This is a genomic window from Streptomyces sp. WAC00040 (assembly GCF_056835925.1).
In genome coordinates this window covers 2,324,993-2,436,587 of record NZ_JAKQZE010000001.1, presented here as the reverse complement: position 1 = coordinate 2,436,587, position 111,595 = coordinate 2,324,993, and the positions used below count along the sequence as shown (strand labels likewise).

Below are 111,595 nucleotides of genomic sequence, written 5' to 3'. Positions count from 1 at the left end.
CCCTCCTCAACGAACACGGCAAGTCCGCCCGTGGGGCCCGCGTCCTGCTCCTCGGCGTCACCTACAAGCCGGACCTCGCCGACCTGCAGGGCTCGCCGGCCACCGAGATCGCCCGCCGGCTGAAGGACCTGGGCGCGTCCGTGAGCTACCACGACCCCTACGTCCCCGACTGGCGCATGGACCAGGTCCCCGTCCCCCGCGCCGACTCCCTCTACGAGGCGGCCGCCGCGGCGGACCTGACGGTCCTGGTCCAGCACCACCGCACGTACGACCTCCAGGGCCTGGCGGTCAAGGCCCAACTCCTGCTCGACACAAGGGGGGCGACTCCGGCAGGGGCGGCACACCGGCTCTGACGCCTTCTCAGGCTTCGCCACGGCCGTGCAACGGTCCCATAACCGAGTGCCGTTCCGTCGTACCGGACTGCTAGTCTCCGGGACCGCGCTCGCACGCTCGTGCAACGCCGTTGATCCCAGGGGGAGTCCGCCATGAGTCAGCCCGTCCCGCCGCCGTCCGGCAACCCGTTCGCCGGTGGCGACCAGTTCGCACCCGCGCCGCCGCCGGCCCCGGTCCGCAACAACATCGGCCTCGGCATCGTCGCCGCCGTCGTCACGGCCGTCGTCACCGCGGGCATCTACGGTGCCGTCGCGGGTGCCATCGAAGCGGAGATCGGCTACGCGGCCGTCGCCGTCGGCTTCCTCATCGGCTTCGCTGCGGCCAAGGCCGGCGGCCCGAACCCGGTGCTGGCCGTCGTGAGCGCCGTACTCGGTGTCGGCGCCGTGTACCTGGGCCAGCTGGTCGGCATGGCGATGATCGTCGCCGAAGAGCTCAACGGCTCCTTCACGGAAGTGTTCTTCGACCAGTTCAGCCTGCTGACCGACGCGTGGACCGAGGTGGCCGACGGCATGACGTACGTCTTCCTCGCCATCGCCGCCGTCACCGCGTTCGCCGGCGCCAAGAAGGCCAACGCCTGACGCGCACCCGGCACATGGGAAGGGCCCGGCACCGAGGTGCCGGGCCCTTCCCATGCGTGGAGCAGCAGGTCAGCGGCGGTGCTGCGAGTCCGCCACCGTCACCTCGACACGCTGGAACTCCTTGAGCTCGCTGTAGCCCGTGGTGGCCATCGCCCTGCGCAGCGCGCCGAAGAAGTTCATCGAACCGTCGGGGGTGTGCGAGGGACCGGTGAGGACCTCCTCGGTGGTGCCCACGATGCCGAGGTCCACCAGCTTGCCGCGCGGCACGTCCTCGTGGACGGCCTCCATGCCCCAGTGACGGCCCTTGCCCGGCGCGTCGGTCGCGCGGGCCAGCGGGGAGCCGATCATCACGGCGTCGGCACCGCAGGCAATCGCCTTCGGCAGGTCGCCGGACCAGCCGACGCCGCCGTCCGCGATGACGTGGACGTACCGGCCGCCCGACTCGTCCATGTAGTCCCGGCGGGCCGCGGCGACGTCCGCGACGGCGGTCGCCATCGGCACCTGGATGCCCAGCACATTGCGGGTGGTGTGCGCCGCGCCGCCGCCGAAGCCGACGAGGACGCCCGCAGCACCGGTGCGCATGAGGTGCAGCGCGGCCGTGTACGTGGCGCAGCCGCCGACGATGACCGGCACGTCGAGCTCGTAGATGAACTGCTTGAGGTTCAGCGGCTCAGCGGCGCCGGAGACGTGCTCGGCGGAGACCGTCGTACCGCGGATGACGAAGATGTCGACGCCCGCGTCCACCACGGCCTTCGAGAACTGCGCGGTCCGCTGGGGGGAGAGCGCGGCGGCGGTCACGACCCCGGAGTCGCGCACCTCCTTGATGCGCTGGCCGATCAGCTCCTCCCTGATGGGGGCGGAGTAGATCTCCTGGAGCCGGCGGGTGGCGCTGGCCTCGTCCATCTCGGCGATCTCGTCGAGCAGCGGCTGCGGGTCGTCGTAGCGGGTCCACAGGCCCTCGAGGTTCAGGACGCCCAGGCCGCCCATCTCGCCGATGCGGATGGCGGTCTGCGGGGAGACCACGGAGTCCATCGGAGCGGCCAGGAAGGGCAGGTCGAAGCGGTAGGCGTCGATCTGCCAGGCGATCGAGACCTCCTTCGGGTCCCGCGTGCGCCGGCTCGGAACGACGGCGATGTCATCGAACGCGTACGCCCGGCGGCCGCGCTTGCCGCGCCCGATCTCGATCTCAGTCACGTGTGTGGCCTTTCCTTCTGCATCTGCGCCTGGGCCCTACCAGTATCCCCGACGCACACATGAAGGGCGGCCCCGGCAACCCCCGGGACCGCCCTCTGTCATGTGCGGGACTACTTCCTGCTGTAGTTCGGCGCCTCGACCGTCATCTGGATGTCGTGCGGGTGGCTCTCCTTGAGCCCCGCCGAGGTGATCCGCACGAACCGGCCCTTGGTCTCCATCTCGTCGACGGAGGCCGCTCCGACGTAGCCCATGGTCTGACGCAGACCACCGACCAGCTGGTGCAGCACGGCCGCGAGCGGACCGCGGTAGGGCACCTGGCCCTCGATGCCCTCGGGGACGAGCTTGTCGTCGGACGCCACCTCTGCCTGGAAGTAGCGGTCCTTGGAGTAAGACCGGCCCTGGCCGCGGGACTGCATCGCCCCGAGCGAGCCCATGCCCCGGTACGACTTGAACTGCTTGCCGTTGATGAAGAGCAGCTCACCCGGAGACTCCTCGCAGCCAGCGAGAAGGCTGCCCAGCATCACCGTGTCGGCACCCGCGGCGAGCGCCTTGCCGATGTCTCCCGAGTACTGCAGGCCGCCGTCGCCGATCACCGGGACGCCCGCGGCGCGGCAGGCCAGCGCCGCCTCGTAGATCGCGGTGACCTGCGGGACGCCGATGCCGGCGACCACGCGGGTGGTGCAGATGGAACCGGGTCCGACGCCGACCTTGACGCCGTCCACTCCCGCGTCGATCAGGGCCTGGGCGCCGTCGCGCGTCGCCACGTTGCCGCCGATGACGTCGACGCCGACGCTCGACTTGATCTTCGCCATCCAGTTGAGGGCGTTGCTGTTGTGTCCGTGCGAGGTGTCGACGATCAGGAAGTCGACGCCCGCGCCGGCCAGCGCCTGCGCCCGCTCCAGCGCCTCCGGGCTCGCGCCGACGGCCGCGCCGACGAGCAGACGGCCCTCGGCGTCCTTTGCGGCGTTCGGGTACTGCTCGGCCTTGACGAAGTCCTTGACCGTGATGAGGCCCTTGAGGATGCCGGCGTCGTCGACCAGCGGAAGCTTCTCGATCTTGTGGCGGCGCAGCAGCTCCATGGCGTCGACGCCCGAGATGCCCACCTTGCCCGTGACCAGCGGCATCGGGGTCATGACCTCGCGCACCTGGCGCGTGCGGACCGTCTCGAAGGCCATGTCACGGTTGGTGACGATGCCGAGCAGCTTGCCCGCGGCGTCGGTCACCGGAACACCGCTGATCCGGAACTTGGCGCACAGGGCGTCGGCCTCGGCGAGCGTGGCGTCCGGGTGCACCGTGATCGGGTCGGTCACCATGCCGGACTCGGAACGCTTCACCAGGTCGACCTGGTTCACCTGGTCCTCGATGGACAGATTGCGGTGCAGCACGCCCACACCGCCCTGGCGCGCCATCGCGATCGCCATGCGGGACTCGGTGACCTTGTCCATCGCCGCCGAGAGCAGCGGGATGTTCACCCGGACGTTCCTGGAGACACGGGACGAGGTGTCGACTGCGTTAGGAAGCACTTCCGACGCACCAGGCAGCAGAAGCACATCGTCGTAGGTCAGCCCGAGTGTCGCGAATTTCTCGGGCACTCCGTCGACGTTGGTCATGACACCTTCCCCAAATGGCCTTGATCGGTGCGGATGTCCATGCTAACGGCCCGAGCAGCAGTCTCATTCCACGATCAAGATCGTCCAGCAGCTTTGTATGTTCACACCACAGTCATACGCACACATACGCAGACGACAGGCGGACGGTTCACGCTCGGCCGCACGCGATCTCCGACGGACGCCTCACTGCTCCGCCAAGGCGCGCAGCCTACTGAGCGCGCGGTGCTGGGCGACCCGGACCGCGCCCGGGGACATCCCCAGCATCTGCCCGGTCTCCTCCGCGGTCAGCCCGACGGCGACCCGCAGCACCAGCAGCTCCCGCTGGTTCTCCGGAAGATTGGCGAGCAACCTCTTGGCCCACTCGGCGTCGTCGCTGAGCAGCGCCCGCTCCTCGGGGCCGAGCGAGTCGTCGGGCCGCTCCGGCATCTCGTCGGACGGCACGGCCGTCGAGCCCGGGTGGCGCATCGCGGCCCGCTGAAGATCGGCGACCTTGTGGGAGGCGATGGCGAAGACGAAGGCTTCGAAGGGCCGTCCGGTGTCCTTGTAGCGCGGCAGCGCCATCAGCACCGCGACGCACACTTCCTGCGCCAGGTCCTCCACGAAGTGACGAGCGTCACCGGGCAGCCTGCTGAGGCGCGAGCGGCAGAAACGCAGCGCGAGGGGGTGGACGTGCGCCAGCAGGTCGTGCGTCGCCTGCTCGTCGCCGTCGACGGCACGGTGCACGAGCGCACCGATGGCTCCTTGGCCGGTCGCCGCCTCGTCGTCACGCATCGGTCCATGGTGCCCTGGCCCGCGGCCGTCCGTGGCACTGCGTCCTGTGTTGTGCACCGAAGCGTTATGAGCAGGTGCGCCGGAACTCATCCCTCGCACCCTCCCCTCCCGCTCGACCGACTCGTCCCCGAGGAACTCCACACCTCAAGGATGCGGCATCGCGCGGGAAACGGATGCCCTCCGGCATCCGTAACCCCCGCACCGTCCCATTCGTACGGTCCTCAGCGGACCAGGCCCCAGCGGAATCCGAGGGCGACCGCATGTGCCCGGTCGGAGGCGCCGAGCTTCTTGAACAGCCGCCTGGCGTGCGTCTTCACCGTGTCCTCCGAGAGGAAGAGCTCACGCCCGATCTCCGCGTTGGACCGGCCGTGGCTCATTCCTTCGAGGACCTGGATCTCACGCGCCGTGAGCGTGGGAGCGGCCCCCATCTCGGCAGAACGGAGCCGGCGCGGGGCGAGCCGCCACGTCGGGTCGGCGAGCGCCTGGGTGACGGTCGCTCGCAGTTCGGCACGCGAGGCGTCCTTGTGGAGATAGCCGCGGGCGCCGGCAGCGACCGCGAGCGCGACGCCGTCGAGGTCCTCGGCCACGGTCAGCATGATGATCCGGGCGCCGGGGTCTGCCGAGAGCAGCCGGCGCACGGTCTCCACGCCGCCCAGACCGGGCATGCGTACGTCCATAAGAATCAAGTCCGAACGATCGGCACCCCAGCGGCGGAGGACTTCCTCGCCGTTGGCCGCGGTCGTCACGCGCTCGACGCCGGGCACGGTCGCGACCGCGCGGCGAAGCGCCTCTCGGGCAAGCGGGGAGTCGTCGCAGACGAGGACGGATGTCATGGCCGCCCTCCGCAGCTGATGCGCGTCACCTTGAGCCTCCAGGCTGGATACGTTTCTTCACCTGTGCGGTTGAACGCGCTCGGACATGCGCCCGAGAGCTTGTTCTTTCAACCGCCTCAGCCCTCTCAACGACGGTCACTCGAAAGAGTTACGGGTCGTGCGCAGCACTTCGGCACGCTCCGTGAGCGGGTGATCCGGCGGGCGTGAGCACCGGTTCTCCGGGCGGACGGCGGGGTCGGCGGCCCGGCGCAGGGCCACGCGGAGGTTTCACGGATTGCGGGTGGAGCACTCGTCCTCACCGGAGGCGGACCCTGCCCCATTCAGCGGCTTTTCTTCCCTTTTTCCGGTGTCTATGGCTAGATTCGCAATGAGTCATATTTACATCTACTTACACAGCAGATGTACGGTCGTTGGCACGGTGCTGGTGCCGGATCCGGCGCACGTCCGGTCGGCGCCCCGCCCGTTTCCGACCTGGTCCTGTATCCACCCAGCACGGTTTCAAGGGGACATGCGCCATGGCAGATTTCTCTCGCCTTCCCGGACCCAACGCCGATCTGTGGGACTGGCAGCTCCTCGCGGCATGCCGTGGGGTCGACAGCTCGCTCTTCTTCCATCCGGAAGGTGAGCGCGGCGCGGCGCGAAGCGCGCGCGAGAACTCGGCGAAGGAGGTCTGCATGCGGTGCCCTGTACGCGCCGAGTGCGCGGCGCACGCACTGGCCGTGCGCGAGCCCTACGGCGTCTGGGGCGGGCTGACCGAGGACGAGCGCGAGGAGCTCATGGGACGGGCACGCCACCGGCTGATCCCCGCCACGAGCGCGGGAGGTGCGGTGCACGGCTGACGAGAGCACCACGCACACGAACCGAAGAAACGTTTCTGCACGCTGCCTGCCCCCTGCCGGCAATCCGGCCCCGTGCACAGGCAGTTGTTCCGGCGTCCCGGCCCCCGATCTCCCGAGCGGGGGCCGACGGCCGCCCCGCAGGACGCACACCGTGAATCCGACGATTGCCGCCGAGGCCGTGGAGCCGCTGACGCCTCAGCGGGATGCCGCGAGGGCGAGCTGGGACAACGTCGCCGAGACGGCCGGGACATGGGCCAGGTCGGGCAGCGTCAGGGCGACGATCTCGCGGTGGACGGACGGTTCGACGGTCACCAGCCGGGCCCCCTTGGCCCGCACCGACTCCAGCGCCAGTTCAGGCAGCACAGCCACGCCGAGCCCCGCACCCACCAGCCCGATCACCGCCGGGTAGTCGTCGGTGGCGAAGTCGATGCGCGGCGTGAAGCCGGCACTCTCGCAGACCTCCACCAGTTGCCGCCGGCAGCGCGGGCAGCCCGCGATCCACGACTCCTCCGCGAGGTCGCCGATGGCCACCTTGCCCGCTTCCGCGAGGCGGTGACCGTCGGGCACCAGACCCACGAGCCGGTCGACGAGCAGCGGCCGGACGACGAGGTCGGCCCACTCCGATTCCGCCCCCGCCGTGTCGTAGCGGAAGGCGAGCGCCACGTCGCAGTCACCCTCGCGGAGCATCTCCACCGAGCGCGGCGGCTCGGCGTCGACGAGCGAGACCCGGGTGCCGGGGTGCGCCGCGCGCAGGGCGGCGAGGGCCGTGGGCACGAGCGTGGAACTACCGCTCGGGAACGAGACGAGACGTACCCGGCCGGCCCGGAGCCCGGCGATCGCCGCCACTTCCTCCTCCGCCGCGGTGAGCCCGGCGAGAATGCCGGAAGCATGGCGTACGAGCGCCTCTCCGGCCTGGGTCAGGCGCATCTCGCGGCCGGTACGGATCAGCAGCGGCGTCCCGGCCGAGGTTTCGAGCGCCTTCATCTGCTGGCTGACCGCGGGCTGGGTGCACCCCAGTTCGCGGGCGGCCGCGGAGAACGAGCCGGTGGTGGCGACGGCACGCAGGACACGGAGGTGGCGGGCTTCGATCACCCTTCAAGCATAAGCGATACTTGGAGCAACGGGCGATTAACCGCTGGTCACTTTGAGGAGGAGTCGGTTAGCGTGCGGGACATGAAGCTTCTGACCGTGAACGTGGGCCGCGCCAGGACGACCGACTGCACCGATGCACCCGGCGGCATGACCGGAATCGACAAGCGCCCGGTGGAGGGGCCCGTCCGGGTGACGGATCCGGGCCCCAAGGGGCAGGGCGGCAGCGGTCTCTCGGGGGACGCGGTCTGCGACCTGCGCCACCACGGCGGGAGCGACCAGGCCGTGTACGCCTTCGCCCGTGAGGATCTCGACGCCTGGGAAGGCGAGTTGGGGCGTCCGCTTTCCAACGGCACGTTCGGCGAGAACCTCACCACCATCGGCGTCGATGTCACCGGGGCCAGGATCGGTGAGCGGTGGCGCATCGGCGGTGCGGTGGTGCTCGAGGTCACCTCGGGCCGTGTCCCGTGCCGCACCTTCGCCGGCCGGCTCGGCGAGAAGGGCTGGGTCAGGCGTTTCACACAGAGCGGCGTGTCCGGCGCGTACCTGCGGGTCATCGAGCCTGGCGAGATCCGCGCCGGCGACCCGGTGGAGGTGGTGCACCGGCCGGAGCACCAGGTGACCGTGGAGATGGCGTTCCGGGCGGAGACCACCGAGCGCCATCTGCTTCCCCTGGTGCTCGAGGCAGGCGACGCCCTGCACAGTGAGCTGCTGAGGACCGCCCGCGCGTACGTCGCGAAATACGGCACGGCGGCCGGTCCCGGACTCGTCCCCGGCCCCGGCGCCGCATAGGCGAGGCGCCGGCAGGCCTCGCGGGGCGGGCGCCGGAAGGCGGAACGGTCCCGGCACATCGGGTCAGTTCGCGTCCCCGGGCGGGCCGTGGACGGGCACCGGTCGGGGAAGGCGCCCGCGCCGCACCACCACGTCGGGCATTAACGTGCCGCCTATGACGACTGCACTGATCACGGGAGCGACCGCGGGCATCGGCGCCGCCTTCGCGCGGCGGCTCGCGGCCGATGGCCACAACCTGGTGCTCGTGGCCAGGGACACCGAACGGCTGCAGGAACAGGCCACAGAACTGCACGACCGGCACGGCATCGAGGCGGAGGTACTGACCGCCGACCTGTCGCGGGAAGACGGGATCTGCGCGGTCGAGGAGCGCCTGGCGGACCACAAGCAGCCCGTCGATCTGCTGGTCAACAACGCGGGCTTCGGGAACAAGGGCCGGTTCCTCGAAGTCTCCATGGCCGACGAGCTGACCATGCTGAAGGTGCACTGCGAGGCCGTACTGCGGCTGACCGCGGCCGCGGCGGGACCGATGCGCGAACGCGGCCGGGGCGGCGTGGTGAACGTGGCGTCGGTCGCCGCCTTCGTGCCCCGTGGCACGTACGGCGCGTCCAAGGCATGGGTCGTGCAGTTCACACAGGGCGCCGCCAGGGACCTCGCCGGATCGGGGGTACGGCTGATGGCGCTGTGTCCGGGATTCGTACGGACCGAGTTCCACCAGCGGGCCGGCATGGGCACGGACAACATCCCCGGCTGGATGTGGCTGGACGCCGACAAGCTGGTGGCGTCGGCGCTCTCGGACCTGGCCAAGGGGAAGTCCCTCTCCATCCCCGATCCCCGCTACAAGGCGCTGATGGGCGTGGTGAAGCTGACGCCGCGCGGCCTGCTGGGCGGGCTCACGTCGAAGACGGGCCGTAAGTACGGGCCGCAGTAGCCGCTCACGGCACGACTGTGATCCGCCTCACTAAAATGGACGTATCCCCTCGGGGGCCGCAGCGGCTCGGGAGGCGCCATGAAATTCGTGCAGATCATCGACTACAAGACCGCCAGGTTCGACGACGTGAACGCGCTCATGGACAGGTGGGTCGAGCAGACACAGGGCAAGCGGACCACCGGCCACGCCGTCACGGGGAAGGACCGCAGCGACAGCAGCCACTACGTCGACATCGTCGAGTTTCCCTCGTACGAGGAGGCGATGAGGAACTCGCACCTCCCGGAGACGGACAAGATGTTCCAGGAGATGGTGGCCCTCTGCGACGGCATGCCCTCGTTCACCGACCTGGACGTCGTCCGTGAGGAACAGCTGAACGCGGCAACGGCCCGCCGTTTCTTCCACGAGATCGCGGCCGGCGGCAATCTGGACGCCATCGGCGAGGTCTTCGCCGACGACTACATCGACCACGACATCGCCAACGAAGAGGACACCGAGGTCGGCACGGAGGTCATACGCCGGGACCTCACCATGTGGCGCGACGCCTTCGACTTCACCTTCGAGCTCGACCGGCAGGTCACCCAGGGGGACGACGTCGTGACGCTGTGGACCTGGAGCGGCAGGCACAAGGCGGAGTTCCGGGGCATCCCGGCGACGGGAGAGCAGTGCGCAATCACCGGCACGACGATCTTCCGGTTCGAGGACGGGAAGATCAAGGAAGGCTGGTGGCACATGGACCTGATGCGGCTGATGCGCCAGCTCGGCGCCCTGTAGGCCGCGCCTGTCAGGAGACGTTCCAACGGGGAAGGCCCCCGCCCTCGCGCGATGCGGGGACGGGGGCCTTCTCGGCGCTTGTCGCGTCAGTGGCTGTGGCCGTGACCGTGGCCGTGACCCGCGTCGCCCTCGTCCTCGGCCGGCTTCTCGACGACCAGGGTCTCGGTCGTGAGCAGCAGGGAGGCGATGGACGCGGCGTTCTCCAGAGCGGAGCGCGTGACCTTGACCGGGTCGATGACGCCGGCCTTGACCAGGTCGCCGTACTCGCCGGTCGCGGCGTTGAAGCCCTGACCCGCCTCGAGCTCGGCCACCTTGGCGGTGATGACGTAGCCCTCGAGGCCGGCGTTCTCGGCGATCCAGCGCAGCGGCTCGACGGCGGCGCGGCGGACGACGGCGACACCGGTGGCCTCGTCGCCGTCCTTGCCCAGGTTGCCCTCGAGCACCTTCACGGCGTGGACGAGCGCGGAGCCACCACCGGAGACGATGCCCTCCTCGACCGCGGCGCGGGTCGCGGAGATGGCGTCCTCGAGACGGTGCTTCTTCTCCTTGAGCTCCACCTCGGTGGCGGCGCCGACCTTGATCACGCACACGCCGCCGGCCAGCTTCGCGAGGCGCTCCTGGAGCTTCTCGCGGTCCCAGTCGGAGTCGGTGGACTCGATCTCGGCCTTGATCTGGTTGACGCGGCCCGCGACGTCCTCGCTCTTGCCGCCACCGTCGACGATCGTGGTGTCGTCCTTGGTGATCGTCACGCGGCGGGCGGTGCCCAGCACGTCCAGACCGGCCTGGTCCAGCTTGAGGCCGACCTCTTCGGCGATGACGGTGGCACCGGTGAGGGTGGCCATGTCGCCGAGCATCGCCTTGCGGCGGTCGCCGAAGCCGGGGGCCTTGACGGCCACCGCGTTGAAGGTGCCGCGGATCTTGTTCACGACGAGGGTGGAGAGCGCCTCGCCCTCGACATCCTCGGCGATGATCAGCAGCGGCTTGGAGCCACCGGCCTGGATGACCTTCTCCAGCAGCGGCAGCATGTCCTGGATGGAGGTGATCTTGCCCTGGTGGATCAGGATGTACGGGTCGTCGAGGACGGCCTCCATACGCTCCTGGTCGGTCACCATGTACGGGGACAGGTAGCCCTTGTCGAAGGCCATGCCCTCGGTGAAGTCGAGCTCCAGACCGAAGGTGTTGGACTCCTCGACGGTGATGACACCGTCCTTGCCGACCTTGTCCATCGCCTCGGCGATGAGCTCGCCGACCTGCTGGTCCTGCGCGGAGAGCGCGGCCACGGCGGCGATGTCGGCCTTGTCCTCGATCGGGCGGGCGGTCGCGAGGAGCTCCTCGGACACGGCCTTGACCGCGGCGTCGATGCCCTTCTTCAGGGCGGCCGGGGAAGCGCCGGCGGCGACGTTGCGCAGACCCTCGCGGACCAGCGCCTGGGCCAGCACGGTGGCGGTGGTCGTACCGTCACCCGCGATGTCGTTGGTCTTGGTCGCCACCTCCTTCACCAGCTGGGCGCCCAGGTTCTCGTACGGGTCCTCGATCTCGACCTCGCGGGCGATGGTGACGCCGTCGTTGGTGATGGTGGGAGCGCCGAACTTCTTGTCGATGACGACGTTGCGGCCACGGGGGCCGATCGTCACCTTGACCGTGTCGGCAAGCTTGTTGACGCCGCGCTCGAGGGCGCGACGGGCGTCCTCGTCGAACTTCAGGATCTTCGCCATGGGAGCGGTTCAGCCCTCTCGGATTTCGTGTTCAAAGAACTGCGCCCCTCGCCGCCCGGCATCAGCGGGGTGGCCAGGGGCGCAGCTCAAGGCAGAACTGGCGCGGAGTCCCAGGGGTCGATGACCCCTGAGCGCGCCCCTGCTTTTCTACTTCTCGACGATCGCGAGCACGTCGCGGGCCGAGAGGACGAGGTACTCCTCGCCGCTGTACTTCACTTCGGTGCCGCCGTACTTGCTGTACAGCACGATGTCGCCGGTCTTCACGTCGAGCGGCAGGCGCTCGCCGTTCTCGAAGCGGCCCGGGCCCACGGCCAGGACGACGCCCTCCTGGGGCTTCTCCTTGGCGGTGTCCGGAATAACCAGGCCAGAGGCCGTGGTCTGCTCGGCGTCGAGCGGCTGGACCACAATGCGGTCCTCGAGCGGCTTGATGGCAACCTTGGAGCTGGCGGTCGTCACGATCCGACCTCCCCCTTCGGAGATCACGGGGTTAACTGATCTGAGGTGGCGACCAGGTGGATCCGTCGTCGCGGGTGCCGGACCTGCCCGTCGCTGTGTTGGCACTCTCACTTGGTGAGTGCCAGGGCCGAGACTATGACTGCGATTAGCACTCGGTCAAGCGGAGTGCCAATGCGAGACCGCGTGGCGTTCCGATTCGGACTCCCGTCCGGCCATGGTTCCGCCGTCCGGTCGCCGCCCCCGGCCCCGCCCGACGGTCCCCGGTCTCAGACGTAGTCCTCCAGCCTGGCCACTGCGTAGCCCTTCGCCGTCACAGTCCGCATCACCCGCCGGATCATGTCCGGCATGCTGCCCTCCCATTCCCCCTCGCCGCGGAAGTGCGTGAGGATGATGTCGCCCGGGTGCAGGTCCCGGTCCCACTCCCGCCACTCCATGTGGTCGGGAAACGCCTCCGCGGCCCACAGCGGCACGGCCTCGACGCCGCACTTCTTGGCGACGCGCAGGGTGTCCTTGTTGTAGTTCCCGTACGGCGGGCGCATGAGCCGGGGCCGGCTCCCGTAGCGCTTCTCGAGCTTGTCCTGCTGGCCGCAGATCTCACGCTCCTGCTCGGCGTACGAAAGGCCGGGCAGATAAGGGTGGTTGAGCGTGTGGTTGTGCAGCGCCACCCCGCTGTCCCGCATCTTCTCGAAGTAGCCGTAGTCGTCGCTGATGACGTAGTCGCTGAGGAAGGCGCTGTACGGGATCCGCAGGTCGGACATCATCCGCAGCAGTTCGGGGTCCTTCTCCGCGCCGTCGTCGATCGTAAGGAAGACGATCTTCTCCTTCGTCGGGACGGTGGTGAACACGGGCGGCAGCCCCTCTCCGCCCTTCACCTCGAATCCCTTGCGGGTGGCGATCCGAGGCTTGACGGCGGGTGGCGGTGGCGCTGCGAGCGGCGTCTGATTCAGGCCCCACTTCTTCGCGGCGGCGGCGCGGGCCTTCTGGCTGAGCGCGGCCTTCTCCCGGTGCGCCGCACCGCCGCCGGCCGCTTCGCGCGCCTTCCGGGCGTCCGGCTCCTGCGCCTGCGCCCCCTGCCCTGCTTCCTTCTCGGCGGCGGGCCGGGAGGGGCGGGGTGCCTTCGGCGGCCCCTCGGCCGCACAGGCGGAGCCGAGCGCGGCGACAACGAGCGAGACAAGGGCCGCACGGACCCGATACGCTCCCAATTTTCCCTTTTGTCGTACTAGCTGCATGGCGACGCATCCTGTCAGCGCGCCGCCCGCTCATCGGTCCGACACCGCCGCCACGAGCGCACCATCCCCCACCTGGACCACAATGGCCCGGTGAACGACCTCGATCCGCTCGCCGCCTTCACCGCACTGCGCACCGAGGAGGGCGAAGCGCTGCTGGCCTCGCTGGCCTCCTACGACCCCGCCCGTGAACTGGCCGTGGCGACCCGCCTGCGACGCGAGCACCCGGCGCCCCTCGTCTCCGCGGCGCTGGGGCAGGCGCGGCTGCGGCAGCGGGCGGCGGCGAAGTTCGGCGAAGAGGACGCCCGCCGGATGTTCTTCACCCCGAACGGCGTCGAGCAGTCCACCCGCCGCTCGGTCGCGGACCACCGGGCCGCGCGGTTCGCCGCGCTCGGCGTACGAAGCGTCGCCGACCTGTGCAGCGGCATCGGCGGCGACGCGATCGCCCTGGCCCGGGCGGGCATCCCGGTGCTGGCCGTCGACCGCGACCCGCTCACGGCGGAAGTCGCACGTGCGAACGCCGAAGCGCTGGGCCTGTCCGCCCTGATCGAGGTCCGCTGCGCGGACGTCACGGACATCGACACCTCCCCGTACGACGCGGTCTTCGCCGACCCGGCCCGCCGGGGCGGCCGTGGCCGCATCTTCGACCCGGAGGCGTACTCCCCGCCCCTGTCCTGGGCGATCGGCGCCGCCCGCACCCGCCCCCATGCGGCCCTGAAGGTCGCCCCGGGCATCCCCCATGAGGCGGTCCCCGAGGACGCCGAGGCGGAGTGGATCTCGGACGGCGGCGATGTCAAGGAGGCGGTGCTCTGGTTCGGCACGGCCCCGTCCACGGTCCGCGCAACCCTCCTCCCGGGCCCGCACACCCTCACCGGCCGCGGTCTGCCGAACCCGCCGGTGCGCCCGGTCGGCCGCTACCTGTACGAACCCGACGGGGCCGTGATCCGCGCCCACCTGGTCGCGGAGGCCGCGAAGGACGTGTCGGGCGGCCTTCTGGACGAGACGATCGCGTACATCACCTCGGACGGACTGCGCCCGATCCCGTTTGCGACAGCGTACGAGATCACCGACCAACTCCCCTTCAACCTGAAGAAGTTGAAGGCGCTGCTCCGGGAGCGAGGGGTCGGCAACCTCACCGTGAAGAAGCGCGGCTCGGCGGTCGAGCCGGAAGAGGTCCGCCGTAAGGTGAAGCCGCAGGGGCCCAATGCGGCGACGGTCTTCCTGACGCGGGTAGCGGGGGCACCGACGATGCTGATCGGCCGACCGGTGTAGGGACGTCGCATGCCCACAGCCGACCCCGTGGAGCGCACGCCGCACGTCCTGCGGGAGATCGCCGCACACGTGGAGGAGTGGAACTCCCTGCCCAAGGGGGAGGTCGCCATGACGACCAGGGAACTCGCTCTGCGCTTCCCGCGTCTCATTCCGAAGCTGTCCATCTACTTCGGCCAGGACGGTTCGGCGATCTCGGACGAGATGAGCGGGTCAACGATCGAAGAGGGCATCGCAATGTGGATCGACCAGATCCATCCACGTTGCCCGTGGGAGCTGCCCGGCACGGCCGCGGAGTGTTACGAGGCCTTGGCCCTGTTCCAGCACGAGAGGCGGAAGTGGCCAGGGCCAGGGCATTCGGAGCCAGGGCCTTGGACGAGTTCAAGCCCCGCCACCGCTGGACGCGCGACGGCCACACCGATCTCGGCATACACCAAGTGGATCTCGCTTCGACGGAGTGGCTGGGGAACGCCCACACGGCGACTCGGCACGTCGGGCTGACCGACGAGCAACTGGCCCAGCGACTCCGCGACGACCTGAAGAAGGGGCCACGACCGGAGTCGAACTGGCCGTACGGTCAGCCGTTCCCCGCGTACGCATCCACGTCCACCGACATGGACACGGCGCAGCGGGCGACGCAGTACAACATCGACGAGCACGCCGGCGATATAAAGAACTGGCTCGACTCTGATCCGCCTCCGAGGAAGGGCGAGTCGAAAGAATTCATTACCGAAAGCACGCCATACGGAGAAAATGGCAGAAGTATCGACCGGCAACACATGAAGAAAGACCCGGAATCAGGCAGAGAAGCCATCGAATTCCCGACACAAAAGGCAGTGGACACCTACGGCGTCAAGACGAAGATTGTCTACAATGATGACATTGATCCGCCCTTCGTCGTTATGACCTCGATGCCGGTCGTGGGCAAGAGAGCAGAAGGAAACTAGCTGCATGCCAAGCCGTCAGGAATTTTTCGAATACTTCCAGCTAGCGGGTGCCAGACTCCTGCTTGCGCCGGTCAGGGACGGCATCCCTGCCGACCCCGAAAGTTGGAAGCCAGCACTTGCAGCCCAGATTCGCGGCCTGTGGACGTCCAGCCAGGAGAACGGCAGGCACCTCCACGAGATCGCCGCCGAGCTTCGCTCAGCAGCCGACCTCTTCGAGGCATCCGCTTCAACGACGCTGCCGTACGCGCTGAAGAAAATTCCTCCAGCGAAACCGGTGGACCGCACTCCTGAAGTGCTGCGGGAGATCGCCGCACACATCGACGAATGGAACTCTTCGCCGAAAGGGGAGGTCGCCATGACGACGAAGGAACTCGCTCTGCGCTTCCCGCGTCTCATTCCGAAGCTGTCCATCTACTTCGGCCAGGACGGTTCGGCGATCTCGGACGAGATGAGCGGGTCAACGATCGAAGAGGGCATCGCAATGTGGATCGACCAGATCCATCCACGTTGCCCGTGGGAGCTGCCCGGCACGGCCGCGGAGTGTTACGAGGCCTTGGCCCTGTTCCAGCACGAGGACGCCCTCGACCGGTTCTTCGCGCAGGAACACGGAGGCGGATCGGGCGCCGTGGATTTCGAGGAATTGCTCCCTTTGCTGGCGCAGAGCTGCATCGACCACATGAAATCCCACCACCCACCGGTGTGGGAAAGCGATAGGACGCTACCGTCCGCTCGGCTCTGAAGGCCGCACCGCGTCTGCGAAGCCGCGCGAACTCTCCTTCGAGGGAGGAGCGCGCCCCGAAATGCCGAGCGGCAGCCCTGTAACGGGGGTCACATCCGCATCGTGCTCTACAACAGCCGTGCGGTCACCGGCCGTTGTTAGGTTGTTCGGAGTGATCACCGACCGCGTGAGGGGGGGGAACCATGGTCGACAAGGCCCATCTTGACGTCTCCGACGACGACCTGACCCGACTCGCCGGCGACCTCGACGGTATGCAGCGCCACCTGGACAACCAGGTACGGCGGATGGACGCGATCGTCGACCGCATCGAGGCCGGCTGGAAGGGCGAGGCGGCCAAGGGCTACCGCGCCCTGCACCAGGGAGCGGCCGAGGACGCCGTGCGCATCCGGGAGATCCTCAAGGTCCTCGAAGAGGCCATGAGGATGAGCCGGGACGGCTTCACCGACCAGGAGCTGGACACCCTGCGCCGGATGCGCCAGGCCGAGAGCGGTGTAGACGCCGCCCTCGAAGCGGCCAGGCTCTCCGAGGGCACCGCCCCCCTCGCACCGGCCAGCCGCATCCTCGACGTCTGACACACGATTCCACGGGGGCACCACACATGGCAGACGACTACATCGGCGTCAGCTTCAGCACACTGCGCGAAGCCGCCGGCGAACTCGAGGACATCCTCAAGCAGCTCAACCTGCGCCTGGAAGACCTATACACCCGCACCGAGAAGGTCGTCCTCACCTGGAAGGGCGACGCCCGCGACGCGTTCGTGGAAGAACTCGACCAGTGGGACAAGCAGATGCAGGACCTCCAGGCCGCCCAGGCCTGGCTGCACGAGGTCGTCACCACAGGCCACGCCAACTACGCCGAGGCACACCGCGCGGTCCTGCGCGGCTGGGGAGCCGCCTGATGGGCACCCCGCCTCCACCACAGAACGGCACCATAGACGTCAAGCCCTCGGACCTGTTCCGGGTTTCGGGCGCGTTCGCGAAAGAGCAGACGGATTTCCACAAGGCAGCGAATAAGCTGCTGGACGACCTGGGGGAGTACCAGGACGCGGGCGGCTACGGCACGTCGGCCGAGGCGTTCTCCACGGCATACATGAAGGTCGGCAACCGCTTCCTCGACGTGTGGGCGAGGAGCGTGGTGAGCGTCGGCGGCGCGGCTGTCGGCTTCACCACCACGGCCAACAACTACGGCAAGGCCGATGCGGCAGCGGATCCCACCGGTAAGAAGAAGGCCGTCACCATGCCTCTGCCGCAGGTGATCGACAAAGCCCCTACATACCCTCACGTCACCGACCTGAAGTGGGGTGACGACGATGGTGGGGATCGCATCTGGACCCGCATCCTGGAGTGGGTGCCGGAGATCATCCGGGATGCCATGCGGGTCGCGATCAAACACGTCTACCGCATGGGCCGGGTCCCGGACGTCTATCCCTTTCCCAATCAGCATCACCTGAACTCCCTGGCGGGTGCCTGGGGACGGGCCAACAGGGACCCTTCCATAATCCTGGGCAACCTGACCGGTCACGTGGCCGGTATCACCAGCCAGGCCAACAGCGAGTGGCACGATGCCATGCGGACATTCTGCAGTTCTCTCTGGGGCACGGCCGCATGGGGGAAGAGCCGGGAGGGCTACGAGTGGGCGCACGACACGGCGACTTCACCGGTCACGGTCGGCGCCACCAACCCGATCTTCGCGGTTTTGTCCGACACGAGCCGGAAGATCAGTGATCTCCTGCGCAAGTTCGCCGAAGCCTCCGTCGAACTGAACGAGAAGGTCTTCGACGAGTACATGGAAGCGGTCAGGAAAGCCGTTCTCGACGTGGACCTGAAAGACGGTTTCGACGTCAAGGACGTCAAGGGAATCGTAAAGGGGATCGTCAAAGGGGCGTCTTCAGTCGGTGCCAACATCCCGCTGAACATCGACACGACTGCCATGAACGCGATCGTCAACCGCTACACGACCGCTGTGGACGGACTCACCCAGCAGTTCGAGGCCATGATGCCCGCATTGGCGGAGGCGCACCTGAGTGCGCCGAAATTTGACGCTGAATCAGCCAGAGCTCAGGCTTTTGGGACGCGTGCCCTCAATGAGTTCAAGCCGGAGCACAAGTGGAACGATCCGCAGGAGACTAAGAACGGAATCTATAGGATCGACCTGGCTTCCCACGAATGGCTGAATGGCGGCCACAGTATTGATAAGCATGTAGGGAAGAGTGACGAGCAACTGGCGCAGCGCCTGCGTGATCAGGGAACTCATCCGACAACCGCTTGGCCACACGGAAAACCCTCGGTGAGCGCGTCGTCATCGTTCAGGAATATGACTGAGGCGCAGAAGTACACCCAGTATAATATTGACCAGAAAACTGCCGAAATTCAGGCGTGGCTCAAGGGCCCCCCACCTCCGTCAGATGGAGAAGTCGAAAAATTCGTCAGTTCTGGGCCTGACGCGAGCACGGGAACAACTGTCACAAAGCAGCCAGCTAAGGATGATCACGGGAACGATATACCCGGAACCGGCTATAAGCAGCATGGTGTGAATGCCAAGGCGATCGAGACGACTAAGGTCAGCACAGTTCTCCGTTACGATTCCAGACTTGATCCTCCTTTCGTCGTTCTCACCTCCATGCCTGCCCTCTGACAAGAATCGAGTGTTTGACATGACTCCTCTTGGTCGTGAATCCTGGGCAACTGCAGCACTGCGCCTATTTGACGACGAGTACGTGCTCGTGGCGACAGCCCCGAGAGTTCATTCGGACTGGCGGGCCGACGTTCTGGCTGTCATGAATCGGGAGACAGAAGACCCGCGTGGTTGGCTTGTTCTTGATCGGGACAAGGAGGAGCGGGAAGGTGGAATGGAGCGCAGGGCTTCGTTTCCCTTCTCGGAGGTCAGTATCGGTCTATTGCAGGAACGCCTTTACAAGGTGTCCGGCGAAACTGCTGCGTATCTATTGGTGGGCATGACAGATGATTGGTGCGATATCTCCAACATCCCGAAAGAGATCAAGGACAGCCTTCTTTCAGACGCAGACACGCTGCTCGCCCGGTTCGGACAGCACTTCGACTGCTATACCAACATCACTGACGCAAAAACGACTGAGACTCCGGACCTTTTCAGGAAATCTCCCGGCTGGTTCTGCCTGACCGAGTACACCGCTGACTACGGGCTCGTTGTGGTCTCAGCGGAGGAGGTTGGTGTCTTCTGGTCGTTCAATCCCATCTGAGGAGAGATGCCTGTATGCAGACCCGATCCGCCACCTATCCCGACCGGGAGACCGCCCAGTGGGCGACCCAGCAGGTCGTGACCGCCAACGAGCAGGCCATCCACCGCTGGCTGGCCCAGTCGACCCGGCAGCGTCTGACCGTCGAGGCCGCCTGGCCGTCCCGCCCCGAGCCGGTCGGGCGCGTCCTGCTCCAGGCGATGATGCTCGCCGGCCGTGACCCGGTCGACGTCCGCGCGGCCCGCGTGATCCTCAAGCGCGACGAGACCAGCCCGCACGGCTTCACCGTCCACGCCACCTTCCCGATCTACCTCTAGAGGCAGCACTCGTGTCCCTGAAGCCGCGCGAACACGACCGCAAGTACGGCGAGCTCGACCACGTCGTCCGCGCCTACCTCGGCCACAGGGCCGACGACGACGAGCCCCTCACCGCCTACCTCCGCCACACCTGGCGCACCCGCCCCTGGGCCATCCCCATCGCCGAAGAACAACTGCGCACCTACGCCGACAACCCGCCCGGCCGGCTCCGACTGCGCCTCGGCGAGTTCTACCCGGTACCCGACGTCGGCCTTCCGGACTCCGAGATCCAGGCGTGGCTGGTGCGCCTGGCCGACCGGCTCAAGGAGAGCGTCGACACCGGCCAGGCTCCGCCCCCGTCCACCCCGCGGACCCGCTGGGAGTGGCACGCCCGCTTCCCCGAACTCGCCCAGTTCCTCGGCGGCTGGTTCTCCCAGGACATGCCCGACGAGTTCGAGGACCACGACGCCGCTCTCCAGAACTATCTGGACACCACTGACAGCGGCCTGGTCGCCCAGCTCACCGGCGAGGTCCACGACCTGCTCACGCTGCCCCTGGACGAGTCCGACTACGCGCTCGCCGTCACCGAACTCGGCATGGAGGTCGACCCACCCGCGCCGTACACCCCCGGCGCCTGGCTCACCGAGCTCGCCGCACGACTGCGGGGACGGTCCGACGATGCCGTTGCACCCTGAAGGAGCCTTCACCAGCGGGCCGTTGTTCCGGCTCGCGGGCCTCGCCGCCGCACAGGGTGGTGATCCTCTCGAGTGGCAGGTGCTGCGTATGGCCAGGGTCCTGCGGACCGAGCACTGGGATCCTGCCTGGCGGCATCCGCTGCAGCCGCTCGCCTCGCAGCTCGACCACCTGGCCCTGACCTTCGACGAGGACCTCTTCCGGAGTTGCCCTGAGGGCGCGCAAGAGACCTGGCTGGCCGCCGCCTCCGCCACCGATGACACTGTGCCCGGGTTCATGACCGGGCTCGCCGCGCTGCTGCGGCTCGCGGACCGGCAGGGGCCGGCGGGCCACGGTGACGTGCCGCTCGCCAAGTGGGAGGCGGCAGCCCGGTTCCCGCTGCTGCGCGACCTCGACACCTGGGCGTACGACGGCGAGTACGACTCGTTCGAGAGCGCGTTCCAGGGCCGGATCGACGGCGAACATCCCTGCTGCGACCGCGAGGTCGTGCCGTTCGTCGCCCAGGCGTCGGAGGCACTCGCCCTCTGTGCCGCCTGCGAGCACTTCAGAAGGGACTTCCTCGGGTTCGACACCAGCGTGACGCCCGCCGGCCTCGCCCTCGTCGTGGACCTCGGCCACGCCCACATGGTCAGCCATCACCGCTGAGGCCTTCCGCAGGCCGCCGGACCGGCCCGTTCAGCGGTGCACGCCGCCCCGCTCCCCCGCCTGGGCGGGGTGCCGGGCCACCAGCCGGAGCGCCCAGCGGTAGTGGCACGCCGCCTTGAAGATGCCGATCAGGCCGGTGATCCACAGGATCAGGCCCAGCCCCATCAGCAGGGCGACACCGGCCAGGGTGTCCTTGCCCGGGCGGGCGCCTGCCGGGACCGTGAAGGAGAGCCACAGTCCGTAGGCGCACATCAGGAACGAAGGCAGGAACCAGAGCAGGCCGAGGCCGGGTGCGCGGTAGCGGGCGTCGCCCGCCGGGTCGCGGGTCAAGGCGCTCCAGCAGTGCAGCCGTCCTCGCACCTCGGCGTCGCGGGCGATGCCGAAGCCGATGACCAGTCCGGTCGGGATCATGAACGCGAGGCCGATGGCGCCGGTGATCACGCCGAAGAAGTGGCTGAAGACGTCCGCCGGTTCGGCGAACAAATGCAGTGCCGCTCCGAAGATCACCCACCCGATCGCGAACCCGGCCGCCGGCAGCCACAGCAGCAGCAGCCGCACCGGACCGATGCTCATGCGCAGGAGCTCACCCATCGCCCTGGCCCGGTCCGCCAGCATCGCCTTCCGGTCGGGCCATGCCCGTATTTCGGCAGGCGGGGGCGGAGGGGGGAGGGCACGTGGGGACATGAGACGAGGTTACCGGCCGGTCTCCGGTCCGGACTGTGCCGCCCGCTCCAGCAGCAGGTCACGTTCGCGGGCGTTGCGAGCCATGGAGGCCGCCCGTTCGAACTCCGTCCTGGCCTCTTCGGTGCGCCCGAGTCGGGCCAGCAGGTCTCCCCGGACGCTCGGCAGCAAGTGGTAGTCCTTCAGGGCCGGTTGGTCGGCGAGTGCGTCGACCAGCTCGAGTCCGGCGGCCGGTCCTTCCGCCATGGAGACGGCGACCGCACGGTTCAGTTCCACGACCGGGGACGGCGTCAGGGCCGCCAACTGCCCGTAGAGCGCGGCGATCATCGCCCAGTCCGTGTCCTCGTAGCGCACGGCCTGCGCGTGGCAGGCGGCGATGGCGGCCTGAAGGGTGTACGGGCCGTAAGGGCCGCCGCCGGCCCGGTGGAGCGCCTCGACGCCCCGGCGGATGAGCAGCCGGTTCCATCTGGTGCGGGTCTGGTCGGCGAGCAGTACGGGCTCCCCGCCGGGGCCGGTGCGCGCCGGGATGCGGGATGCCTGGAGTTCGAGGAGGGCGTTCAGGCCGTGCACCTCGGGTTCGCCGGGCATCAGTCCGGCCAGCACCCGGGACAGCCGCAGCGCGTCTTCGCACAGCGCCGGACGGACCAGGTCGTCGCCCGCCGTAGCAGAGTAACCTTCGTTGAAAATCAGGTAGATGACGTCGAGCACGGACCCGAGCCGGGCGGCGCGGTCCGCGCCGTACGGCACTTCGAAGGGGACGCCCGCATGGGCCAGTGACCTCTTCGCGCGGACGATGCGCTGGGCGACGGTCGACTCGGCGGTCAGGAAGGCCCGGGCGATCTCCTCGGTCGTCAGGCCGCCCAGAAGCTTGAGGGTGAGCGCGATGCGGGCCCGCGTGGACAGCACCGGATGGCAGGCGGTGAAGATCAGCCGCAGCAGGTCGTCGTCGATGTCGTCGGGATCCGCCGGCTCGACCGGCGGCGCGACGTCCTCGGCGGCCCTCCCCACCTCGGCCAGCTTGCGGGCGTACGTCTCCTTGCGGCGTACGAGATCGATCGCGCGATGTTTGGCGGTGGCCATGAGCCAGGCTCCCGGTCTCTCCGGGACGCCCGACTCCGGCCACTGCTCCAGCGCGGCGACCAGAGCATCCTGCGCGAGCTCCTCCGCGATGCCGACATCCCGCACGATGCGGGCGACACCGGCGATGATCCGCGCCGACTCGATCCTGTAGACCGCTTCCACTGCACTTGCTGCCGTCACGGCGACCCATCAGAGCAGCCGGGGCGAACGGCGGGCAAGCACGGCCCGCGGTCAGCCCTCCTGGATCTCGCGCACCTCGCAGGCGACGTTCCACTCCGCGGGGTGGATCTCCAGGAACCGCTTCGCCCACTCGACGGCCTCCGCCTTGTCCTTGCACTGGAGGATCGCGTAGCCGCCGACGACCTCCTTGGTCTCGGTGAAGGGCCCGTCGGTGCAGGAGATCCTGCCGCCCGACCAGTTGACGCGGGTGCCGTCGGAGGTGGGCACGAGCCCGGCGGTGTCCAGCATGACGCCCGCCTTCGTCATCTCCTCCAGCAGGGCGCCCATCTTCTTGTCGAAGCCCTCGGGGAACTCGTCCTCGGGGATCTGGTTCTCCTCGATGCGGATCAGCGACATGAAGCGCGGCATGGTGAACTCCTCGGTTCGTGAGTACGGGGCCGTTCCCCGCCTCTCACCCATGCGTCGAAAGGGCAGGACGCCGATCGACACACTCGCCGAAGTTTTTCCGAGAAATCTCAGCCGAGCGATTCGAAACGCCAGCGGTGAACCGGGCGGGTGATCAGGTCGGCGGCCGGCTCGGGCAGTTCCGGCAGGTCGGCGTCCGTCCCCGGCGCCTCCCACCAGGTGATGACGAGCACCCGGTCGCCGCTCGCCCGCAGCGTCTCCCGGCGCAGCGGCTCGCCTGCGAGCTCGCGGGCGCGGGCCCACTCCAGCAGCTCCGCGCCCCGGCCCTCGACGGCACGGGCCTCCCACATCATCGCCACGACGGTCATGAGTACAGGTTGTCCTTGCTGACTTCGTGAACGTGGTCGTGGTCGTGCCGGTGCTTGCCGGGCACATGCGGCTCCGTCACGGGCAGCGACGAGTCGGCGGACAGGTCCAGGTCGGAGGCGGGCCGGTTGCGGGCCACCATCTCCGCGCCCAGGGCGGCGACCATGGCGCCGTTGTCCGTGCACAGCTTCGGCCGCGGGACCCGCAGCCGGATGCCGGCCCGTTCGCAGCGCTCCTCGGCAAGGGCACGCAGCCGGGAGTTGGCGGCGACGCCTCCGCCGATCATCAGATGGTCCACGCCCTGGTCCTTGCAGGCGCGCACGGCCTTCCGCGTCAGTACGTCGACGACCGCCTCCTGGAAGGAGGCCGCCACGTCCCGCACCGGCACCTCCTCGCCGGCGGCGCGCTTGGCCTCGATCCAGCGGGCCACGGCCGTCTTCAGGCCGGAGAAGGAGAAGTCGTACGCCGGGTCCTTGGCGCCGCTCAGGCCGCGCGGGAATGCGATCGCCGCCGGGTCGCCCTCCTTGGCCAGCCGGTCGATCACCGGACCGCCGGGGAAGCCCAGGTCCAGAACGCGCGCGATCTTGTCGAAGGCCTCGCCTGCGGCGTCGTCGATCGTCGCCCCCATGGGCCGTACGTCGGCGGTGATATCGGGCGCGAGAAGCAGCGACGAGTGGCCGCCTGAGACGAGCAGCGCCATCGTCGGCTCGGGCAGCGGGCCGTGTTCGAGCTGGTCGACGCAGATGTGGGAGGCGAGGTGGTTCACCCCGTACAGCGGCTTGCCGAGGGCGTAGGCGTACGACTTCGCCGCGGAGACGCCGACGAGCAGCGCGCCGGCGAGGCCGGGTCCCGCCGTCACCGCGATGCCGTCGAGGTCGCGGGCGCTGACGCCCGCCTCCTTCAGCGCGCGTTCGACGGTCGGGACCATCGCCTCCAGGTGGGCGCGCGAGGCGATCTCGGGCACGACGCCGCCGAACCGGGCGTGCTCGTCGACGCTGGAGGCGACCGCGTCGGCGAGCAGGGTCGTGCCGCGGACGATGCCGACGCCGGTCTCGTCGCAGGAGGTCTCGATACCGAGTACGAGCGGTTCGTCAGCCATCAGAGGTCTCTGTTCCTTGTACGGTCAGTCGCATGACGAGGGCGTCGATGTTGCCGGGCTGGTAGTAGCCGCGGCGGAATCCGATGGGCTCGAAGCCGAATCGCTCGTACAGCTTCTGGGCCCTGGTGTTGTCCACCCGCACTTCGAGGAGCACCTCGTCGCACTCGAAGGCGGTGGCGTGCTGGAGCAGGTCGGTCAGCAGCCGGGAGCCGAGGCCGGTGCCCCACTGGCCGCGGTCGACGGCGATGGTCTGTACGTCGCCGAGACCGCCGGCGGCCGCGAGTCCCGCGTAGCCGACGATCCGGCCGTCCTCGTCCTCGGCCACCACGTAGCGGCGGGTGGCCTGGGGGCCCCGGGAGTGCGCGAGTTCGGACCAGAACATGCCGGGCGACCAGGCGTCCTCGGGGAAGAGCGCGTTCTCGAGCTCCAGCACCGGCTCCAGGTCCCACCAGCGCATCTCACGCAATTCAGGAAGGCCGCCGCGCAGCGGTGTCGAGGAGGGGCGGCGGTCGGTGGGGGCAACCCCCGGGCGAAGCTCCGGGGGTGGGTGGGCGGCGCTCACTTGGGGGTGACCACCTTGTAGTTCTTCGGGACCTGCGCGTCGGGGCGGCGCAGGTACAACGGCAGGGGCGGCAGGAACTCCTCGCCCGCCCGCAGCTTCTCGGCCGCCAGCGCGGCGAGCGCCGCGGCGCTCACGTGCTCGGGGCCGCGGGCGTCCGGGAACGTCTCCGGGTACAGCAGCGCACCCGCGCCCACGGCGGGCAGTCCCTCGACCTGGCCGGCGATGTCGGCGGGGCGGTCGACGGCCGCGTCGGTCGCACGGGTGCGGGCGTTCTCGTACCGCGCCCAGTAGACCTCCTTGCGCCGGGCGTCGGTCGCCACCACGAAGGGAGTGGCGAGACCGGCTCCGTGGGCGAGACCGTCCAGCGTGCAGACCCCGTGCACCGGTACACCGAGCGCGGAGGCGAACGTCGCGGCGGTGACCAGACCGACCCGCAGTCCCGTGTACGGTCCGGGGCCGACGCCGACCACGATGCCGGTGACGGCGTCGAGCTTCACCCCGGCCTCTGCGAGGACCCGGTCGACGGCGGGCAGCAGCAGTTCCCCGTGGCGGCGCGCGTCCACACTGCTGGACTCCGCGAGGACGGAGGAGCCGTCGTGGAGGGCGGCGGTGACGGCGGGCGTGGCGGTATCCATGGCGAGCAAGAGCACGCAAACAGCCTACGGCTCCGGCGAGGGGGCCATGGCGGCACCGTCGAACGGAGCCTCGGTGCTACCGTCACCACGAGCACAGGTATTCGGTAACACACGCATCCAAGAGGTGGGCAGGGTGGCACGGAGCAGCTCGGGATTCGTGGCCGGGCTCACGGCGGCCGCGCTGGCCATCGTCGGATTCCTCGCCTATCAGGCGGCGGCGGACGTCCCCGCAGATCTCGCCGCGTCGAAGCCGCCCAGCGCCGCCCCTTCCGCGACGACTCCTGGCGCCGCCGCGTCCCAGAAGCCGCAGGACCCGCTGGCGGTCCCGGCCGGCTCCGGCACGGGGATGCGCGTCGTGTACGCGCTCGGCGACCGGCGGGTGTGGCTCGTGGACGCGAACGGCAAGGCCGGCCGGACCTTCGAGGTCATGCCCTCCACGGTCAGCCCGAAGCCCGGCTCCTACACGGTCACCTCACGGTCGGGCAATGTGCCCGGCTCCGACGGCGTACCGGTCGAGCATGTGGTGCGATTCGCCAGCGAGGGTGGCGTGTCCGTCGGTTTCAGCGCGGCGGTCGACGGCTCGATGGCCAGCCCCGACCCGAAGAAGAAGACGGGCGGCGTGCGGATGACGCGTGCCGACGGTGACGCCATGTGGGTCTTCGCGACGATCGGCTCCAAGGTGGTCGTCGTTCCGTAGCCCGAACCGCCACTACCCGTACGGGTGGTCGCGTGCGACCCCGTGCGAATCAGGCGGCGTCCCGGTGGGTCCCCGGGCCGTGCGTGGCGGGGCGGTGCGCCTCGCTGTCGCGAGCCGTCTCGTTGTCGCGGGGCGGGGTGGATACGGCGCTGGCCGCGGCGCAGGACGCCAGCAGGTCCCGCATCGACACGGCCGACGGCAGCGGCTTCGCCGGTGTGGGCCTGGACGGCTGCTGACGTGACCGGGCTTCGCGCTCCGATGCCGGCATGGACGCCTCCTGGGCTCCGTGGGCAGGCGAGGTTAGGTAGACCTAACCAGGACTCGGTACCATGTCATCACGTGCGGCGTCGTGGGCGCAACATTTTCCCGACGTCTTGTCGGAACACACGGATTTCGAGACACCCGCCCGGAGCCGGGGCCGTCCCTAGGCGGCGGCCACGGCCAGGTCCGTGTCCGCCCAGCGGGCCCCGTACCCGATCAGGGTCACGACACGGCGGTCGTCGTCCGTGTCTCCCACCACCCGGTCGATGATCACGTGCAGCCGGTCCTCCGACAGGTCCTCGACCTTGCCGTCGCCCCACTCCACGACCACCACCGACTCGGGCAGCGAGACGTCGAGGTCGAGATCCTCCATCTCGTCGAGGCCGCCGCCCAGGCGGTACGCGTCGACGTGCACCAGTGCCGGGCCGCCCGTCAGCGACGGGTGGACACGGGCGATGACGAACGTCGGGGACGTGACAGCGCCACGGACGCCGAGGCCCTCCCCGACGCCGCGGGTCAGCGTCGTCTTGCCGGCGCCGAGCTCGCCCGTGAGCATCACGAGGTCACCGGGCCGCAGCAGCTTCGCGAGGCTGCGCCCCAGGTTCTGCATCTCCTCGGGAGAGTCGACCGTCAGTCGGGCCCGAGCGGCGGCGGCGGTCTCAGCCGCCGGGCTGTGCGGTGCTTCCATACCGACCAACGGTAGCCGCTGCCGGCACCGCTCCGGCCCGCACCAGAAGGTCCGCGAGGCGGTCCGTGACAGCCTCCGGATGCTCCAGCATCACCAGGTGGCCCGCGTCCGGCACGATGACCAGCTCGGCCGCCGGTTCGCTCTCCCGCAGCAGGTCCGCGATCGCCTCGCTGTGCGTGCTCGGGGTGACCAGGTCCTTGTCACCCGCGAGGACGAGTACCGGTAGTCCTTGGAACACCGCGAGCGCCTCGGCCTTGTCGTGCTCGGCGAAGGCCGGGTAGAACTCGGCGACCACATCGATGGGCGTCGACTCGATCATCCGCTCCGCGAACCGGGCGACGGCCGGGTCGACGTCCTTCGAGGAGAACGAGTACCGCTTGATCAGCCCGGCGAACAGGTCCGCGGTGGCCCGGCGGCCCCGCTCGACCAGCTCGGCCTGCGAGCCCAGCGCACGCAGCACGCCCGGCAGGACCCGCCGTACCGCGTTCACCCCGGCCACCGGGAGCCCGTAGCTGACCTCTCCCAGCTTCCCGGACGACGTGCCCATGAACGCCGCCGCCACCACGCGTTCGCGCACCAGCTCGGGAGCGTGGGCCGCGAGCGCCATCATCGTCATGCCGCCCATGGAGTGGCCGACCAGCACCAGCGGTCCCTCGGGGGCCGCCGCGTCGATGACCGCCTTCAGGTCCCGGCCCAGCTGGTCGATCGTCACCGGCAGGCCGCCGGATCCGGCCTGCGCCGAGGCCCGGCCCGACCGGCCGTGGCTGCGCTGGTCCCAGTGGACGGTACGGACCAGACCGCGCAGCGCGGCGCGCTGGAAGTGCCACGAGTCCTGGCTGAGGCAGTAGCCGTGACTGAAGACGACGGTGACGGGAGCCGGCGCCTTGCGCCCGAAGAGCCTGCGGCGGCGCGGCGCGGCGGCCTCGGGGTCGACCTCGTCCACCTCGTAGTAGAGGGCGGTGCCGTCGTCGGCGAGGGCCTGCCCGGGCGTGCCGCGCAGGGCGCCGTACGGACCCGACGCGTCGAGCGCGAGACGTGCCTTCCTGCGCATCCCGCGGCCGACGGTCAGCCGCTCCAGCGCGACGCCTGCCGCAGCACCGGCGGCGACCACGCCTATCGCCGCTCCCGCGAAGCCCGCGCGACGCCAGCTGTCCGAAGCCACGGCTGCCGCCGCGGCTTCGACCGCGGCCTCGGCCGCGTCCCCCGTACCGGTCTCGCTCACCGTGCCGCTCTCCTAGTCATGGGAGTCGTGGGCGTGTTCCTCTGGGCCTTCGTTCAGATGGACGCGCGGGACCCTGGTTCCGATCCGTGTGACGATCTCGTACGCGATCGTGTCCGCCGCCCGGGCCCAGTCCTCGGCGGTCGGCTCACCCCGGTCGCCGGGGCCGAACAGGACGGCCTCCGTGCCCTCCGGAACCGTCGCCCCGCCGAGATCGACGACGAACTGGTCCATCGCGACCCGTCCGGCCACCCTCCGCCACTCGCCCGCGACCAGGACCGGACCGCGGCCGGATGCGTGCCGGGGGATGCCGTCCGCGTAGCCCACGGGGATCAGCCCGAGGGTCGTCTCGCCGTCCGTGACGTAGTGGTGGCCGTAGCTGACGCCGTGGCCGGCGGGAACGTGCTTGACCAGGGCGACGGACGCGGCGAGCGTCATCACGGGCCGCAGCCCGAAGTCGGCCGGGGTGCCCAGTTCCGGGGAGGGCGAGATGCCGTACATCGCGATGCCGGTGCGGACGAGGTCGAAGTGCGACTCGGGGACCGTGAGCGTCGCCGGGGAGTTGGCCATGTGCCGGACCTCGGGCTCGATGCCGGCCTTCTCCGCGTGCTCCACCATGTCGCGGAAGACGGCGAGTTGGGCAGCGATCGAGGGATGACCGGGTTCGTCGGCACAGGCGAAGTGGGACCACAGACCGGTGACCTGGACGAGCCCGTCGTCCTCCGCCGTACGGGCGGCGGCGACCAGCTCGGGCCAGTCGGCGGGCTGGCACCCGTTACGGCCCAGACCGGTGTCGGCCTTGAGCTGGACCCGGGCGGGGCGGCCGGCCGCCCTCGCCGCCGCGGTGACCTCGTCCAGCGCCCAGATGCCGCTCACGGACATGTCGAGGTCCGCCTCGATGCCCTCGCGCCAGGGGCCGCCGGGCGTCCACAGCCAGCACATGATCCGGCTCTCGACCCCGGCCGCGCGCAGCGCGAGCGCCTCGTGGGGCGTGGCCGTACCGAGCCAGGTCGCACCCGCCTCGAGCGCCGCGCGGGCGCACGGCACCATGCCGTGGCCGTACGCGTCGGACTTCACGACGGCCATCAGCGCGGCACGCGGCGCGCGGGCGCGCAGGGCGCGCACATTGGCACGCAGGGCCGCGAGGTCGATCTCGGCCCGTGCGCGCAGTGGTGCGGAACGGCTGCTCGGTGCTGTGTGACTCATCGCGCCCAGTGTCTCAGAGCCGTACGGCCGGATCCGTACGGCGGGCGGTCGCGTGCGTCACTCGGGTGCGGCTGCCGTGCCGCGGCGGCCCGCGGGGGCGCGCCGCGCCCCGTCAGACGGCGCTCACGTCGCGCCACGCGGCCGGGAGCGCCGCGGCCACTTCGAGCGCCGTGATCGGCGTGCCGTGCGCCGCCGCGTGACGGGCAGCCAGACCGTGCAGATAGGCGGCGGCGGAACCCGCGTCGCGCGCGCCGAGACCGGCGGCCAGCAGGGAACCGGCCAGGCCGGAGAGCACGTCGCCGCTGCCGGCCGTCGCCAGCCACGAGGACCCCATCGGGTTGACCCGGACCGGTGAACCTTCCCCGTCGGGCGCGGCGACCAGGGTCGTGGAGCCCTTGAGGAGGACCGTGGCCCCGAACCGTGCGGCCAGTTCCCGCACGGAGCCGAGCCGCGAGGCCTCCACCTCCTCCCGCCCCACGCCCAGGAGTGCAGCCGCCTCCCCGGCGTGCGGAGTCAGCAGCGTCGGCGCCGCCCGGTCCCGTACCGCCGCGGTGTCCAGCAGGCGCAGCCCGTCCGCGTCGATGAGCACCGGGACGTCGGACGCCAGCACGTCCTCCACCACGCCGGCGTCGTCGCCGAGCCCCGGGCCGACGACCCAGGCCTGGACCCGGCCCGCCTTCCCGGGGGGACCGGCGTGGACCAGGCACTCCGGGAAACGGGCGATCACCGCGTCGGCGGCAGGGCCGACGTACCGCACGGCCCCCGCACCACCGCGCAGCGCGCCGGCGACCGAGAGCACGGCCGCACCGGGATAGCGCGCGGACCCCGCGACCACCCCGACGACTCCGCGCCGGTACTTGTCGCTCTCCGCGGCCGGGAGGGGCAAGATCTGGGCCAGGTCCGCGTGTTGGAGCGCCTCCAGCGCGGGCACGGAGGGCAGGTGCTCCTCGAGCCCGATACCGACGAGCCGTACGGTGCCCGCGTACTCCTTGGCCGGGTCGATGAGCAGGCCCGGCTTGTACGTCCCGAACGTGACGGTCGCGTCCGCGTGGAGCGCCTCGCCCTGCACCCGGCCCGTGTCGGCCTCGACACCGCTGGGCAGATCGACCGCCACGATCACGGCGTCGGAACCGCGGGCCGCGCGCGCCACGGGCACGGCGTCCTCGCGCAGCCCGCCCCGTCCTCCGATGCCGGTGATCCCGTCCAGCACCAGGTCGGCGGAGGCGAGCACCTCGAACGGGTCGTCGGCCACCCGTCCGCCGGCGGCGAGGAGCGCCGCGAGACCGCCCTCGTGGACGCGGCCGCGGGCGAGCGGCACGGCGACGACCCCGGCGCCGCGGCGCGCCAGCCGGGCCCCCGCGTACAGGGCGTCACCGCCGTTGTCGCCGCTGCCCACGAGCAGGACGACCCGGGCCCCGTACACCCGCCCGAGCAACCCGGCGCAGGCCGCGGCCAGCCCGGCGGCGGCCCGCTGCATGAGCGCCCCCTCCGGTAGCCGGGCCATGAGCTGTGCCTCGGCGTGCCTCACGGTCTCCACGCTGTACGCAGTACGCATCCCCCGAGTCTGCCGCAGCCCGAGCCACGGCGCGCGGCCACCACGCACAAGTGCTCCGCCGACGACCGCAGTTACGCTCCGCGGCGTGGAACGCCCTGCCGGAGTCGCATCCAGCCGCGCGGAGCACCGGCCGGAGTTGCGTCCCACCGCGACGAACACCAGGCCCTGGTTACGACCCGCCAGGGCCCGGCCCCGGCCGGGGACACGGCCGCCGCGCCGAACACCCACCCGGCCGGGGTTGCGCCCTGCAAGGCCAGGCACCCGGCCGGAGACACGGCCCGCCGGGCCCCGGTCGCGGCCGGATCCGGACGCCCGGCGGCGGCTCCGGCTCAGCCCTCCGCGATCACGACCGCCGAGGCGATTCCCGCGTCATGGCTGAGCGACACGTGCCAGGAGCGCACGCCCAGTTCGGCGGCGCGGGCGGCGACCGTGCCGTGCACACGCAGCAGCGGCCTGCCCGAGTCCTCCACGTACACCTCCGCGTCCGTCCACAGCAGGCCCGCCGGCGCGCCGAGCGCCTTCGCCAGCGCCTCCTTCGCGGCGAACCGCGCCGCGAGGGAGGCGTAGCCTCTGCGCTCACCGCTCGGCAGCAGCAACTCCCGTTCCAGGAAGAGCCGCTCGGCCATGCCCGGTGTCCGCTTCATCGACGCGGCGAAGCGTTCCACCTCCGCCACGTCGATCCCCACCCCGATGATCATTCGACGCTCATTCCACCGTCACGGACTTGGCCAGGTTCCTCGGCTGGTCCACCTCGTTGCCACGGGCCGTGGCGAGCTCGCAGGCGAAGACCTGAAGCGGCACCGCGGCCACCATCGGCTGGAGCAGCGTCGGTGTCGCCGGGATCCGCACCAGGTGGTCGGCGTAGGGCACGACCGCCTGGTCGCCCTCCTCCGCGATCACGATCGTACGGGCGCCGCGTGCACGGATCTCCTGGATGTTGGACACGATCTTGTCGTGCAGCACCGAACGCCCGCGGGGGGACGGCACCACGACCACCACGGGCAGGTCCTTCTCGATCAGCGCGATCGGCCCGTGCTTGAGCTCGCCCGCGGCGAACCCCTCCGCGTGCATGTACGCCAGCTCCTTGAGCTTCAACGCACCTTCCAGCGCCACGGGATACCCCACGTGACGCCCCAGGAAGAGCACCGTGTTCTTGCCGGCAAGGGAACGCGCCAGCTCCCGCACCGGCTCCATCGTCTCCAGTACCCGCTCCACCTGCCCGGAGATCTGCGCCAGGTCACGGACGACGGCCCTGATCTCGTCGCCCCACTTGGTGCCGCGCACCTGGCCCAGATAGAGGGCGACCAGGTAGCAGGCCACCAGCTGGGTCAGGAACGCCTTGGTGGAGGCGACCGCCACCTCCGGCCCGGCATGGGTGTACAGCACGGCGTCCGACTCGCGGGGAATCGTCGACCCGTTGGTGTTGCAGATGGCCAGCGCCCTGGCGCCCTGTTCACGGGCGTGCCGCAGCGCCATAAGGGTGTCCATGGTCTCGCCGGACTGCGAGATGGCGATCACCAGCGTCCGCTGGTCCAGGATCGGGTCCCGATAGCGGAACTCGCTCGCCAGCTCGACCTCGCAGGGGATGCGGGTCCAGTGCTCGATGGCGTACTTGGCGATCATCCCGGCGTGGAAGGCGGTACCGCAGGCGACGATGACGACCTTGTCCGCCTCACGCAGCACGGACTGCGGGATGCGCACCTCGTCGAGAGTCAGCGACCCCGACGCGTCGACGCGGCCGAGGAGGGTGTCGGCGACCGCCTTGGGCTGCTCGGCGATCTCCTTGAGCATGAAGTAGTCGTACCCGCCCTTCTCGGCGGCGGAGGCGTCCCAGTCCACGTGGTAGGCCCGCACCTCGGCGGGCTCCCCGTCGAAACCGGTGATCGTCACAGCGTCCCTGCGGAGCTCGACCACCTGGTCCTGGCCGAGTTCGATCGCCGACCGAGTGTGGGCGATGAACGCGGCCACGTCGGAGGCCAGAAAGGACTCGCCGTCACCGACTCCCACCACCAGCGGGGAGTTGCGCCGCGCGCCGACCACCACGTCCGGCTCGTCGGCGTGCACCGCCACCAGCGTGAACGCGCCCTGGAGCTGCCTGCACACCATGCGCATCGCCTCTGCGAGGTCACCGCAGGACGAGAACGACTCCGCGAGGAGGTGCGAGACGACCTCGGTGTCGGTCTCCGACTCCAGGTCGTGGCCGCGGTCGGCCAGCTCCGCGCGCAGGGCGGCGAAGTTCTCGATGATGCCGTTGTGCACGACGGCCACACGGCCCGCGTTGTCCAGGTGAGGGTGCGCGTTGGCGTCGGTGGGACCACCGTGCGTGGCCCAGCGCGTATGGCCGATGCCGGTGGAACCGCTCGGCAGCGGTCGGTCCGCCAGTTCCTTCTCCAGGTTGACGAGCTTGCCCGCCTTCTTCGCCGCCGCGAGCCCCCCGTCGGCGAGTACCGCGACTCCGGCCGAGTCGTAGCCGCGGTACTCGAGCCTCTTAAGCCCGGCGATGACCACATCGAGCGCCGACTGTCCGCCGACGTAACCCACGATTCCGCACATGTCGGCAGCCTACGGTTCCGGACCCGTGCGGGCAGGTCAGGTGGGCGGGCGGGTGGCCCGGCCGGACGTGGATCAGCCGAGCTTGGCCGCCTGGGCGTCGATGACGGCGGTGGGCAGCGGCAGGTCGCCCTCGGGAGCCATCAGGTTGAACGAGGAGAACGACACGAAGGTGCCGCCCTTGCGCACGACGGCCACGTTGAACGGCAGCTTCTCGCCGTCCTGCTCGCCGGTCATCGTCCACGCCACGGCCTCGTCGCCGCCCGAGACCTTGGCCTCCGCCATCTTGACGATCTTCTGATCCGTACCGGCCATCGTCACGGTGAAGCCACCGGCGCAGGCCGTCCCCGCGGACTTGACCGCCTCGAAGGCGTCGGCGGCTCCCTTGCCCTCGTAGGACGAGAGCGCGACCAGCGACGTCGTGATGTCGAAGGCGCCTTCGACCGCCCCGTCCTTGCCGGCTTCCTTCACGTCGGGCTCCGCGGTGGCCCTCCGCTTCACCGTCGCGACCGGCGCGCCCATGGGTGTACCGGCGAGTGCCCGGGCCAGCGGCTCGCACTCGGCCTTGTCCGTCTTGACGTCCTTGGCCGCGATGTCGTCCTCCGGACCGGCCTTCACGATCTTGTGCGCCTTGACGTCGCCCTCGGCGAGCGCGACCTTCTCCAGTTCGGCCGCGGTCAGCGCCTTGTCCGCGGGCGCCGCGGCAGCGGAGTCCTTGCCCTTGCCGGTGCCCTTCTCGTTCGTCCCCCCGTCGGACCCCTCGCCACCGCAGGCGGTGACCAGGAGAACCAGTGAGGCCGCGGCGGCGGCCAGAGCGGTACGGCGTACAGCGGTGCTTCGCATGTGCGTTGTCCTCGCGTGATCGCAGCGACCCCTCCCGAGGCGACGGCCCACGCCTGTCCCGCCCCGAATCGCTGCTGCTGAGCCGTACGATAACGCGCCCTGCCGACAACGCTGTCCGGCCACCCCCGGCTCACACCTTCGCCCGGTACGCCCGCATGGCCAGCGGATAGAAGACCACGGTGATACCGGCCGCCCACACCAGCGACCACAGCACCGGCTCGGCGACCGGACCGCCGAGCAGCAGCCCGCGGAACGCGTCCGACAGATGCGTCACCGGATTGATGTCGCTGAATGCCTGAAGCCAGCCCGGCATCGTGTCGACCAGCACGAAGGCACTGCTGGTGAACGTGATCGGGAAGATCAGCGTGAAGCCGAAAGCCTGCACCTTCTCCGCGTCGCCCGCGAGCATCCCGATGAGTACGGCGGTCCAGGACACGGCCGCCGCGAACACCACCAGCAGCAGCGCGCCGAGCAGGAACCCGCCGAGTCCGCCGGTCACGCGGAAGCCGAGGAGCAGCCCGAGACCGATCATCAGCAGCATCGCCCAAACGTGCTTCGTGAGGTCCGCGGTGATACGGCCGACGAGCGGGGCGGAGCGCGCTATGGGCAGGCTGCGCAGCCGGTCGAAGACGCCTTTGGTGAGGTCGGTGTTCAACGCCATGGCCGTGTATATGGTCATGAACAGGGTGTTCTGCACGATGATCCCTGGGAGCGCGTACTTCAGATACGCCTCCGGGGAGCCGGCCATCTGCCCGCCCAGCACATAGGTGAACAGGAAGACGAACATGATCGGCGTGATGCTGTAGTCGACCAGCTCGAGCGGATTGTGCTTGACCGCCACCAGACTGCGCCAGGCCATCGTGAACGTCTGCCTGATCCCGTCGAGCGGTTTCACCCGTCCCGACGACCGGCCCGGCGCGAGCGGCATCGTCGTCGCGCTCATGTCGAACTCACCGCCTTCTCCCGCTCGTTCTCGTCGGCAGGCCGGCCGGCCTCTTCCGCCTCGCGGGCGGACTCGTCCGGCCTGCCGGAGTCGGGCGCCGGCTCCGCCCGGTGCCCGGTCAGCGCCAGGAAGACCTCGTCCAGGGACGACCGCCGCAGTGTCAGCTCACCCACCGCTATCCCCTCGCGGTCCAGCCTGCGCACCACCGCCGGCATCAGCTCCGCGTCGTTGACCGGCACGGTGACCGACTCACCCTCCGTCTGGGTCTGCGAACCTGCCGTCTCCGCCACCAGCGCGCGCGTGCGCGCCAGGTCCTCCGGCGCCACCGGCCTCACCTGGAGCACTTGGCCCCCCACTTCGGACTTCAGCGTGTCCGGCGTGCCCTCGGCGATGACCCGGCCCTTGTCGACGACGACGATGTCGTCGGCGAGTTTGTCCGCCTCGTTCAGGTACTGGGTGGTCAGGAGCGCGGTCGCACCGTCGGCTATCAGGGCCCTCAGCATGTCCCACAGCTCCCCGCGGCTGTGCGGATCGAGGCCGGTCGTCGGCTCGTCGAGGAACAGGATGCTCGGCCGGCCGACCAGGCTCGCCGCGAGGTCAAGCCTGCGCCGCATCCCGCCGGAGAACGTCTTCACGGCCCGTCCTGCCGCGTCGCTGAGCCGGAACCGGTCCAGCAGTTCACCGGCCCGCGCCTTGGACTCAAGTCTCGGCAGGCCGAGCAGACGGCCGATGAGCAGCAGGTTCTCCGTGCCGGTGAGATTTTCGTCCACCGCCGCGTACTGCCCGGTGAGGCCTATCAGGGACCGCACTTTGCCGGCCTCGCGGACGACGTCGTGGCCGGCCACGGTCGCCCGGCCGCCGTCGGGGGTCAGCAGCGTGGCGAAGATCCGTACGGCAGTCGTCTTCCCCGCCCCGTTCGGCCCCAGCAGGCCCAGCACCGAGCCGGTGCGGGCCGCCAGGTCGACGCCTGCCAGCGCCTCGGTGTCCTTGAAGCGCTTGACCAGTCCTTCCGCCTGGATCGCATAGGTCATGAGACAACCTCCGGGTCCGCGGACGTCGCGGGTCGGCGCCCACCTCAGCCATAACTGTGACGCACGCCACTGACATTCCGTCGCGGAGGCCGCGGAGCGGAGCCGCGGCCGCTCCGCTCCGCGTGACCGAGCACACCACCCATAACCGAGTCGCACGCACGACAATGTCCCTGTGATCACTTCGCCGCCACGAAGCGCCCACCGCCGGGCCGAGCACGCGTCGACTCCGTACGTCGACCTCACCCGCGCGGAGTGGAGCGCCCTGCGCGAGAGAACCCCGCTGCCCCTCAGTGCCGAGGAGGTCGAGCAGCTCCGCGGGCTCGGCGACGTCATCGACCTCGACGAGGTGCGGGACGTCTACCTCCCGCTGTCCCGACTCCTGAACCTCTACGTCCAGGCCAGCGCCGGCCTCCGCGGCGCTCTCAACACTTTCCTCGGCGACGCGGGGGGCGGCCACGGCGAACAGCGCGGTACGCCCTTCGTCATAGGGGTCGCCGGTTCCGTGGCCGTCGGCAAGTCGACGGTCGCCCGGCTCCTCCAGGCACTGCTCGCGCGCTGGCCCGAGCATCCGCGGGTCGAGCTGGTGACCACCGACGGGTTCCTGCTTCCGATGAAGGAGCTCAAGGCCCGCGGGCTGGTGTCCCGCAAGGGCTTTCCCGAGTCGTACGACCGCCGGGCGCTGACCCGTTTCGTCGCCGACATCAAGGCCGGCAAGGACGAGGTCACGGCGCCGGTCTACTCCCACCTCATCTACGACATCGTTCCGGACGAGCGGCTGACCGTGCGCCGCCCGGACATCCTGATCGTCGAAGGGCTGAACGTCCTCCAGCCGGCGCTGCCCGGCAAGGACGGCCGGACCCGGGTCGGCCTCGCCGACTACTTCGACTTCAGCGTGTACGTCGACGCGCGACCCGAGGACATCGAGACCTGGTACCTCAACCGTTTCCGCAAGCTGCGGGAGACGGCGTTCCAGAATCCTTTCTCCTACTTCAGGAAGTACACGCAGGTCTCGGAGGAGGAGGCGCTCGACTACGCCCGCACCATGTGGCGGACCATCAACAAACCCAATCTGCTGGAGAACGTGGCTCCCACCCGCGGCCGCGCCACACTGGTGCTGCGCAAGGGCCCGGACCACAAGGTGCAGCGGCTGTCACTGCGCAAGCTCTAGGAGACACCCGCGTGCTGCATCTGCGTCTGATAACACCGGCCGACCGCACGGCGGAGGTGCTCGCCCTGCTCGAGAAGACCGTGGGCACGGCGCATCTCGCCGTCGTCCCCGGCGCCGCGCGTGACCCGCAGGGCGACCTGGTGATGTGCGACGTGGCCCGGGAGGCGGGTGACGAACTGCTCGCCGGACTGCGCGACCTCGGCATCGACGAATGCGGCTCTGTCTCCGTGGAGAGCATCGACCTCTCGCTGTCGCACCGCGCGGATCGGGCCGAGAAGGCCGCACCCGGCGAGGCTGCGGACGCGGTTCTGTGGGAACAGCTGACGGACGCCACGCACGAGGAGTCCACGCTCAGCGTCACCTACATCGCGTTCCTCACGCTGGCGACGATGATCGCCGCCTGCGGTGTGGTGCTGGACAACGCGATCCTGATCGTGGGAGCGATGGCGGTGGGTCCCGAGTTCGGCCCGCTGGCCGGTTTCTGCACGGCCGTGATCCGTCGCGCCCCGCGGCTGGCGATGCGGTCGTTCGTGGCACTGATCGCCGGGTTCGCCGCGGCGATGCTGGTGACCGTGGGCTTCAGCCACTTCATGGACGCCGTGAACCTCTTCGAGTTGTCGAAGCTGAAGGCGGAACGCCCCAACACCAGCTTCATCTACAACCCGGACTGGTTCTCCTTCGTCGTCGCCCTGCTGGCCGGGGCTGCGGGGATGCTGTCGCTCACCTCGTCGAAGTCGGGCGCCCTCGTCGGCGTCGCCATCTCCGTGACGACGGTGCCCGCAGCGGCGAACGCGGCCGTCGCCTTCAGCTACAGCTACTACGGGCAGGCCTGGGGCTCGACCGAGCAGCTGCTGCTGAACCTGCTGGGCATCGTGCTGGCCGGGACGCTGACCCTGCTGGCGCAGAAGTTCTTCTGGGCCAGGAAGCGCCGTCGCGCCGCGGCCGTGGCGACCGGATGACACCGGCGCGGACCGAGTGACACCGGCGCGGACACACGGACGCCCGGTCCGGGACACAGGTCCCTGACCGGGCGTACGCACTCCTGCGGCGTGACTCAGCCGAGGGCGGACTTCACCACGTCGGCCAGCCGGCCGGCGACGCACCGGGCCTGCTCGATGTCGGCGGCCTCGACCATGACCCGCACGAGCGGCTCCGTGCCGGAGGGACGCAGCAGCACCCGGCCGGTGGAGCCGAGCTCGCGCTCGGCATCGGCGACCGCGTGCGACAGTTCGGCGGAGGTCTGCACCCGGGACCTGTCCACGTCGGGCACGTTCACGAGGACCTGCGGCAGGCGCTCCATCACGCCGGCCAGGTCTGCCAGCGTCCGGCCGGTCGCCGTGACCCGTGCCGCGAGCATCAGACCCGTCAGCGTGCCGTCGCCGGTCGTGGCGTGGTCGAGCACGATCACGTGGCCGGACTGCTCGCCGCCGAGGCCGAAGCCGTGCGCCTTCATCGCCTCCAGGACGTAGCGGTCGCCCACCGCCGTCTGCACCAGCTCGACGCCCTCGCGCTCCATCGCCAGCTTGAAGCCCAGATTGGACATCACGGTGGCGACCACGGTGTTGCCGCGCAGCGTTCCCGCCTCGCGCATGGCGAGCGCCAGCACGGCGAGGATCTGGTCCCCGTCGATCTCGTTGCCCTGCGCGTCCACCGCGAGGCACCGGTCGGCGTCGCCGTCGTGCGCGATGCCGAGGTCGGCGCCGTGCTCGACGACGGCGGCCTTCAGCAGCTCGAGGTGCGTGGATCCGCAGCCGTCGTTGATGTTGAGGCCGTCGGGCTCCGCGCCGATCGTGACGACCTCCGCACCTGCCCGCGCGAACGCCTCGGGCGAGACACGGGAGGCGGCGCCGTGTGCCTCGTCGAGGACGACCTTGAGTCCGTCGAGGCGGTTGGGCAGCACGGCGATGAGGTGGGCGACGTACTTGTCGAAGCCCTCGTCGTAGTCCGTCACCCGGCCGACGCCCGAGCCGGTCGGCCGGTCCCACGGCTCACCGGTGCGGTGCTGCTCGTAGACCTGCTCGATACGGTCCTCGAGCTCGTCCGCGAGCTTGTGGCCGCCGCGTGCGAAGAACTTGATGCCGTTGTCCGGCATGGCGTTGTGGCTCGCGGAGAGCATCACACCGAGGTCGGCGCCGAGGGCGCCGGTGAGGTACGCCACGGCCGGGGTCGGCAGTACGCCGACGCGCAGCACGTCGACACCCGCGCTCGCCAGGCCGGCCACGACGGCGGCCTCCAGGAACTCTCCGGATGCGCGGGGGTCACGGCCGACCACCGCGGTCGGGCGATGGCCCGCGAACGTGCCCGCTTCTGCCAGCACATGTGCCGCCGCGACCGACAGGCCGAGCGCGAGCTCTGCCGTCAGATCCGCGTTGGCGACGCCGCGTACACCGTCCGTACCGAAGAGTCGTCCCACTGTTGTTCCTCCGAGAATACTGAATGCTCGAACCATTGTTCGCCCGAGGCAGTCGATAGACGAACGCCCCGGCAGCACGGAGTGCCGCCGGGGCGAACGAAAAGCCGTACAGGATGTCTGCAGGCCAGCGCGCGATTTAGCGCTTGCTGTACTGCGGGGCCTTACGGGCCTTCTTGAGACCGGCCTTCTTGCGCTCGACCGCACGGTCGTCGCGGGAGAGGAAGCCGGCCTTCTTGAGGGCGCCGCGGTTGTTGTCCACGTCGGCCTCGTTCAGCGCGCGGGCCACACCGAGGCGCAGGGCGCCGGCCTGGCCGGACACGCCGCCACCCGAGATACGGGCGATGACGTCGTAGCGGTTGTCGAGCTCGAGCACCTTGAAGGGCTCGTTGACTTCCTGCTGGTGCACCTTGTTCGGGAAGTAGTCCTCGAGGGTGCGACCGTTGATCTTCCACTTGCCGGTGCCCGGAACGATCCGGACGCGGGCAATGGCGTTCTTGCGACGACCCAGGCCGGCGGCCGGCTGCGGGTCGCCGAAGCGGGACGCCATGGACTCGGTGGTGTACTCACCCTCGACGGGGGCGTCCGACTCGAAGGTGGTGACCTCCGCGTAGGTCTCTTCGCCCTCGACAGGGGTCTCAACAGTGGTCTCGGCCACGATGCTCCTCAGATTTCTTTTCGTCTTAGGGGGTGGCCGGAACTACTGCGCGACCTGGGTGATCTCGAACGGGACCGGCTGCTGAGCAGCGTGCGGGTGCTGGTCACCCGCGTAGATCTTCAGCTTCGAGAGCATCTGACGGCCCAGGGTGTTCTTGGGGATCATGCCCTTGATGGCCTTCTCCACAGCCTTCTCCGGGCTCTTGGCAAGAAGCTCGTCGTAGCGGACGGAACGCAGACCACCCGGGTAACCGGAGTGGCGGTACGCCATCTTCTGAGTCTTCTTGTTGCCGGAGAGGTGGACCTTCTCGGCGTTGATGATGATGACGAAGTCGCCCATGTCCATGTGCGGGGCATAGGTCGGCTTGTGCTTGCCCCGGAGGAGGTTCGCTGCCGTAGTCGCCAGACGGCCCAGGACGATGTCCTGCGCGTCGATGATGTGCCACTGGCGCGTGACATCGCCGGGCTTGGGGCTGTACGTACGCACGGTCGTAGCCTTCGCTTCTTCAGTGAGTGTGGTCCTGACAAGGCCACCCGGACGATCACGACAGCCCTGGCGGCACGCGGGGACGCAACCCGAATGCCTGCCGCTGGTCATCGGCCCGGTGGACCGGCGTAAGGGCCCCTCACGTGAGATAGAGCAAGCCAATACGCATAACGAACCAGCAGAATACCTGTCTGCCCCCTGGCGGGTCAAAACGGGTCCCCGGCCCCCGGCGCACCGGTGCCGGAATCCTTTCCCGGCGGGCTATCGCACCCGCTCCACCCGCCGCTCGTCCCACACCGGCTCCGGTGTCTCGCGGACGACCCCGTCCGAGCCGAAGACCAGGTACCGGTCGAAGGAGCGCGCGAACCAGCGGTCGTGCGTCACGGCCAGCACCGTGCCGTCGTAGGCCTCCAGTCCCTCCTGAAGCGCCTCCGCCGACTCCAGGTCCAGGTTGTCCGTCGGCTCGTCGAGCAGCAGGGCCGTGGTCCCCGCGAGCTCCAGCAACAGGATCTGGAAGCGCGCCTGCTGTCCGCCGGAGAGCTTCTCGAAGGGCTGGTCGCCCTGGCGCTCCAGTTCGTAGCGCCGCAGGACCGACATCGCCCCGCCCCGGTCCTTGGCATGCTCCGTCCACAGGATGTCGACGAGCGTGCGGCCGAGCAGCTCGGGGTGGGCGTGGGTCTGGGCGAAGTGCCCGGGGACGACCCGTGCACCCAGTTTCCACTCCCCCGTGTGGGCCACTGAGGCGTCGCCCGCCAGCAGCCGCAGGAAATGGGACTTGCCCGACCCGTTGGAACCGAGGACCGCCACCCGCTCCCCGTAGAAGACCTCCAGCGAGAAGGGTTTCATCAGACCGGACAGCTCCAGCCCCTCGCAGGTCAGCGCGCGCACACCGGTGCGTCCGCCCCGCAGCCGCATCCTGATGTCCTGCTCCCTCGGCGGCTCCGGCGGCGGGCCGGCCTCCTCGAACTTCTTGAAGCGGGTCTGCATCGCCCGGTACCGCGAAGCCATGTCCGGGCTGTTCGCCGCCTGCTGCCGCAGCCGCAGCACCAGCGCCTTCAGCCGGGCGTGCTCCTCGTCCCAGCGCCGCTTCAGCTCCTCGAAGCGCGCGAAGCGCTCCCGCCGCGCCTCGTGGAACGTGGCGAAGCCACCGCCGTGGATCCACACGTCCGACCCGGCCGGGCCCGGCTCCACCGCCACGATCCGCTCCGCGGCCCTCGCCAGCAGCTCCCGGTCGTGGGAGACGAACAGAACGGTCTTACGGGTCTCCTTCAGCCGGTCCTCGAGCCAGCGCTTGCCGGGCACGTCCAGATAGTTGTCCGGCTCGTCGAGCAGCAGCACCTCGTCGGGTCCGCGCAGCAGCGCCTCCAGCACGAGCCGCTTCTGCTCGCCCCCGGACAACGTCCGCACCTGGCGCCACTGCGCCTTCTCGTACGGCATTCCGAGCGCCGCGGTGGTGCACATGTCCCAGACGGTCTCCGCCTCGTACCCGCGCGCCTCCGCCCAGTCGCTCAGCGCCTGCGCGTACCGCATCTGCGCGACCTCGTCGTCGACCGTCATGATCGCGTGCTCCGCGGCGTCCACCGCGGCCGCCGCCTCCCTGATCCGTGGCTGGGCCACGGACACCAGGAGATCGCGGACGGTGCGCTCGTCGCGCACCGAGCCGACGAACTGCCGCATCACGCCGAGTCCGCCACTGACGCTCACCGAACCGCCGTGCGGCTGGATCTCCCCCGCGATCAGCCGCAGCAGCGTGGTCTTGCCGGCGCCGTTGGCCCCCACCAGCGCCGCCACCGCGCCCTCGCCGACCCGGAACGAGGCGTCGGCGAGGAGCGGACGCCCGTCCGGCAGGTAGTACTCGAGATGCGCGGCCTCTACATGTCCCATGCGGCCGATTCTGACTGCCGGGACCGGCTCCGCCCAACAGGTTTAGGATGCGCGGCATGAGCTTCGGGCAGGGGGGACCACAGTGGGGGTCCGACGGACAGGACCAGAACCCGTACAACCAGGGCCAGTTCGGACAGAACCAGTACGGCCGGGGACCGGGCCAGTACGGTCAGAACCAGTACGGACAGGACTCCTTCGATCCGTTCGGCGGCCGGTCGGGCAGTGACGGCACCCCTGACTGGGCCGCGCTCGCCGACGCTTCGGCCGCCCGTGCCCGCCGCAGGCGCTGGCTCATGGTCGGCGGCGGAGCACTCGCGACCGCGCTCATAGCCGGCGCTGTCGCCACCGCGATCGTCTCCTCCAACAAGGACGGCGACGGCACCGCCTCCGACAAGAGCAGCAGCCAACTTCCCGCGCCGCCGGACCTGCCGCAGAACACGACCGCGCCGGAGCCGTCCTTCTCCTCCGTGGCGCCGCTGCCGCCGCCGAACCCGAAGGACTTCATCTCCGAGCGCAAGAAGGACACCCTCCCGCTGAGCGCCGAGACGCTGTTCCCCGGCAAGAAGCTGACGATGGGCGACCGCGTCTACGACAAGGGCGCGCTGGCTCGCACCGGCAACTGCGCCTCCGCCGTCAAGGGCGCCCTGGCGACCGCCCTCGAAAGCAACGGCTGCGAGCAGGTCTTCCGGGCCACCTACAGCAAGGACGGCATCGCGGTCACCATCGCCGTGGCCACCTTCGAGAACGAGGCCAAGGCGAAGAAGGCCCTCCAGCAGGCGTCGGGCAGCGTCGTGCCGCTGCCGGGCGCGGGCGTGCCGGCGTTCTGCAAGGGCGGCCCGGTGTGCCGCTCCACCTTCAACGCCTACGGCCGCTACGCCTACTTCACGACCACCGGCTACACGCAGGCCAAGTCCGTCACGAAGAAGGACACCAAGGCCTTCCAGACCGGCGACGACCTGGGCGAGTTCACGTTCCGCCAGATCGTCCGCCGCGGCGAGGCACAGGCCTCCGCGGCGGCGTCCGCCCCGGCCGGATAGCCCGGCCGGCGGTGGCGCGCCGCAGGTCGCGCTGACGGCAACCCGCCCCGGACGCCTCACCGCCTGACCGGTACGCAGAAGGGGACGGGCGCCACCAGCGCCCGCCCCCTTCCGACACGACCTTCGCCGCGCCAAGTCGCCCGCACGCACCGGGGAACGCCGTCGGCCCTGTCGCCGACTCAGCAGCAGCCGGTCGCGAGAGGCAGCGAACGCCTGTTGCGCGCTTCCTTGTTGCGGGCGGCAAGCAACTCGTCGGCCGGGTAGCCGACTTCCTCCAGTGTGAGCCCGTGCGGCCGTACGACGTGGACCGCGGAGTCGCGCACACCGGCGGCCAGGACCTTCGCGGGCCACTCAACGGGCCGGTGACCGTCGCCGACGAACAGCAGCGCGCCGACCAGCGAGCGCACCATGTTGTGGCAGAAGGCGTCGGCCTTCACGGTCGCCGCGATGACGCCGGACGGGTCGCGTTCCCACGACAGCTGCTGGAGCGTGCGGATGGTCGTCGCGCCGTCGCGCTTCTTGCAGTACGCCGCGAAGTCGTGCTCCCCGACCAGCGCGGCCGAAGCCTCGTTCATGGCGTCCACGTCCAACGGCCAGTCGTGCCAGAGCACATGGCCGCGCAGCAGCGGGTCCACGCCACCCGGGTTGTCCGTCACCCGGTACGCGTAACGCCGCCAGATCGCCGAGAAGCGCGCGTTGAACCCCTCGGGCGCCTGCTCCACGCTCCAGATCCGCACATCGCGCGAGAGCCGGCCCGCCAGCCGCTTGAGCAGCTTCTCCCGGTGCTCCGCCCACAGCTCCACGGGCAGATCCACGTGCGCCACCTGGCCGCGCGCGTGCACCCCGGCGTCGGTGCGTCCGGCGACGGTCAGCTCGTACGTCGTCCGCGAGCGCGTGACCGTGCGCAGGGCGTCCTCGATGTCGCCCTGCACGGTCCGCCGGCCGCCGGCCTGCTTCGCCCAGCCGGAGAAGTCCTTGCCGTCGTACGAAAGATCCAGCCGCACCCGTACGAAGCCGGGCTCCACCTCGTCGCTCACGCGATCCATCCTCTCAACTCACGCGGAACGGGCCCGCCCCCAGTGGGGAACGGGCCCGCTCGACGAACCTGAAATCAGGCTCAGGCGTCCTTCGACTCCTCGGCCGGAGCCTCGTCGGCCTTGGCCTCGGCGGCCTCGTCCTTCTTGAGGGCGTCTTCCTTGACCGCGCGCTTCGCAGCGGCCTCGGCCTCGGCGACGGTCGCCTTCTTCGCGATCTCGCCCTCGACGAGCTCGATCACGGCCATCGGGGCGTTGTCGCCACGACGGTTGCCGATCTTGGTGATACGGGTGTAGCCACCCGGACGCTCGGCGTAACGCGGAGCGATCTCGGTGAAGAGCGTGTGCACGATGCCCTTGTCCGTGATCGTCTGCAGCACCAGACGACGGTTGTGGATGTCGCCCTTCTTCGCCTTGGTGATCAGGCGCTCGGCGACCGGACGCAGGCGGCGGGCCTTGGCCTCGGTCGTGGTGATGCGGCCGTGCTCGAACAGCGACTTCGCCAGGTTCGCGAGAAGAAGCTTCTCGTGAGCGGCGCTGCCACCGAAACGGGCTCCCTTGGTGGGACGCGGCATGGGGTTTCTCCTTGTGATCTGCACCGGCCGTATCAGGTACCGGTGTCAGTTCCCTCCTGGCGGTCGCCGGAGGGTGCGCGGGGAGCCGGGGCTCCCCGCAAGCCTTCTCAGTACTGCTCGGTCTCGACGAAGCCCGCGTCCGCGTCGTCGTCGGCGCCGAAGGCGTCGGCGGCGGCGGTCGGGTCGAATCCGGGCGGGCTGTCCTTGAGGGCCAGGCCCATGCCGGCCAGCTTCGCCTTGACCTCGTCGATCGACTTCGCACCGAAGTTGCGGATGTCGAGCAGGTCGGCCTCGGAGCGCGCCACGAGCTCACCCACGGAGTGGATGCCCTCACGCTTGAGGCAGTTGTACGAACGAACGGTGAGCTCGAGCTCCTCGATCGGCAGCGCCAGGTCGGCGGCAAGGGCGGCGTCCGTGGGGGACGGGCCCATGTCGATGCCCTCGGCGTCGATGTTGAGCTCGCGGGCCAGACCGAACAGCTCGACCAGGGTCTTACCGGCGGACGCCATGGCGTCACGCGGGCGCATGGCCTGCTTGGTCTCGACGTCGACGATCAGCTTGTCGAAGTCGGTGCGCTGCTCGACTCGGGTCGCCTCGACCTTGTAGGTGACCTTGAGGACCGGCGAGTAGATGGAGTCGACCGGAATACGGCCGATCTCCTGGCCCACCTGCTTGTTCTGCACGGCGGAGACGTAGCCGCGACCGCGCTCGACGGTCAGCTCCATCTCCAGCTTGCCCTTGCCGTTCAGCGTGGCGAGCACCAGGTCGGGGTTGTGCACCTCGACACCGGCCGGCGGGGCGATGTCAGCAGCGGTGACCAGGCCGGGACCCTGCTTGCGCAGGTACATCACGACCGGCTCGTCGTGCTCCGAGGAGACGACCAGCTGCTTGATGTTCAGGATGAGGTCGGTGACGTCCTCCTTGACGCCCGGCACGGTGGTGAACTCGTGCAGGACACCGTCGATGCGGATGGACGTGACGGCCGCACCCGGGATCGAGGAGAGGAGCGTACGGCGGAGCGAGTTGCCGAGGGTGTAACCGAAGCCCGGCTCGAGGGGCTCGATCACGAACCGCGAGCGGTACTCGTCGACGACCTCTTCGGTCAGCGAGGGACGCTGAGCGATAAGCATGGTGTGTTTCCTTCAGTCATGGATGCCCGCTATTTGACACCCGACAGGTACTGCGTACTGCAAGGGTACGGGCGGTACGCCCCACATGGGACCTACCGCCCGAAAGCCCTACGTCGACCCGGATGCGCCACGCACCCAGGGTCAGACGCGCCTCCGCTTGGGGGGACGGCAGCCGTTGTGCGGCGTGGGGGTGACGTCCTGGATCGAGCCGACCTCGAGGCCGGTGGCCTGGAGGGAGCGGATCGCGGTCTCACGGCCGGAGCCGGGACCCTTGACGAAGACGTCGACCTTGCGCATGCCGTGCTCCTGCGCGCGGCGGGCGGCCGACTCGGCGGCCATCTGCGCGGCGAAGGGGGTGGACTTGCGCGAGCCCTTGAAGCCGACGTGGCCGGCGGAGGCCCAGGAGATCACGTTGCCGCTCGGGTCCGTGATGGACACGATCGTGTTGTTGAACGTGCTCTTGATGTGCGCGTGGCCGTGAGCGACGTTCTTCTTTTCCTTGCGGCGCACCTTCTTGGCAGCGCCCTGACGACCCTTGGGGGGCATCTATTACTCCTACGGGGAGGTGGTCGGTCCTACAGCGAAGACCGCTTGGTAAAGCGTCCGCTGAGGACTACTTCTTGCCCGGCTTCTTCTTACCGGCGATGGCGCGACGCGGGCCCTTGCGGGTACGGGCGTTCGTGCTGGTCCGCTGTCCGTGCACGGGCAGGCCACGACGGTGACGGATGCCCTGGTAGCACTGGATCTCGATCTTGCGGCGAATGTCGCCCTGGATCTCGCGGCGGAGGTCGCCCTCGGTCTGGAGGTTGGCGTCCACGTACTCGCGGATCTTGACCAGGTCCTCTTCGGCCAGGTCACGAACGCGGGTGTTCGGGTTCACGCCGGTCGAGGCGAGGATCTCCTTGGACCGGGTACGCCCGATACCGAAGACGTAGGTGAGTGCGATCTCCACACGCTTCTCGCGCGGGATGTCAACACCGGAAACGCGTGCCATTCAATGGCTCCTGTGTGTTCGGGGGTCTGCCACAGAACCGCTCCCCGTTCGCCGTATGAGGTACGAGCGAGGTCCCCGGCCCCCGCCGGAGGTGCCGCCGACCCTTGCGGGCTGGGCGGGTTCTGCGTATGTACGTATTGCTTGCGTCGCGCGAAGAACTGCGGGTGCAGGTCGGTCGGCGTGCGTCAGCCCTGGCGCTGCTTGTGGCGCAGGTTGTCGCAGATGACCATGACCCGGCCGTGACGGCGGATCACCTTGCACTTGTCGCAGATCTTCTTGACGCTCGGCTTGACCTTCATGGGATGTGAGGTTCTCCGGGTCAGTGCCGACACCCCGCGAGGGGGGTGCGACAAGATCTACTTGTACCGGTAGACGATCCGGCCACGCGTCAGGTCGTACGGAGAGAGCTCCACGACGACCCGGTCGTCCGGGAGGATACGGATGTAGTGCATCCGCATCTTGCCGGAGATGTGCGCGAGGACCTTGTGACCGTTCTGGAGCTCCACCTTGAACATGGCGTTCGGGAGGGACTCGATCACGGTGCCCTCGATTTCGATGGCACCTTGCTTCTTGGCCACGCTTCGCCTTTCGAATCGGCTACCTTGATCGACTCCCGCACCGCGTGCGGACACACGGGTACACGAGAGCCGACGCATCAGTCTACGTCAGGCCATTCGAAAAGACGAATCCGGCAAGTGTGCCCAACGTGAGAGATCCTTAAGCGGCGCGCGCGCCGCGAAGACGCGCCACAGCCGCCATGCGTCATGCCAGCGGGTCCGGCGCCGCCGTGATGCCAAGCTCCGCCAGCTTCGCCTTGCCGCCGTCGTGGGCAGTCAGCACGAGTGGACCCTCCTCCGTCAGCGCGACCGAGTGCTCCCAGTGCGAGGACCAGGTGCCGTCGGTGGTGATGACCGTCCAGTCGTCGGAGAGGACCTCCGTGTGCGGCGTACCGAGCGACACCATCGGCTCGATGGCCAGACAGAAACCGGGGACCAGCTTCGGACCCTTGCCTCGCTTGCGCGAGACGTAGTTCAGCAGGTGGGGGTCCATGTGCATCTCGGTGCCGATGCCGTGGCCGCCGTAGTCCTCGATGATCCCGTACTTACCGGTCGCGGGACGCGGCTGGCGGCGGATGTAGGTCTCGATGGCACGGGAGACGTCGACGAGCCGGTTGCCGTTCTTCATCGCGGCGATGCCGGCCCACATCGACTCCTCGGTCACGCGGGACAGCTCGAGGAGTTCCGGAGCGTGGCCACTGCCCACGAAGGCCGTGTAGGCGGCGTCGCCGTGCCAGCCGTCGACGATCGCGCCGCAGTCGATGGAGATGATGTCGCCGTCCTTGAGGACGGTCGCCTCGTCCGGGATGCCGTGGACGACGACCTCGTTGACCGAGGTGCAGATCGTCGCGGGAAAACCCCCGTAGCCGAGGAAGTTCGACTTCGCGCCGTGGTCCGCGATCACCTTGCGGGCGACCTCGTCGAGGTCCTTGGTCGTGGCGCCGGGCACCGCGGCCTCACGGGTCGCGTCGTGGATGGCGGCGACGACCAGTCCCGCCTCGCGCATCTTCGCGATCTGCTCGGGAGTCTTGATCTGCACCATTGCGGCGGGCGCCTTTCTGGACAAGTGGTTCCGGGCTTATCAACGATACGGCCGCGGCGTCCGAAGGACACCGCGGCCGTAACTCTGGGGTAACTGTCTCGCGGGTGCTCAGGCCTGGGCGGCCTTGTCCACCTGGAGGGCCTCCATCGCCCGAGCGGTCACATCGGTGACCTTGCCGAGCGCGGAGATGGTGACCACCAGGCCCTGCGACCTGTAGTAGTCGATGATCGGCTCGGTCTGCGTGTGGTAGACCTCGAGCCGCTTGCGGACCGTCTCCTCCGAGTCGTCGTCGCGCTGGTACAGCTCGCCGCCGCACTCGTCGCAGACGCCCTCGGTCTTGGCCGGGGAGTACGTCACGTGGAAGACGTGCGCGCTGTTGCTGCGGCACACACGACGTCCGGCGATCCGCTTGACGACCTCGTCCTCGGGGACCTCCAGGTCGAGCACGGCGTCCAGCTGGACACCCTCGCCCTTGAGCATCTCGTCCAGCGCCTCGGCCTGGCCCACGTTGCGCGGGAAGCCGTCGAGCAGGAAGCCGCCCACGGCGTCCGGCTGGGACATGCGGTCCTTTGCCATCCCGATCGTCACCTCGTCGGGGACCAGGTTGCCGGCGTCCATGTACGACTTGGCCTGCTTCCCCAGCTCGGTGCCCTGGGAGATGTTGGCGCGGAACAGGTCGCCCGTGGAGATGTGCGGGATCGACAGGTTCTTGGCGAGGAACGCTGCCTGCGTCCCTTTCCCGGCACCGGGCGGTCCGACGAGGACGATTCGCATCAGCGGAGGAACCCTTCGTAATTGCGCTGCTGGAGCTGGCTCTCGATCTGCTTCACGGTCTCCAGACCCACACCCACGATGATGAGGATGCTCGTCCCGCCGAACGGGAAGTTCTGGTTCGCGCCGCCGAAGCCTGCCAACGCCATCGTCGGGACAAGAGCAATCAGACCCAGGTACAGCGAGCCCGGCCAAGTGATCCTGTTGAGCACGTAGCTCAGATACTCGGCAGTAGGTCGACCGGCCCGGATACCCGGGATGAAGCCACCATACTTCTTCATGTTGTCCGCGACTTCCTCGGGGTTGAACGAGATCGCCACATAGAAGAAGGCGAAGAACACGATCAGAAGGAAGTACGTGACGATGTAGTAGGGGTGGTCGCCCTTGACGAAGTGGGCTTCGATCCAGGTTTTCCAGCCCGACTGCGAGTTCGAGAACTGCGCGACGAGCGCCGGGATGTAGAGCAGCGACGAGGCGAAGATGACGGGAATCACACCCGCCTGGTTCACCTTGAGCGGGATGTATGTGGACGTACCGCCGTACGACCTGCGACCGATCATCCGCTTCGCGTACTGCACCGGGATGCGCCGCTGGGCCTGCTCGACGAAGACGACCAGCCCCACCATCACGAAGCCGATCAGGATGACCGTGCCGAACTCGATCCAGCCCTGGGCGAGCTTGCCGCTCTCCTTGATCGCCCACAGGGCGCCCGGGAAGCCGGCGGCGATCGAGATGAACATCAGGATCGACATGCCGTTGCCGATGCCGCGGTCGGTGATGAGCTCACCGAGCCACATGACGGCAGCGGTACCGGCGGTCATGGTGACGACCATCACGATGGTGGTGAAGATCGACCGGTCCGGCACGATCTCGTTACCGACCGGGCAGCTGGCGAAGAGCGCGCCGCTCCGGGCGGTGGCGACGAGGCCGGTGCCCTGCAGCACCGCGAGCGCCACCGTCAGGTAACGCGTGTACTGCGTGATCTTCGCCGTGCCGGACTGACCCTCCTTCTTGAGGGCCTCCAGCCGCGGGATGACCACGGTCAGCAGCTGCAGGATGATGCTCGCCGTGATGTACGGCATGATGCCGAGCGCGAAGATGGTGATCTGCAGCAGCGCTCCGCCGCTGAACATGTTCACCAGCCCGAACAGGCTGTTGTTGCCCTTCGTGGCCGCGTCGACACAGATCTGGACATTCTGATAACTGACGCCGGGTACCGGGATGTGTGACCCGAGTCGGTACAGAACGATGATGGCCAGTGTGAAGAGCAGCTTCTTGCGCAGGTCGGGCGTCTTGAACGCCCGGGCGAACGCGGTGAGCACGGTGCCTCCTGCGACCCCCGCGCTACTGCGTCAGAGGTGACGGTCTTGAGGATCGACGAATACGTATCAGGCAAAATCCGCACGGGGCGCCAGTAGGCACACCGGGCTGAAGTTAACAACGCACGACACCTTACCGGCGACCGTGCCCCCCAAGGAACGACCAACCGGGGATGCCCCTTATGAGAGGCATCCCCGGTCGGATGTTCAAGCCATCGAGTCGTCTCAGACGAGCTCGGTGACGGTGCCGCCGGCGGCGGCAATCTTCTCCTTGGCGGAACCGGAGACGGCGTCGACCGTCACCTGCAGCGCCACGGAGATCTCGCCCTGGCCCAGGACCTTGACGAGGCTGTTCTTGCGCACGGCACCCTTGTCGACCAGGTCGGCAACGGTGACCTCGCCACCCTCGGGGTAGAGGGCCGCGAGCTTGTCCAGGTTCACGACCTGGTACTCGGTGCGGAACGGGTTCTTGAAGCCCTTGAGCTTCGGGAGACGCATGTGGAGGGGCATCTGCCCACCCTCGAAGCGCTCCGGAACCTGGTAACGGGCCTTGGTGCCCTTGGTACCACGACCGGCCGTCTTACCCTTCGACGCCTCACCACGACCCACACGGGTCTTTGCGGTCTTGGCGCCCGGGGCGGGACGGAGGTTGTGGACCTTCAGCGGGTTCTGCTCCGCCATGTCAGTCGACCTCCTCGACCGTCACGAGGTGGCGGACGGTGTGCACCATTCCGCGGAACTCGGGGCGGTCCTCCTTGACGACCACGTCGTTCAGGCGCTTGAGCCCGAGCGAACGCAGGGTGTCACGGTGGTTCTGCTTGCTGCCGATGTACGACTTCGTCTGCGTGATCTTGAGGCGGGCCATTACGCACCCGCTCCCGCACGCGCACGGAGCAGAGCCGCGGGGGCGACGTCCTCGAGGGGCAGACCACGGCGAGCCGCGATCTCCTCGGGACGCTGCAGGCCCTTGAGGGCCGCCACGGTCGCGTGCACGATGTTGATCGCGTTGTCCGAGCCGAGCGACTTCGACAGGATGTCGTGCACGCCCGCGCACTCGAGCACGGCGCGCACCGGGCCACCGGCGATAACACCGGTACCGGGGGAAGCCGGCTTGAGCAGGACGACGCCGGCAGCCTTCTCACCCTGGATCGGGTGCGGGATGGTGCCCTGGATACGGGGGACCTTGAAGAAGTGCTTCTTGGCCTCCTCAACACCCTTGGCGATGGCGGCCGGCACCTCCTTGGCCTTGCCGTAACCGACACCTACGGTGCCGTCACCGTCACCCACCACGACGAGCGCGGTGAAGCTGAAGCGACGACCACCCTTGACAACCTTGGCGACGCGGTTGATCGCGACAACGCGCTCAACGTACGCGGTCTTCTCGGCGGCAGCTGCGCCACCGTCGCGACCCTTCCGGTCCCGCCGCTCGCCGCCACCGGCACCGCTTCCGCGGCGCTGGGGTCCAGCCATTGGATCTACCTCTCTCTGTTACGTCCGTTAGTCCCGGAACCGGGGCTCAGAACTTCAGCCCGGCTTCGCGGGCGGCGTCAGCCAGAGCGGCAATGCGCCCGGCGTACCTGTTGCCACCACGGTCGAACACGACGGCCTCGACGCCGGCGGCCTTGGCGCGCTCGGCGACCAGGGAACCGACCTGCTTGGCCTGGGCGCTCTTGTCGCCCTCGCCACCGCGGATCGAGGTGTCCAGGGTCGACGCCGACGCGAGCGTGTGGCCCGCGATGTCGTCGATGACCTGGGCCACGATGTGGCGGTTGGAACGCGTCACGACCAGGCGCGGACGCTCCGGCGTACCGGAGACGTTCTTGCGGACGCGGATGTGGCGGCGCTTGATGGCGGCGCGCTTGTACGCGTCGCCCTTGGCAATCTTCACACCGTATGCCATGGCTTACTTACCCGCCTTTCCGACCTTGCGGCGGATGACCTCGCCCGCGTACTTCACGCCCTTGGCCTTGTACGGGTCGGGCTTGCGCAGCTTGCGGATGTTCGCGGCGACCTCGCCGACCTTCTGCTTGTCGATGCCCTCGACCGAGAACTTGGTCGGCGACTCGACCTTGAAGGAGATGCCTTCCGGCGCCTCCACCAGGATCGGGTGGCTGTAACCGAGCTGGAACTCCAGGTTGGAGCCCTTCGCGGCGACGCGGTAACCGACACCGCTGATCTCGAGCGCCTTGGTGTATCCCTGGGTCACACCGGTGATCATGTTCGCCACCAGCGTGCGGGACAGGCCGTGCAGGGCCTTGTTCTGACGCTCGTCGTTGGGACGGGTGACGTTGAGCACGCCCTCCTCGCCCTTAACAATCTCGATCGGCGCAGCGACGGTGTGCGTGAGGGAGCCCTTCGGACCCTTCACCGCGACCGTGCGGCCATCGATGGTGACGTCCACACCGGCGGGAACCTGGATGGGGAGCTTGCCGATTCGCGACATGAGCTTTTCCTCCGTTCCCGACTACCAGACGTAGGCGAGGACTTCCCCACCCACGCCCTTCTTCTGCGCCTGCTGGCCGGTCAGGAGACCGTGGGACGTGGAGATGATCGCCACGCCCAGGCCGCCGAGAACCTTCGGCAGGTTGGTGGACTTCGCGTAAACACGCAGACCCGGCTTGGAGATGCGCTTGATGCCGGCGATCGAACGCTCACGGTTCGGGCCGAACTTCAGCTCGAGGACGAGGTTCTTGCCGACCTCGGCGTCCTCGACCTTCCAGCCGGTGATGAAACCCTCCTGCTGGAGGATCTCGGCGATGTGCGACTTGATCTTGCTGTGCGGCATCACGACAGAGTCGTGGTACGCCGAGTTCGCGTTACGCAGACGCGTCAGCATGTCTGCGATCGGATCAGTCATGGTCATGAATTGGCCTTCGGCCTCTCTCGCCGGGGTTTCCTGTATGCGCCATCCCTCTCCCCACACAGGGGCGGGACGGGTGCGGCGCGGGGACCTACGGCGTAGTAAGTCGTACGGGCGGCAGACGCCCAACCCTCCTAGCCTAAGCCATGGAGAGAAGGGCCCCTGCCAACCCTCTGCTTACCGAGAGACTCCGGTTGTCCCGATTAAGGGGACTACCAGGAGCTCTTGGTCACGCCCGGCAGCTCGCCACGGTGAGCCATCTCACGAAGGCACACGCGGCACAGGCCGAACTTGCGGTACACGGAGTGCGGGCGGCCGCAGCGCTGGCAGCGGGTGTACGCACGCACACCGAACTTGGGCTTACGAGCAGCCTTGGCAATAAGAGCCTTCTTCGCCATCTCGCTTACGCCTCCTTGAACGGGAAGCCGAGGTGACGCAGAAGGGCACGGCCCTCGTCGTCGTTGGTCGCCGTGGTCACCACGGTGATGTCCATACCCCGGACGCGGTCGATCTTGTCCTGGTCGATCTCGTGGAACATGACCTGCTCCGTGAGACCGAAGGTGTAGTTGCCACGGCCGTCGAACTGCTTGGGGGACAGACCACGGAAGTCGCGGATGCGCGGAAGCGCGAGCGACAGGGTGCGGTCCAGGAACTCCCACATGCGGTCGCCACGAAGCGTGACGTGGGCACCGATCGGCTGACCCTCACGCAGCTTGAACTGCGCGATGGACTTACGGGCCTTGGTGACGGCCGGCTTCTGGCCGGTGATCGTGGTGAGGTCGCGAATCGCGCCGTCGATCAGCTTGGAGTCGCGGGCGGCGTCGCCCACACCCATGTTGACCACGATCTTGACGAGGCCCGGGACCTGCATGACGTTCTCGTAGGAGAACTCCTCACGCAGCTTGCCCGCGATCTCCTCGCGGTACTTCGTCTTGAGACGCGGAGTGGTGGTGGTAGCCATCAGATGTCCTCACCCGTCCGCTTGGCAACGCGGATCTTGTTGCCCTCGTCGTCGAAGCGGAAACCGACGCGGGTCACGACCTTCTTGCCGTCCTTCTCCACGACGAGCTGAACATTGCTCACGTGAATGGGGGCCTCGGTCGTGACGATGCCACCGGTCTGCGAACCACGAGCGGTCTGGCCGGCCTTGGTGTGCTTCTTGACCCGGTTGACACCCTCGACCAGGACGCGGTCCTCGCGGGGGAAGGCCTGAATGACCTTGCCCTGCTTGCCCTTGTCCTTACCGGTGATGACCTGAACCAGGTCGCCCTTCTTGATCTTCATGCTTACAGCACCTCCGGCGCGAGCGAGATGATCTTCATGAACTTCTTCTCGCGCAGCTCACGGCCCACCGGGCCGAAGATACGGGTGCCGCGAGGGTCGCCGTCGTTCTTCAGAATGACGGCGGCGTTCTCGTCGAAGCGGATGTACGAGCCGTCCTGACGACGACGCTCCTTGACGGTGCGAACGATGACCGCCTTGACGACGTCACCCTTCTTCACGTTGCCACCGGGGATCGCGTCCTTGACGGTGGCGACGATGACGTCACCGATGCCCGCGTAGCGGCGACCGGAGCCACCGAGAACACGGATGCAAAGGATCTCCTTGGCACCAGTGTTGTCGGCGACGCGCAGTCGCGACTCCTGCTGGATCACGTCTATCTCCTGATTGTCTGCCGGTTCCCGGCGGGGGCTCCCTCTTACGAGGAAAGACCCCCACCGAGCCTGGCGGAACGAACTCGAAGGGTTACCCCTTCAAGCAATTACTTGGCCTTCTCGAGGATCTCGACGATGCGCCAGCGCTTGGTCGCCGACAGCGGACGCGTCTCCATGATGAGGACGCGGTCGCCGACGCCGGCAGCGTTCTGCTCGTCGTGCGCCTTGAGCTTGTTGGTACGGCGGATGACCTTGCCGTACAGCGCGTGCTTCACGCGGTCCTCGACGGCGACGACGACGGTCTTGTCCATCTTGTCGCTGACGACGAGACCCTCACGGGTCTTGCGGTAACCGCGGGCGGTCTTGTCTTCAGTCACGTTGCTCTCGCTCATCAGGCGCTCTCCACCGTCTCGATGCCCAGCTCGCGCTCACGCATCAGGGTGTAGATCCGGGCGATGTCCTTGCGGACGGCCTTCAGCCGGCCGTGGTTCTCGAGCTGACCCGTCGCCGCCTGGAAGCGGAGGTTGAACAGCTCTTCCTTGGCCTCGCGGAGCTTGGCAACAAGCTCCTCGTTGCCCAGTTCGCGCAGCTCGGACGCCTTGGTACCGGCCGACATCACGCTTCACCTGCCTCGCGCTTGACGATCCGGCACTTCATCGGCAGCTTGTGGGCCGCGCGAGTCAGAGCCTCACGTGCAATCTTCTCGTTCGGGTAGGACAGCTCGAACATGACCCGGCCCGGGTGCACGTTCGCGACCCACCACTCGGGGGAACCCTTACCGGAACCCATGCGGGTCTCGGCGGGCTTCTTGGTCAGCGGGCGGTCCGGGTAGATGTTGATCCAGACCTTGCCGCCACGCTTGATGTGGCGGGTCATCGCGATACGAGCCGCCTCGATCTGGCGGTTGGTCACGTACGCCGGAGTCATGGCCTGGATGCCGTACTCGCCGAACGCAACCGTCGTACCACCCTTGGCCATACCGCGGCGCTTCGGGTGGTGCTGCTTGCGGTGCTTGACCCTACGGGGGATCAGCATTTCGGTCAGGCCTCCGTTCCGGTGCTCTCAGCAGCCGGAGCGGCGGCGGGAGCGTCGGCCTTGGGGGCCTCGGCAGCCGGAGCCTGCTGCGGCTTGCGACCGCGACCGCCACGCTCGCCACCGCGGCCACCACGGGCCGGGCGGTCAGCGCCACCACGGGCCGGGCGGTTGCCGGCGCGGGCAGCAGCGTTCTCGGCGCGGACCTCGGCGATGTTCTTGACGTCGCCCTTGTAGATCCAGACCTTCACGCCGATGCGGCCGAAGGTGGTCTTGGCCTCGAAGAAGCCGTACTCGACGTTCGCGCGCAGCGTGTGCAGCGGCACACGACCCTCGCGGTAGAACTCCGAGCGGGACATCTCGGCGCCGCCGAGACGGCCGCCACACTGGATCTTGATGCCCTTGGCGCCGGCCTTCATCGCCGACTGCATGCTCTTACGCATGGCGCGGCGGAAGGAGACGCGGGAGGACAGCTGCTCGGCAACGGCCTGGGCCACGAGCTGAGCGTCGACCTCGGGGTTCTTGACCTCGAGGATGTTCAGCTGGACCTGCTTGCCCGTGAGCTTCTCGAGGTCGCCGCGGATGCGGTCGGCCTCGGCGCCACGGCGGCCGATGACGATGCCGGGACGCGCGGTGTGGATGTCCACCCGCACGCGGTCACGGGTGCGCTCGATCTCGACCTTCGAGATGCCCGCGCGCTCCATGCCGGACGTCATCATCCGACGGATGGCGACGTCTTCCTTGACGTAGTCCTTGTACAGCTTGTCGGCGTACCAGCGGGACTTGAAGTCCGTGGTGATACCGAGCCGGAACCCGTGCGGGTTTACCTTCTGGCCCATTACCGGGTTCCTTCCTTGCTGCTGACGACCACGGTGATGTGGCTGGTCCGCTTACGGATCCGGTAGGCACGGCCCTGAGCACGCGGACGGAACCGCTTCAGGGTCGGACCCTCGTCCACGTACGCCTCGCTGATGACCAGCGAAGAGGCGTCGGTGTGGTCGTAGTTGTGCGCGGCGTTGGCAATGGCGCTGTCCAGCACCTTGCCGACCGGCACGCTCGCGGCCTGCGGGGCGAAACGCAGGACCGCCTGAGCCTCCGTGGCATCCATGCCACGGATGAGGTCCACCACTCGGCGGGCCTTCATGGGCGTGACGCGGATGTACCGCGCCTGGGCCCTGGCTTCCATGGTTGTCCCTTCGGTGTAAGTCATTAGTCGTTCCACCCCGCGGTTAGCGGCGCTTCGACTTCCGGTCGTCCTTGACGTGGCCGCGGAAGGTGCGAGTCGGCGAGAACTCGCCGAGCTTGTGGCCGACCATGGACTCGGTGACGAACACCGGGACGTGGGTCTTGCCGTTGTGCACCGCGATCGTGTGGCCGAGCATGGCCGGGATGATCATCGAGCGACGGGACCAGGTCTTGATGACGTTCTTGGTGCCGGCTTCGTTCTGGGCGTCCACCTTCTTGATCAGGTGGTCGTCGACGAAGGGCCCCTTCTTGAGACTGCGCGGCATCTAAACCCGCTCCTAGCGCTTCTTGTTCGTCTTGCGGCGGCGGACGATGTACTTGTTCGAAGCCTTCTTCGGCGAACGAGTACGACCCTCCTTCTGACCCCACGGGGAGACCGGGTGGCGACCACCGGAGGTCTTGCCCTCACCACCACCGTGCGGGTGGTCAACCGGGTTCATCGCGACACCGCGGACGGTCGGGCGGACGCCCTTCCAGCGCAGGCGGCCGGCCTTGCCCCAGTTGATGTTCGACTGCTCGGCGTTGCCGACCTCGCCGACCGTGGCGCGGCAGCGGATGTCGACCAGGCGAATCTCACCGGACGGCATACGCAGGTGGGCCATCTGGCCCTCCTTCGCCAGCAGCTGCACGGAGGCACCCGCGGAGCGGGCGAACTTCGCGCCGCCGCCGGGCCGCAGCTCGATGGCGTGGATGGTCGTACCGACCGGGATGTTGCGCAGCGCCAGGTTGTTACCGGGCTTGATGTCGGCGCCGGGGCCGTTCTCGACCCGGTCGCCCTGGCTCAGGCCACGGGGGGCGATGATGTAGCGCTTCTCGCCGTCTGCGTAGTGCAGGAGCGCGATGCGCGCGGTGCGGTTGGGGTCGTACTCGATGTGAGCGACCTTCGCCGGCACGCCGTCCTTGTCGTGACGACGGAAGTCGATCAGGCGGTAGGCGCGCTTGTGGCCACCGCCCTGGTGACGGACGGTCACACGACCGGTGTTGTTACGGCCGCCCTTGCTGTGCAGGGGGCGGACCAGCGACTTCTCCGGCGTGGACCGCGTGATCTCGACGAAGTCGGCGACGCTGGAGCCACGACGGCCCGGAGTCGTCGGCTTGTACTTGCGGATACCCATTGTCTCTCAGTCCTCGGAAACTATTCCGAAATCTGGACGATCTCGACCGCCGTCAGGCGGTCGGACCGCCGAAGATGTCGATACGGTCGCCCTCGGCAAGGGTCACGATGGCGCGCTTGGTGTTGGCGCGCTTGCCGAAACCGGTGCGGGTGCGCTTGCGCTTGCCCTGACGGTTGATCGTGTTGACCCCGGTGACCTTGACCGAGAAGACCGCCTCGACGGCCTGCTTGATCTGGGTCTTGTTGGAGCCAGGCGCGACGATGAACGTGTACTTGTTCTCGTCGAGCAGGGCGTAGCTCTTCTCGGACACAACCGGCTTGACGAGAACGTCGCGCGGGTCCGTGAAGGTCTTGCTGGTAACGGTCGCCTCGGACATCAGACGTCGCTCCCTTCGGTCTCAGCGGCCTTGGGGCCAGACACGAAGGACTCGAAGGCGGCCTTGGTGAAGACCACGTCGTCGGAGACGAGCACGTCGTACGTGTTCAGCTGGCCCGGCTCCAGGATGTGCACCTGGGGCAGGTTGCGGGCGGACAGCCACGCGGCCTCGTCGGCGCGGTCGACGACCAGGAGCAGGTTCTTGCGCTCACTGATCTTGCCGAACAGCGTCTTCGCTGCCTTGGTGGAGACCTCGCCCTCGACCACGCCGGAGACGACGTGGATACGGGAGTGACGGGCCCGGTCGGTGAGGGCACCGCGCAGGGCGGCGGCCTTCATCTTCTTCGGGGTCCGCTGCGAGTAGTCACGCGGCACGGGGCCGTGGACGACGCCACCGCCGGCGAACTGAGGCGCACGAGTCGAACCCTGACGGGCGCGGCCGGTGCCCTTCTGGCGGTAAGGCTTCTTGCCACCACCGCGGACCTCGCCACGCGTCTTGACCTTGTGCGTGCCCTGACGGGCGGCGGCCAGCTGCGCGACGACGACCTGGTGGATCAGCGGGATGCTGACCTTGGCGTCGAAGATCTCGGCCGGGAGCTCAACGGTCCCGGACTTGTCGCCCGCGGGCGACAGGATGTCAATGGTGCTCATAGTCCTCAGGCCCCCTTGGCCGCAGTGCGGACCAGGACCAGGCCGCCGTTCGGACCAGGAACTGCGCCCTTGATGAGGAGCAGGCCCTTCTCCGCGTCAACGGCGTGAACGGTCAGGTTCTGGGTGGTGACCCGCTCGTTGCCCATGCGGCCCGCCATGCGGAGGCCCTTGAACACACGGCCCGGGGTGGCGCAGCCACCGATGGAGCCGGGAGAGCGGTGCTTGCGCTGGGTGCCGTGACCGGCGCCGAGGCCCTTGAAGTTGTGACGCTTCATGACACCGGCGAAGCCCTTGCCCTTGCTCTTGCCCGTGACGTCTACCTTGACGCCGGACTCGAACACCTCGGCAGTGATCTCCTGGCCCAGCGTGTACTCGCTGGCGTCAGGGGTGCGGAGCTCCACCAGGTGGCGGCGGGGGGTCACGTCGGCCTTGGCGAAGTGGCCCTTGAGGGGCTTGTTCACCTTGCGAGGGTCGATCTCGCCGAAGGCGATCTGGACCGACTCGTAGCCGTCGATGTCATTCGTACGGACCTGGGTAACGACACAGGGCCCGGCCTTGACGACGGTCACCGGGACGACACGGTTGTTCTCGTCCCAGACCTGGGTCATGCCGAGCTTCTCGCCCAGGACGCCCTTGATCTGCTTTGCCATCTCTTCCGCGCCTCTCAGAGCTTGATCTCGATGTCAACGCCGGCCGGAAGGTCCAGGCGCATCAACGAGTCAACGGTCTTGGGCGTCGGGTCGAGGATGTCGATCAGGCGCTTGTGCGTGCGCATCTCGAAGTGCTCGCGCGAGTCCTTGTACTTGTGCGGCGACTTGATGACGCAGTACACGTTCTTCTCAGTGGGCAGCGGCACCGGGCCTGCGACCGACGCACCAGTGCGGGTCACCGTCTCGACGATCTTCTTCGCCGAGGAGTCGATGACCTCGTGGTCGTAGGCCTTGAGCCGGATGCGGATCTTCTGTCCCGCCATGGCTACTCAGTAGTCCTTTGTCTAGTGAAACGCTCTGGTACTCGGTGGGTCTTGCTCTCTTCTCCGACCCACGCGGTCGGGCGTGTCGCACTCCCTCTACGAAGATCTCCCGAAGGATTTCCCAACCAAGGGGGTGCGGCCAGCGGCCGCGTATCGAGGGGAAGAGCTCCCGCCGAGTGCCTGGCCGGTACCCCGCTGACACTTCCCGGAAGATTCCCGTACGTCCGACCCGAGGGTCGACGAGTACTGTGGGACTCGCTTCCGGTCCTCCCGGCGGGAGGCGCGCAGCATCGGCACTCAACCGAGCAACCCGGACAGTCTGCCACACACTCCCGTGCCCTGGCCAATCGAGCCGAGAACACTACCCCGCGGGGGTTATGTGTCAAACAACGGCGCGCAGAACCCCTGTCCGGACGGCCGCGCGGCGCCTCGGTTCGCCTGCCGCACCCTCCGCCGACACAGGGCCGTCCCGGCGCGACCTCGATGTGCGTTATTCGGTCGAGCCGGGCTCCTCACCGCTCCTACAGTGGCCGGACAGTCATTCGACACGGGGGCCGGTTCTGCCATGCGCACGCACTATCCACGCACGGCCCATCTGCCGTGGTCACCCGGTGCGACCTCCGACGATGTGCGTGTCGCGGATCTCGACGGGCTGCGCGGGCGGGAGGTCGTCGTCACCGAGAAGCTCGACGGGGAGAACACCACCCTGTACCGCGACGGGCTGCACGCCCGGTCGCTGGACTCCGCCCACCATCCGTCCCGCGCTTGGGTGAAGGCGCTGCACGGACGCGTCGCGCACGGCATCCCGGAGGACTGGCGGGTGTGCGGGGAGAACATGTTCGCCCGGCACTCGATCGCGTACGACGACCTCGAGAGCTACTTCTACGGGTTCTCCGTGTGGGACGAACTCGGCTGGTGCCTCGACTGGGACCGGAGCGTCGCGTTCCTGCGCGACCTGGGCGTCCCGGTGCCCCGGGTGCTGTGGCGCGGGGTGTTCGACGAACGGGCGCTGCGCGCCCTGAAGCCGGACCTGGGCCGGCAGGAAGGGTTCGTCGTCCGCACCACCGACGGCTTCGTGGCCGAGGAGTTCGGGCAGCGGGTCGCCAAGTGGGTGCGGGCCGGGCACGTGCGGACCGATACGCACTGGATGCACGCGGCTGTCGTACCGAACGGGCTCGGCCCGGGCGCGGCACTGTGGGACGTACGGTCCGGAGCCGCGCCGGACCCCCGGGCGCTGGGCGTGGGCGACGGTGACGCCGAGGCCGTGGCGCGCCTGGACACCGGCGGCCGCATGGGGGACGCCCGGCTCGCGGGCGTACTGGCGGCGCTGCTGCACCGGGAGCGGCGGGCCGTGCTCGCGCCCCGCCTGGCGCCGCTGCTCGGCCTGCCGCTCGCACGTCGCGTCGCCGACCTGGTCGGGCTGCAGGCAGGCCTTCACCGGCCGTACCCGGACGAGCAGCGCCGCGCCGGGCTCGTGCGGATGTCGTACGCCGCCGACCTGGGTGTGCTGCACGCGGTGGCCGCGGCGACGGCCGGGACGGCCCAGGCGCGGGAGCAGGTGGAATGGTCCTGGCTGCACACCGCGGACATCGCGCCCCTCGACGGGCTCACGGAAGAGTTCGCCGGTCTGGACGACGACGCGGCCGCCCGCTGCCGTGCCGAGGCCCGCGAGGCGTACGCCGAGGGCCGCATCGGCAGCGCGGCGGAGGCCACCGCCGCGACCTGGCGGTGGCGCTCGGGCGACTTCCCCCGGCTGATCCATCTGGTGGGCCCGTCCTGCAGCGGCAAGAGCTCCTTCGCACAGGGCCTCGGCGGAGTGGACGCGTACGTGTCCCTCGACGAGCTGCGCCGCGCCCGCGGTTCGCGCGCCGACCAGAAGGCCAACGGGGACGTGCTCCGCGAAGGGCTCGACCTGCTGGACTCCGCCCTGGCACGCGGCGGGACCGTGGTGTGGGACGCCACGTCCCTCAACCACCACCAGCGGTCGCTGGTGCACACGGTGGCCCGCCGTCGTGACGCGCTTGTGACCCACGCCGTGCTGCTCGTCGGCGAGGACGAGCTGGCGCGGCGCAATCTGGAAAGAGAGCACCCCGTGCCGCCGGCGGTGCTGACCTCGCAACTGCACCGGTTCGTCCCCCCGTACCCGGGCCAGGCGCACCGCACCTGGTACATCGGGGCGAGCGGGACCGTCGAGGAGGAGGCGTAGGCCGTGCGTACCAGCGAGGAGATCTACCACCGGGTCCGCTGGGACGCGCGCTTCGACCCGGCCCGCTTCGTGATCGGCGTGCGCCGGCGCGAGGCGGCGCCCAAGCGCATGCCGCTGTCCGCCTTCGTGCCCGGCGGGGACATCCCCTGGCACCGCGTGCTGTTCTTCGAGGCGGACGGCGAGCTGGTGTGGGACCGGGCCACGGGCGTGGACCGGATCGACGACACGGACGCCGGGCGGGTACGGGAGGCGCGCCGGCTGCGTGCGCCGTTCTTCGAAGCACGGACGCCGTACGCGTGGGACGGGGACGGCTGGATGCCGGCGCACGCCCCCAAGGGCACCCCGGGGAGCCTGCGCGTCCTGACCTGGAACACCCTGTGGGACCGCTACGACTCCGACCGCATCGCCACCGCCGTACGCCGCCCCCTCCTGATCCACGCCCTGCGCGAGGCGGACGCCGACGTCGTCGCGCTCCAGGAGGTCGAACCCGAGCTGCTCGTCATGCTGCTGCGCACGCCGTGGGTACGGGACGCTTACACGGCGGCCACCGACCCCGGCGGCCGTGACGTCGACGAGTGCGGCCTGCTGCTGCTCAGCCGGCTGCCCGTGCGCGAGGCGGGCCACCACGTCCTCGGCCCGCACAAGGCGGTGGCGGCGATCGTCGTGGAGACCCTCAGCGGTCCGGTGACCGTGGCCGCGACCCACCTCACCAGTGACCACTCCGAGGACGGCGCCGCCCGGCGGAACGCGGAACTGGCCCGGATCGCCGAGGGATCGGCGGGCATCGAGGGCGACCTCGTGCTCATGGGCGACTTCAACGACGGCACGGACACGCCGCAGACGACGCTCGGCATGCGCGACGCCTGGAGCGATGCCCACGGGCCCGGTGACGCGACCCCGACCTTCGACCCGGCCGCCAATCCGCTCGCCGCCGTCTCGTCCCTGAGCGGGCGGGCGTCCCGGCTGGACCGTGTACTGCTCCGGTCGGACACGTTCCGGGTCGACTCGGCCGTCCTGCGCGGGGACGTCCCCGGCCCTGAAGGGCGGCACATCTCCGACCACTACGGCGTGGAGGTCGCCCTGAGCCCCGCGCGGGAGGAGAGCCGCGTCCTCGACGTGCGGCCGACGGCACGTACGGCCGTGGCCTGGCTGCCGCCCACCGGGCTGTGGGGACCGATCCAGGACGTCCGCCGCGAGCACGACCCGCAGATCCACCGCTGGCCACCGCACGTCAACCTGCTCTTCGGGTTCGTGCCGGAGTCCGCCTTCGAGGAGGCCGCCCCGCTGCTCGCTGAGGCGGCCGCGGGCATCGCCCCCTTCGACGCCCGGCTGGAGGGCGTTGACAGCTTCGGGCACCGCGAGGACGCGACCGTGTGGCTCGACCCGGCGGCGGCCGGCGAGCAGCCGTGGCAGGAGCTGCGCCACGCCCTGGAGCAGCGGTTCCCCCGCTGCCGCGGCCGGCGGGAGGGTTTCACCCCGCACCTGAGCCTGGGCCGGACCCGAGATCCGCAGCCGCTGGTGGCCGAGTGCGCGTCCCGGCTCGGCGGCATGTCCGCCGCGGTCGGTGAGCTGGTGCTGCTCTCGCGCCGCGCCGGCGAGCCGATGCGGGTACGGGCGACGGTCGCGCTCGGAACGGGCGAGGTGCGGTGGACACCGGAGGCGCCGGGCGGACCGGAGACACCGGACGGACCGGAGGACGAGCGCGTCGCCGACGACGTGCGGGTACGGGTGGAGCGGGCGCTCGCGGACGGACGGGTGCACCTCGTCGGTTCGCGGCGCACGGGATGCGCGCTTCCCGGGGCCGATCTGGACCTGGTCGCCGCCCTGCCGGGCACTCCCGAACCGGCGGGCGTCCGAGCCCGGTTGACGGCCGTGCTGCCGGAAGCGACGGACGTGCGGGAAGTGGTCGGCGCACGTGTCCCCGGACTGCGGCTCAACGTCGGCGGCCTCGCCGTGGACCTGGCCGTCGTCGGCACCGGTGCGCTCGATCCGGCAGAAGCGGTCGGCCGCCGGGCCGAGCTGGGCGAGGACGCGGCGGTCGCGCTCAGCGCGGTCAGCGACGCCGACGCGCTCCTCGACGAGATCGAGGCCGGGGTCGCGGGCCGACGGGAGCCGTTCACGCGTCTGGCCCGCCAGGTCAAGGCATGGGCGAAGGCCCGCGGGCTGGACTCCGCTCCGTTCGGCGGGCTGCCGGGCCTCGGCTGGTCCGTCCTCGCGGCGCGTACCGTCCGCGAGGCCGGCGACCTGCCGCCCGGCGAACTGCTCCGCCACTTCTTCGCGACCTGGGCGGCCTGGGACTGGCGCGAGCCGGTCGGCGGCCCGGCGCGCCCGGATCTGCCGGTCACGGTCATGACCCCGACCGCGCCGGTACGTCCCTGCTCCGACCAGGTCACCGCCGACATGCGCGACCTGATCACGCAGGAACTGTTCCGGGCCTGGGAGCTCCTGGACGGCGACTCCACAGAACCGCTGCTCGCCCCTCCCCCGCTGCACCGCCGGCACGCGGCCTGGGCGGTCGTGACCGTGGCGCCCGGCGACGAGGGCCGCGTCCGCGGGCGGATGCGGGCGCTTGTGACGGCACTGCCGCAGCCCGGTGTCCACGCATGGCCGCGTCCCTTCACCGACTCCCCCGTGCGCTACGCCGTCGGCCTCGGTCCCACACCGCCGGACCCGGCCGGGCTGGCGGATCTCACCGCCCCCTGGCTCAGAGGTCTGACGGGCACGAAGGTCGAGCACGCGGCGTGCGGCGACGTACCGACACTCGTGTGACCTGCCGGCTCTCGCCATAGGGCCGGCAGCCCCGGGGCGGATGTCAGATCGAACACATGGCCAGAATCCGGGCAACCTCCGGCGCCCGTGCCCCGTCTAGTCGATCGCGGCTGTCGGCTCGACCGGCCCGGCCGCCACCTGGGATTTCACAGTACGCAGACGGGGGCTCCGCCCAGCCGCTGCGGGGGACCGGACGGAGCACGACAAGTGGACGACAGAGCTGTGTCGGGGCTGCGCACGGGCCGGCCCCGGCGGCGCAGCGTCGTCGCCGCCATCGGCGCGCTGGCCGCGGCCGGCTCGGCCACCGCCCTCACCTCGTGTTCGGTGCCCGCGCCACGGCGCACCGGGCCCGTCACCGACCCCGCGCCCGGGATCGCCATAAGCGACTCACGGCCCGCCCGGCTGATGCAGATACTGGCGCACCCCGACGACGACCTGTACTTCATGAACCCGGACACCCAGCGGATGCTGGACTCCGGCGTCCCCCTCGTCTGCGTGTACGTCACGGCCGGCGAGGCCGACGGCGTCAACAAGGCCCCGGGACGGCCGCGTCCCGCCGCGGACAAGAGCGCGTACTCGTCCGCCCGTCACCAGGGCCTGCGGCAGGCGTACGCGACCCTGCTCGGGCTGCCCCGGTTCACGGACTGGCAGAAGGGGGTCACCACGCTGCGCGGCGGTCGGCGGGCCGAGATCAACAGCCTGGCCGTCGGCCCCCGGCGCGTCGACCTGATCTACCTGAACCTCGCCATGCACACCACCCGCCATGCCCGGCTCGGTCTACCGAACCTGTGGCGGGACCGCGTGCTGGAGCTGCCGACCGTCGTGGCCGACGACTCCCCAGTGCACAGGATCGAGAGTTACGACTACGACAGGCTCGTCGACGTCCTCGTCGGGCTGATGGACCGCTACCGGCCCACCGTCGTGCAGACGCTGGACCCTGATCCCGACATCCAGTACAGCGACGAGGCCACCCGTAAGAAGGACAGCGAACAGCGCGGTTACTCGGATCACGGGGACCACACAGCCGTGGCCTCCTTCAGCTGGGCGGCGATGGCCCGGTGGGTTGCCGAGTCGGCACGCGACGGCGGCGAGATACCGGCGTTCGTCGCCACCTCCTTCCGCGGCTACTACAACCGGCACTGGCCGAAGAACCTGCCGGACAGCGTGCTGCGGCACAAGGCCGGCCATCTGGTGCCGTACGGCGGGCAGGCCGACTGGAACTGCGGCAACAGCGGCGGGTGCGGCGACTACAACGTGGGCGGCGACCGTCCCCTGACCAACAAGAAGGGCTGGGTCCGTTCCACCCACTACCGCTACCCCGGACCCCGCGCGTCCCTCGCCGCCGAAGGCGACGGACGGCTGACCGCGTACGGGGTGCTGGGGCTGCGCGCGGTGCGCTGGCGGGAGACGGAGGCCGGGAGCGGCCGGTGGGGTCAGCCCGCCGACCTCGGCGGGGGACCTCTCGCGCCGACACTGGGCGCGACGGCGCTCGGCGACGGACGGCAGCTCCTCTTCGCACTTCGCTTCTCGGCGATCAGCGGTCACGGCGGGAACAACGCCCGGGAGATAGTGCTGCTGGAACAGCGCTCCGCGGGCGGACCCTTCCTCGCATGGCGCGGCCTGGGCAACCCCGAGCGTCATGACGACCGGGGCCGGCGCATAGGGGTGCCGGTGGCCGTCAGCGCGCCCGACGGGCGGGTTCACCTGTTCGTGCGCAACGCGGACAAGGGCGTCAGCACACGGGTCCGGGAGGCGGACGGCCGCTGGAGCGGCTGGCGGGCCCTCGACGGCGGCGCAGAGATACAGGACGGCCTTGCGACCGTCGTCGACGCGGCCGGCCGTGTCCACCTCTTCGCCACGGGCTTCGACACCGTCCACCACTGGACACAGGACGCGCCCGGCCTGCCCCTCACCCACCGCCCCTCCGGGCGTCTTCCGGCGGCCGTCGACACCCCCGCCGCACTCGCGGAGGCCGACGGTTCCGTGCACCTGCTGTACCGGACGGAGCGGCCCTGGGAGCGGACGGACCCGAGGGACTCCCGCGGCAGCGCCTCGCCCGCCCTCACCCGCTTCAGCCCGGACGGCAGGCCGCTGCCCGCCGTCCGGTTCGAGGGCTACGGACCGCTCGCCACGGGCGGTGACCCCGAGCGGGCCGTCCTGGCGGGGCTGGATCTGCTGGGCCGGGTGCAGCTGCGCCACGACGGCCGGCTGCTGACCCGTACCGCCGGGGCCGTGGCCCTGGACACGCCCACGCTGGACGTCGCCCCCGACGGAGAGATCCGGGTCGTCGGAATGGGCCCGGACGCGCACCCGTGGACCTGGTCGCCCGGTGCGGCCACGGCGACCGGCTGACGGCCCCGCCCGGCGGGCGGGAGCCGAGCCTCCGCCGGCCGGACATGACGAAGGGCCCCGCACCGTAAGGTGCGGGGCCCTTCTTGCAGCTCAGCGAGCTACCAGGTCAGAGCAACAATTACTTGTTGATCTTGGTGACCTGGCCGGCGCCCACGGTCCGGCCACCCTCACGGATGGCGAACTTGAGGCCCTCCTCCATGGCGACGGGCTGGATCAGCTCGACGGTCATGGTGGTGTTGTCGCCCGGCATGACCATCTCGGTGCCCTCGGGGAGGGTCACGACGCCGGTCACGTCCGTGGTACGGAAGTAGAACTGCGGGCGGTAGTTGTTGAAGAAGGGGGTGTGACGGCCACCCTCGTCCTTCGACAGGATGTAGGCCTGGGCCTCGAAGCTGGTGTGCGGCGTGACCGAACCCGGCTTGATGATGACCTGGCCGCGCTCGACGTCCTCGCGCTTGATGCCACGGAGGAGCAGACCGACGTTCTCGCCCGCCTGGCCCTCGTCGAGCAGCTTGCGGAACATCTCGATGCCGGTGACCGTGGTGGTGGTCTTCTCGGTCTTGATACCGACGATGTCGACGGTCTCGTTGACCTTGAGGACACCACGCTCGATACGACCGGTGACGACGGTGCCACGACCGGTGATCGTGAAGACGTCCTCGATCGGCATCAGGAACGGCTTGTCGACGTCACGCTCGGGCTGCGGGATCGCCTCGTCGACGGCGGCCATCAGGTTCAGGACCGACTGGCCCCACTCCTTGTCGCCCTCGAGAGCCTTGAGCGCCGAGACCTTGACGACGGGAACGTCGTCGCCCGGGAACTCGTACTCGGAGAGGAGCTCACGCACCTCGAGCTCGACGAGCTCCAGGATCTCCTCGTCGTCCACCATGTCGGCCTTGTTCAGGGCGACGACGATGTACGGAACGCCGACCTGGCGGGCCAGGAGCACGTGCTCCTTGGTCTGCGGCATCGGGCCGTCGGTCGCGGCGACCACGAGGATGGCGCCGTCCATCTGCGCCGCACCCGTGATCATGTTCTTGATGTAGTCCGCGTGACCGGGGCAGTCGACGTGCGCGTAGTGACGCGACTCGGTCTGGTACTCGACGTGCGCGATGGAGATGGTGATACCGCGCTGGCGCTCCTCAGGAGCCTTGTCGATCTGGTCGAAGGCCGAGGCCTCGTTCAGGTCCGGGTACGCGTCGTGCAGCACCTTGGTAATGGCGGCCGTGAGGGTCGTCTTACCGTGGTCGATGTGACCGATGGTGCCGATGTTGACGTGCGGCTTAGTCCGCTCGAACTTCGCCTTCGCCACTGGGGTCCTCCTGTGGAGTGGTTCTGTACGCCTTACTCATCGGCGCCAGGTGATCTTTGCTGGGATGCCGGGGCCCTGGGGCATTCCCGCCGTGGTGCGGCTGGAATGCCCCGGGAGGCTCCGGTGACAAGCCTAAAGCGTGAACTCGGGAGAGTTACTCGCCCTTGGCCTTCGCGATGATCTCCTCGGCGACGTTCCGGGGAACCTCGGCGTAGGAGTCGAACTGCATCGAGTAGCTTGCGCGACCCGAAGTCTTGCTGCGGAGGTCTCCGACGTAGCCGAACATCTCCGAAAGCGGCACCAGACCCTTGACGATCCGGGCGCCCATCCGCTCCTCCATGGCCTGAATCTGACCACGGCGGGAGTTGATGTCGCCGATGACCTCGCCCATGTAGTCCTCGGGCGTGGTGACCTCTACGGCCATCATCGGCTCGAGCAGCACGGGGCTGGCCTTACGCGCGGCCTCCTTGAAGGCCTGCGAACCGGCGATCTTGAACGCGAGCTCGGAGGAGTCGACCTCGTGGAAGCCACCGTCGAGAAGAATGACGCGAACGCCCGTCATCTCGTAGCCGGCCAGGATGCCGAACTGCATGGCCTCCTGCGCACCCGCGTCCACCGAGGGGATGTATTCCTTGGGGATGCGGCCACCGGTGACCTTGTTCACGAACTCGTACGAGGCGTCGCCGCCCTCGATCGGCTCGATCGCGATCTGCACCTTGGCGAACTGACCGGTACCACCGGTCTGCTTCTTGTGCGTGTAGTCGTGGCGCTCGACGCCCTTACGGATCGTCTCACGGTATGCCACCTGCGGCTTACCGACATTCGCCTCGACCTTGAACTCACGGCGCATACGGTCGACCAGCACCTCGAGGTGCAGCTCGCCCATACCACCGATGATGGTCTGGCCGGTCTCCTCGTCCGAGTGAACCTGGAAGGAGGGGTCCTCCTCCGCGAGACGCTGGATGGCGACACCCAGCTTCTCCTGGTCACCCTTGGACTTGGGCTCGATCGCGACCTGGATGACCGGCGCCGGGAAGTCCATGGACTCCAGGATCACCGGGTTCTTGTCGTCGCACAGCGTCTCACCGGTGGTGGTCTGCTTCAGGCCCATGACGGCGACGATGTCGCCGGCGCCCACCGACTCGATCTCCTCACGCTTGTTCGCGTGCATGCGGTAGATCTTGCCGATGCGCTCCTTCTTGCCCTTGACGGAGTTCAGCACCGCGGTGCCGGAGTCCAGGCGACCGGAGTAGATCCGGACGAAGGTGAGCTTGCCGAGGTGCGGGTCACTCGCGATCTTGAACGCGAGGGCCGACAGCGGCTCGTCGTCGGACGGCTTGCGCTTGACGACCGCCTCCGGGTCCTTCACGTCGTGGCCCTCGATGGCCTCGACGTCCAGGGGGGAGGGGAGGTAGCGCACGACCGCGTCGAGCAGGGGCTGAACGCCCTTGTTCTTGAAGGCGGTACCGCAGAACACCGGGGTGACCGTGGTGTCCTTGGAGACGCCGGACGCGATGGTGATACGACGGATCGCGGCGTACAGCTGCTCCTCGGAAGGCTCCTGGCCCTCGAGGTACAGCTCCATGATCTCTTCGTCGTTCTCGGCGACCGTCTCGAGGAGCTTGCCGCGCCACTCGTCGGCAGCCTCGGTGTGGGTGGCCGGGATGTCGACGACGTCGTACATCTCGCCCTTGGTGGCCTCGGCGGACCACACGAGGGCCTTCATACGAACCAGGTCGACGACGCCCTTGAAGTCGGCCTCGGCACCGATCGGCAGCTGCATGACGATCGGCGTCGCGCCCAGGCGGTCGCTGATCATGTCGACACAGCGGTGGAACTCGGCACCGGTGCGGTCGAGCTTGTTGACGAAGCAGATACGCGGAACGCCGTAGCGGTCCGCCTGGCGCCAGACAGTCTCGGACTGGGGCTCGACACCGGCGACACCGTCGAACACCGTGACGGCACCGTCGAGGACACGAAGCGAACGCTCCACCTCGACGGTGAAGTCGACGTGACCCGGGGTGTCGATGATGTTGATGGTGTGATCGACGTCCTCGAGCGGCCAGTGACAGGTCGTCGCGGCGGACGTGATCGTGATGCCGCGCTCCTGCTCCTGCTCCATCCAGTCCATCGTGGCAGCGCCGTCGTGGACCTCACCGATCTTGTAGCTCACACCGGTGTAGAACAGGATGCGCTCGGTGGTCGTCGTCTTGCCCGCGTCGATGTGGGCCATGATCCCAATGTTGCGGACCTTGGCCAGGTCAAGCGAAGTGGTGGCCATAAGGCTCAATCTTCTCTCGGTCTCGATGTGGGTAGCGACTACCAGCGGTAGTGCGCGAAGGCCTTGTTGGACTCGGCCATCTTGTGCGTGTCCTCACGCTTCTTGACCGAAGCGCCGAGGCCGTTGGAGGCGTCGAGCAGTTCGTTCATGAGGCGCTCGGTCATGGTCTTCTCGCGACGGGCGCGGGAGTAACCGACCAGCCAGCGCAGCGCCAGCGTGGAGGCGCGGCCGGGCTTGACCTCGACCGGAACCTGGTAGGTGGCGCCACCGACACGGCGGGACTTGACCTCGAGCGCCGGCTTGACGTTCTCGAGGGCGCGCTTCAGCGTGATGACCGGGTCGTTGCCGGTCTTCTCGCGGAGGCCTTCCATGGCGCCGTAGACGATGCGCTCAGCGGTGGAACGCTTGCCGTTGAGCAGAATCTTGTTGATGAGCGAGGTCACCAGAGGAGAACCGTAAACCGGGTCGATGATGACCGGGCGCTTCGGGGCGGGGCCCTTACGAGGCATTCTTACTTCTCCTTCTTGGCGCCGTAGCGGCTGCGGGCCTGCTTGCGGTTCTTGACACCCTGGGTGTCGAGCGAACCGCGGATGATCTTGTAACGAACACCCGGCAGGTCCTTCACACGGCCACCACGCACGAGCACGATGGAGTGCTCCTGCAGGTTGTGTCCCTCACCCGGGATGTAGGCCGTGACCTCGATGCCGGAGGTCAGACGCACACGCGCGACCTTACGCAGGGCCGAGTTCGGCTTCTTCGGGGTGGTCGTGAACACACGCGTGCAGACGCCGCGGCGCTGAGGGGAACCCTCGAGTGCGGGCGTCTTGTTCTTCTCGACCTTGTCCTGCCGGCCCTTACGGACCAGCTGCTGGATCGTAGGCACTACTTCTCCGGTTTCTGTGTGCCGTCAGTGAAGCTAACCTGGAACGTCGCCGACCCACGCGGTCGGGTGTGTCGAATGCTGCAGACCTCCGCCGCCAAGCGGAAAGAGCGCAGATTGCGGTGGCCGGTATCTGACTCGCCATGCGGTTGAAGACACGCACACGAGCCCAGGCACACCCCAGGCACAAGGTCTGAGCGTACCTACCGCATCCACTCCGGTCAAAACAAATGCCCAGGGGCCGGATCCACCCACAGGGGCGGGGCTGTTTTGCGATGGTTTTCGGCCATCTTGGCGGCAGTGTCCGGCCTGGACCGACGCTGTCCGTGCAGGCCGTCGATCCCTCGGCACGGGGCGGAAGTCGTCCCGCCCTGGACCTCTGGGGCCGCCCCTGCCGTCGTACGAGCGGCTCAGCACCGGCCTCCGGGGGCTGTCGCGCCCGGCGCTCCCCCACGCCGGCGCCGGCCCACGAGCATCACGTAGGAAAGGAAGAAGGGCGGCCACCCCGTGCGGGGTGGCCGCCCTTCTTCACGACCTACTACTGGTTGTACGGACCGTAGTCGTAGTCCTCCAGCGGAACGGCCTGGCCGGAGCCAGTGCCGAACGGCGAGTAGTCGATGTCGTCGTAGCCGACGGCCGAGTACATCGCGGCCTTGGCCTCCTCGGTCGGCTCGACCCGGATGTTGCGGTAGCGGGACAGACCCGTACCGGCCGGGATGAGCTTACCGATGATGACGTTCTCCTTGAGGCCGATCAGGGAGTCGGACTTGGCATTGATCGCCGCGTCCGTCAGAACCCTGGTCGTCTCCTGGAAGGACGCCGCCGACAGCCAGGACTCGGTCGCCAGCGAGGCCTTGGTGATACCCATCAGCTGCGGACGACCGGAGGCGGGGTGACCGCCCTCGGTGACCACACGACGGTTCTCGGTCTCGAACTTCGAGCGCTCGACCAGCTCACCCGGCAGCAGCTCCGCGTCGCCGGACTCGATGATCGTCACACGGCGCAGCATCTGCCGGATGATGATCTCGATGTGCTTGTCGTGGATCGACACACCCTGCGAGTTGTAGACCTTCTGGACCTCGCCGACCAGGTGGACCTGGACCGCGCGCTGGCCGAGGATGCGGAGCACGTCGTGCGGGTTGGTGGCACCCACGGTGAGCTTCTGGCCCACCTCGACGTGATCGCCCTCGCCGACCAGCAGACGGGCACGCTTCGAGATCGGGAACGCCGTCTCGTCGCTGCCGTCGTCCGGAGTGACGACGATCTTCTTGGTCTTCTCGGTCTCCTCGATACGGACGCGGCCGGCCGCCTCCGAGATCGGGGCGACACCCTTGGGCGTACGAGCCTCGAAGAGCTCGACGACACGGGGCAGACCCTGGGTGATGTCGTCACCGGCCACACCACCGGTGTGGAAGGTACGCATCGTCAGCTGCGTGCCGGGCTCACCGATGGACTGGGCGGCGATGATGCCGACCGCCTCACCGATGTCGACCAGCTTGCCGGTCGCGAGCGAACGGCCGTAGCAGTACGCACAGGTGCCGACCGCGGACTCACAGGTCAGGACCGAGCGGGTCTTGACCTCCTCCACACCGGCCGCGACGAGCGCGTCGATGAGCACGTCACCGAGGTCGACGTTGGCAGGCGCGATGACCTTGCCGTCGACGACGACGTCCTCGGCGAGCATCCGGGCGTAGACGGAGGTCTCGACGTCCTCGGTCTTGCGCAGGGTGCCGTCGGCGCCACGCTCCGCGATCTTGAGCTTGAGGCCGCGATCGGTGCCGCAGTCCTCCTCGCGGATGATGACGTCCTGCGAGACGTCCACCAGACGACGGGTCAGGTAACCCGAGTCGGCGGTACGCAGGGCGGTGTCCGCCAGACCCTTACGGGCACCGTGCGTGGAGATGAAGTACTCCAGCACGGACAGACCCTCGCGGAAGGACGCCTTGATCGGACGCGGGATGGTCTCGTTCTTGGCGTTGGACACCAGACCACGCATACCGGCGATCTGACGCATCTGCATCATGTTTCCACGAGCACCCGAGTTGACCATCATGAAGATGGGGTTGGTCTTCGGGAAGTTCGCGTTCATCGCCTCGGCGACCTCGTTGGTCGCCTTGGTCCAGATCGCGATGAGCTCCTGGGTGCGCTCGTCCTTGGTGATCAGACCGCGCTCGTACTGCTTCTGGACCTTCTCGTCCTGCTCCTCGTAACCCTTGACGATCGCCTTCTTCGCCTCGGGCACGACGACGTCGGAGATGGCCACGGTGACACCGGAACGGGTCGCCCAGTAGAAGCCCGCCGCCTTCAGGTTGTCGAGCGTCGCCGCCACGATGACCTTGGGGTAGCGCTCGGCCAGGTCGTTGACGATCTCGGAGAGCTGCTTCTTGCCCACCGAGTAGTCGACGAACGGGTAGTCCTCGGGCAGCAGCTCGTTGAAGAGCGCGCGGCCCAGGGTCGTCCGCAGACGGAACGAGTCACCCTGCTGCCACTCCGGCTCACCCTCCTCCTGCGCCGGCGGGGTCCAGCCGCGCGGCGGGATGGTGCCGACCGGGAAGCGGATGTCGATCTTCGCCTGGAGCGAGAGCTCCCGGGCGTCGAACGCCATGATCGCCTCGGCGGTGGAACCGAAGGAACGGCCCTCACCGATGACCGTGCGCTCCTCCTCGTCCGTGGTCAGGAAGAAGAGGCCCAGCACCATGTCCTGGGTCGGCATGGTGACCGGACGGCCGTCGGCCGGCTTGAGGATGTTGTTCGAGGACAGCATCAGGATGCGGGCCTCGGCCTGCGCCTCCGCGGACAGCGGCAGGTGCACGGCCATCTGGTCACCGTCGAAGTCCGCGTTGAACGCGGTGCAGACGAGCGGGTGGATCTGGATGGCCTTGCCCTCGACCAGCTGCGGCTCGAAGGCCTGGATGCCGAGGCGGTGCAGCGTGGGCGCACGGTTCAGCAGCACCGGGTGCTCGGCGATGACCTCTTCGAGGACGTCGTACACCACGGTGCGGCCACGCTCGACCATGCGCTTGGCCGACTTGATGTTCTGCGCGTGGTTCAGGTCGACCAGGCGCTTCATCACGAACGGCTTGAAGAGCTCCAGCGCCATGGCCTTGGGCAGACCGCACTGGTGCAGCTTCAGCTGCGGGCCGACGACGATGACGGAACGCGCCGAGTAGTCGACACGCTTACCGAGCAGGTTCTGACGGAAACGACCCTGCTTACCCTTCAGCATGTCGCTGAGGGACTTCAGCGGACGGTTGCCTGGGCCCGTGACCGGGCGACCACGACGGCCGTTGTCGAAGAGGGCGTCGACCGCCTCCTGGAGCATCCGCTTCTCGTTGTTCACGATGATCTCGGGGGCACCGAGGTCGAGCAGACGCTTCAGACGGTTGTTGCGGTTGATCACACGGCGGTACAGGTCGTTCAGGTCGGAGGTCGCGAAGCGGCCACCGTCCAGCTGCACCATCGGACGAAGGTCCGGCGGGATGACCGGCACGCAGTCGAGCACCATGCCCTTGGGGCTGTTGGACGTCTGCAGGAACGCGGAGACGACCTTGAGGCGCTTGAGCGCACGGGTCTTCTTCTGGCCCTTGCCGGTGCGGATGATCTCGCGGAGACGCTCGGCCTCCTCCTCGAGGTCGAAGGACTCCAGGCGCTTCTGCAGCGCCGCGGCACCCATCGAGCCGTCGAAGTACGTGCCGAAGCGGTCACGCAGCTCGCGGTAGAGCAGCTCGTCGCCCTCGAGGTCCTGGACCTTGAGGTTCTTGAAGCGGTTCCACACCTCGTCGAGACGGTCGATCTCGCGCTGGGCGCGGTCACGCAGCTGCTTCATCTCGCGCTCGGCACCCTCGCGCACCTTGCGGCGCACGTCGGCCTTGGCGCCCTCGGCCTCGAGCTCGGCCAGGTCGGTCTCGAGCTTCTTGGCACGGGCCTCGAGGTCGGCGTCGCGGCGGTTCTCGACCTGCTGGCGCTCGACGGAGACATGGGCCTCCAGCGACGGCAGGTCACGCGTGCGGCGCTCCTCGTCCACGAACGTGATCATGTACGCGGCGAAGTAGATGACCTTCTCGAGGTCCTTCGGCGCCAGGTCCAGCAGGTAGCCCAGACGCGACGGGACGCCCTTGAAGTACCAGATGTGGGTCACGGGAGCGGCGAGCTCGATGTGGCCCATCCGCTCACGCCGCACCTTGGCGCGGGTGACCTCGACGCCACACCGCTCACAGATGATGCCCTTGAAGCGGACACGCTTGTACTTGCCGCAGTAGCACTCCCAGTCCCGGGTCGGACCGAAGATCTTCTCGCAGAAGAGTCCGTCCTTCTCGGGCTTGAGCGTGCGGTAGTTGATGGTCTCGGGCTTCTTGACCTCGCCGTGGGACCAGGTCCTGATGTCGTCCGCGGTGGCCAGGCCGATCCGCAGCTCGTCGAAGAAGTTGACGTCGAGCACTGTGCGTCAATCCCTCTTTCGGGGTCGTGTCTCAATCATGGTCTGAACGGTCCCGGGGATGGCGGGGGCTTCTTCTAGGAAGCCCCCGCCAGGCCCGTCAGACCTCTTCGACGCTGCTCGGCTCACGCCGGGACAGGTCGATACCGAGCTCCTCCGCGGCGCGGAAGACGTCCTCGTCCGTGTCGCGCATCTCGATGGACATACCGTCCGAGGAAAGCACCTCCACGTTGAGGCAGAGCGACTGCATTTCCTTGATGAGCACCTTGAAGGACTCGGGAATGCCGGGCTCGGGGATGTTCTCGCCCTTGACGATGGCCTCGTAGACCTTCACGCGGCCGGTCACGTCGTCGGACTTGATGGTCAGCAGCTCCTGGAGCGCGTAGGCCGCTCCATAAGCCTCGAGTGCCCACACCTCCATCTCGCCGAACCGCTGGCCACCGAACTGGGCCTTACCACCCAGCGGCTGCTGGGTGATCATGGAGTACGGACCGGTCGAACGGGCGTGGAGCTTGTCGTCGACCAGGTGGTGGAGCTTGAGGATGTACATGTACCCGATCGAGATCGGGTCCGGGAACGGCTCGCCGGAGCGGCCGTCGAACAGGTTGGCCTTGCCGGACGACTGGACCAGGCGGTCGCCGTCGCGGTTGGGGATCGTGGCGTCGAAGAGGCCGGCGATCTCGTCCTCACGCGCACCGTCGAAGACCGGGGTGGCGACGTTGGTGCCGGGGGCGACCTGGTCGGCGCCGATGGACTGCAGGCGCTGCGCCCAGTCGTCCGCCAGCCCGGAGACGTCCCAGCCGCGGCTGGCGAGCCAGCCGAGGTGGATCTCCAGGACCTGTCCCGGGTTCATTCGGGACGGGACACCCAGCGGGTTGAGGATGATGTCGACCGGGGTGCCGTCCTCCAGGAACGGCATGTCCTCGATCGGCAGGATCTTCGAGATGACGCCCTTGTTGCCGTGACGGCCGGCGAGCTTGTCACCGTCGGTGATCTTGCGCTTCTGGGCCACGTAGACGCGGACCAGCTGGTTGACGCCCGGGGGAAGCTCGTCGCCCTCCTCGCGGTCGAAGACACGCACACCGATGACCTTGCCGGTCTCGCCGTGCGGCACCTTCAGCGAGGTGTCACGGACCTCACGCGCCTTCTCACCGAAGATCGCGCGAAGCAGACGCTCCTCCGGGGTCAGCTCGGTCTCACCCTTGGGCGTGACCTTGCCGACCAGGATGTCACCGGCGACGACCTCCGCACCGATACGGATGATGCCGCGCTCGTCGAGGTCCGCGAGGACCTCCTCGGAGACGTTCGGGATGTCCCGGGTGATCTCCTCGGGGCCGAGCTTGGTGTCACGGGCGTCGACCTCGTGCTCCTCGATGTGGATCGAGGAGAGGACGTCGTCCTGCACGAGGCGCTGCGACAGGATGATCGCGTCCTCGTAGTTGTGACCCTCCCACGGCATGAACGCCACGAGCAGGTTCTTGCCGAGCGCCATCTCACCGTTCTCGGTGGCGGGGCCGTCGGCGAGGACCTGGCCCTCGATGACCCGGTCGCCCTCGGAGACGATGACCTTCTGGTTCACCGAGGTGCCCTGGTTGGAGCGGGAGAACTTGGCGATGCGGTACGTGGTGTACGTGCCGTCGTCGTTCGCGACGGTGACGTAGTCGGCCGAGACCTCCTGGATGACACCGTCCTTCTCCGCCTTGATGACGTCGCCGGCGTCGGTGGCACAGCGGTACTCCATGCCGGTGCCGACGAGCGGGGCCTCCGCCTTGATGAGCGGAACGGCCTGGCGCATCATGTTCGCGCCCATGAGGGCACGGTTGGCGTCGTCGTGCTCGAGGAACGGGATCATGGCGGTCGCCACCGACACCATCTGGCGCGGCGAGACGTCCATGTAGTCGACCTCGGTCGGCGGGACGTAGTCGACCTCGCCGCCACGACGGCGGACCAGCACGCGCGCCTCGGTGAAGCGCAGCTCGTCGCTCAGGGTCGCGTTCGCCTGGGCGATGACGAAGCGGTCCTCCTCGTCGGCGGTCAGGTAGTCGACCTCGTCGGTGACCTGGCCGTCGGTGACCTTGCGGTACGGGGTCTCGACGAAGCCGAACGCGTTGACCCGGCCGTAGGACGCGAGCGAGCCGATCAGACCGATGTTCGGGCCTTCAGGGGTCTCGATCGGGCACATGCGGCCGTAGTGCGAGGGGTGCACGTCACGGACCTCGAAGCCGGCCCGCTCACGGGAGAGACCACCCGGGCCAAGAGCCGACAGACGGCGCTTGTGGGTGAGACCCGACAGCGGGTTGTTCTGGTCCATGAACTGCGACAGCTGGCTGGTGCCGAAGAACTCCTTGATGGAGGCGACGACCGGCCGGATGTTGATCAGCGTCTGCGGCGTGATCGCCTCGACGTCCTGGGTCGTCATGCGCTCACGCACGACGCGCTCCATACGAGCCAGACCCGTGCGGACCTGGTTCTGGATGAGCTCGCCGACGTTGCGCAGACGGCGGTTGCCGAAGTGGTCGATGTCGTCGGTCTCGACGACGATCTGGGTGCCCGACTCGCCGACCGTCTCGGTCTCACCGGCGTGCAGCTTGACCAGGTACTTGATGGTGGCGATGACGTCGTCGGTGGTGAGGACGCCGGCGTCCAGCGGCTCGTCCGCGCCGAGCTTCTTGTTCACCTTGTAGCGGCCGACCTTGGCGAGGTCGTAGCGCTTCGGGTTGAAGTAGAGGTTCTCGAGCAGCGTCTGGGCCGCCTCGCGCGTCGGGGGCTCGCCCGGACGCAGCTTGCGGTAGATGTCGAGCAGCGCGTCGTCCTGGCCCTGGGTGTGGTCCTTCTCCAGGGTGGCGCGCATGGACTCGTACTCGCCGAACTCCTCGAGGATCTGCTCGGTGGTCCAGCCGAGCGCCTTGAGCAGGACGGTCACGGACTGCTTGCGCTTGCGGTCGATACGGACACCGACCATGTCGCGCTTGTCGATCTCCATCTCCAGCCAGGCACCCCGGGACGGGATGATCTTGGCCGTGAAGATGTCCTTGTCGGACGTCTTGTCGATGTTGGAGTCGAAGTAGACACCCGGCGAGCGGACCAGCTGCGACACCACGACACGCTCGGTGCCGTTGATGACGAAGGTGCCCTTGTTGGTCATGAGCGGGAAGTCGCCCATGAAGACCGTCTGGGACTTGATCTCGCCGGTCTCGTTGTTGGTGAACTCGGCCGTGACGAAGAGCGGGGCCGCGTACGTGAAGTCGCGCTCCTTGCACTCGTCGATCGAGTTCTTCGGGGGCTCGAAACGGTGGTCGCGGAAGGTCAGCGACATCGACCCGGAGAAGTCCTCGATCGGCGAGATCTCCTCGAAGATCTCTTCCAGACCGGACTTGGTGGGGACGTCCTGTCCGCTTTCGAGAGCCGCCTCGACACGAGCCTTCCATGCGGCATTGCCGAGCAGCCAGTCAAAGCTCTCGGTCTGCAGCGCGAGGAGGTTCGGAACCTCGAGGGGCTCCTTGATCTTTGCAAAGGAGATGCGCAGCGGGGCAGTGCTGGCGCCGTTGTTCGTATTCGCGGTCGAGGCGTTGCGCGAGGCGGCCAAGAGGGGGTCCTTCCGAGGGCTCGGACTCACTACGCGCGTACCGGTCCCGTGTTGTGAACGGAGGGAGAAACCCCAGCTAGGGGCTGTTCTTCATCCGAAGCTCAGACACGGGCATGCCCCTGGTGACGGGCAGAGGGCAGCTAACAGGCAGCGCAAAGGGTCAGTGTAGCCACTTGGCACACTGATGTCCAGTGCGGGTTTTCGAGACCCTCGAGACCCTCGTTTTTCTCATCTCCGCGAACCCCATGCGCCGTGAGGCGCACATCGATACTGCCCGTTCGGTCGTCGATCCATGCCTCGGAACGTGGATCGTTGTGACGACGCGTCCTGAGAATTGCGCGCTGCGTGCGGTTCGTCAAGGCCCTGGTCCCTGAGCTGCTGCTCCGGGACCCTCAGAGGCCGCCGTGAGGGGCGCACGGCGAAGATCACCATACTCCCAGGAGGGAGAAGAGCAAGGCACCCTCGGCCGGAACGCCGAAGGGCGACCACCCGACTGGGTGATCGCCCTTCAGTGTGTGCGCGTTACAGCGCGGGAGTCAGAAGACTCGCGAGGTCACTTGACCTCGACGGAGGCGCCGGCAGCCTTGAGGGACTCGGCAGCCTTCTCCGCGGCCTCCTTGGCGACCTTCTCGAGGACCGGCTTCGGGGTGCCGTCGACGAGGTCCTTGGCCTCCTTCAGACCCAGGGAGGTCAGCTCACGCACGACCTTGATGACCTGGATCTTCTTCTCACCGGCGCCGGTGAGGATGACGTCGAACTCGTCCTGCTCGGCCTCGGCCTCGGCCGGGGCGGCAGCAGCGCCACCGGCGGCAACGGCGACCGGGGCAGCGGCGGTGACGTCGAACTTCTCCTCGAAGGCCTTCACGAACTCGGAGAGCTCGATGAGGGTCATCTCCTCGAACTGCGCGAGCAGGTCGTCCTGGGACAGCTTCGCCATGATGGCGTCCTTCCACTCATTCGGCAGGTGCCGTGTGTACATGTGAGGCGGGCGTACGTTCGGCCCGCTGTGACCGTCGCCTCAGGCGGCGGTCAATGCGCGAGCCGAATTACTCGGCACCGCCCTGCTCGGCCTTCTTGGCACGAAGCGCCTCCGCGGTGCGGACGAACTTCGAGGGAAGCGCCTGGAAGAGCGCGGCAGCCTGGGACTGCTTGCCCTTCATGGCGCCCGCCAGCTTGGCGAGCAGAACCTCGCGGGACTCGAGGTCCGCAAGCTTCTTGATCTCATCGGCGGACAGCGCCTTGCCATCAAGGACACCGCCCTTGATGATCAGGTTCGGGTTGTCCTTGGCGAAGTCACGAAGACCCTTCGCCGACTCCACCGGGTCACCGGTGATGAAGGCAACCGCCGTCGGACCAGTGAAGTGGTCGTCGAGCGAGTTGATCCCGGCCTCGTTGGCCGCGATCTTGGTCAGCGTGTTCTTCACCACGGCGTACTGGGCGTTCTCACCGAGCGAACGGCGCAGCTCCTTGAGCTGAGCCACGGTGAGACCCCGGTACTCGGTCAGCACGGCGGCGTTCGAGCTGCGGAACGACTCCGTCAGCTCGGCCACCGCGGCGGCCTTGTCGGGCCTTGCCATGAGCGTCGGCCTCCTTCCGGGTGATGAGGACCGCTCAGAAGGGGCCGAACAAAACGAAACGCCCCGGCGCAGGCGCACGGGGCTGAGCTCGACCGGAATTACTCCCGGGAACTTTCCACAGTCACCTGCGCAGGACGTCCGCTACTGAGCGGATCCTTCGGCCACCGGACCCTCGGAAGGAGAGCACGGCAACGACCAGCGGTCTTTGGCTTCTTCGGAAGAGTACGCGAGCGCAACCCCGCCAGGCAAATCCGCCGTATTCGCGCCAGGGCGTCCCCTGCGCCCTCCGTCCCTCCTGGGATGCCACGGGGCCCCGGAGGCGCGTGCTCGGCTGCGCAGCGGCCCACCGGCCTGCCTGCGCCGGCCGTTTCCCGTCCCCCACGGGACTCCCGGCGCCCCACGACAGTCCACGCAAAAATCCGGCCTCCGCAGCTCGAGGAGCTGCGGAGGCCGGATTCTTGGAGACGCGATGCCCGCGACTGCCGTCCAGGGATCAGACGGCGGCCGGGTCCTCCTCGACGAGGAGGTTGCGGGTGCGGTTGGAGTCCAGCGGGATGCCGGGGCCCATCGTCGTCGTCAGGGTCGCCTTCTTGATGTAGCGGCCCTTCGCGGCGGACGGCTTGAGACGGAGGATCTCCTCCAGCGCCGCGGCGTAGTTCTCGACCAGCTTCGTCTCGTCGAAGGAGACCTTGCCGATGATGAAGTGCAGGTTCGAGTGCTTGTCGACGCGGAACTCGATCTTGCCGCCCTTGATCTCGTTGACGGCCTTGGCGACGTCCATCGTGACGGTGCCGGTCTTCGGGTTCGGCATCAGACCACGCGGACCGAGCACACGGCCGAGGCGGCCGACCTTGCCCATGAGGTCCGGGGTGGCGACGACCGCGTCGAACTCGTTCAGGCGGTTGCCCTTGGAGATCTCGTCGATCAGTTCGTCGGAGCCGACGATGTCGGCGCCCGCGGCTTCCGCGGCCGCAGCACGGTCACCGGTCGCGAAGACCAGGACCCGGGCGGTCTTGCCGGTGCCGTGCGGAAGGTTGACGGTGCCACGGACCATCTGGTCGGCCTTACGCGGGTCAACGCCCAGACGGAAGGCGACCTCGACGGTGCCGTCGAACTTGGTGGCGGCGGTGTCCTTGGCGAGACGGACGGCCTCGAGCGGGGCGTAGTTACGCTCCCGGTCGATCTTGGCGTCCGCAGCGCGGAGAGTCTTGCTGCGCTTCACTTCTGCTCCTGATGTGTTGAGCGTGGAGTCGTGGTGCGGACCAGCGCTTGGTCCTACCACTGGGGCTTACGAGGGGGCTGTCAGCCCTCGACCGTGATGCCCATGGAACGGGCGGTGCCGGCAATGATCTTCGACGCGGCGTCGAGGTCATTGGCGTTCAGGTCGGGGAGCTTGGTCGTGGCGATCTCGCGGACCTGGGCAGCCGTCAGCTTGGCGACCTTGGTCTTGTGCGGCTCGCCGGAGCCCTTGTCCACACCCGCGGCCTTGAGGATCAGCTTGGCGGCCGGCGGAGTCTTGGTGATGAAGGTGAAGGAACGGTCCTCGTAGACCGTGATCTCCACCGGCACGACCATGCCACGCTGCGACTCGGTCGCGGCGTTGTAGGCCTTGCAGAACTCCATGATGTTGACGCCGTGCTGACCCAGGGCGGGGCCGACCGGCGGAGCCGGGTTGGCCGCACCGGCCTGGATCTGGAGCTTGATAAGCCCCGTGACCTTCTTCTTCTTGGGAGGCATTGCTCTCTCCGGGTCCTAGTGAGAGTTATCCGCCTGCCACCCGATCATCCGGATGGAGGCATACCGCACAACGATAACGGGTATCCATGCGCGGCCAAAAACCGAGCAGGTCAGACAGCCTGCGAGAGGCGGTCTGACCTGTTCGGAAACCTGGCGTCCAGAAGGAACTAGTTCTTCTGGATCTGGTCGAAGCTGAGCTCGACCGGGGTCTCGCGGCCGAAGATCTCGACAAGGCCCTTGACCTTCTTCGAGTCGGCGTTGATCTCGTTGATCGTGGCCTGCAGCGTCGCGAACGGGCCGTCGGTGACGGTGACCGAGTCGCCGACCTCGAAGTCCAGCACCTGGACCTCGACCTTGCGGGCCGGAGCCGGCTTGCCCTCGGCCTCCGCGGCTTCGCGGGCGGCCTTCTCCTCGGCCTCCGGGGCGAGCATCTTGACGATCTCGTCCAGGGTCAGCGGGTACGGGTCGTAGGCGTTGCCGACGAAGCCGGTGACACCGGGGGTGTTACGGACGACGCCCCAGGACTCGTTCGTCAGATCCATGCGGACGAGAACGTAGCCGGGCAGCTTGTTCTGCCGGACGTTCTTGCGCTCGCCGTTCTTGATCTGGACGATCTCTTCCTCGGGCACCTCGGCCTGGTAGATGAACTCCTCGACGTTCAGCGAGACGGCACGCTGCTCCAGGTTGGCCTTCACGCGCTTCTCGTAGCCCGCGTAGGTGTGGATCACGTACCACTCGCCGGGGAGGCCACGGAGCTCGTCGCGGAGTGCGGCGACCGGGTCGACGGGAGCCGCGGGCTCCTCGTCGGCCTCTTCGGCGCTCTCCTCGGGAGCCTCTTCCGCGCTCTCCTCAGCAGCCTCGGCGTCCTCGGAGCCGGCCTCGTCCTCGTCGACGTTCTCGACGTGCAGGGCCTCGTCCTCGGCCGGCTCACCGGCGGCGTCGTCGGCAGCCTCTGCCTGGTCCGGCTCCTCAGCGTCCGACGCCTCGACGATGTCGAGCTCGTCCTCAGGGGACTCGAAGCTCTCGCCGGAACGGTCGGCGTCGTTCAGGTTCGGGTCAGACACGGTGGCTTCTTCCTGGATACAGATGGGGTGGAACATGCGAAAGGGGCGCCGATTTCCGGCGCCCTCCGCGGATCAGCCGAAGACGTACTTGACTGCTTCCTGGAAGCCATAGTCAATCACGGTCACGAGGCCGATCATGATGACGACGAAGATAATCACCACTGTGGTGTACGTCGTCAGTTGATGACGAGTCGGCCAGACGACCTTGCGCAGCTCGGCGACGATCTGGCGGTAGAAGAGAGCCAGGCGACCCAGCGGGCCCTTCTTGCCGCGCTTGCCGCCCTTGCGGGTCTTCTTCTTCGACTCCGGCGTCTCGTCCTCGGCATCAGGCATGTCGATGGAGCCTACGGCGTCCGTCACGATCTCTCACCTGATTCCCGGGTCGTGGCCGTGCCGCGCCCGGTGGAGCCGCACGGCGGTGCATAGAAGTACGTACATGCGCACACAGCCTGGCGAAGGTGTGTGTAGCAGGGCCGGAGGGACTTGAACCCCCAACCGCTGGTTTTGGAGACCAGTGCTCTACCAATTGAGCTACGACCCTTTGTGACTCCCCCAACCTACCGCATCCGCCCGGGTGCACTAAGTGCCCGGCTCGGACTTGGCTGGTGAGGGCCAACAGCCAGTGAGTGTACGTGTTCCCAGGCCCGGCGTCGAACACAAAGCCCGGCCGCCCCCTCCGGGACCGTTCGGCGGGCGGCCGAGGGTCCGTTTGTCCGCCCTTCGAAACCTGTGTGCCGCGTCCTTCCGGCGTCTGGGAGCATGGGCCGTATGAGCGCTGCAACCCCTCCCACCGAGCGCCGGGTCTCCGCGCGCATCGGCGCGATCTCCGAGTCCGCGACCCTCGCCGTCGACGCCAAGGCCAAGGCCCTCAAGGCCGCCGGGCGTCCGGTGATCGGCTTCGGCGCCGGTGAGCCCGACTTCCCGACCCCCGACTACATCGTCGAGGCCGCCGTCGAGGCCTGCCGCAATCCGAAGTACCACCGCTACACGCCCGCCGGCGGTCTGCCGGAGCTGAAGAAGGCCATCGCGGAGAAGACGCTGCGCGACTCCGGGTACGAGGTGGACCCGGCCCAGATCCTGGTGACCAACGGCGGCAAGCAGGCGATCTACGAGGCGTTCGCCGCGATCCTCGACCCGGGTGACGAGGTCATCGTGCCGGCGCCGTACTGGACCACGTACCCCGAGTCGATCCGTCTCGCGGGTGGCGTCCCCGTCGATGTCGTGGCCGACGAGACCACCGGCTACCGCGTCTCCGTGGAGCAGCTGGAGGCCGCGCGCACGGAGAAGACCAAGGTCGTCCTCTTCGTCTCGCCGTCCAACCCGACCGGTGCGGTCTACAGCGAGGCCGACGCGAGGGCGATCGGCGAGTGGGCCGCGGAGCACGGTCTGTGGGTGCTGACCGACGAGATCTACGAGCACCTGGTCTACGGCGACGCGACGTTCACCTCGCTGCCCGCCCTTGTCCCGGCGCTGCGTGAGAAGTGCATCGTCGTCAACGGTGTCGCGAAGACGTACGCCATGACGGGCTGGCGCGTGGGGTGGATCGTCGGCCCGAAGGACGTCGTGAAGGCGGCCACCAACCTCCAGTCGCACGCGACGTCGAACGTCTCCAACGTGGCGCAGATCGCCGCCCTGGCCGCCGTCTCCGGGGACCTGGACGCCGTCGCGAAGATGCGGGAGGCCTTCGACCGCCGCCGGCAGACGATCGTGCGGATGCTCAACGAGATCGATGGTGTGGTCTGCCCGACCCCAGAGGGCGCCTTCTACGCCTACCCGTCGGTGAAGGGCCTGCTGGGCAAGGAGATCCGCGGCCGTCGTCCGCAGTCCTCGGTGGAGCTCGCGGCCCTGATCCTCGACGAGGTCGAGGTGGCGGTCGTCCCGGGCGAGGCCTTCGGCACGCCCGGCTACCTGCGCCTTTCCTACGCGCTGGGCGACGAGGACCTGGCCGAGGGTGTCTCCCGGATCCAGAAGCTGCTGGCCGAGGCCCGCGACTGATCCCCTTCCCTCGTGCGACGGGTCCCCGGCTTCGGCCGGGGGCCCGTTTCTGTGTTCGGGCAAGAACCCGATCGGGGAAAGGGGCTGCCCCGTTCCGGTTGTCTTTGGCAGGATCACTCAATGGAGCGCGAACGAGACGTCAGCCTGCTGCCGAAAGCCCATCTGCACCTGCACTTCACCGGGTCGATGCGGCCCACCACTCTTCTTGAGCTCGCCGACAAGCACGGCGTGCATCTTCCGGAGGCGCTGACCGGCGGCGAGCCACCGAAGCTGCGCGCCACGGACGAGCGCGGGTGGTTCCGCTTCCAGCGGCTGTACGACATGGCCCGCTCCTGCCTGCGCGATCCCGAGGACATCCAGCGGCTGGTGCGTGAGGCGGCGGAGGAGGACATCAGGGACGGCTCGGGCTGGCTGGAGATCCAGGTCGACCCGACCTCGTACGCGCCGCGGCTCGGCGGTCTGATCCCGGCACTGGAGATCATCCTCGACGCCGTGGACACGGCCTCCCGGGAGACCGGGCTGGGGATGCGTGTGCTGGTCGCGGCGAACCGGATGAAACACCCGCTGGACGCCCGGACGCTCGCCCGGCTGGCGGTGCGCTACGCGGACCGCGGCATCGTCGGATTCGGCCTCTCCAACGACGAACGGCGGGGCATGGCGCGGGACTTCGACCGCGCCTTCGCCATCGCCCGCGAGGGCGGGCTGCTGGCGGCCCCGCACGGCGGCGAACTGACCGGACCCGCGTCCGTACGGGACTGCCTCGACGACCTGCGTGCCTCGCGGATCGGCCACGGTGTGCGGGCGGCGGAGGATCCGAGGCTGATGCGCAAGCTCGCCGAGAGGGGCGTGACCTGCGAGGTCTGCCCGGCCTCGAACGTGGCGCTCGGCGTCTACGAGAAGCCGGAGGACGTGCCGCTGCGGACGCTGTACGACGCAGGGGTCCCCATGGCGCTCGGCGCGGACGATCCGCTGCTGTTCGGCTCCCGGCTGGCGGCACAGTACGAACTGGCCCGCCGCCACCACGCCTTCACGGACCAGGAGCTCGCGGAACTGGCCCGCCAGTCGGTGCGGGGTTCGGCGGCGCCCGAGGACATCAGGCAGAAGCTGCTGGCGGGGATCGACGACTGGCTGGCGTCTGCGCCGGCATAGGGCACGCCGTCGGGGGCCGGCACGGCCCGGCGGTACAGCGCTCAGCGGGCGTCGCCGGTGGTGGCGATGCCCCGCAACAGCGTGCGCGCGAGACCCGCCGCGAACTCGTCGAGCGGCTGCGGCGGCCGGTGGCCCGGCGTCATGTCGTAGGCGAAGGCGCGCTGCGCGCAGGCGCCCAGGAGCAGGGACGCGGCGGCGTGGGTGTCGGCGTCCGGGCCGATGCGGCCGGCGGCCCGCTCGGCGCGCAGATACGCGTCGAGGCCCTCGATGGGCTTGTGCGGCCCTGTTCCCATCTCGCGCATGGCCTCTTCGTGCCGGCGCTTGAGGCGGGGTTCGGCGTACAGCGACGCCGCCATGGGGAAGGTCCTCTCGTAGAAGAGGGCCGCTTGGCGGGCGATCTCGGTGAGGTTCTCCTCGACGCTCGCGCCGCCCGGATCGGCCGCCAGCTCGGCCAGCAGGGGGCCCAGCTTCGGCAGCCTTTCCTGGAGCACGGTCACGAACAGCTCCTCCTTGCCGGTGAAGTGCTTGTAGAGCGCAGCCTCCGAGCAGCCGGCCGCCTTGGCGATCTCCTTGGTGGTGGTTCGGGCGAGACCGATGGAGAGCATCAGGTCTCGCGCGGCGTCGATGATGCGGACGCGGGTGGGCTTGTGGTCCATGCGCGCTCCAGACCGGGCTTGACGTATAGGTGAGTACCCACTCACTCTAGGGGTGAGTGAACACTTACCCACCTGAGGAGGGTGTGCACCATGAAGCTCACAGTGTTCGGCGCGACCGGCGGCATCGGCGGGCAGATCGTCGAGCAGGCCCTGGCCGCCGGCCATCGGGTGACGGCCGTGGTCCGCGATCCGGCGCGTTTCACGGTCACCGGGGAACGGCTCGAGGTCGTCCGCTCCGGTCTCGACGACCCGGAGGCACTGCGCGAAGCCGTGGCCGGGCAGGACGCGGTGCTCTCGGGTCTCGGCCCCCGCAGGCGGTCCGACGCCGGCATCGCCGCCCGCCTCACCCGCGCGGTGCTGGCCGCGATGGAGGCCGAGGGCACGCGGCGGTTGCTGGTCGTGAGTGCGGCGCCGCTCGGCAGCGCACCGGAGCGGGAGCCGCTGCGGGACCGAGCGATGACGTCGGTCGTGGGGGCGGTGCTGAAGCCGGTCTACGACGATCTGCGGGCCATGGAGGGCGAACTCGCGCGATCGGCGGCCGACTGGACCGCCGTGCGCCCGCCGAGGCTGCTCGACAGGCCATTGACCGGCAGGTACCGCGTCGCGGTCGGCGGCAATCCGCGCAGCGCCAGGATGATCGGCCGGGCTGACGTGGCGCACGCGATGCTCGCGATGACCGACGACCCCGCCACTCTCAGGCAGGCCGTCGGCGTCGCCTATTAGATCTTCGGGTTCGAGGGGTCCTGCCGGATCTCGGGCGTCCGGAGGCTCAGAGGCTGACGCCCACGGTCACCGGCTCGTTGACCAGCGTCACGCCGAACGCGTCGCGCACGCCGTCCACCACCTCCCGGGCCAGCGCCAGCAGGTCCTCCGTCGTGGCCCGACCCCGGTTGGTGAGGGCGAGCGTGTGCTTGGTGGAGATGCGTGCGGGCCCGGAGCCGTAGCCCTTGGTGAATCCGGCCTTGTCGATCAGCCAGGCGGCCGACGTCTTGGTGTGCCCGTCGCCCGCCGGGTAGGCGGGCGGGGCGACGCCGTCGCCGAGCCGGTCGCGGACGCGGGCCAGGAAGGTCTCGTACTCGGCGGCGGTGAGGATCGGGTTGGTGAAGAAGGAGCCGGCCGACCAGGTGTCGTGGTCGTCGGCGTCGAGCACCATGCCCTTGCCCGCGCGCAGGGCGAGCACGGTCTCACGGGCGGTGGCGGCCGGGACCCGGTCGCCCACATCGATCCCGAGGGCACGGGCGGTCTCGGCGTACTTCACGGGCGCGGACAGGCCGCCGGCGTCCTCGAGCTCGAAACGGACACGCAGCACGACGTAGCGGTCGGGTTCCTGCTTGAAGCGGCTGTTGCGGTAGGAGAAGCCGCACTCGGCGTTGGGAAGGACCACTGTCCCGCCGCTGCGGCGGTCGTACGCGACGACCTCCGTGATCGTCGACGAGACCTCCTGGCCGTAGGCGCCGACGTTCTGGATCGGGGTCGCGCCCGCGGAGCCGGGGATGCCGGCCAGGCACTCGACGCCGCCCAGCCCCGCTTCGACGGTGCGGGCGACGGCGTCGCTCCACGTCTCCCCCGCGGCCAGCTCCAGGCGCGTCCCGTCGAGGTCGAAGCCGCTGGTCGCGATGCGCAGAGCGGTACCGTCGAAGCCCTTGTCACCGATCACCAGGTTGCTGCCGCCGCCGATGATCAGCAGCGGCGTGCCGGCCTCGTCCGCCTCTCGCACGGTGGCGATCACCTCGTCGTCGGTGGTGGCGACCACGAGGCGGGTCGCGGGACCGCCGAGCCGGAAGGTGGTCAGGGGGGCGAGGGGGGCATCGTGGAGTTCCTGCACGGGGACAAGAGTACGGTCCGTGGCCCCGGCTCTCCGGCGGGGCCACGGACCGTGCGGGTACGCGGGGGTCAGACGGCGACGGGTGTGCGGCTGCTCTCCGCGGCCGTGGCCGGTGGTCCGGACAGCGTGCCGTCCGGCCTCGTACGCCCGCCGGGGATCAGCAGGGCCACCAGGGCGGCGGCGGCCAGCGCCCCGGCGCCGATCCACACCGCGGGCACCGTGCCGTCGGAGAAGGCCTGCGGGGACTCGTAACCGCCCTGGGCGGCGAAGACCGCGCCGAGCACCGCGATACCGAGTGCGCCGCCGACCTCGCGAAGGGCGTTGTTCGCACCTGAGGCGATGCCCTGCTCCGACGGGCGGACGCTGGACATGACCACACTGGCGGCGGGCGCGAAGTAGAGGGCCATGCCGACGCCGCTGATGACGAGTGCGGGCAGCTGGGCGGTGTAGGAGACACCGGGCTCGAGCACCAGCGCGAAGAGCGCGAGGCCGACGGCCTGGAGCGCCAGGCCGGCGGTGACGACCGGGCGCCCGCCGATCCGGTCGGACAGGAGACCCGCGACGGGTGCGACGAGCAGCGACATGCCGGTCCAGGGCAGCATCCGCAGCCCGGCCTCGGTGGGCGAGTAACCGGCCACGCCCTGGAGGAACTGGCTGAGCAGGAAGATCGAGCCGAACATGCCGAGGAACATCAGCAGGCTCGCGACATTGATGCCGAAGAAGGCCTGGCTGCGGAAGAGACGCATGGGCAGCATGGGCTTCTTCGCGACGGAGCCGTACCAGGCGAAGGCGACCAGGAGCACGGCGCCAGCGATCAGGCAGAACAGGATCCGGGGGCTGGTCCAGCCGTCGGCGTTGCCGTTGACGAGCCCGTAGACGATGCCGAAGAGGCCTCCGCTGACCAGCAGGGTGCCGGGGACGTCGAGCCGGGCGTCCGGGGCGTAGGACTCTTGCAGGCGCAGGCGCGCGAGCGGCAGCAGGAGCAGTCCGATCGGGACGTTCAGCCAGAAGATCCACTGCCACGAGATGTGCTCGGTGAGAGAGCCGCCGATCAGCGGGCCGGTGGCGACGGCCACGCCGGTCACGGCGCTGAAGAGGCCCAGCATCGCCCCGCGGCGGGCGGCGGGGACGGCGGCGGTGAGCAGTGTCAGCGTGAGCGGCATCATGATCGCCGCGCCGACGCCCTGGACGGCCCGGGCGGCGATGAGCGCGTCTATGCCGGACGCGAGCGCGGCCGCGGCGGACGCGCCGGTGAAGATCGCCAGGCCGATGATGAACAGCCGACGGCGGCCGAAGCGGTCCCCCAGGGCCGCACCGAACATCAGCAGGACCGCGAAGGTGAGCGTGTAGGCGCTCACCGTCCACTCAAGATCTTCCAGGCCGCCGCCCAGGTCCTCCCGGATGGAGGGGAGGGCGGTCGTGACGACGAGGTTGTCGAGGGCCGCCATGAAGCCGGCGACGCTGGTGATGACGAGTGCCCAGACGGCGCCGGTGCGCCGTGCGGGCTGCGTGTTCTGGTTCACTGCCCCCCCAGGGGTTAGTTATCGATGACTAACTTTCACGGACAAGGAAGTGCACGGGCCGCCCACGCGCGTGGGGCCCCTCAGTCCTGGACCGGCCGCGCCGAGAGATAGAAGCCGGACCAGATGCGGTGCTCCGCGGGGAAGCCCATCGAGACGAGAACGTTGACGAGCATCCCGTAGGCCAGGAAGGTCGTGGTCTCGTTCACGTCGGCACCGAGGTGCAGGTGGACGGTCTCCCACAGCTCCATCCAGTCGGCCCGCACCTGCTCACCGAAGGCGTGGTCGCCCGCCGCCTCGGCGGCCGCCACCGCGACGTACGTCTGCATCTGCATCAGCAGCTTCTCGGGGTCGTCCGCGATCAGGCGCTGGTACGCGGCAGCCATCGCACCGAGAGCCTCCTCACCTTCGAGCCCTTCGGCGGCCGCGCTGAAGACACGCCGGGTGTCCTCGAGACACCGCGAGGAGGCGGCCAGGAAGATGGCCTGCTTGTTCGGGAAGAGACGGAAGAGGTAAGGCTGGGAGACGCCGACGCGCTTGGCGATGGCGTCCGTCGAGGTGCCGTTGTACCCGGCGCGGGAGAACTCCGTGATCGCGGCACGGATCACGCTCTCGCGTCGCTCTTCTGCACTCATCCTGACCATGGAATTAAGTTATTGGCTGATCACTAACTTGTCAAGGGGGAAGCCGGCTTCCAGCCGGACGAGCACGCACGGGGCGTATGCGTAAGGGGCGCCCCTCCGCGGAAGGGCGCCCCTTACAGCGCTTGTGCCGGCCCCGCTGCGGGCGTGACTGCTCCGTGCGGAGTTTGCGCCGGCCCCAATGCGGGATGTGCTCCGGCTCCGCTACGGGCGGCTCAGGCGAGCTGCACGACCGCGCGGGACATGCCCAGGACCTTCTGGTCGTCGCTGGTCGCGACCAGGTCCACGCGCACCCGGTTGTCGTCCAGCTTCGCCGCGACCTTGGCGCTCACCTCGATCAGCGCGCCCTTGTCGTCGTTCGGGACGACGACGGGCTTGGTGAAGCGGACGCCGTACTCGACGACCGCGCCCGGGTCGCCCACCCAGTCCGTCACGACCCGGATCGCCTCGGCCATGGTGAACATGCCGTGCGCGATCACGTCCGGCAGCCCGACCTCTGTGGCGAACTTCTCGTTCCAGTGGATCGGGTTGAAGTCGCCGGACGCGCCCGCGTACCGCACCAGCGTGGCGCGCGTCACCGGAAAGCTCTGCGCCGGCAGTTCGGTGCCGGCCTCGACGTCCGCGTAAGAGATCTTCGCTGCCATCACGCCTCCTCGGCGGCGCGGGCCACCAGCTTCGTCCAAGCGGTCACGACCAGTTCACCGCTCTCGTCGTGCACGTCACCGCGCACGTCCAGGATGTCGTTGCCGGCGAGGGACTTGATGGCCTCGATCGTCGAGGTGACCGAGAGCCTGTCGCCCGCGCGTACCGGCCGGGCGTACGCGAACTGCTGCTCGCGGTGCACCACGCGGCTGTAGTCCAGCCCCAACTGCGGGTCCTGGACGACCTGCTCGGCGGCGCTGAAGGTGATCGTGAAGGCGAACGTCGGCGGAGCGATCACGTCCGAGTGCCCGAGCGCGCGGGCGGCCTCACGGTCCGTGTAGGCGGGATTCGCGTCCCCCACCGCGGCGGCGAACTCCCGGATCTTCTCCCGGCCCACCTCGTACGGCGCGGTGGGCGGATACGTCCGCCCCACGAACGACTGGTCGAGCGCCATGGACTGGTCCCTCCTGATATTGATCACAAATGAATGCCGGCCGCCGGACGAACGGCGGTACGGCAAACGACACGAGGCCGCCCCCAAAGGGGACGGCCTCGTATACGAGCCTTATTCAGCGCGTTTCGCGGTGCGCCGTGTGCGAGTTGCAGCGCGGGCAGTGCTTCTTCATCTCAAGACGGTCCGGGTTGTTACGCCGGTTCTTCTTGGTGATGTAGTTCCGCTCCTTGCACTCCACGCAGGCCAGCGTGATCTTCGGGCGGACGTCGGTGGCAGCCACGTGAGTGCTCCTTGGACGGATAGGACGGATGAACGCATAAAAGAGTAGCCGATCGGAGGACCGACCCCACAATCGGCTACTGTGTGTAGCGGTGACCGGACTTGAACCGGTGACACAGCGATTATGAGCCGCTTGCTCTACCGACTGAGCTACACCGCTGCGATGCAGGGTTCCCTCGCCCGAAGGCGAGGTCACTCGACATCAGAGCCCCAATACGGAATCGAACCGTAGACCTTCTCCTTACCATGGAGACGCTCTGCCGACTGAGCTATTGGGGCGAGCGATGAAGACATTACACGGTCCCTCGCCGATCGCCCAAATCCGTTTCCTTGCGCCGGGCCGGCCCTCCTCACGACCTGTCCGCCCGGCCCCCGGTCCGTCCTCCGTGCAGCCCTCCTCCGCAGGCCCGCGACGGCACCCCGCCCGTCCCGTACGCCACTTACGACCACGCCGGTACGACTATTGCGCTCCTCCTCGAAGCGCACCGCGAGCGCCCCTAGGCTCGATGCACGCTGTGTGATCCTCTCCGGCTCCCACGCCACGGCTCCCACACCGCCCGGGCAGTGTGCGCGACCGCCGTCCGAGCCCGACCGCCCCCACCCAGGAGCGCGATGCCCGACAGCCAGCCGCCGCGCGGCGGCGCCAACGCGGACACCGCCGCGCTGCTGCTCTGCGGCGCGAGGCTCACGGACGGTCGCACGGTCGACGTACGGCTCAGTGGCGGCCGCATCGAGGCCGTCGGCACCGCGGGAAGCCTCCCTCCGCACTCCGCCCGGGTGGACCTCACCGGCTTCCTGCTGCTGCCCGCCCCGGCCGAGCCGCACCTCCACGGCGACACGGCACTCAGCGCGGAGACCCCCGGCCCCGTCTCTTACGACACGCAGGACGTCCAGCGGCGCGCCACAGATGCCGCGCTGCTCCAGCTGGGCCACGGGGCAACCGCGCTGCGCTCCCACGTACGGATCGGGGACGTCCAGGGCCTCGGCCCGCTGGAGGCGGTGCTCCAGGCCGGGCGATCTCTGCGCGGACTCGCCGATCTGACCACAGTCGCCGTACCCAGGCTGCTGACGGGCGTGGCCGGCGCGGACGGTCTGGCCCTGTTGCGGGACGCGCTCAAGATGGGTGCCGGCGTGGTGGGCGGCTGCCCCGACGCCGACCCCGATCCCGCCGGATACGTGGAGACGGTCCTGGGGATCGCCGCCGAGTACGGCTGCCCCGTCGACCTGCACACCCACGGCGACGACCCGGCACGGCTGGCCCGTCTCGCCGCCATGGCCGGCGGACTGCGGCCCGGTGTCACCGTCGGGCCGTGCGCCGGTCTCGCCCGGCTGCCCAGGGAGATCGCATCCCGGGCCGCGGACCAGCTGGCGGCTGCGGGCGTCACCGTCGTCTCCCTGCCGCAGGGCGGCTGCTCCGGCGTCGAACAGCGCGGCAACGCGCCGGTCCGGCTCCTGCGGGCGGCGGGCGTGCGGGTCGCCGCGGGCAGCGGGGCGCTGCGGGACGTGTGCAACCCGGTGGGCCGCGGGGATCCGCTGGAGGCCGCGTACCTCCTGTCGTCCCAGGCGGGGATGCGGCCCTCGGACGCCTACGGCTGTGTCGCGGGCACGGCCCGAGAGGTGATGGGACTGCCCCAGGTACGGGTCGAGGCCGGCTTCCCGGCGGAACTGCTCGCGGTCCGGGGCGAGCGGATCTCGGGCGTGCTGTCGCTCGCGTACAGCCGGATCGTCATCCACCGCGGACGGGTGGTCGCCCGCACGAGCGCGGTGCGTGAGTACTGCGACTCCGCGGCGGCCGTCGCCCTCGAACTCCCCCGCCAGGCACGGCCGGACCCGGGACCCTGACGCGGTCCCGCCGGCGGTTCGGGCCCGGGGCCCGGAGAGGTTTACTCGCGGCACGGGTCCGGGGCCAGGAGGGAGTGCGCCAGCGGTAGGGAGCTGGGCATCAGGGGCGGAGGCCGGTACGCGTCCGGCCGCGTTTTGCCCATCGAGGGCGTGTCCCCCCTGCGGTCCTTGCGCATGGTCGGTGCTTCGGACGTAACGTCGTATGCATGCGCATTGTCATCGCAGGAGGACACGGTCAGATCGCGCTCCGTCTCGAGCGGCTGCTCTCCGCGGGCGGACATGAGGTCGCGGGCATCATCCGCGATCCGAAGCAGGGTGACGACCTGAGGGCCGTCGGCGCCGAACCGGTGTTCCTCGATCTGGAGAAAGCTTCCGTGGAGCAGGTCGCGGCCGTGCTCCAGGGCGCGGACGCCGCGGTGTTCGCCGCGGGGGCGGGCCCCGGCAGCGGCACCGAGCGGAAGGACACGGTCGATCGAGGCGCGGCGGTCCTCTTCGCGGACGCGGCCGAACGGACGGGCGTACGGCGGTACATCGTCGTCTCCTCAATGGGCGCCGACGCCGAACACAAGGGCGACGACGTCTTCGACGCCTACCTGCGGGCGAAGGGGGCGGCGGACGACTACGTACGGTCCCGGCCCAATCTCGAGTGGACGATCCTGCGGCCCGGCACGCTCACCAACGACGCGGGGAACGGGCTGGTGCGGCTGGAGGTCTCGACGGGACGCGGCATGGTGCCGCGGGACGATGTGGCGGCGGTACTCGCGGAGATGGTGGAGACGCCGGCCACCGCGGGACTGACGCTGGAACTGGTCAGCGGTTCGACACCCGTCACCGTCGCGGTGAAGGACATCGCGGGGAACTGACGGCCCGCCGACGGCCGGTCGTTCGCCGGGTCTCCCGCCCGAATCCCCGTAATGGACCGCGGTGACGGGCCTCTTGGTGGACCGCGTGACGGACCGCTTTACGAACCGCGCGATGGACCGCTTTTCGAATGCGCGATGAATCCCCGTTGCCCACAGGGTCTTTGAGGTCATGAGCAATCACACACAGGAAGTCCGGCCGGTGATCGTGGAGCGCGGCGAGCAGCTCTACGCCTATGTCCGGGGCTCCGTACGCATGGACGCGTTCGCCCTGATCGCCGACCGGCTGCCCGAACTCATCAACTGGCTGGCGGGCAACGGCGCGGAGTTCGCCGGAGCGCCGTTCTTCCGTTACAACACCATCGACATGGAGGGCGAGTCGGTCGTCGAGGCCGGCATGCCCGTCGCCTCCGCCCCGGAGCCCGAGGGCGACATCGGCGTGGCCGTACTGCCGCCGGGCCGCTATGCGACAGTCACCCACCTCGGTCACCCGGACCAGCTGGTCGGGGTCGTCACGGCGATGCACGAGTGGGCGGGGCGGGAGGGCCTCGAGTGGGACATGACGGTGGTCGACGGGGTCGAGCACTGGGCGTGCCGGACGGAGACGTACAAGACGGATCCCCGGGTCGAGCCGGACATGTCGAAGTGGGAGATCGAGCTGGCGTTCCGCCTGGCCGGCTGACGGGCGCGGTCGCCCGCTCGACGACGGGGCCGCGTGCGTGGCCGCCGCCCCGGGCTACCCGGTCCACGGGGCTGCACGGCACACAGGAGGCGCGGCCGTCCCGATGTCGGCGTAGCGCTCGCCTCCGCGACACGACGACTCGGGCTTGCCGTCGCCGCCGGCAGCAAGGCGTTCGGCTCCGTTTCCCATTCAGGGCGGGGACAGAAGGCGCCGACCGGACTGAAACACTCGTGACCGAGTGCCCGCCCTCCCCCAGGGCGGGGCGGAAGCCATCTCGCAATGGCTGGCCGCAATCCGGATGCCCGCATGGTCGTCATCGACGTGTTCGCCAAGATGCGCGGACAGGCTCCGCAGGGCGTGTCCGCCTACGACGCCGAAGCAAGGTGCACGGGGCCGACACGTGGAGGCGTTCTTCGGGTGAATCTACTACGCCGCATCTCGCCCCGGCGAAACGGTCGGGCTGAAGCTGCGGGACTGTGAACTCCCCCGCCGGGGCTGGGGAAAGCTGCGTCTGCGGGAGAGCCGGGCCCGCTCGGGCACGGCCTGGACGGACAGCGGCGAGGCTCACGACCGCCGCGGGCTCAAGCACCGGTCCCGCAAGGCGGTTCGGTACGTGCCCATCCCGCCCGAGCTGGTCGCGCTGCTGCACTGGCACGTCATCTGGTTGGGCACCGAGCTCGACGGCCGCCTGTTCCGTACGGCCCGCGGCGGCATGGTGCAGGAGAGCGGCTACGGCGAAGTCTGGGCCCGCGCTCGCGGCGACGTCTTGTCGCCCGGCGAGCTGGCGTCGAAGCTGGCGAAGTGCCCGTATGACCTTCGCCACACGGCGGTCTCCACGTGGCTCAGCGCTGGAGTGGACGCAGATCGTCGCCGCCCGAGCCGGGCACAGCGCGGCCATCCTTTTCCGCGTCTATGCCAAGTTCCTCAGAGGCGGCGACGGCGACGCCAATGCGAAGATCTCAGGCAGGCCGGCAAGGGCATAGCGATTCCGCGCACCTGCGCTACGTCGCCCGTGGTCCAACAGGCCGAAGCTTGTTAGGCCAACTGCATCCAGCCTCTTCCTCGCCCCTGGGGGATGGCCTCTGTGGCGACTACTCCATGTATTGCCGGATCGACGCAATATCCCGCAGGTCCTTATCGCGCCCCAACCCAGTTTCAACCAGCCTGGTTTTCCACTCGAGAACTCTCGCCAAAGGCATAAACTTCATACCTTCGAATTCTTCAGCCTCTCCGATCACTTGATCCACAGAATAGTCGAACCATCCATTTAGAACTTCAACCGCACCATCGAATAGGATGACATGCTGCGCCCAACCGAGAGGGGCCTTCTGGGCGGTGCCCAACTTCCGAGCCATCTCCCACGCGACACCGCGCGCGACGACATCGACATCCCCGATGTCCCGCCTGATGCCGTGCGCGATCAGCGCTCCGCTGCCCGCGATCACATAATCCTCAGACGGAAGGCCCAAGGAGAGAAAATCCTTGAAAAATGGGTGATCGCGCAGCATGGCATCCAGTCTCCTAGAGGGGTGAAAGCCCAAGGGCTAGCCTGGTGAGGCAAGCGGACACAAGAGCTGCTGCCACACTGATCAGGGTTCCGATCAGATAGTAGTCACCCACGAGCTTTCCGCCTTCCTTTGCCTCCGGCGCCCGCGCAAGAGTCTTGGCAGTCACTACCAGAGCGGCGGCCGGCGGACTCCCAGAAACCAGGAACACGAAGAGGATGAACCTCTCGATCCACCCGACATGGGGTCCAACCTTGATGAAGTCCCTGGTGTTTACGGGAAGCTCATCGGCTTCAATTTTCGCTTCAATCTCGTTCAGCAAAGGTCGCACGACAACACCAATGATGAACTGACAGCCAAATACGGCAACAAGCAGACCGGATAGGGCGATCATGAGTCGATCACTATTGGTAACCATATCGCCCAAATGCCGCGCCCCCGCCTCCCATCCGACAAAGGCAAGTATGAGTACGGCAGCCACGACGCCAGCAAGCGCGGAGTACCTTGATGCAGTCATCGATCTCCGAAGCGCGTCGGATTTCTTTTCCTTGGCCTTCGGCTGAGGGTTCACCTCCCCTTCCGCCGCAGGAGAAACCCGTGACTTACTGAATACTGCGATGCATGCGGCCAGAAGCGCTATGCCCAGTAGCGTGAGCCAGGCGCCTACACTTCGACTCGTAGGCAATACGACGATGGCGCCATAAATCAAGGCGAACAGCACCGCCCCCAAAGGTAACCTCTTATACCAGCCCAGCCCACTCGGGACACTTACTGCAGCGATCAATCCGATAGCGGTTCGTGTCAGCTCCACGATTACCCCCTCATGTAACGCCGCGCCTGCTCGGCTTGCCTCTGAACCGGCGCTGGCCCCGCCTTACGACTCGGCAGGCTATCGCTTGACCAAGACCAACGCGCCTCATCCACCAAGCCACAACCGACTGCAGATCATTCGGCGTGACCTGCGGACCTGAAGTCGCAGCCGGCGCGGCCGGAGATCCCGCTCCTAGGGACAGTGCCCGGTCGCCTCGCCCCATCCCTCACGGGCCATGCCTGGCAATGTCGCACCACACGCATGCGCCACTGCGGTGGGTGGCGCGCGGGGGCGCCGCCTTGCTTGTCTGGCACTGATGGGGCCTAGACGCGAGGCCCCGTCACGTGAACTGCGGGCCGCCGAACCGGTCGGCAGGCTCGTCCACACCCCGTCCAGAACTACTGGTAGAGAGCGGGTGGCAATGAGACAGGATGAGACAGCACAGCTGTTGGGCACTCCAACGCGAACGGCCCCTGATCCGCGTTTCCGCAGATCAGGGGCCGTATCTATCGCGTGGCGGCGCCAGGATTCGAACCTGGGTAGGCTAAGCCGACGGATTTACAGTCCGCTCCCATTGGCCACTCGGGCACACCGCCATGGGATGTCACCTGTGGAGGAACCGCTGTGGGGCGGTGCTCCGTGGCAACGACGTAAACGATACCTGATGCACCGGGGTGCTTCGCCACCGGATTGATCAGCGCCGGGGGCGGGTGCGGGTGGCTAGGCTTGTCCGCGCGGTTCGGGGTGATCCGGCCGCACCCCACTCATCCGATACAAGGAGCCACAGGACATGGCCGACTCCAGTTTCGACATCGTCTCGAAGGTCGAGCGGCAGGAGGTCGACAACGCCCTCAACCAGGCCGCCAAGGAGATCTCGCAGCGCTACGACTTCAAGAACGTCGGTGCCTCGATCTCCTGGTCCGGCGAGAAGATCCTGATGCAGGCGAATTCCGAGGACCGCGTCAACGCGATCCTGGACGTCTTCCAGACCAAGCTGGTGAAGCGCGGCATCTCGCTGAAGGCACTGGACGCCGGCGAGCCGCAGCTCTCCGGCAAGGAGTACAAGATCTTCGCCTCGATCGAGGAGGGCATCTCGCAGGAGAACGCCAAGAAGGTCGCGAAGATCATCCGCGACGAGGGCCCGAAGGGTGTCAAGGCGCAGGTCCAGGGTGACGAGCTGCGGGTCAGCTCGAAGAGCCGCGACGACCTGCAGGCCGTGCAGGCGCTGCTCAAGGGGCAGGACTTCGACTTCGCGCTGCAGTTCGTGAACTACCGCTGACGTCTGCGGGCGCGCCGAGGCGACCGGGGGCGGAGCGGCGGGCCGCTCCGCCCCCGCCCCGTGCCCCGGGTGGTGCGACCGGCGACGAAGGCGGCCGCCCCTGCCGTGACGTCCGAATTCCGCCAGCCCCGACGCCCGCGGGGTCGCAGACTCGTAGGGAAGGGGCGGGCGAGAGCCCGCCGGACGCAACACCGCAACGAGGAGCGCGCGCCATGACCGGAGCTCAGGAGACCGTCGTCTACGAGACCCTCGACAGCCCGCTGGGCGAGCTCCTGCTGGTGGGGCGGGCGTCGGGCACGGCGAAGGGCGGTACCGCGCTTGCCTCCCTCTCGCTGCCGGGGCAGAAGGGCCGCGCGGTCGTCCAGACCGGCTGGCGCCGCGACCCGGCGGCGTTCGAGGAGATCGGACGCCAGTTGTCGTCGTACTTCTCCGGCCGGCTGACCCGCTTCGAGATCGAGTACGCGGACGGCGGGACCGACTTCCAGCGCCGTGTCTGGAAGGTCCTGGAGGCCGTGCCCTACGGGCGGACCGCCACCTACAAGGAGATTGCCGCGCAGGTCGGGACTTCCGCGGTCGGTGTGCGGGCCGTGGGGACGGCGATCGGGCGCAATCCGCTGCTCGTGGTGCGCCCGTGCCACCGGGTGATCGGCGCGGACGGCGCCCTGCGGGGGTACGCGGGCGGTCTGGAGTCGAAGGCGCGGCTCCTCGGGCTCGAGGGCGCACTGGCGCCGTGACGGAGCCGGTCCCATGAGCGGAGCACTGTTCCCACGTGACCGGGCGGTCGTCGCCCCGGGCGCGGTGCATGTGCCCGGCTGGCTGCCCGTCGGCCGTCAGCGGGAGCTGGTGGACGCCTGCCGCGGCTGGGCCCGTGGGCCGGTCCCGCTCCGGCACACCGTGCTGCCGGGCGGGGGCGTGATGTCGGTGCGGACGGTCTGCGTGGGCTGGCACTGGCAGCCGTACCGGTACTCCCGGACCGCGGACGACGTGAACGGTGCGCCGGTCGCGCTGTTTCCCCAATGGCTGGTGGAGCTGGGACGCGAGGCACTTGTCGAGGCCTACGGAGAGCATCAGGGGTACACCCCCGACACCGCGCTGATCAACTTCTACGACGGCGCTGCCCGGATGGGGATGCACCAGGACAAGGAGGAGCGGTCAGGAGCTCCGGTGGTTTCCCTGAGCATCGGCGACTCGTGCGTGTTCCGGTTCGGGAACACGCGGACCAGGGGACGTCCGTACACGGATGTGGAGCTGGTGTCCGGCGACCTGTTCGTCTTCGGCGGCCCTTCCCGCTACGCCTATCACGGCGTGCCGAAGGTGCTTGCGGACACGGCCGACCCTGCGACCGGCATGAACGGCGGCCGTCTGAACATCACTTTGCGCGAGACCGGACTGGCGGGCTGATCCCGCGCGGGCGGCAGGCGGGACTCAGCGCGAACGCGAATGGCCGAACAGGATCCGGTACGCGATCAGCAGGACGAGCGCGCCGCCGACGGCCGCGATCCAGGTCGGCCCGTCGTAGAACTGGTTGGCGATCTCCCGGTCCAGGTAGCGGGAGGATATCCAGCCGCCAAGGAAGGCTCCGGCGACACCAATGAGCGTGGTGCCGACCAGCCCGCCGGGGTCGCGGCCGGGCAGCAGGATCTTGGCTATCGCTCCGGCCAGCAGTCCGAGAACGATCCAGCCGATGATGCTCATCGAATGACCTGCCTTTCCTGGGGTGTTGTTGTCGGGGACGTGCACCGGCGGGGCAGCGGTTGCGGTGATCAGTAGGGTGCGGTGTATGACACAGGAGTTGCGACGGTCGCTGGGGGTCTTCGACGCCGTTGTGATCGGCCTCGGAGCGATGATCGGTGCGGGAATCTTCGCGGCTCTCGCACCGGCGGCGCGGGCTGCCGGTTCCGCCCTGCTGCTCGGTCTTGCCCTCGCGGCAGTGGTGGCCTACTGCAACGCCATGTCGTCGGCACGCCTGGCCTCCTTGTACCCCGCGTCAGGCGGCACTTATGTGTACGGACGGGAGCGGCTCGGAGAGTTCTGGGGGTACTTGGCAGGCTGGGCGTTCGTGGTCGGTAAGACGGCTTCGTGCGCGGCGATGGCTCTGACCGTCGGCGCGTACGCCTGGCCGGAGCACGCGAACGCGGTGGCGGTCGCCTCGGTGGTGGCGCTGACTGCCCTGAATTACGGCGGTGTTCAGAAGTCGGCGTGGCTGACGCGGCTGATCGTGGCTGTGGTGCTGTCGGTTCTCGCGGCGGTCGTGGCGGTCTCCCTCGGCAGCGGGCATGCGCGGTTCGGGCACTTGGAGCCGGCGGGTGACGCGTCGGCTGCGGGCGTGCTCCAGGCGGCGGGTCTGCTGTTCTTCGCGTTCGCCGGGTACGCGCGAATCACCACGCTGGGCGAGGAGGTCCGGGATCCGGCTCGCACCATCCCGAGGGCCGTGCCGCTGGCGCTGGGCATCGCGCTGGTCGTCTATGTGTGTGTCGCTGTCGCCGTCCTCTCTGTGCTGGGTGCCGAGGGGCTCGGGCAGGCGGCGGCGCCGCTCACCGAGGCCGTGCGTGCCGCGGGGGTCCCCTGGCTGGCGCCGGTGGTGGGTGTGGGTGCCGTGGTGGCGGCGCTCGGGTCGTTGCTCGCTCTGATTCTCGGCGTCTCGAGGACGACGCTCGCGATGGCGCGCGACGGCCATCTGCCGGAAGCGCTGGCCGCCGTTCATCCGCGGTTCCAGGTGCCGCACCGCGCGGAGGTCGCTGTGGGGGTCGTCGTCGCGGTGGTGGCGGCGACGGTGGACCTGCGTGGGGCGATCGGCTTCTCGTCTTTCGGTGTACTCGTCTACTACACAATCGCCAACGCCTCGGCCTGGACGCTGGGTTCCCGGCGGCCCGGGGATGCACCCGTTCGAGTGCTCCGGACCGTGCGGCTGACGGCCGGATGCGGGGTGGCGGGATGCCTGGCGCTGGCGTTCTCGCTGCCGCTGACGTCCGTGATCACCGGGGCTGCGGTGCTCGCCGGGGGCGCGGCACTGTACGCGGCGCGGAACGGCGGCGTCCGGACGGCTCGTGACCGCTGATCAGCGGCCGCCGACGGGCGGCGGTGTCACCTGCTCCGCGGCGGCCGGTCGGACGGGCAGCAGTCCGGCGGACGAGGTCCGGGCGCTCAACGCGCCGCGAACGGCTGATCGGTCGGGACGATCTCCCTGCCCAGCGGCATCAGCGACACCGGGATGAGCTTGAAGTTCGCGATGCCGAACGGGATGCCGATGATCGTGAAACAGAGAGCGAGGCCCGTGACGATGTGGCCCAGTGCCAGCCACCAGCCGGCCAGGACCAGCCACAGGACGTTGCCGACCAGGGAGGGTGCGCCGGAGTCGCGGCGGTCCGCCGTCGTGTAACCGAAGGGCCAGAGGGCGTAGACCCCGATGCGGAAGGACGCCAGACCGAACGGGATGCCGATGACGGTCACGCAGAGGATCAGCCCCGCCACCAGGTATCCGAGGAACAGCCAGAAGCCGCTCAGGACCAGCCATATGACGTTCAGGATTGTCTTCATCGGCGGGGACCTGCCATCTGCTCGAGTCGGGCGATTCGTTCCGCCATGGGCGGGTGGGTCGAGAACATCTTCGCAAGGCCGCGGCCCGGTCCGAACGGGTTGGCGATCATCATGTGGCCGGCGGTCTCGAGCCGCGGCTCCGGCGGCAGCGGGAGTTGTTTCGTACCGGCGTCCAGCTTGCGCAGTGCGCTGGCCAGGGCCAGTGGGTCACCGGTGAGCTGGGAGCCCGACGCGTCCGCCTCGAACTCCCGGGAGCGGCTCACGGCGAGCTGGATCACTGCCGCAGCCAGCGGGCCGAGCAGCATGATCAGCAGCATGCCGACCAGGCCGGGGCCTTCGTCGTCGTCGGACCGGCCGATGGGGATCAGCCAGGCGAAGTTCACCAGGAACATGACCACGGAGGCGAGGGCCCCCGCCACCGAGGAGATGAGGATGTCGCGGTTGTAGACGTGGCTGAGTTCGTGGCCGATGACTCCCCGCAGTTCGCGCTCGTCGAGGATGCGCAGAATCCCTTCGGTGCAGCACACCGCCGCATTGCGGGGGTTGCGGCCGGTGGCGAACGCGTTGGGGGCCTGGGTCGGCGAGATGTAGAGCCGCGGCATGGGCTGCCGGGCGGCGGTGGAGAGCTCGCGGACCATGCGGTACAGGGCGGGCGCCTCGAATTCGCTCACCGGGCGGGCACGCATGGCGCGGAGGGCCAGCTTGTCGCTGTTCCAGTACGCGTAGGCATTGGTTCCGAGCGCCACGACGAGCGCGACGAAAAGCCCCGTCCGGCCGAAGAAGCTGCCGATGACGAGGATCAGTGCGGACAGTCCCCCGAGGAGTACGGCGGTTTTGAGCCCGTTGTGCCGGCGGTGCACGGTACGCCCTCCAGATGGTGCGGCAGGGGAACCCTTTGCGTGGTGCTCCACTCTCCAGTGGACCCTTCTGTACTGGTCAACGCCAGGCGAGGGGCACTGGTTCCCTTGCACTCCAGGGCCCGCGTCAGGGCCGAACGGGTGAGCCCGCGGAGCGGGCCGGCCCGGGAGGGATCCGGAAAGGGACCGCCGCGGCTAGAACAGGCTCTCCGCGGCGTACCGCAGGACGAGCTGCGGGTAGCCGGACAGGACGACACCCACGGCCGCGGTGAGGGCCACGGCGACGGTGACCGGAGCGGGAATCACCTTCCGGGCAGCCTCCCCCGCCGTCGCCGCTGGCTCGTGCGCCTCCGCCGGCTCGGGGGTCCTGAAGAGGACGGCCGTCCACTGGAGGTAGTAGAAGAGGGCGATCACGACGTTGACGCCCATGACGACGGCCAGCCAGCCGAGACCCGCGTCGACGGCCGCGGAGAACACGGTCACCTTGGCGAAGAGGCCGACGATGCCCGGCGGCAGTCCCGCGAGGCAGAGCAGGAAGAAACCCATGGCCAGTGCGATGAGCGGCCGGCTGTGGTACAGGCCGCGGTAGTCGGAGATCCGGTTGAGCGGCCGCGTGCGGGCGACGACGGCCGCCACCGCGAAGGCACCCAGGTTCACCACGGCGTACATCAGCGCGTAGGCGACGGTCGCGCCGATCTGGTCGTCGCTGGAGTACGCGGCGGCGGCGATCGGCACCAGCAGATACCCGGCCTGTGCCACGGAGGACCAGGCCAGCAGTCGCACCGCGCTCCATGTGCGTGACGCGGACTGGCGCAGTGCCGCGACATTGCCGGCGGTCATGGTCAGGGCGGCGAGAACCGCCATCGCCGGGCCCCAGATGTCCGCGTACCCGGGGAACGCGATCACGGTGATCAGGATGAGCCCGGTGAATCCGACGGCTTTGCCGATGACGGAGAGGTAGCCGGCGATCGGCAGCGGCGCACCGACATAGGTGTCGGGGACCCAGAAGTGGAAGGGGACGGCGGCTGTCTTGAAGGCGAAGCCGACGAGGGTCAGCGCGACGCCGGCCTTGGCGAGCGTGTCCAGTTGGCCGGGGACGTCTTCCAGCCCGGCTGCCACCTGCGTGAGGTGCAGCGTCCCTGTGGCGGCGTACACGAAGCTCACGCCGAGCAGGGTCACAGCGGTCGCGGTGACCGAGGAGAGGAAGAACTTCAGGGCGGCTTCACTTGAGAGCCGGTCGCCGCGCTTGAGGCCCACCAGCGCGAAGGCCGGCAGTGAGGCCACCTCGAGGGCGACCACGAGGGTCGCGAGGTCGCGGGAGGCGGGCAGGAGCGCCGCGCCGGCGGCGGACGAGAGCAGCAGGAACCAGAACTCGCCGGGCGGCAGCTTCTCGCGGGTGTCCGTGAGGGAGAGCAGCGCCGTCAGCAGCGCCCCGCCGAGCACGAGGAATTGGATCACCAGCGTGAACTGGTCGGCGGTGTAGCTGCAGACGTCCGCGTTGTCGGTCAGGCAGAAGGTCGAGCGGTCGCCCTTGCGCAGCGGCAGGAGCGTGGCCATCGACACGACGAGACCGGCGATCGCCACAGCACCCAGAAGGGGCTTGCGCCGGTCGGCGACGAACAGGTCGGCGACGAGGATCACCAGCGCGACGGCCGCGGTGATCGTGGGCGGCGCGATCGCCGCCCAGTCGACGGATTGGACGAGGCTGCTGGCGCCGTCGGCTGCCACGGTCACGACTTGCCTCCTGAGAGGAGCTTCTGCACGGCCGGGTCGGTGAGGCCGAGGAGGACCGCGGGCCACAGTCCGGCGATGACGGTGAGGGCCACGAGCGGCGACCAGGCCGCGAACTCGTACGCGCGGACGTCGGCGACCGGCTCGGGACGCTGCTCGTCCACGGCTTCGGGCGGCCGGCCGCCCATGCACACCCGGCGCACGACGACGAGCAGGTACGCGGCGGTGAGCAGGGTGCCGAAGGCACCGATCGACATGAAGGTGAGGAAGGCCGGGCGGCTGAGCCCGTCAGCGGGGTCGAACGCTCCGAACAGCGCGAGCATCTCGCCCCAGAATCCGGCGAGTCCGGGCAGCCCGAGGGAGGCGACGGCGGCGAAGGCGAGCAGGCCGCCGAGGCGCGGCGCGCGACCGTACAGCGCGGCGCCGGTGGCGCCGGCGAGTGTGTCGAGGTCGGCGGTGCCGTAGCGGTCCTTTACCGCGCCGACCAGGAAGAACAGCAGGCCGGTGATGAGACCGTGGGCGATGTTGGCGAAGAGTGCACCGTTCACGCCGGTCGGCGTCATGGTCGCGATACCGAGCAGCACGAAGCCCATGTGGCCGACGGACGAATACGCGATCAGGCGCTTCAGGTCGCCGCCAGCGCCACTGCGCGCGAGCGCCAGGCAGGCCAGGGAACCGTAGACGATGCCGACGGCCGCGAACGCGGCCAGGTACGGGGCGAAGGTTCGCATCCCGTCAGGTGCGACGGGCAGCACGATGCGGACGAAGCCGTACGTCCCCATCTTCAGCAGCACACCGGCGAGGAGGACCGAGCCGACGGTCGGTGCGGCGGTGTGGGCGTCGGGAAGCCAGGTGTGCAGGGGCCACATCGGCGTCTTCACGGCAAGCCCGAGACCGATCGCCAGAACGGCGATGACCTGCACCGACGTGGTCAGTCCCCGGCCGTTGTCAGTGGCGAGTGCCACCATGTCGAATGTGCCGGCCTTCAGCCCGATCAGCAGGAGGCCGAGCAGCATGACCACGGAGCCGAGCAGCGTGTAGAGGATGAACTTCCAGGCGGCGGGCTGCCTTTCCTCGCCGCCCCAGCGGGCGATGAGGAAGTACATCGGGATGAGAACCATCTCGAAGGCCAGGAAGAACAGCAGCAGGTCGAGCACGGCGAAGGTCGCCAGGGTGCCGGACTCCAGGACCAGGAGCAGGGCGACGAAAGCCTTCGGGGACGGGCCCGCGGGCATGTTGAAGTAGCTGTACAGCGCGCAGAGGAAGGTCAGCAGAGCCGTCAGCACGAGAAGGGGGAGCGAGATGCCGTCGATGCCGAGGTGGATCCGCACGTCGAGTGCCGCGATCCAGCTGATGTCGGTCGTGGCCTGCATCTTCGACGGCTGGTCGTGGTCGAAGCCCAGCGCCAGGACGACCGTCGCGAGCAGGATCGCGCCGGTGACGGTCACGCCGTGGCGCAGGACCGCCTGGTCGGGGCTGCTCCCGCGCAGCCCGGGCGGGGCGGGCAGCAGGGCGGCCGCGGCGCCGACCAGCGGAGCGACGACGATGAACCCGAGAAGGACCTGCATCACGGACTCGCTGATATCGATCACGGCTCACGATCCGGCGTTGACGTTGGAAAGGACGACGGCGGCGATCGCCAGGACGACGGAGCCGGCGAGCAGCGCGCTCAGGTAGGTCTGGACGTTTCCGGTCTGGGCACGCCGGACGGCCGTGCCGAGCCAGCGGGTGCCGGTACCGGATCCGCGTACGTAGGTGTCGATGACCTCCCGGTCCAGGAACCGGACCAACTGGGCCGCGGCACGCACGGGGCGGACGAACAGCACGGTGTAGAGCGCGTCGACGTGGAAGCCGGCGGCGGCGTGGCGGTGGAGCGGGCCTAGCAGCAGCCGTGCGGGGTCGGCCGGGTCATGGGCCGCGGCGATGTCGCCGTAGGCAGGAATGTGGGTGGCGATGGCCTCGGCCTCCGAGACGGCCGGCTCGGCGTCCGGGTGGGCGGCGACGGCCCCGATGGGGAGGCGGGCGGCGATCGCGGTGGAGTGCCGCCAGGCTCCGTAGGTGACCAGGCCGCCGACGAGGGCGACGCCCGTGCCGAGGACGGCGGTGGTGAGCGTCGGCGTGAGCGCGTGGCCGTCGAACCAGCGGGGCAGCCTGCCGGCGGTCAGTCCGAAGGCGAGCGAGGGGACGGCGAGGATCCACAACACGGAGGTCATCGACAGCGGCTGCCGGCCGTGGTCGGGGGCTTCGGCGCCGCGGCCGCGGAAGGTCAGCAGCCACAGCCGGATCGCGTAGGCGGCGGTCAGGACCGCGGTCAGCAGGGCGGCGACGAGGACGAACCAGCCCGCGGTGGCGGGCGCTGTGTCCGAGTCTCCGAGTGCGGTGTGCTCGGCGGCCACCAAGACGGCTTCCTTGGAGAAGAAGCCGGCGAAGGGAGGGATCGCAGCGAGGGCGAGCAGAGCGACGGTCATCGTCCAGTAGGCGTCGGGGACTCGCTTGGCGAGGCCGCTCATCCGCGACATGGCGGCGAGCGAGTTGGTGCCGGCGGCATGGATGATCACGCCGGCGGCGAGGAAGAGCAGCGCCTTGAAGGCACCGTGGGACAGGAGGTGGAAGACGGCAGCACCACGATCCCCCACCGCCAGGGCACCGGACATGTAACCGAGTTGCCCGATGGTCGAGTAGGCGAGGACACGTTTGATGTCGTCCTGCGCGAGGGCGGCCAGGGCCGAGCCGACCATCGTCACGGCCGCCATCACGGCGAGCACGGTCATTGCCGCGGCGGAGGCGGCGAAGAGAGGAAGGAGCCGGGCCACGAAGTAGATACCGGCGGCGACCATCGTCGCGGCGTGGATCAGCGCGGAGACGGGCGTGGGGCCCGCCATCGCGTCAGGGAGCCAGGTGTGGAGCGGGAACTGGGCCGACTTGCCGGCGACACCGGCGAGGAGGAGCAGCGCGATGAGCGTCGGGTGCTCGATGGCGTCGGCGGCGACAGCTCCGAGGATCCCGGTGATCCGGAAGGTGCCCGCGTCCGCGGCGAGGGCGAACAGGCCGATCAGGAAGGGGACATCGCCGAGTTTGGTGACCAGGAAGGCCTTGAGGGAGGCAGCGCGCGCCTCGGGAGTCTCCCAGTAGTGGCCGACGAGGAAGTACGAGCAGATGCC

At 68.9% G+C, this 111,595-nt stretch carries 120 protein-coding genes and 4 tRNA genes (2 of these 124 cut by a window edge); 33 read left to right on the top strand and 91 right to left on the bottom strand.

Annotated elements, in window-relative coordinates; all coding sequences use genetic code 11:
• A protein-coding gene (locus MDN94_RS11280) for a nucleotide sugar dehydrogenase (protein ID WP_482725684.1) crosses the window boundary here: on the top strand, window positions 1-353 show its end. 871 nt of this gene lie to the left of the window's left edge; the window shows 353 of its 1,224 coding nt (coding positions 872-1,224); its start codon lies off the left edge, out of view; it ends in the stop codon at window positions 351-353.
• A 132-nt stretch (window positions 354-485) separates the two neighbouring features.
• Window positions 486-971, top strand: a complete 486-nt coding sequence (locus MDN94_RS11275) for a hypothetical protein (RefSeq protein ID WP_482725683.1) — start codon at window positions 486-488, stop codon at window positions 969-971.
• A gap of 69 nt (window positions 972-1,040) precedes the next feature.
• Here the strand turns inward: MDN94_RS11275 and MDN94_RS11270 are convergent, their stop codons facing one another.
• The 4 genes from MDN94_RS11270 to MDN94_RS11255 form a co-directional block, all read right to left on the bottom strand.
• Complete coding sequence (locus MDN94_RS11270) at window positions 1,041-2,165, bottom strand: GuaB3 family IMP dehydrogenase-related protein (RefSeq protein WP_482725682.1); 1,125 nt, start codon at window positions 2,163-2,165, stop codon at window positions 1,041-1,043.
• 110 nt (window positions 2,166-2,275) lie between these two features.
• Window positions 2,276-3,775 carry an IMP dehydrogenase gene (guaB, locus tag MDN94_RS11265; protein ID WP_441263730.1) on the bottom strand — a complete coding sequence of 500 codons (1,500 nt, stop codon included), beginning with the start codon at window positions 3,773-3,775 and terminating at the stop codon, window positions 2,276-2,278.
• 183 nt (window positions 3,776-3,958) lie between these two features.
• The gene (locus MDN94_RS11260; protein WP_159688461.1) at window positions 3,959-4,546 is read right to left on the bottom strand and encodes a sigma-70 family RNA polymerase sigma factor; all 588 of its coding nucleotides are present in this window, start codon (window positions 4,544-4,546) and stop codon (window positions 3,959-3,961) included.
• Window positions 4,547-4,767: 221 nt separating this feature from the next.
• Entirely contained in the window at window positions 4,768-5,379 is a 612-nt protein-coding gene (locus MDN94_RS11255) for a response regulator transcription factor (RefSeq protein ID WP_003948568.1), read from the bottom strand.
• A 515-nt stretch (window positions 5,380-5,894) separates the two neighbouring features.
• Here MDN94_RS11255 and MDN94_RS11250 point away from each other — a divergent pair.
• Window positions 5,895-6,218 (top strand): WhiB family transcriptional regulator, encoded by a 324-nt coding sequence (locus MDN94_RS11250; RefSeq protein WP_189466813.1) that lies wholly within the window; start codon window positions 5,895-5,897, stop codon window positions 6,216-6,218.
• A gap of 195 nt (window positions 6,219-6,413) precedes the next feature.
• Here the strand turns inward: MDN94_RS11250 and MDN94_RS11245 are convergent, their stop codons facing one another.
• Window positions 6,414-7,310 carry a LysR family transcriptional regulator gene (locus MDN94_RS11245; protein WP_482725681.1) on the bottom strand — a complete coding sequence of 299 codons (897 nt, stop codon included), beginning with the start codon at window positions 7,308-7,310 and terminating at the stop codon, window positions 6,414-6,416.
• An 81-nt stretch (window positions 7,311-7,391) separates the two neighbouring features.
• Here MDN94_RS11245 and MDN94_RS11240 point away from each other — a divergent pair, with 81 nt between their 5' ends.
• The 3 genes from MDN94_RS11240 (at window position 7,392) to MDN94_RS11230 (ending at window position 9,798) form a co-directional block, all read left to right on the top strand.
• Entirely contained in the window at window positions 7,392-8,099 is a 708-nt protein-coding gene (locus tag MDN94_RS11240) for an MOSC domain-containing protein (RefSeq protein ID WP_482725680.1), read from the top strand.
• 154 nt (window positions 8,100-8,253) lie between these two features.
• Complete coding sequence (locus MDN94_RS11235) at window positions 8,254-9,027, top strand: SDR family NAD(P)-dependent oxidoreductase (RefSeq protein WP_482725679.1); 774 nt, start codon at window positions 8,254-8,256, stop codon at window positions 9,025-9,027.
• Between the two features lie 78 nt (window positions 9,028-9,105).
• A complete protein-coding gene (locus tag MDN94_RS11230; protein WP_482725678.1) occupies window positions 9,106-9,798 on the top strand; it encodes an ester cyclase in 693 nt (230 codons plus the stop codon).
• 86 nt (window positions 9,799-9,884) lie between these two features.
• On the opposite strand, the gene groL is transcribed toward MDN94_RS11230, so the two are convergent.
• The 3 genes from groL to MDN94_RS11215 form a co-directional block, all read right to left on the bottom strand.
• Window positions 9,885-11,513 (bottom strand): chaperonin GroEL, encoded by a 1,629-nt coding sequence (gene groL / locus MDN94_RS11225; protein ID WP_482725677.1) that lies wholly within the window; start codon window positions 11,511-11,513, stop codon window positions 9,885-9,887.
• 147 nt (window positions 11,514-11,660) lie between these two features.
• Window positions 11,661-11,969, bottom strand: a complete 309-nt coding sequence (gene groES / locus MDN94_RS11220) for a co-chaperone GroES (protein ID WP_005313390.1) — start codon at window positions 11,967-11,969, stop codon at window positions 11,661-11,663.
• Between the two features lie 266 nt (window positions 11,970-12,235).
• Entirely contained in the window at window positions 12,236-13,198 is a 963-nt protein-coding gene (locus tag MDN94_RS11215) for a polysaccharide deacetylase family protein (RefSeq protein ID WP_482725676.1), read from the bottom strand.
• Window positions 13,199-13,288: 90 nt separating this feature from the next.
• Here MDN94_RS11215 and MDN94_RS11210 point away from each other — a divergent pair, with 90 nt between their 5' ends.
• From MDN94_RS11210 to MDN94_RS11165, 10 genes are all read left to right on the top strand, one after another.
• A complete protein-coding gene (locus MDN94_RS11210) occupies window positions 13,289-14,467 on the top strand; it encodes a class I SAM-dependent methyltransferase (RefSeq protein WP_482725675.1) in 1,179 nt (392 codons plus the stop codon).
• Between the two features lie 368 nt (window positions 14,468-14,835).
• Entirely contained in the window at window positions 14,836-15,411 is a 576-nt protein-coding gene (locus MDN94_RS11205) for a hypothetical protein (protein WP_482725674.1), read from the top strand.
• A 4-nt stretch (window positions 15,412-15,415) separates the two neighbouring features.
• On the top strand, window positions 15,416-16,150 hold the full coding sequence (locus MDN94_RS11200; RefSeq protein WP_482725673.1) for a hypothetical protein: 735 nt from the start codon (window positions 15,416-15,418) through the stop codon (window positions 16,148-16,150).
• 182 nt (window positions 16,151-16,332) lie between these two features.
• Window positions 16,333-16,722, top strand: coding sequence for a WXG100 family type VII secretion target (locus tag MDN94_RS11195; protein WP_482725672.1), 390 nt, complete (start codon window positions 16,333-16,335; stop codon window positions 16,720-16,722).
• A gap of 26 nt (window positions 16,723-16,748) precedes the next feature.
• Window positions 16,749-17,048, top strand: a complete 300-nt coding sequence (locus MDN94_RS11190; RefSeq protein WP_441265790.1) for a WXG100 family type VII secretion target — start codon at window positions 16,749-16,751, stop codon at window positions 17,046-17,048.
• Entirely contained in the window at window positions 17,048-18,784 is a 1,737-nt protein-coding gene (locus MDN94_RS11185; protein WP_482725671.1) for an RNase A-like domain-containing protein, read from the top strand. Before MDN94_RS11190 ends, MDN94_RS11185 begins: the two co-directional genes overlap by 1 nt.
• A 19-nt stretch (window positions 18,785-18,803) precedes the next feature.
• Complete coding sequence (locus tag MDN94_RS11180; protein ID WP_482725670.1) at window positions 18,804-19,367, top strand: hypothetical protein; 564 nt, start codon at window positions 18,804-18,806, stop codon at window positions 19,365-19,367.
• A gap of 14 nt (window positions 19,368-19,381) precedes the next feature.
• The gene (locus tag MDN94_RS11175; RefSeq protein WP_482725669.1) at window positions 19,382-19,681 is read left to right on the top strand and encodes an RNase A-like domain-containing protein; all 300 of its coding nucleotides are present in this window, start codon (window positions 19,382-19,384) and stop codon (window positions 19,679-19,681) included.
• Between the two features lie 11 nt (window positions 19,682-19,692).
• On the top strand, window positions 19,693-20,355 hold the full coding sequence (locus MDN94_RS11170) for a contact-dependent growth inhibition system immunity protein (RefSeq protein ID WP_482725668.1): 663 nt from the start codon (window positions 19,693-19,695) through the stop codon (window positions 20,353-20,355).
• Window positions 20,339-20,998: a hypothetical protein gene (locus MDN94_RS11165; RefSeq protein WP_482725667.1), complete on the top strand. Its 660-nt coding sequence runs from the start codon at window positions 20,339-20,341 to the stop codon at window positions 20,996-20,998. Before MDN94_RS11170 ends, MDN94_RS11165 begins: the two co-directional genes overlap by 17 nt.
• A gap of 30 nt (window positions 20,999-21,028) precedes the next feature.
• On the opposite strand, the gene MDN94_RS11160 is transcribed toward MDN94_RS11165, so the two are convergent.
• From MDN94_RS11160 to tsaB, 7 genes are all read right to left on the bottom strand, one after another.
• A complete protein-coding gene (locus tag MDN94_RS11160; RefSeq protein WP_482725666.1) occupies window positions 21,029-21,682 on the bottom strand; it encodes a hypothetical protein in 654 nt (217 codons plus the stop codon).
• A 9-nt stretch (window positions 21,683-21,691) separates the two neighbouring features.
• Complete coding sequence (locus tag MDN94_RS11155; RefSeq protein ID WP_482725665.1) at window positions 21,692-22,939, bottom strand: RNA polymerase sigma factor; 1,248 nt, start codon at window positions 22,937-22,939, stop codon at window positions 21,692-21,694.
• A 51-nt stretch (window positions 22,940-22,990) separates the two neighbouring features.
• Window positions 22,991-23,347, bottom strand: coding sequence for a YciI family protein (locus MDN94_RS11150; RefSeq protein WP_482725664.1), 357 nt, complete (start codon window positions 23,345-23,347; stop codon window positions 22,991-22,993).
• A gap of 107 nt (window positions 23,348-23,454) precedes the next feature.
• Window positions 23,455-23,712 (bottom strand): hypothetical protein, encoded by a 258-nt coding sequence (locus MDN94_RS11145; protein ID WP_482725663.1) that lies wholly within the window; start codon window positions 23,710-23,712, stop codon window positions 23,455-23,457.
• Window positions 23,709-24,809 carry a tRNA (adenosine(37)-N6)-threonylcarbamoyltransferase complex transferase subunit TsaD gene (gene tsaD / locus MDN94_RS11140; protein WP_482725662.1) on the bottom strand — a complete coding sequence of 367 codons (1,101 nt, stop codon included), beginning with the start codon at window positions 24,807-24,809 and terminating at the stop codon, window positions 23,709-23,711. The genes MDN94_RS11145 and tsaD overlap by 4 nt, the downstream gene beginning before the upstream one ends.
• Window positions 24,802-25,266, bottom strand: a complete 465-nt coding sequence (gene rimI / locus MDN94_RS11135; protein ID WP_482727055.1) for a ribosomal protein S18-alanine N-acetyltransferase — start codon at window positions 25,264-25,266, stop codon at window positions 24,802-24,804. The genes tsaD and rimI overlap by 8 nt, the downstream gene beginning before the upstream one ends.
• A gap of 101 nt (window positions 25,267-25,367) precedes the next feature.
• Window positions 25,368-26,021, bottom strand: coding sequence for a tRNA (adenosine(37)-N6)-threonylcarbamoyltransferase complex dimerization subunit type 1 TsaB (tsaB, locus tag MDN94_RS11130; protein ID WP_482725661.1), 654 nt, complete (start codon window positions 26,019-26,021; stop codon window positions 25,368-25,370).
• 142 nt (window positions 26,022-26,163) lie between these two features.
• On the opposite strand from tsaB, the gene MDN94_RS11125 reads away from it, so the two are divergent.
• Window positions 26,164-26,703 (top strand): L,D-transpeptidase, encoded by a 540-nt coding sequence (locus MDN94_RS11125; RefSeq protein ID WP_482727054.1) that lies wholly within the window; start codon window positions 26,164-26,166, stop codon window positions 26,701-26,703.
• Between the two features lie 49 nt (window positions 26,704-26,752).
• Here MDN94_RS11125 and MDN94_RS11120 read toward each other — a convergent pair whose 3' ends face one another.
• The 10 genes from MDN94_RS11120 to MDN94_RS11075 form a co-directional block, all read right to left on the bottom strand.
• Window positions 26,753-26,971, bottom strand: coding sequence for a hypothetical protein (locus MDN94_RS11120; RefSeq protein ID WP_482725660.1), 219 nt, complete (start codon window positions 26,969-26,971; stop codon window positions 26,753-26,755).
• 156 nt (window positions 26,972-27,127) lie between these two features.
• Window positions 27,128-27,652 (bottom strand): tRNA (adenosine(37)-N6)-threonylcarbamoyltransferase complex ATPase subunit type 1 TsaE, encoded by a 525-nt coding sequence (gene tsaE / locus MDN94_RS11115; protein WP_482725659.1) that lies wholly within the window; start codon window positions 27,650-27,652, stop codon window positions 27,128-27,130.
• Complete coding sequence (locus tag MDN94_RS11110; RefSeq protein WP_482725658.1) at window positions 27,624-28,874, bottom strand: alpha/beta fold hydrolase; 1,251 nt, start codon at window positions 28,872-28,874, stop codon at window positions 27,624-27,626. The genes tsaE and MDN94_RS11110 overlap by 29 nt, the downstream gene beginning before the upstream one ends.
• 12 nt (window positions 28,875-28,886) lie before the next feature.
• Window positions 28,887-30,077 carry an alanine racemase gene (alr, locus tag MDN94_RS11105; protein WP_482725657.1) on the bottom strand — a complete coding sequence of 397 codons (1,191 nt, stop codon included), beginning with the start codon at window positions 30,075-30,077 and terminating at the stop codon, window positions 28,887-28,889.
• A gap of 112 nt (window positions 30,078-30,189) precedes the next feature.
• Window positions 30,190-31,632, bottom strand: a complete 1,443-nt coding sequence (locus MDN94_RS11100) for an NAD(P)H-hydrate dehydratase (RefSeq protein ID WP_482725656.1) — start codon at window positions 31,630-31,632, stop codon at window positions 30,190-30,192.
• Window positions 31,633-31,961: 329 nt separating this feature from the next.
• The gene (locus MDN94_RS11095; RefSeq protein ID WP_005313448.1) at window positions 31,962-32,330 is read right to left on the bottom strand and encodes a holo-ACP synthase; all 369 of its coding nucleotides are present in this window, start codon (window positions 32,328-32,330) and stop codon (window positions 31,962-31,964) included.
• 7 nt (window positions 32,331-32,337) lie between these two features.
• Window positions 32,338-34,185, bottom strand: coding sequence for a glutamine--fructose-6-phosphate transaminase (isomerizing) (gene glmS / locus MDN94_RS11090; RefSeq protein ID WP_482725655.1), 1,848 nt, complete (start codon window positions 34,183-34,185; stop codon window positions 32,338-32,340).
• 72 nt (window positions 34,186-34,257) lie between these two features.
• The gene (locus MDN94_RS11085) at window positions 34,258-35,025 is read right to left on the bottom strand and encodes a hypothetical protein (protein WP_482725654.1); all 768 of its coding nucleotides are present in this window, start codon (window positions 35,023-35,025) and stop codon (window positions 34,258-34,260) included.
• A gap of 130 nt (window positions 35,026-35,155) precedes the next feature.
• On the bottom strand, window positions 35,156-35,968 hold the full coding sequence (locus MDN94_RS11080; RefSeq protein ID WP_441265762.1) for an ABC transporter permease: 813 nt from the start codon (window positions 35,966-35,968) through the stop codon (window positions 35,156-35,158).
• Entirely contained in the window at window positions 35,965-36,999 is a 1,035-nt protein-coding gene (locus tag MDN94_RS11075) for an ATP-binding cassette domain-containing protein (protein WP_482725653.1), read from the bottom strand. The genes MDN94_RS11080 and MDN94_RS11075 overlap by 4 nt, the downstream gene beginning before the upstream one ends.
• 172 nt (window positions 37,000-37,171) lie before the next feature.
• Between MDN94_RS11075 and coaA the strand changes: the two genes are divergently transcribed.
• Both coaA and MDN94_RS11065 read left to right on the top strand, forming a co-directional pair.
• Complete coding sequence (gene coaA, locus MDN94_RS11070; RefSeq protein ID WP_482725652.1) at window positions 37,172-38,167, top strand: type I pantothenate kinase; 996 nt, start codon at window positions 37,172-37,174, stop codon at window positions 38,165-38,167.
• Between the two features lie 11 nt (window positions 38,168-38,178).
• A complete protein-coding gene (locus MDN94_RS11065; RefSeq protein WP_482725651.1) occupies window positions 38,179-39,126 on the top strand; it encodes a DUF389 domain-containing protein in 948 nt (315 codons plus the stop codon).
• A 95-nt stretch (window positions 39,127-39,221) separates the two neighbouring features.
• Here the strand turns inward: MDN94_RS11065 and glmM are convergent, their stop codons facing one another.
• The 4 genes from glmM to MDN94_RS11045 form a co-directional block, all read right to left on the bottom strand.
• Window positions 39,222-40,580, bottom strand: a complete 1,359-nt coding sequence (gene glmM, locus MDN94_RS11060; RefSeq protein WP_482725650.1) for a phosphoglucosamine mutase — start codon at window positions 40,578-40,580, stop codon at window positions 39,222-39,224.
• A 136-nt stretch (window positions 40,581-40,716) separates the two neighbouring features.
• Complete coding sequence (gene rpsI / locus MDN94_RS11055; RefSeq protein WP_053557020.1) at window positions 40,717-41,235, bottom strand: 30S ribosomal protein S9; 519 nt, start codon at window positions 41,233-41,235, stop codon at window positions 40,717-40,719.
• Between the two features lie 42 nt (window positions 41,236-41,277).
• Window positions 41,278-41,721 (bottom strand): 50S ribosomal protein L13, encoded by a 444-nt coding sequence (gene rplM / locus MDN94_RS11050; RefSeq protein ID WP_005313471.1) that lies wholly within the window; start codon window positions 41,719-41,721, stop codon window positions 41,278-41,280.
• A 261-nt stretch (window positions 41,722-41,982) separates the two neighbouring features.
• A complete protein-coding gene (locus tag MDN94_RS11045; protein WP_482725649.1) occupies window positions 41,983-43,605 on the bottom strand; it encodes an ABC-F family ATP-binding cassette domain-containing protein in 1,623 nt (540 codons plus the stop codon).
• Window positions 43,606-43,661: 56 nt separating this feature from the next.
• On the opposite strand from MDN94_RS11045, the gene MDN94_RS11040 reads away from it, so the two are divergent.
• A complete protein-coding gene (locus MDN94_RS11040) occupies window positions 43,662-44,642 on the top strand; it encodes a hypothetical protein (RefSeq protein ID WP_482725648.1) in 981 nt (326 codons plus the stop codon).
• A 179-nt stretch (window positions 44,643-44,821) separates the two neighbouring features.
• On the opposite strand, the gene truA is transcribed toward MDN94_RS11040, so the two are convergent.
• The 31 genes from truA to rpsJ form a co-directional block, all read right to left on the bottom strand.
• Window positions 44,822-45,679: a tRNA pseudouridine(38-40) synthase TruA gene (gene truA / locus MDN94_RS11035; protein WP_482725647.1), complete on the bottom strand. Its 858-nt coding sequence runs from the start codon at window positions 45,677-45,679 to the stop codon at window positions 44,822-44,824.
• Window positions 45,680-45,759: 80 nt separating this feature from the next.
• Entirely contained in the window at window positions 45,760-46,251 is a 492-nt protein-coding gene (rplQ, locus tag MDN94_RS11030) for a 50S ribosomal protein L17 (protein WP_482725646.1), read from the bottom strand.
• A gap of 107 nt (window positions 46,252-46,358) precedes the next feature.
• Window positions 46,359-47,381, bottom strand: a complete 1,023-nt coding sequence (locus tag MDN94_RS11025; RefSeq protein WP_003956430.1) for a DNA-directed RNA polymerase subunit alpha — start codon at window positions 47,379-47,381, stop codon at window positions 46,359-46,361.
• Window positions 47,382-47,522: 141 nt separating this feature from the next.
• Complete coding sequence (rpsK, locus tag MDN94_RS11020) at window positions 47,523-47,927, bottom strand: 30S ribosomal protein S11 (protein WP_003956432.1); 405 nt, start codon at window positions 47,925-47,927, stop codon at window positions 47,523-47,525.
• Between the two features lie 67 nt (window positions 47,928-47,994).
• Window positions 47,995-48,375, bottom strand: coding sequence for a 30S ribosomal protein S13 (gene rpsM / locus MDN94_RS11015; RefSeq protein WP_005313488.1), 381 nt, complete (start codon window positions 48,373-48,375; stop codon window positions 47,995-47,997).
• A gap of 185 nt (window positions 48,376-48,560) precedes the next feature.
• On the bottom strand, window positions 48,561-48,674 hold the full coding sequence (rpmJ, locus tag MDN94_RS11010) for a 50S ribosomal protein L36 (protein WP_003956441.1): 114 nt from the start codon (window positions 48,672-48,674) through the stop codon (window positions 48,561-48,563).
• A 57-nt stretch (window positions 48,675-48,731) separates the two neighbouring features.
• Complete coding sequence (gene infA / locus MDN94_RS11005; RefSeq protein ID WP_003956442.1) at window positions 48,732-48,953, bottom strand: translation initiation factor IF-1; 222 nt, start codon at window positions 48,951-48,953, stop codon at window positions 48,732-48,734.
• A 184-nt stretch (window positions 48,954-49,137) separates the two neighbouring features.
• A complete protein-coding gene (gene map / locus MDN94_RS11000) occupies window positions 49,138-49,974 on the bottom strand; it encodes a type I methionyl aminopeptidase (RefSeq protein WP_441265754.1) in 837 nt (278 codons plus the stop codon).
• A gap of 108 nt (window positions 49,975-50,082) precedes the next feature.
• Window positions 50,083-50,748, bottom strand: coding sequence for an adenylate kinase (locus MDN94_RS10995; protein ID WP_482725645.1), 666 nt, complete (start codon window positions 50,746-50,748; stop codon window positions 50,083-50,085).
• The gene (gene secY, locus MDN94_RS10990; protein WP_005313519.1) at window positions 50,748-52,067 is read right to left on the bottom strand and encodes a preprotein translocase subunit SecY; all 1,320 of its coding nucleotides are present in this window, start codon (window positions 52,065-52,067) and stop codon (window positions 50,748-50,750) included. The genes MDN94_RS10995 and secY overlap by 1 nt, the downstream gene beginning before the upstream one ends.
• A 222-nt stretch (window positions 52,068-52,289) precedes the next feature.
• Window positions 52,290-52,745, bottom strand: coding sequence for a 50S ribosomal protein L15 (gene rplO, locus MDN94_RS10985; RefSeq protein WP_005313522.1), 456 nt, complete (start codon window positions 52,743-52,745; stop codon window positions 52,290-52,292).
• Between the two features lies 1 nt (window position 52,746).
• Complete coding sequence (gene rpmD / locus MDN94_RS10980) at window positions 52,747-52,929, bottom strand: 50S ribosomal protein L30 (RefSeq protein WP_005313525.1); 183 nt, start codon at window positions 52,927-52,929, stop codon at window positions 52,747-52,749.
• Complete coding sequence (gene rpsE, locus MDN94_RS10975) at window positions 52,929-53,534, bottom strand: 30S ribosomal protein S5 (RefSeq protein ID WP_005313527.1); 606 nt, start codon at window positions 53,532-53,534, stop codon at window positions 52,929-52,931. Before rpsE ends, rpmD begins: the two co-directional genes overlap by 1 nt.
• A 46-nt stretch (window positions 53,535-53,580) precedes the next feature.
• Window positions 53,581-53,964 carry a 50S ribosomal protein L18 gene (gene rplR / locus MDN94_RS10970; RefSeq protein ID WP_005313533.1) on the bottom strand — a complete coding sequence of 128 codons (384 nt, stop codon included), beginning with the start codon at window positions 53,962-53,964 and terminating at the stop codon, window positions 53,581-53,583.
• A gap of 3 nt (window positions 53,965-53,967) precedes the next feature.
• Window positions 53,968-54,507, bottom strand: coding sequence for a 50S ribosomal protein L6 (rplF, locus tag MDN94_RS10965; RefSeq protein ID WP_005313535.1), 540 nt, complete (start codon window positions 54,505-54,507; stop codon window positions 53,968-53,970).
• Window positions 54,508-54,528: 21 nt separating this feature from the next.
• Window positions 54,529-54,927 carry a 30S ribosomal protein S8 gene (gene rpsH, locus MDN94_RS10960; RefSeq protein ID WP_005313538.1) on the bottom strand — a complete coding sequence of 133 codons (399 nt, stop codon included), beginning with the start codon at window positions 54,925-54,927 and terminating at the stop codon, window positions 54,529-54,531.
• A gap of 209 nt (window positions 54,928-55,136) precedes the next feature.
• Entirely contained in the window at window positions 55,137-55,322 is a 186-nt protein-coding gene (locus MDN94_RS10955) for a type Z 30S ribosomal protein S14 (RefSeq protein ID WP_003956452.1), read from the bottom strand.
• Between the two features lie 5 nt (window positions 55,323-55,327).
• Window positions 55,328-55,885 carry a 50S ribosomal protein L5 gene (rplE, locus tag MDN94_RS10950; protein WP_018847497.1) on the bottom strand — a complete coding sequence of 186 codons (558 nt, stop codon included), beginning with the start codon at window positions 55,883-55,885 and terminating at the stop codon, window positions 55,328-55,330.
• Window positions 55,885-56,208 (bottom strand): 50S ribosomal protein L24, encoded by a 324-nt coding sequence (rplX, locus tag MDN94_RS10945; RefSeq protein ID WP_159688581.1) that lies wholly within the window; start codon window positions 56,206-56,208, stop codon window positions 55,885-55,887. Before rplX ends, rplE begins: the two co-directional genes overlap by 1 nt.
• A 2-nt stretch (window positions 56,209-56,210) precedes the next feature.
• Complete coding sequence (rplN, locus tag MDN94_RS10940; RefSeq protein WP_003956455.1) at window positions 56,211-56,579, bottom strand: 50S ribosomal protein L14; 369 nt, start codon at window positions 56,577-56,579, stop codon at window positions 56,211-56,213.
• 107 nt (window positions 56,580-56,686) lie between these two features.
• Entirely contained in the window at window positions 56,687-56,971 is a 285-nt protein-coding gene (rpsQ, locus tag MDN94_RS10935) for a 30S ribosomal protein S17 (RefSeq protein WP_482725644.1), read from the bottom strand.
• Window positions 56,971-57,195, bottom strand: coding sequence for a 50S ribosomal protein L29 (gene rpmC, locus MDN94_RS10930; protein ID WP_017949657.1), 225 nt, complete (start codon window positions 57,193-57,195; stop codon window positions 56,971-56,973). The genes rpsQ and rpmC overlap by 1 nt, the downstream gene beginning before the upstream one ends.
• The gene (gene rplP / locus MDN94_RS10925; protein ID WP_005313579.1) at window positions 57,195-57,614 is read right to left on the bottom strand and encodes a 50S ribosomal protein L16; all 420 of its coding nucleotides are present in this window, start codon (window positions 57,612-57,614) and stop codon (window positions 57,195-57,197) included. The genes rpmC and rplP overlap by 1 nt, the downstream gene beginning before the upstream one ends.
• A 5-nt stretch (window positions 57,615-57,619) precedes the next feature.
• On the bottom strand, window positions 57,620-58,450 hold the full coding sequence (gene rpsC, locus MDN94_RS10920) for a 30S ribosomal protein S3 (protein ID WP_005313583.1): 831 nt from the start codon (window positions 58,448-58,450) through the stop codon (window positions 57,620-57,622).
• Window positions 58,450-58,797 carry a 50S ribosomal protein L22 gene (gene rplV, locus MDN94_RS10915; protein WP_004571827.1) on the bottom strand — a complete coding sequence of 116 codons (348 nt, stop codon included), beginning with the start codon at window positions 58,795-58,797 and terminating at the stop codon, window positions 58,450-58,452. Before rplV ends, rpsC begins: the two co-directional genes overlap by 1 nt.
• Before the next feature lie 43 nt (window positions 58,798-58,840).
• Window positions 58,841-59,122 (bottom strand): 30S ribosomal protein S19, encoded by a 282-nt coding sequence (gene rpsS, locus MDN94_RS10910; protein ID WP_166628878.1) that lies wholly within the window; start codon window positions 59,120-59,122, stop codon window positions 58,841-58,843.
• 12 nt (window positions 59,123-59,134) lie between these two features.
• On the bottom strand, window positions 59,135-59,971 hold the full coding sequence (gene rplB, locus MDN94_RS10905) for a 50S ribosomal protein L2 (RefSeq protein ID WP_482725643.1): 837 nt from the start codon (window positions 59,969-59,971) through the stop codon (window positions 59,135-59,137).
• Window positions 59,972-60,023: 52 nt separating this feature from the next.
• Window positions 60,024-60,347, bottom strand: a complete 324-nt coding sequence (rplW, locus tag MDN94_RS10900) for a 50S ribosomal protein L23 (protein ID WP_005313587.1) — start codon at window positions 60,345-60,347, stop codon at window positions 60,024-60,026.
• Complete coding sequence (gene rplD / locus MDN94_RS10895; RefSeq protein ID WP_037773993.1) at window positions 60,347-60,997, bottom strand: 50S ribosomal protein L4; 651 nt, start codon at window positions 60,995-60,997, stop codon at window positions 60,347-60,349. Before rplD ends, rplW begins: the two co-directional genes overlap by 1 nt.
• Window positions 60,998-61,002: 5 nt before the next feature.
• Complete coding sequence (gene rplC / locus MDN94_RS10890; protein WP_005313592.1) at window positions 61,003-61,647, bottom strand: 50S ribosomal protein L3; 645 nt, start codon at window positions 61,645-61,647, stop codon at window positions 61,003-61,005.
• Between the two features lie 14 nt (window positions 61,648-61,661).
• Complete coding sequence (gene rpsJ, locus MDN94_RS10885) at window positions 61,662-61,970, bottom strand: 30S ribosomal protein S10 (protein WP_003948644.1); 309 nt, start codon at window positions 61,968-61,970, stop codon at window positions 61,662-61,664.
• 565 nt (window positions 61,971-62,535) lie between these two features.
• On the opposite strand from rpsJ, the gene MDN94_RS10880 reads away from it, so the two are divergent.
• The 3 genes from MDN94_RS10880 to MDN94_RS10870 all read left to right on the top strand — a co-directional run bounded on the left by MDN94_RS10880 (window position 62,536) and on the right by MDN94_RS10870 (window position 69,297).
• Entirely contained in the window at window positions 62,536-64,176 is a 1,641-nt protein-coding gene (locus MDN94_RS10880) for an RNA ligase family protein (RefSeq protein ID WP_482725642.1), read from the top strand.
• Between the two features lie 3 nt (window positions 64,177-64,179).
• Window positions 64,180-66,945: a poly(A) polymerase gene (locus MDN94_RS10875; protein WP_482725641.1), complete on the top strand. Its 2,766-nt coding sequence runs from the start codon at window positions 64,180-64,182 to the stop codon at window positions 66,943-66,945.
• Between the two features lie 207 nt (window positions 66,946-67,152).
• Window positions 67,153-69,297 carry a PIG-L family deacetylase gene (locus MDN94_RS10870; protein ID WP_482725640.1) on the top strand — a complete coding sequence of 715 codons (2,145 nt, stop codon included), beginning with the start codon at window positions 67,153-67,155 and terminating at the stop codon, window positions 69,295-69,297.
• Between the two features lie 118 nt (window positions 69,298-69,415).
• Here MDN94_RS10870 and tuf read toward each other — a convergent pair whose 3' ends face one another.
• From tuf to MDN94_RS10805, 13 genes are all read right to left on the bottom strand, one after another.
• Entirely contained in the window at window positions 69,416-70,609 is a 1,194-nt protein-coding gene (tuf, locus tag MDN94_RS10865) for an elongation factor Tu (RefSeq protein WP_005313609.1), read from the bottom strand.
• A 154-nt stretch (window positions 70,610-70,763) separates the two neighbouring features.
• Window positions 70,764-72,890, bottom strand: a complete 2,127-nt coding sequence (fusA, locus tag MDN94_RS10860) for an elongation factor G (protein WP_482725639.1) — start codon at window positions 72,888-72,890, stop codon at window positions 70,764-70,766.
• A gap of 38 nt (window positions 72,891-72,928) precedes the next feature.
• The gene (gene rpsG, locus MDN94_RS10855; protein ID WP_100108597.1) at window positions 72,929-73,399 is read right to left on the bottom strand and encodes a 30S ribosomal protein S7; all 471 of its coding nucleotides are present in this window, start codon (window positions 73,397-73,399) and stop codon (window positions 72,929-72,931) included.
• 2 nt (window positions 73,400-73,401) lie between these two features.
• Window positions 73,402-73,773 carry a 30S ribosomal protein S12 gene (gene rpsL, locus MDN94_RS10850; protein WP_003948652.1) on the bottom strand — a complete coding sequence of 124 codons (372 nt, stop codon included), beginning with the start codon at window positions 73,771-73,773 and terminating at the stop codon, window positions 73,402-73,404.
• 535 nt (window positions 73,774-74,308) lie between these two features.
• Window positions 74,309-78,208 (bottom strand): DNA-directed RNA polymerase subunit beta', encoded by a 3,900-nt coding sequence (locus tag MDN94_RS10845; RefSeq protein ID WP_441265748.1) that lies wholly within the window; start codon window positions 78,206-78,208, stop codon window positions 74,309-74,311.
• Between the two features lie 97 nt (window positions 78,209-78,305).
• Entirely contained in the window at window positions 78,306-81,791 is a 3,486-nt protein-coding gene (gene rpoB, locus MDN94_RS10840) for a DNA-directed RNA polymerase subunit beta (protein ID WP_482725638.1), read from the bottom strand.
• Window positions 81,792-82,344: 553 nt separating this feature from the next.
• Window positions 82,345-82,728, bottom strand: a complete 384-nt coding sequence (rplL, locus tag MDN94_RS10835; protein ID WP_142214215.1) for a 50S ribosomal protein L7/L12 — start codon at window positions 82,726-82,728, stop codon at window positions 82,345-82,347.
• Between the two features lie 109 nt (window positions 82,729-82,837).
• Entirely contained in the window at window positions 82,838-83,368 is a 531-nt protein-coding gene (rplJ, locus tag MDN94_RS10830; protein ID WP_005313626.1) for a 50S ribosomal protein L10, read from the bottom strand.
• 493 nt (window positions 83,369-83,861) lie between these two features.
• A complete protein-coding gene (rplA, locus tag MDN94_RS10825; protein WP_005313630.1) occupies window positions 83,862-84,590 on the bottom strand; it encodes a 50S ribosomal protein L1 in 729 nt (242 codons plus the stop codon).
• An 80-nt stretch (window positions 84,591-84,670) separates the two neighbouring features.
• On the bottom strand, window positions 84,671-85,105 hold the full coding sequence (rplK, locus tag MDN94_RS10820; RefSeq protein ID WP_005313632.1) for a 50S ribosomal protein L11: 435 nt from the start codon (window positions 85,103-85,105) through the stop codon (window positions 84,671-84,673).
• Window positions 85,106-85,272: 167 nt separating this feature from the next.
• Entirely contained in the window at window positions 85,273-86,169 is an 897-nt protein-coding gene (gene nusG / locus MDN94_RS10815) for a transcription termination/antitermination protein NusG (RefSeq protein WP_482725637.1), read from the bottom strand.
• 72 nt (window positions 86,170-86,241) lie between these two features.
• Complete coding sequence (gene secE, locus MDN94_RS10810) at window positions 86,242-86,529, bottom strand: preprotein translocase subunit SecE (RefSeq protein ID WP_159688599.1); 288 nt, start codon at window positions 86,527-86,529, stop codon at window positions 86,242-86,244.
• A 108-nt stretch (window positions 86,530-86,637) separates the two neighbouring features.
• Window positions 86,638-86,710, bottom strand: a tRNA-Trp gene (locus MDN94_RS10805).
• Window positions 86,711-86,937: 227 nt separating this feature from the next.
• Here MDN94_RS10805 and MDN94_RS10800 point away from each other — a divergent pair.
• A complete protein-coding gene (locus MDN94_RS10800; protein ID WP_005313638.1) occupies window positions 86,938-88,164 on the top strand; it encodes a pyridoxal phosphate-dependent aminotransferase in 1,227 nt (408 codons plus the stop codon).
• A gap of 120 nt (window positions 88,165-88,284) precedes the next feature.
• The gene (locus MDN94_RS10795; RefSeq protein ID WP_482725636.1) at window positions 88,285-89,313 is read left to right on the top strand and encodes an adenosine deaminase; all 1,029 of its coding nucleotides are present in this window, start codon (window positions 88,285-88,287) and stop codon (window positions 89,311-89,313) included.
• A gap of 41 nt (window positions 89,314-89,354) precedes the next feature.
• On the opposite strand, the gene MDN94_RS10790 is transcribed toward MDN94_RS10795, so the two are convergent.
• Complete coding sequence (locus tag MDN94_RS10790; protein ID WP_482725635.1) at window positions 89,355-89,969, bottom strand: TetR/AcrR family transcriptional regulator; 615 nt, start codon at window positions 89,967-89,969, stop codon at window positions 89,355-89,357.
• Between the two features lie 90 nt (window positions 89,970-90,059).
• Between MDN94_RS10790 and MDN94_RS10785 the strand changes: the two genes are divergently transcribed.
• Entirely contained in the window at window positions 90,060-90,692 is a 633-nt protein-coding gene (locus tag MDN94_RS10785) for an NAD(P)-dependent oxidoreductase (protein WP_482725634.1), read from the top strand.
• A 46-nt stretch (window positions 90,693-90,738) separates the two neighbouring features.
• On the opposite strand, the gene MDN94_RS10780 is transcribed toward MDN94_RS10785, so the two are convergent.
• The 8 genes from MDN94_RS10780 to MDN94_RS10745 all read right to left on the bottom strand — a co-directional run bounded on the left by MDN94_RS10780 (window position 90,739) and on the right by MDN94_RS10745 (window position 95,609).
• The gene (locus MDN94_RS10780; protein ID WP_482725633.1) at window positions 90,739-91,794 is read right to left on the bottom strand and encodes a UDP-N-acetylmuramate dehydrogenase; all 1,056 of its coding nucleotides are present in this window, start codon (window positions 91,792-91,794) and stop codon (window positions 90,739-90,741) included.
• A gap of 68 nt (window positions 91,795-91,862) precedes the next feature.
• Window positions 91,863-93,317: an MFS transporter gene (locus MDN94_RS10775; RefSeq protein ID WP_482725632.1), complete on the bottom strand. Its 1,455-nt coding sequence runs from the start codon at window positions 93,315-93,317 to the stop codon at window positions 91,863-91,865.
• Window positions 93,318-93,397: 80 nt separating this feature from the next.
• On the bottom strand, window positions 93,398-93,949 hold the full coding sequence (locus MDN94_RS10770) for a TetR/AcrR family transcriptional regulator (protein ID WP_453461819.1): 552 nt from the start codon (window positions 93,947-93,949) through the stop codon (window positions 93,398-93,400).
• Between the two features lie 221 nt (window positions 93,950-94,170).
• Window positions 94,171-94,599 carry a MaoC family dehydratase gene (locus tag MDN94_RS10765; RefSeq protein WP_482725631.1) on the bottom strand — a complete coding sequence of 143 codons (429 nt, stop codon included), beginning with the start codon at window positions 94,597-94,599 and terminating at the stop codon, window positions 94,171-94,173.
• Window positions 94,599-95,051, bottom strand: coding sequence for a MaoC family dehydratase N-terminal domain-containing protein (locus MDN94_RS10760; protein WP_159688618.1), 453 nt, complete (start codon window positions 95,049-95,051; stop codon window positions 94,599-94,601). Before MDN94_RS10760 ends, MDN94_RS10765 begins: the two co-directional genes overlap by 1 nt.
• A 115-nt stretch (window positions 95,052-95,166) precedes the next feature.
• Window positions 95,167-95,331 carry a 50S ribosomal protein L33 gene (gene rpmG, locus MDN94_RS10755; RefSeq protein ID WP_003956487.1) on the bottom strand — a complete coding sequence of 55 codons (165 nt, stop codon included), beginning with the start codon at window positions 95,329-95,331 and terminating at the stop codon, window positions 95,167-95,169.
• An 86-nt stretch (window positions 95,332-95,417) separates the two neighbouring features.
• Window positions 95,418-95,490 (bottom strand) — tRNA-Met (locus tag MDN94_RS10750).
• Between the two features lie 46 nt (window positions 95,491-95,536).
• A tRNA-Thr gene (locus MDN94_RS10745) sits at window positions 95,537-95,609 on the bottom strand.
• Between the two features lie 333 nt (window positions 95,610-95,942).
• Between MDN94_RS10745 and MDN94_RS10740 the strand changes: the two genes are divergently transcribed.
• The 3 genes from MDN94_RS10740 (at window position 95,943) to MDN94_RS10730 (ending at window position 98,714) form a co-directional block, all read left to right on the top strand.
• Window positions 95,943-97,172: an amidohydrolase family protein gene (locus tag MDN94_RS10740; RefSeq protein ID WP_482725630.1), complete on the top strand. Its 1,230-nt coding sequence runs from the start codon at window positions 95,943-95,945 to the stop codon at window positions 97,170-97,172.
• A 206-nt stretch (window positions 97,173-97,378) separates the two neighbouring features.
• Window positions 97,379-98,035, top strand: a complete 657-nt coding sequence (locus tag MDN94_RS10735) for an SDR family oxidoreductase (protein WP_482725629.1) — start codon at window positions 97,379-97,381, stop codon at window positions 98,033-98,035.
• Window positions 98,036-98,204: 169 nt separating this feature from the next.
• Window positions 98,205-98,714: a GyrI-like domain-containing protein gene (locus MDN94_RS10730; protein WP_482725628.1), complete on the top strand. Its 510-nt coding sequence runs from the start codon at window positions 98,205-98,207 to the stop codon at window positions 98,712-98,714.
• 1,091 nt (window positions 98,715-99,805) lie between these two features.
• Here the strand turns inward: MDN94_RS10730 and MDN94_RS10725 are convergent.
• From MDN94_RS10725 to MDN94_RS10715, 3 genes are all read right to left on the bottom strand, one after another.
• Window positions 99,806-100,222: a hypothetical protein gene (locus tag MDN94_RS10725; protein WP_482725627.1), complete on the bottom strand. Its 417-nt coding sequence runs from the start codon at window positions 100,220-100,222 to the stop codon at window positions 99,806-99,808.
• Between the two features lie 13 nt (window positions 100,223-100,235).
• On the bottom strand, window positions 100,236-101,030 hold the full coding sequence (locus MDN94_RS10720) for a hypothetical protein (protein ID WP_482725626.1): 795 nt from the start codon (window positions 101,028-101,030) through the stop codon (window positions 100,236-100,238).
• Between the two features lie 514 nt (window positions 101,031-101,544).
• Window positions 101,545-101,626: transfer RNA gene (locus tag MDN94_RS10715), tRNA-Tyr, on the bottom strand.
• Window positions 101,627-101,820: 194 nt separating this feature from the next.
• Here MDN94_RS10715 and MDN94_RS10710 point away from each other — a divergent pair.
• The 3 genes from MDN94_RS10710 (at window position 101,821) to MDN94_RS10700 (ending at window position 103,710) form a co-directional block, all read left to right on the top strand.
• On the top strand, window positions 101,821-102,309 hold the full coding sequence (locus MDN94_RS10710; protein WP_189466956.1) for a YajQ family cyclic di-GMP-binding protein: 489 nt from the start codon (window positions 101,821-101,823) through the stop codon (window positions 102,307-102,309).
• A gap of 212 nt (window positions 102,310-102,521) precedes the next feature.
• Window positions 102,522-103,043 (top strand): methylated-DNA--[protein]-cysteine S-methyltransferase, encoded by a 522-nt coding sequence (locus MDN94_RS10705; protein WP_482725625.1) that lies wholly within the window; start codon window positions 102,522-102,524, stop codon window positions 103,041-103,043.
• Window positions 103,044-103,056: 13 nt separating this feature from the next.
• On the top strand, window positions 103,057-103,710 hold the full coding sequence (locus tag MDN94_RS10700; RefSeq protein WP_482725624.1) for an alpha-ketoglutarate-dependent dioxygenase AlkB family protein: 654 nt from the start codon (window positions 103,057-103,059) through the stop codon (window positions 103,708-103,710).
• Window positions 103,711-103,734: 24 nt separating this feature from the next.
• Here MDN94_RS10700 and MDN94_RS10695 read toward each other — a convergent pair whose 3' ends face one another.
• Window positions 103,735-104,004 carry a GlsB/YeaQ/YmgE family stress response membrane protein gene (locus tag MDN94_RS10695; RefSeq protein WP_482725623.1) on the bottom strand — a complete coding sequence of 90 codons (270 nt, stop codon included), beginning with the start codon at window positions 104,002-104,004 and terminating at the stop codon, window positions 103,735-103,737.
• A gap of 85 nt (window positions 104,005-104,089) precedes the next feature.
• Here MDN94_RS10695 and MDN94_RS10690 point away from each other — a divergent pair, with 85 nt between their 5' ends.
• Window positions 104,090-105,367 (top strand): APC family permease, encoded by a 1,278-nt coding sequence (locus MDN94_RS10690; protein WP_482725622.1) that lies wholly within the window; start codon window positions 104,090-104,092, stop codon window positions 105,365-105,367.
• Window positions 105,368-105,453: 86 nt separating this feature from the next.
• Here MDN94_RS10690 and MDN94_RS10685 read toward each other — a convergent pair whose 3' ends face one another.
• The 5 genes from MDN94_RS10685 to MDN94_RS10665 all read right to left on the bottom strand — a co-directional run.
• Window positions 105,454-105,846 (bottom strand): YccF domain-containing protein, encoded by a 393-nt coding sequence (locus MDN94_RS10685; protein WP_482725621.1) that lies wholly within the window; start codon window positions 105,844-105,846, stop codon window positions 105,454-105,456.
• Window positions 105,843-106,706 carry a zinc metalloprotease HtpX gene (gene htpX, locus MDN94_RS10680; RefSeq protein WP_482725620.1) on the bottom strand — a complete coding sequence of 288 codons (864 nt, stop codon included), beginning with the start codon at window positions 106,704-106,706 and terminating at the stop codon, window positions 105,843-105,845. The genes MDN94_RS10685 and htpX overlap by 4 nt, the downstream gene beginning before the upstream one ends.
• 192 nt (window positions 106,707-106,898) lie before the next feature.
• Window positions 106,899-108,437, bottom strand: a complete 1,539-nt coding sequence (locus tag MDN94_RS10675; RefSeq protein WP_482725619.1) for an NADH-quinone oxidoreductase subunit N — start codon at window positions 108,435-108,437, stop codon at window positions 106,899-106,901.
• Window positions 108,434-110,026, bottom strand: coding sequence for an NADH-quinone oxidoreductase subunit M (locus tag MDN94_RS10670; protein WP_482725618.1), 1,593 nt, complete (start codon window positions 110,024-110,026; stop codon window positions 108,434-108,436). The genes MDN94_RS10675 and MDN94_RS10670 overlap by 4 nt, the downstream gene beginning before the upstream one ends.
• Before the next feature lie 3 nt (window positions 110,027-110,029).
• A protein-coding gene (locus tag MDN94_RS10665; RefSeq protein ID WP_482725617.1) for an NADH-quinone oxidoreductase subunit 5 family protein crosses the window boundary here: on the bottom strand, window positions 110,030-111,595 show its 3' portion. Its footprint extends 435 nt past the window's final position; 1,566 of the gene's 2,001 nt are visible here — the last part of the coding sequence; its start codon lies off the right edge, out of view; its stop codon occupies window positions 110,030-110,032.

Coding starts and splice junctions, on each gene's coding strand:
- rplE (WP_018847497.1), bottom strand. CDS start 55,885: ATGGCTACCACCACCACTCCGCGTCTCAAGACGAAGTACCGCGAGGAG.
- MDN94_RS10995 (WP_482725645.1), bottom strand. CDS start 50,748: ATGCGAATCGTCCTCGTCGGACCGCCCGGTGCCGGGAAAGGGACGCAG.
- MDN94_RS11255 (WP_003948568.1), bottom strand. CDS start 5,379: ATGACATCCGTCCTCGTCTGCGACGACTCCCCGCTTGCCCGAGAGGCG.
- MDN94_RS10710 (WP_189466956.1), top strand. CDS start 101,821: ATGGCCGACTCCAGTTTCGACATCGTCTCGAAGGTCGAGCGGCAGGAG.
- fusA (WP_482725639.1), bottom strand. CDS start 72,890: ATGGCCACCACTTCGCTTGACCTGGCCAAGGTCCGCAACATTGGGATC.
- MDN94_RS11100 (WP_482725656.1), bottom strand. CDS start 31,632: ATGCGTACTGCGTACAGCGTGGAGACCGTGAGGCACGCCGAGGCACAG.
- rpsG (WP_100108597.1), bottom strand. CDS start 73,399: ATGCCTCGTAAGGGCCCCGCCCCGAAGCGCCCGGTCATCATCGACCCG.
- rpsK (WP_003956432.1), bottom strand. CDS start 47,927: ATGCCCCCCAAGGGTCGTCAGGGCGCTGCCAAGAAGGTGCGCCGCAAG.
- MDN94_RS11120 (WP_482725660.1), bottom strand. CDS start 26,971: ATGCCGGCATCGGAGCGCGAAGCCCGGTCACGTCAGCAGCCGTCCAGG.
- tsaD (WP_482725662.1), bottom strand. CDS start 24,809: ATGGCTGACGAACCGCTCGTACTCGGTATCGAGACCTCCTGCGACGAG.
- rplJ (WP_005313626.1), bottom strand. CDS start 83,368: ATGGCAAGGCCCGACAAGGCCGCCGCGGTGGCCGAGCTGACGGAGTCG.
- rpsC (WP_005313583.1), bottom strand. CDS start 58,450: ATGGGCCAGAAGGTAAACCCGCACGGGTTCCGGCTCGGTATCACCACG.
- rpsJ (WP_003948644.1), bottom strand. CDS start 61,970: ATGGCGGGACAGAAGATCCGCATCCGGCTCAAGGCCTACGACCACGAG.
- rplD (WP_037773993.1), bottom strand. CDS start 60,997: ATGAGCACCATTGACATCCTGTCGCCCGCGGGCGACAAGTCCGGGACC.
- MDN94_RS11145 (WP_482725663.1), bottom strand. CDS start 23,712: ATGACCGTCGTGGCGATGATGTGGGAGGCCCGTGCCGTCGAGGGCCGG.
- rplK (WP_005313632.1), bottom strand. CDS start 85,105: ATGCCTCCCAAGAAGAAGAAGGTCACGGGGCTTATCAAGCTCCAGATC.
- MDN94_RS11085 (WP_482725654.1), bottom strand. CDS start 35,025: ATGCGAAGCACCGCTGTACGCCGTACCGCTCTGGCCGCCGCCGCGGCC.
- MDN94_RS11230 (WP_482725678.1), top strand. CDS start 9,106: ATGAAATTCGTGCAGATCATCGACTACAAGACCGCCAGGTTCGACGAC.
- rplC (WP_005313592.1), bottom strand. CDS start 61,647: ATGGCAAAGCAGATCAAGGGCGTCCTGGGCGAGAAGCTCGGCATGACC.
- rplV (WP_004571827.1), bottom strand. CDS start 58,797: ATGGAAGCCAGGGCCCAGGCGCGGTACATCCGCGTCACGCCCATGAAG.
- MDN94_RS10730 (WP_482725628.1), top strand. CDS start 98,205: ATGAGCAATCACACACAGGAAGTCCGGCCGGTGATCGTGGAGCGCGGC.
- MDN94_RS10770 (WP_453461819.1), bottom strand. CDS start 93,949: ATGAGTGCAGAAGAGCGACGCGAGAGCGTGATCCGTGCCGCGATCACG.
- rpmC (WP_017949657.1), bottom strand. CDS start 57,195: ATGTCGGCCGGTACCAAGGCGTCCGAGCTGCGCGAACTGGGCAACGAG.
- map (WP_441265754.1), bottom strand. CDS start 49,974: ATGGTGCAGATCAAGACTCCCGAGCAGATCGCGAAGATGCGCGAGGCG.
- guaB (WP_441263730.1), bottom strand. CDS start 3,775: ATGACCAACGTCGACGGAGTGCCCGAGAAATTCGCGACACTCGGGCTG.
- MDN94_RS10705 (WP_482725625.1), top strand. CDS start 102,522: ATGACCGGAGCTCAGGAGACCGTCGTCTACGAGACCCTCGACAGCCCG.
- MDN94_RS10795 (WP_482725636.1), top strand. CDS start 88,285: ATGGAGCGCGAACGAGACGTCAGCCTGCTGCCGAAAGCCCATCTGCAC.
- MDN94_RS10690 (WP_482725622.1), top strand. CDS start 104,090: ATGACACAGGAGTTGCGACGGTCGCTGGGGGTCTTCGACGCCGTTGTG.
- rplP (WP_005313579.1), bottom strand. CDS start 57,614: ATGCTGATCCCCCGTAGGGTCAAGCACCGCAAGCAGCACCACCCGAAG.
- rpsH (WP_005313538.1), bottom strand. CDS start 54,927: ATGACCATGACTGATCCGATCGCAGACATGCTGACGCGTCTGCGTAAC.
- MDN94_RS11180 (WP_482725670.1), top strand. CDS start 18,804: ATGACTCCTCTTGGTCGTGAATCCTGGGCAACTGCAGCACTGCGCCTA.
- rpsS (WP_166628878.1), bottom strand. CDS start 59,122: ATGCCGCGCAGTCTCAAGAAGGGGCCCTTCGTCGACGACCACCTGATC.
- MDN94_RS11175 (WP_482725669.1), top strand. CDS start 19,382: ATGCAGACCCGATCCGCCACCTATCCCGACCGGGAGACCGCCCAGTGG.
- rplQ (WP_482725646.1), bottom strand. CDS start 46,251: ATGCCGCGTCCCACCAAGGGAGCCCGTTTCGGTGGCAGCGCCGCTCAC.
- MDN94_RS11185 (WP_482725671.1), top strand. CDS start 17,048: ATGGGCACCCCGCCTCCACCACAGAACGGCACCATAGACGTCAAGCCC.
- MDN94_RS11095 (WP_005313448.1), bottom strand. CDS start 32,330: ATGATCATCGGGGTGGGGATCGACGTGGCGGAGGTGGAACGCTTCGCC.
- MDN94_RS10785 (WP_482725634.1), top strand. CDS start 90,060: ATGAAGCTCACAGTGTTCGGCGCGACCGGCGGCATCGGCGGGCAGATC.
- rplW (WP_005313587.1), bottom strand. CDS start 60,347: ATGTCCGAGGCGACCGTTACCAGCAAGACCTTCACGGACCCGCGCGAC.
- rplO (WP_005313522.1), bottom strand. CDS start 52,745: ATGGCGGAGCAGAACCCGCTGAAGGTCCACAACCTCCGTCCCGCCCCG.
- rplR (WP_005313533.1), bottom strand. CDS start 53,964: ATGGCATACGGTGTGAAGATTGCCAAGGGCGACGCGTACAAGCGCGCC.
- tsaE (WP_482725659.1), bottom strand. CDS start 27,652: ATGGAAGCACCGCACAGCCCGGCGGCTGAGACCGCCGCCGCCGCTCGG.
- glmS (WP_482725655.1), bottom strand. CDS start 34,185: ATGTGCGGAATCGTGGGTTACGTCGGCGGACAGTCGGCGCTCGATGTG.
- rpsM (WP_005313488.1), bottom strand. CDS start 48,375: ATGGCACGCGTTTCCGGTGTTGACATCCCGCGCGAGAAGCGTGTGGAG.
- MDN94_RS10725 (WP_482725627.1), bottom strand. CDS start 100,222: ATGCTGCGCGATCACCCATTTTTCAAGGATTTTCTCTCCTTGGGCCTT.
- MDN94_RS10955 (WP_003956452.1), bottom strand. CDS start 55,322: ATGGCGAAGAAGGCTCTTATTGCCAAGGCTGCTCGTAAGCCCAAGTTC.
- MDN94_RS10740 (WP_482725630.1), top strand. CDS start 95,943: ATGCCCGACAGCCAGCCGCCGCGCGGCGGCGCCAACGCGGACACCGCC.
- MDN94_RS10735 (WP_482725629.1), top strand. CDS start 97,379: ATGCGCATTGTCATCGCAGGAGGACACGGTCAGATCGCGCTCCGTCTC.
- rpmD (WP_005313525.1), bottom strand. CDS start 52,929: ATGGCCCGCCTCAAGATCACGCAGACGAAGTCGTACATCGGCAGCAAG.
- rpsE (WP_005313527.1), bottom strand. CDS start 53,534: ATGGCTGGACCCCAGCGCCGCGGAAGCGGTGCCGGTGGCGGCGAGCGG.
- MDN94_RS11190 (WP_441265790.1), top strand. CDS start 16,749: ATGGCAGACGACTACATCGGCGTCAGCTTCAGCACACTGCGCGAAGCC.
- MDN94_RS10765 (WP_482725631.1), bottom strand. CDS start 94,599: ATGGCAGCGAAGATCTCTTACGCGGACGTCGAGGCCGGCACCGAACTG.
- MDN94_RS11200 (WP_482725673.1), top strand. CDS start 15,416: ATGCCAAGCCGTCAGGAATTTTTCGAATACTTCCAGCTAGCGGGTGCC.
- MDN94_RS11165 (WP_482725667.1), top strand. CDS start 20,339: ATGCCGTTGCACCCTGAAGGAGCCTTCACCAGCGGGCCGTTGTTCCGG.
- MDN94_RS11275 (WP_482725683.1), top strand. CDS start 486: ATGAGTCAGCCCGTCCCGCCGCCGTCCGGCAACCCGTTCGCCGGTGGC.
- rplF (WP_005313535.1), bottom strand. CDS start 54,507: ATGTCGCGAATCGGCAAGCTCCCCATCCAGGTTCCCGCCGGTGTGGAC.
- MDN94_RS11235 (WP_482725679.1), top strand. CDS start 8,254: ATGACGACTGCACTGATCACGGGAGCGACCGCGGGCATCGGCGCCGCC.
- MDN94_RS11150 (WP_482725664.1), bottom strand. CDS start 23,347: ATGCCGCGCTTCATGTCGCTGATCCGCATCGAGGAGAACCAGATCCCC.
- MDN94_RS11040 (WP_482725648.1), top strand. CDS start 43,662: ATGAGCTTCGGGCAGGGGGGACCACAGTGGGGGTCCGACGGACAGGAC.
- MDN94_RS11195 (WP_482725672.1), top strand. CDS start 16,333: ATGGTCGACAAGGCCCATCTTGACGTCTCCGACGACGACCTGACCCGA.
- MDN94_RS11260 (WP_159688461.1), bottom strand. CDS start 4,546: ATGCGTGACGACGAGGCGGCGACCGGCCAAGGAGCCATCGGTGCGCTC.
- MDN94_RS11080 (WP_441265762.1), bottom strand. CDS start 35,968: ATGAGCGCGACGACGATGCCGCTCGCGCCGGGCCGGTCGTCGGGACGG.
- MDN94_RS11045 (WP_482725649.1), bottom strand. CDS start 43,605: ATGGGACATGTAGAGGCCGCGCATCTCGAGTACTACCTGCCGGACGGG.
- MDN94_RS11215 (WP_482725676.1), bottom strand. CDS start 13,198: ATGCAGCTAGTACGACAAAAGGGAAAATTGGGAGCGTATCGGGTCCGT.
- MDN94_RS10790 (WP_482725635.1), bottom strand. CDS start 89,969: ATGGACCACAAGCCCACCCGCGTCCGCATCATCGACGCCGCGCGAGAC.
- alr (WP_482725657.1), bottom strand. CDS start 30,077: ATGAGTCACACAGCACCGAGCAGCCGTTCCGCACCACTGCGCGCACGG.
- MDN94_RS11075 (WP_482725653.1), bottom strand. CDS start 36,999: ATGACCTATGCGATCCAGGCGGAAGGACTGGTCAAGCGCTTCAAGGAC.
- MDN94_RS11240 (WP_482725680.1), top strand. CDS start 7,392: ATGAAGCTTCTGACCGTGAACGTGGGCCGCGCCAGGACGACCGACTGC.
- MDN94_RS10800 (WP_005313638.1), top strand. CDS start 86,938: ATGAGCGCTGCAACCCCTCCCACCGAGCGCCGGGTCTCCGCGCGCATC.
- rplB (WP_482725643.1), bottom strand. CDS start 59,971: ATGGGTATCCGCAAGTACAAGCCGACGACTCCGGGCCGTCGTGGCTCC.
- MDN94_RS11250 (WP_189466813.1), top strand. CDS start 5,895: ATGGCAGATTTCTCTCGCCTTCCCGGACCCAACGCCGATCTGTGGGAC.
- rpmJ (WP_003956441.1), bottom strand. CDS start 48,674: ATGAAGGTCAAGCCGAGCGTCAAGAAGATCTGCGACAAGTGCAAGGTG.
- groL (WP_482725677.1), bottom strand. CDS start 11,513: ATGGCGAAGATCCTGAAGTTCGACGAGGACGCCCGTCGCGCCCTCGAG.
- MDN94_RS10700 (WP_482725624.1), top strand. CDS start 103,057: ATGAGCGGAGCACTGTTCCCACGTGACCGGGCGGTCGTCGCCCCGGGC.
- rpsQ (WP_482725644.1), bottom strand. CDS start 56,971: ATGAGCGAGAGCAACGTGACTGAAGACAAGACCGCCCGCGGTTACCGC.
- MDN94_RS10695 (WP_482725623.1), bottom strand. CDS start 104,004: ATGAGCATCATCGGCTGGATCGTTCTCGGACTGCTGGCCGGAGCGATA.
- MDN94_RS11025 (WP_003956430.1), bottom strand. CDS start 47,381: ATGCTTATCGCTCAGCGTCCCTCGCTGACCGAAGAGGTCGTCGACGAG.
- MDN94_RS11160 (WP_482725666.1), bottom strand. CDS start 21,682: ATGTCCCCACGTGCCCTCCCCCCTCCGCCCCCGCCTGCCGAAATACGG.
- rplX (WP_159688581.1), bottom strand. CDS start 56,208: ATGAAGATCAAGAAGGGCGACCTGGTTCAGGTCATCACCGGTAAGGAC.
- MDN94_RS10880 (WP_482725642.1), top strand. CDS start 62,536: ATGCGCACGCACTATCCACGCACGGCCCATCTGCCGTGGTCACCCGGT.
- MDN94_RS10760 (WP_159688618.1), bottom strand. CDS start 95,051: ATGGCGCTCGACCAGTCGTTCGTGGGGCGGACGTATCCGCCCACCGCG.
- MDN94_RS10685 (WP_482725621.1), bottom strand. CDS start 105,846: ATGAAGACAATCCTGAACGTCATATGGCTGGTCCTGAGCGGCTTCTGG.
- rplL (WP_142214215.1), bottom strand. CDS start 82,728: ATGGCGAAGCTGTCCCAGGACGACCTGCTCGCGCAGTTCGAGGAGATG.
- rimI (WP_482727055.1), bottom strand. CDS start 25,266: ATGCGCTGGTGGGACCTGGAGCCGGTGCTGGAGCTCGAGAACGCGCTC.